We start from the raw sequence: 95,449 nt of genomic DNA on the forward strand, positions 1-95,449 counted from the left end.
CTGAAGGAATCGCACCCGCACGACATCCAGATGACCGTCGAGGCGCCGAACTACGGTTCCCGCTGACACCGGTCCACACCATATCCGGCAGGCCATGGAGTTCGCGCTCCATGGCCTGCCGGCGTCTGTGCCCGGTACTAGGCTGAATCCATGCCTGCACCAAGCCACCCGGCTGAACTGAGCCCTAAACGGGAACCCCAGCGCCGCCTGGCCCTCCGGCCCTACGCACGCGCTGTAGCCCAGGTCCTCCGGGTGAGCTTCCGGGCCTCCCCGGGCGCCGTGGTCATGAAGGTGCTCGGCTCGCTGATTTCGGCTGTGCTGCCGCTGGTCACCACCTACTTCGCTGCGCTGACCACCACCGCGCTGGCTGCCGCGTACTCCGGTGACGCCGCAGCCGGCCAGCTCGCGATTGTTTACGTCATCATCACCGCCGCCCTGGGTCTTTTTTGGGGTGCCTTCACCAGCGTGGACCGCTACATCCAGCAGCTGATGAGCTTCAAGGTGGGGGCCATCGTGGGCGACCAGATGTACGAGCGGTTCCTTGCCCTCGAATTCTGGCGCTACGACGACAAAGAAACCGTTGACCTCTACGACCGCGCCAAGCGCTTCTCGGACTCCTACGCCCGGGTGTTGGACAGGATCGCGGCGATCTTCACCCAGCTCGTCTCGGTCATCCTGGCCGTCGGAGCACTGCTCCTGGTCAGCTGGTGGATTGCGGTGATTGTCCTGGTGGCCATCGTGCCCAGCGTCTACCTGCAGTTCAAACTGTCCCGGGAGCAGATAGCGCACTGGAACACGCAGGTGGACTCGCGGCGGCAGCGGCGGATGATCGAACAAAACCTCCTGCGGCCGCAGCATATTGCCGAGATGCGCCTCTACGGCATCGTGGGCTTCCTGATGGACCTCCGCTCCCGCCTCCGCGACGCTGACGAGCGCCGCCGTCTTGATTTCCAGCGCCGGTACATCCCTAAGCAGCTCGCCGCTGATGCCCTGCAATACGGCGCGGAGGTGGTCTCGCTGATCTGGGTGGTGGGGCAGATCATCGCCCGCGCGCAGCCCGTCGGCCAGTTCCTCTATGTGCAGCAGATCGTCAGCCGGGCATTGTCCACGGCCAACAACCTGGTGTCCTCCCTCAGCTCCATCGACGAGGACCTGGCGAACCTCAAGGACTACGAACTGTTTATGGCCCTGCCGGTGCATTCCGAGCACGCGCCTCCACTGCTCGAATCCCCAAAAACCGTGGAACTGAAGGACATCCGCTTCACCTACACGGGCAGCGACATCGAGGTGATCCGCGGGATCAACCTGACCATCAGCGAAGGCCAGCACATCGCCATCGTGGGGGAGAACGGCGCCGGGAAGTCCACCCTGATCCGGATCCTGGCCGGACTCTACCGCCCGGATTCCGGCCAGGTAATGCTCGACGGCGTGGACCTCGCCGCCGTCGACGTCACCTCCTGGCACAGGCACCTCGCGGTGCTGAGCCAGGAGTTCCTCAAGTACGAGTTCGCCACTGCCGCCGAAAATATCTACTTCGGTGATGTTGACTCACCCCGGGACGACGCCCGCATCCGCAGGGCCGCAGCAGATGCGGAGGCGCTGGACTTCATCAACAAGCTGCCCAACGGCCTGGAAAACCACGTCAGCAACTGGATGGAGGATCCCCGGGGCCGCAAAGGCAGCGGACTCTCCGGCGGCCAATGGCAGCGGCTGGCAATGGCCCGCAACTTCTATCGGGACGCCTCGTTCATGGTGATGGACGAACCGACGTCGGCCATCGATGCCCTCGCCGAGCACCGCATCTTCACCCGTCTCTTTGCGGACCGAAGCAGCACCATCATCGCCATCAGCCACCGCCTCGCCACCATCGAAAAGGCGGACATCGTGTACATGCTGGAAGACGGGCAGATCGTGGAGCAGGGGACCCACAAGGAGCTTGTTGCGCTTCGCGGCCGCTACTTCCGGATGTTCGAGTCGCAGCTCAGCGTAGAGGAAGCCGAGGGAGTCTGAGGTCAGCCCCAAGCCTCTACCACCGTTGTGCGCACGCGGGCAACGCTGGGACGCGGCGGGACGCTGCTGAACCCAAACGTCACCGCCGGCCGGATGGGTGCAAGCGTCCCGGCGTCGGCCCCTTCCCAGGTCACGACGGCGGAGGTGACGTAGTGCAGGTCGCTCACTCCGTAGTACTCGAGCCTGCCGTTGCCGGCAGTACCGAACGTGCGGGCGCCGGGGGCGGCCAAAGCCGCCAGCGGGCTGACGCTGCTCAGCCACCGCGGATGCACAGCGAGGCGCCGCGGCACTGCCCGCAGCGCGGTCCCCAGCAAGGTTCTGCCTCCTACCTCGGCCCGGACCGCAAGGGGACCGGCGGACACGGTGAGCCGATGACCGTCCAGCTCCGCTGACATGTCCAGAACCTGGACTTCGTCGAAGCTATAGGTGGTGGAAATGAAGCCGGCCACTTCCTGGCTCGGCGCCAGCAGCAGCCGGTGCCCGGACGCCTGCTGGACCATGACGTCCGCGAAGGCTCCGAAAGGGGAGTGCTGCCACATCCCTACCACGGCCCGAAGGCCGGAGGACGTGCCGATCCCGGCAATGTGCCCGTCGAAAACCCAGCGCCTGCCCACACGGTCACCTCAGAGCGGGCCGTAGCCTGCGGTGCCGTAGGGATCGTGCCACACGGCCAGGTCCTGTTCCACTGCCCTGCGGAGTTCCGGGTTCACTTGGACCCGTTGCCGGAAGGATTGCCGGGCCCGGCCCAGTACCACGGAGGGGACCAGGATGCAGGCCACCAGGAGGGCCACGATCAGCAGGAAGGTGCCGGCCAGTACCAGGGCCGTGCCGTCTCCCCTGGAAGCGGCCGCCGGCAGGAACGTCGAGAGGATCCCGCCCAGGATGACCGCCAGTACTGACACCATGACGATGCCGCCACGGGCGGATCCAGGTCCGCGGGTGATAAGGGCCTTATCGGTATTGGGCAGCGTTGCGCGTACCCGTTTCCAGAAGGAGAGGCCGAGCGCCGTCAGGGCGGCACCCAGGGGGCCGAGGACCGCAAACGCGGCAGGATTTCCTGACGTAGCTGAATAGAACGCGCCAGCCAAAGCAAGGACAGGTCCGCCGGCGATTGCACTGCTCCAGCCCGCGGCCAGGGTGCCCTGGGCGTCCGCCAGTTGCCGCAATCGGGATGGGGCATTGGGTGGGCTCACCCGGGCCAGATCGGGGGAGAGCCAGTACTCGAGGGGATGGACGGGCCGGGCGTCGTAGGGGATTGGACTTGTCATGGCGGCCTAGAGACCCAGGGCTTTGCGTACCCGGTTCTCGAGTTGGTCGGAAGGCAGGGGCTCTGTCGCCAGGCCTTCCCCCTCACCTGATGCCATTTCCAGCGAGCCGTCCCGGCCGGCCTTGACGTGGACTGCATGGAAGGACTTATCCGCAAGGTGCCGGCGGAGCGTTGCCGCAGCGGGGCGTCCGTCCGGGGCCGAGCCCAGATAAAAGGTGACCATTTCGATGGCTGTTTTGAACATGCCGTCGGCGTCGGTCAGTGGCCGCAGCTCGTGGACGCCGTATTTGCTGAGGCTGAGGATCAGTGCACCTTCCCCGGAACCGAACAGAAAGTAGACATGTTCCGCTTTGGGTGTTACCAGGGCGGCCTCGAGCCAGGCATTGGAGGCTGCCAAGACAGCCGCGACGCCGGCGGCGGGACCTGCCGGGACGAGGCTCTCGCCTTCCACCTTCATGAGGCCCCGTTCCAGGAGCGTCGCGACTCCCGCCTGCTCCAGCGGTGCACCTGCGGCGTCGTCGAGCCTGAACAGACTCCGGCACCTGAGTGCCCCGCTGGTTCCCGCCAGGGCGATCAGGGCAATGAGTTCGTGTTCAGTGATGAGCAGGGGTGCGTCTTCTTGAATGGTCACAGCAGCCTTTGGGTAGACAGGGTCTCGGGTCATATTCTATGGAAGCTTCCAGGGAAGCCGGGGTGTCAGGTGAGCCAGCCCCAGACCTTCTTGGCGCCGTCGGCTACGGCATCGACGGTCTTTGCCGCCGCATCGCCCACCATTTCGGAGGCTGAACCGTAACCCAGGTTCGTGGCAAGGAGGCCCATGCCGCCCCAGGCGATGCCGGCGACAGCGAAGAAGGGGCCGGCGCCTGGGATGAAGCTTCCCGCTGCCAGGACGGTTGAGATGCTGCCGTCGATCGCCATCCCGGTGTTGCCCGTTGTGTAGCCCTGCCCGATCTGCAACACACCTGTGACCATGCCGAGTCCGCCGGAAAGGCGTCCCAGCATCGACGTGCCGTTGAGGAACTGCGTTCCCCGGACGTAGCCAACCCCGGGAGCTTGGGCGTACTGGGCGCTTAGCCAGGGCCAGTTGGTCAGTTTCGTGAGGAGGTCGCCTTTGGCCATGGTGGCCAGGAGGCTGTCCGTGTAGAGGCCTGCCCCGGTCACCGCAGCGTTGGCGGCCCACCATTCCGGGCTCCCGGCGACGGAGAGGATGCCTTCAACTCCGGTGGACGGAGTTGCCCCGGGATTTCCGGGCCCTGCCGGACTGGTTGCGGCTCCCGGTCCGGAACCGGCCGTGCCCCCGTTGGTGCTGGCATTTTCCTGTTCATCGGCCTGCGTCAAGAGAGTCCGTGATGCGTCGATCAGCGACTGGGACGCCTTGTTGAGCATGGGGCGCAGGCTGCTGCTCCACTCGCGGCGGAAGTTGCCCGCGTCGTTGCCCTTCCAGGCGGCGTTTGAGACCAGGCTGCTGACCAGGCGCTCCGTGTTCAGCAACTGCTGCCCTGACTGTCCCATGGACTTGGAGAGCGAGCGCAACTGTTCTATGTCGGCACCGTAAAGGCCAGGGGCCATGGTTGTTCTCCTCGGAATCGGGCACGGGAGCGTTTTCCCAGCCCCCGGCCCTAGGTTACGGACTTCTTCAGCCCGCTGCCATGGGCACCGCTGCCCATGCCAGACAAGGACAGCACTGCTGCTGGGATAACCTAGAGCAGTGACTTACGAGATCGAGATCGGCCGTGGCAAGCGTGGGCGTCGTGCCTACTCCCTGGATGACATTGCGATTGTCCCCAACCGTCGTACCCGCGACCCCAAGGACGTCTCCGTCTCCTGGCAGATCGATGCCTACCAGTTCAACATGCCCGTCATCGCAGCGCCGATGGACTCCGCCATGTCTCCGCAGACCGCCATCGCGCTGGGCCGGCTCGGTGGCCTGGGCGTGCTGGACCTCGAGGGCCTCTGGACCCGGTACGAGGACCCGCAGCCCATCCTTGACGAGATCGGTGCGCTGCAGGACGAGACCAACAGCCCCGCCGTGACGGGGCGGATGCAGGAGCTGTACAAGGCCCCCATCCAGCCCGAGCTGATCACCTCCCGCCTCGCGGAGATGCGCGCCGCCGGCGTGACGGTGGCCGGATCCCTCACGCCGCAGCGCACGCAGGAGCACTACAAGACCGTGGTGGCCGCCGGCGTCGACATCTTTGTCATCCGTGGAACCACGGTGTCCGCCGAGCACGTGTCCAAGGACCACGAGCCGCTGAACCTCAAGCAGTTCATCTACGAACTGGACGTCCCCGTGATCGTCGGCGGCGCGGCAGGCTACACGCCGGCGCTGCACCTGATGCGCACCGGTGCTGCCGGTGTGCTGGTGGGCTTCGGCGGCGGCGCTACCACCACCACCCGCCGTGCCCTGGGCATCCACTCGCCGATGGCATCGGCAATTTCGGACGTCGCCGCCGCCCGCCGCGACTACATGGACGAGTCCGGCGGCCGCTACGTCCACGTGATTGCCGACGGCGGCATGGGCACCTCCGGCGATATCGTCAAGGCGATTGCCATGGGCGCCGACGCCGTGATGCTGGGCAGCGCGCTCGCCCGGGCCGAAGAGGCGCCCGGCAAGGGCTGGCACTGGGGCCAGGAAGCCCACCACCTCGAACTGCCCCGCGGTGACCGCGCAAACGTCGGTACTGTCGGTCCGCTCGAAGAAGTCCTTTTCGGACCGGGCCACCACACCAACGGAACCTCGAACCTCATCGGCGCGCTCCGCCGCTCCATGGCGACCACCGGCTATTCGGACCTGAAGGAATTCCAGCGGGTCGACGTCGTGGTTTCCCCCTACTCAGGGAACTGACGCGCGGCTGCGCTAATCGCTCCCTGGCGCCCTGCCGCCCTGCCGCCCTGCCGCCCTGCCGCCCTGCCCAAGCGTGCCGCAACGAAGTAGTGTGGTCTCACGACCGGGACTAGTGGCACTGGAGGCGTTCGATGAAGAGTGTTCCTGCTAACGGCGGGGCCCTGGGCCCCGCAGCCAGGGAAGCAGCCATTCAGCGGCTGCGTGCAACCGCTGAGCCAGGACAGGAACTGGACATCCTGATTGTCGGCGGCGGCATCGTGGGCACCGGTGCAGCCCTTGACGCAGTTACCCGCGGATTGGACGTAGGGATTGTCGAGGCCAACGACTGGGCTGCCGGGACGTCCTCCAGGTCTTCAAAGCTCATCCACGGCGGCCTGCGCTACCTGGAAATGCTCGACTTTGGCCTGGTCAAGGAGGCGTTGCAGGAGCGCGGGCTGCTGCTCTCCGAACTCGCGCCGCACCTGGCCCGGCCGGTGCCGTTCCTGTATCCGCTGACCAGGCCGTTCCTCGAGCGCCCCTACGTGGGGGCCGGCATTGCGCTCTACGACGCCATGTCCGTCTCCAGCGGCCACAGCAGGGGAGTGCCGTTCCACAAACATCTCAGCAGGCGCGGTACGCTGCGGGCGGCGCCAAGCCTGAAGGACGATGCTTTTGTCGGCTCCATCCGGTACTACGACGGCCAGGTGGACGACGCGAAATACTGCGCCAACCTCATCCGGACCGCTGCCCACTACGGCGCCCATGCGGTGAACCAGATGGCTGTGGTGGACTTCCTGCGTGAAGGTGAACGCGTAGTGGGGGCCAAAGTGGTCAACCATGAGGACGGGACGCAGTTCAACATCAAGGCCAAACAGGTCATCAATGCCACCGGAGTCTGGACCGATGAAACCCAGGCCATGGTCACCGAGCGCGGCCAGCTGAAGGTCCGGGCCTCCAAGGGAATCCACCTGGTGGTTCCGCGGGACCGTTTCCAGTCCACCGTGGGCCTGATCCTGCGCACCGAAAAGTCGGTCCTGTTTGTCATTCCCTGGGGGCGGCACTGGATCATCGGCACCACGGACACTGACTGGCACCTGGACAAAGCCCACCCCGCCGCGTCCAGCAAGGACATCGACTACATCCTGGAACACGTCAACAAGGTCCTGAAGCGCCCGCTCACCCGCGAAGACGTGGAAGGTGTGTACGCCGGCCTGCGTCCGCTGCTGGCCGGCGAAAACGACTCCACCGCCAAGCTGTCGCGGGAGCACGTGGTGGCACACCCCGTGCCCGGCCTGGTGGTGGTGGCCGGCGGAAAGTGGACCACCTACCGGGTCATGGCCAAGGACGCAGTGGATGAGGCAACCCGGACCATGGACGAGCGGGTACCTCCCAGCTGCACGGAAACCATCCCGCTGCTGGGGGCGAGCGGCTACAAGGCCGCCTGGAACCGCCGGAACCGCACGGCGGAGGAATCAGGCGTCCACGTGGCCCGGATTGAGCACCTCCTCAACCGTTACGGGTCCCTGACGCCCGAGGTGCTGGCCATCATCGCAGAGAACCCTGCCCTTGCCGAACCCATTCCCGGCGCCGATGACTACCTGCAGGCAGAGGCGGTGTACGCGGCAAGCCACGAAGGCGCCCGCCATGTCAACGACGTCCTGACCCGGCGGACCAGGATTTCCATCGAGGCCTGGGACCGAGGTGTGTCCGCCGTGCCGGTAGTCGCTAAACTGATGGGTGACGTCCTTGGCTGGAGCGACGCCCAACGTGAAAATGAGGTCAGGCACTACATTGCACGGGTGGAGGCGGAACGCCTCAGCCAGCAACAGCCGGACGACGAATCCGCAGACGCCGCCCGCCTGGGTGTGGAAGACATCGTGCCCTTGCGCTGAGGGATTCACGGCACCAGCACTGCTGACTGAAGGGATACGCCTTGGCGGAACCACTTGACCGGTACGATGCCGAACTCACCACCCCGGAAATGGTGATCCTGGAATTGGAGGCATCGGACAAGGCGGACGCCGCCACCCAGCTCGCGGAACGCCTCTTCGCTGCTGGACGGGTATCGGATCTGCCCGGGTTCCTCAAGCATGTCAATGCCCGCGAACACCAGCTGGCCACCGGACTCCCCGGCGGTATCGGGTTGCCCCACGCCCGCAGCGAGTTTGTGTCCCGCACGTCGATCGCCGTCGGGATTGCCAAGTACGGCCACGCGCTGGACTTCGGCGCCACGGACGGGCCCGCCACGGTGATCCTGCTGATCGCCACTCCCGCGAGTTCCTTCTCCGACCACCTCGAAGTCCTGGCCACCCTGGCCCGCTCACTTTCCAAGGAGTCTTTCCGCGAATCGCTGCGCCGTGCTTACGACGCCGAAGTGATCGCGGAGCTCATCAATTCCAGCCTGGTGTTTTTCGACCACTGACGCCTGGGCCGTTGCGCCCATTCCCGCCGGCTCCTGCCGCTGGACAGGACCCCCCGGCACCGGGCGTTTAGTTGTTCTACAGCGGGACGAAGTACGGTTAAGACGTGTGGAAAACAGCCTTTAAACCTCGATGGATTGCAGGTTTCATCTTCGCGATCGCCATTTCCGGGGTCTTCGTGCTGCTGAGCCAATGGCAGTTCGGGCGCTCCACCCAGCCGGAAGTGCCGGCCAACCCCGCCACCGAGCAGGTGCAGCCGCTGATCCAAACGCTTCAGCCCGGCGACTTCTTCCACGGTTCCGACGCCGACCAGATGGTCAGCGCGCAGGGAACCTATGACCCGGCCAAGCAGGTCCTGGTCCCGGGCCGCCTGCACGGCGGCAAAACCGGCTACTGGGTAGTCTCCGCCTTCGCCGTCAAAGGCGCGCCCACCCTCAGCGGCGTTGCCGCCTCACCCCAAACCTGGATCCCCGTCGCGAGGGGATGGGTGGCGGACCCCGCGGACGCGCCGGCCCCGCCGTCGGGCATTGTTGAACTCACCGGCCGGCTGCTCCCGTCCGAGCCGCCCGTGGCAGGAACGGCAGCCGCCCCCGGCGAGGCCACAGCAGTCTCGGTGGCAGAGCTGATCAACTACTGGGAAATCAGCAGTTATCCGGGCTTCGTCGCCGCCACTGCCGAAATCGCGGATGGGGCGGACGTCAGCCCTGCAGCAGTACCGGGAGACCTCCTTCCCCTGCAGATCGGCCCGCAGCCGCCGGCCCAGCAGATCAACTGGCTCAACCTCTTCTACTCCCTTGAGTGGGTTGTCTTCGCCGGCTTTGCCCTCTTCATCTGGTGGCGGCTGGTCAAGGACGACTACCACCGGGATCTTGAGGAAGACCTTGATGACGACGAGGACGATGCCACCGTCCCTGAAGAAACCCACCCTGAACAGAACCAGCAAAAGGTAGAGCCATGATTGATCCAAAACCGGCCACCCCCGCCCCTGCCGCAGGCACCAACGCAGGCACCAACACAGGCAGCAAAACTGCCGGCAAGGGATCCGGCAAGAAGCGCCGTTTTGGCGGTACTGAAGCGCAGATCCGCTCCGCCCTGAAGTTCTACAAGGTCCTGGCCTACCTCACGGGCGCCATGCTGCTGCTGCTGTGTGCCGAACTGATCGCCCGGTACGGATTTGGAAAGTACCTCTTTGCCGGCGGCACCAACGCCGTCAGCGGCCAGGCGTTCGGCTTTGGTTTCGCGGATGCGGAACCGCAGGGCGTCCTGGGTGGCGTCAACCTCTCCGTCGCCGTACTCATTGTCCACGGCTGGATGTATGTGGTGTACCTCATTTCAAACTTCCGGCTCTGGGCACTCATGCGCTGGCCGTTCCTGAAGCTGATCCTGCTGGCACTGGGCGGAGTGGTTCCGTTCCTGTCCTTCATTGTGGAGAAGAAGTTCCACGCCGAGGTGGAAGCCGAGCTCGCGGCCAACCCCCAGGCACCGCAGAGGTACTAAGCAGCCGCTGGAAAGTGGGGAGTTCGCTCCGTCACAGCACAGCTTCTCAAGGTGCGCCGGTGCAACGGCGCCCAGTAGGCTAGTACGGTGACTACTCCCACTGCATCCCAGACTTCCCAGAAGCCGGTGCTGGTTGTTGACTACGGTGCCCAGTACGCGCAGCTGATTGCCCGCCGCGTCCGGGAAGCGAATGTGTATTCGGAAGTGGTTCCGCATACCTACACAACCGAGCAGCTCCTGGCCAAGAACCCCGCCGCCATCATTCTTTCCGGTGGCCCTTCCAGCGTTTACGCTGACGGTGCCCCCAGCGTCGGTGCCGACCTTTTTGAGGCCGGTGTTCCCGTTTTCGGCATTTGCTACGGCTTCCAGGCGATGGCCAACGCCCTGGGCGGCAAGGTGGACAAGACCGGGCTGCGGGAGTACGGCTCCACGGAAACCACCCTGCTCGGCGAGGGCCGCTCGGTCCTGGCGGGCATGCCCCAGCACCAAAACACGTGGATGAGCCACGGAGACTCCGTCCACGAGGCTCCGGACGGCTTTGAAGTCCTGGCGACGACGGCGGGTGCTGAAGTAGCTGCCTTCGCCAACGAGGAGAAGGGCCTGTTCGGTGTCCAGTGGCACCCCGAGGTCAAGCACTCCGCCTACGGCCAGCAGGTCCTGGAGAACTTCCTCTTCAAGGGCGCCAAGCTGGAACCCAACTGGACCACGGGCAACATCCTCGAGGAGCAGGTGGAGCGCATCCGCAAGCAGATCGGCGATGCCCGCGTCATCTGCGGCCTGTCCGGCGGCGTGGACTCCGCCGTCGCCGCTGCCCTCGTCCAGCGTGCCGTGGGCGACCAGCTCACCTGTGTCTTCGTGGACCACGGCCTGCTGCGCGAAGGCGAAGCGGAACAAGTGGAACGCGACTTCGTGGCCGCCACCGGCGTGAAGCTCTACGTGGCCAACGAGCAGGAACGCTTCCTCTCGGCCCTCGCCGGTGTCAGCGATCCGGAAACCAAGCGCAAGATCATCGGCCGCGAATTTATTCGCGCCTTCGAAGAGGCAGAACTTGCCATCATCGCCGAGGCAGCCGCCCACGGCGAGAAGATCAAGTTCCTGGTCCAGGGCACGCTGTACCCGGACGTCGTCGAATCGGGCGGCGGCGAAGGTGCCGCGAACATCAAGAGCCACCACAACGTGGGCGGCCTGCCCGAGGACCTGCAGTTCGAGCTCGTGGAGCCGCTGCGCGCCCTCTTCAAAGACGAGGTCCGTGCCGTCGGTGCCCAGCTTGGACTGCCGCAGGAGATCGTGGGCCGCCAGCCCTTCCCGGGACCGGGCCTCGGAATCCGCATCGTCGGTGAAGTCACCAAGGACCGCCTGGACCTGCTGCGCAAAGCCGACGCAATTGCCCGGGCCGAGCTCACCGCCGCCGGGCTGGACAACGAAGTCTGGCAGATGCCGGTGGTCCTGCTCGCCGACGTCCGCAGCGTGGGTGTCATGGGCGACGGCCGCACCTACGGCCACCCCATCGTGCTCCGTCCCGTCTCCTCGGAGGACGCCATGACGGCGGACTGGTCGCGCCTGCCGTATGAGCTCCTCGCCAGGATCTCCAACCGCATCACCAACGAGGTGGAGGGCGTCAACCGCGTGGTGCTCGATGTCACCAGCAAGCCGCCGGGAACCATCGAGTGGGAATAGCATCATGAGTGGCCGGCCTCCGGTGAAGGAGGCCGGCCACTGCTGTTTCCATTACCGAAAACTCCGCAATTTAGCCTGCTCCAGTGTTGCGGTCTCTCAGTCCGGGCATCGAAGCGGCTACGCTCGAATCTATGCCGGTATGGTCCAGGGCGTCACGCGCAAGCGCAGAAAAGAAGGCAGTAGTGTCAGTTGGTCAAGGCCACCCGGAAGGCTCCGAGGAGCTCCGTAAATGGTTGTCCGGGCTCAAGCCCGTCACCGGGGCGGATACGATGCTGCGCTTCACCAAGACCCCCGAGGGCTCCATCGACCTGACGCACGCGCACCCGTCCGGCCTCGCCCAGCTCATGGCCGGGCGCAAGACCCGGCTTTCCACGCTGATCCGGGACCGCCAGCAGTACGTCGTCGCGGCCAGGGCTTCGCGCAACATCCGGTCCAAGATTTTCGAGCTCGCCAACGACCGCGGCATCGATGCGGGCTATTTCTCGGCTGGCACGGTGGTGTGGACTTCTGCGGTGGGCGGCAAGCCCCAGCGCATCTCGGCTCCCGTCATGCTCACGGCGATTTCGCTCACCGTCCGTCCGGGGGAGGACGACTACGAACTGCAGTTGACCGAGCAGGCCCACATCAACCCGGCCCTGGTGCGGCACCTGAAGAACATTCACGGAATCGTCTTTGACGTCAATGCCGTCACCCGGCTCGCCTACAGCACGGCCCGCTTCGATCCCCAGCCGGTCCTGGACAAACTGGCTGCCCTCATCCGGCCCATCCACGGTGCCGAGGCACAGCACAACCTGCTGGTTTCCACCTTCGCGGACCTTTCCGGGAACCTGGACGATCCGTGGATCAATGACTCCAACCCGCTGGTGTCCGCACTGGCCACCGCAGCAGGCGGAGAAGTGGTGGATGTTGATGAGCCGGACCCGTCCCGTTTCCCGCCGCTGGACAGCAGGCACCCCAGCGAGGAGATGCTCCTGCTGGACGCGGACATCGACCAGCAGTACGTGATCGATGCCGCCCGCGCCGGTGATTCCCTTGTGGTCAGCAGCCCACCGGGCACCGGCCAGACCCAAACGGCCATCAACACCATCGGCGCCCTGGTGGACGCCGGAAAAACGGTCCTGGTAGTAGGCGACCGCCGCGCCAGCCTCAATGAAGTGTCCGCGCAACTGGAGAGCCTTGGCCTTGAGTCCATCCTGTTCCAGCTGTCCGGGAACGTTACTCCGCAGCAGCTGAAGGGCCAGCTGGTCCGGGCAATTGTCCGGAATGAAAAATCCCTGGAACCCCAGCTGGGGAACCTGCACAACACCCTGACTGAGCACCGCCACGCCTTGATGGACCATGTGGCGTCGCTGCATAACGTCCGCCAGCGCTGGGGCTGCTCGCCCTACCAGGCAATGCAGTCGCTCGCTGAGCTGACGTCGATCCACCCGGCACCCGCCACCACCGTGCGGCTGAAACGCAGTGTCCTGGACAGCATCCGGGACCGCGATGAGCTTGCCGGCAGGCTCCGGCGCGCCGCAGAGCTGGGAAGCTTCAGCAAGGCCTCCACCACCAGTCCCTGGCACGGTGCGCGCCTCCTCACACGCAAGGAGACCGAGGAAGCCCAGGACCTGGTCCGCTCCGTTGAGAAGAGCCTGCCGGCCCTGCGGGAACGCATGAACGCCGTGGCGGAGCACGCCGAGATCCGGCTGGGCGCTTCCTTCGCCGAATGGGGCGAACAACTCGAGCTCCTGGTGGCCGTACGGGGGAGCCTGGACAATTTCACCCCCGACATCTTCGACCGCCCGGTCACCGACCTCATTTCGGCCACGGCGCCGTCGGCCTGGCGCCGTGAGCGGGGCATCGAGATGACCTCCATGCAGCGGTCACGCCTGCGCAGGGTCGCCAAGGAATACGTCCGGCCCGGCGTCCACATCGCCGACCTCCACAGCTCCCTGGTCCTTGTCCAGGAACAGCGTGCACTGTGGGCGGGCTATGCCACCACACAGCGCCACCCGGCGGTGCCGTCCGGACTTGCCGAAATCAGCATGATGTACCGGGCACTGGAACGCGAACTGGCCCAGCTGGGCGAGGCGCTCCGGCACACGGAGGCCGGCGGCTCGCTGACCACGGTCCGCTATGAAGAGCTGATGGAACGGCTCGAGCGGCTTGTGGCGGACACCGACACCCTCAAAACGCTGCCCGAGCGCACCCTCCTGGTGGAGAACATGCGCGAGCACGGGCTGGGGGAGCTCCTGGCAGACCTCGCGGAGCGGGAGGTTCCGGCAGGCTCGGTCGCAGCGGAACTCGAACTCGCCTGGTGGCAGTCGGCGCTGGAAGCCATGATCAGCGGGGACGATTACCTCGCCATGTCCGACGGCGACGCCCTGCGGCAGCTGGAGGCCGAGTACCGGCTGGCTGACAATGCGCACATCGCCAGCGGCGCTGCCCGCCTTCGCTGGGACCTGGCGGAACGGTGGCGGGCCGGCATCGCTGCCCACCCCCGCCAGGCCGACCTCCTGCGCAGCCTCCTGAAGGACGGCAGGGTGTCCCTGCCAGCGCTGACTGCACAGGCTCCGGACCTGATCGGCACCCTCGTTCCGGTCTGGTCCGTCAGCCCGTACCTGATGACCGGCCTGCTGCCCGCGGAGCAACACTTCGACGCGGTGGTCATCCTGGACGCCGAAGCGACGTCGCTCCAGGCGGTGCTGCCATCTATCGCCCGTGCCCGCCAGGTCATCGCCTTCGGCGACGCCATGATTGCCAGCCCCCGAACCTTTACCGTGGGCGTAGAGCGGCTGGCCGCAGGCGAGACGGCACACCACCGGGTGGAGAGTGCTTTCAAAGCGCTGTCTGCCGTGCTCCCCGTGTGGCGGCTCAACTTCGTCTACCGGGCGGTGGACGAGGACCTGGTCCTCCAGCTCAGCAAGAACTTTTACGACGGCGCCCTGCGCCGCCTTCCGGAGGGCCAGTCGGCTACCGGCCTGGACCGGTCCCTGCTGGTGGAGTACCTGCCGGACGGCACCGGGCTGCCAAGCGCGGACCACGAAGGCGTGGAGTCCGTCGTGGCCGAGGTCAACCGGGTGGTGCAGCTGGTTTTCGAACACGCGCGTACCCGTCCCCGCACATCACTGGCAGTCGTCACGGCCAGCCTCCGCCATGCTGCCCGGATCGGGGAATCCATCCGGCTTCAGCTGCCCAACCACCCGGGCCTGGCCGGATTCTTTGGTGCCGGACCGGAGTCCTTCCGGGTAGTTGACCTGGAACGGGCACAGGGCCTGGTGCGCGACCACGTCATTTTCTCGCCCGGCTTCGGCCGCACCCCGCACGGACGCGCCCTGCACAACTTCGGTCCGCTCTCCGCTGAAGGGGGCCGGGAAAAATTCGCCTTGGCCATGACCCGCGCACGCCGGTCAATACACGTGCTGACCTGCTTCCGCCCGGAGGACCTGGACCACACCCGGCTGACGCACGGCGCAGTGGACCTTTACTCATTGCTGGACCGAGAAATTTCGGGGAATACTGATCTGGGAACTCCCGCTTCCCGGGCCGCCGCCAGCGAACAGGCACTTGGTGCCGATCCTCTGGTCGCTGACCTGGGGGACAGGCTCCGGGCACGCGGCGCGCGGGTTTGGCACCAGTACGACGGTGCCATCGACGTCGTAGCAGCCGCAGATCCGCTGAGCACCATGGGCCAGGACGAGACCGACCTGCCCTGGCCGGTGGCCATCGAGTCGGACGGTACCGAGCAGTACCGCACCATGAGCGTGCGTGAACGGAGCCGGCTGCGTCCGCAGTTGCTGGAGCGCCTGGGATGGCGGTACATGCCCTTGTGGACCATAGAGGTGTTCACTGACCCATCAGCCTGCGCAGACCGGATTGCCGCATACCTGGGCCTTGAACGGGCGGTGCTGCGGGACCGGACGTCAACCTCAACGGGGTTCCTTGACGACGACGTGGACCAGGCGCTCAATGGAATCGACGCCGGAGAGCACGCACGCCGCCGGCCGCAGGAGAAAAAATTGGACAGCAAGGAGGCGGTCTCCGTGGCCCCTGAACAAAACACCAACGGCCAGGTGGCCGGGCAGTCCGCCCCTGCCGGCCCGGCCCCCGAAGACGAACAGGGCCAAGGGGACCAGGGCCAAGGGGACGCCAAGGGCCAAGGCGTGACGGAAGGGATTCTGCCCACCAAAGCCGCCGAAGACGACCCGCGGCGCTGGGGCGATGCTGACGACGACCACGACGCCTGGCTGAAGGAACAAAAGCCGCCGCACTGGGGCTGAGCGGCCGGGCCTGGGTGACGGGGCTGGCAGGTTTGCCCCGGCTCAGGGTCCAACCAGCTCAGGGTCCAACAAGGACGAAGAACAGTTTGCCCTGGGTGGAGGCCCCGGCCAGCCGGGCAGCCTGCTCTGCGCTTGCCGCCACCACGATAAGCCCGTCCGTCTCGGCGGTGCCCAGCCACTGCCCGCTCTGGCCGCCCTTGCCGGACGTCCAGAGCACGGGCACGGATGCCGCCAGGACCTCGGACGGTGCCTGCTGGTCGAAGCCGTTCGCCGCCGTCAGCACCACGTTGACCAGCTGCCCGGGCGAGACGAGCTGGATGGATGACGGATCGGCCATCCGAAGGGGCACGGCGGCCGAGCCCGGAGGCGTGCCGGCAAGGAGCCCGGGACCGAGCAGTTGGGCGTCCGTCAGGAGCTGGCCCTTGCGCAGGGGAGCCGCGAGCTGCTTGCCAGCCAATTCGCTTTCTTCGTCCAAAAACCCCGCGGCCATCATGTCCGGCGGTACCTGTACGTGGGCAAGGTCTGAGGCCGCCAAGGCCGAGCCGGCAGGCAAATCCCTCGCGGCAGCCAGGGCTGTGACGGTGTGGACCGGCGCGGGAGTGAGCTGATGGACGGTGATTGCAGCCGCCGCGCAAAGCAGCAACGCCACAGCTAGCCGGCGGTTCCGGCTCAGCCACCCGCCAAAGCGGACCGCTGCGGGCCGGCGACCGGCGCGGCCGGAACGGCGGGGGGTGCGCGGATATCGGGAGGCAGCGCGGCCGGGGCGGAGAAGATTTGCAGGCATGCGCCTACGCTATGGCGGCGGGAATACCCGCAACAGGAGCGCGGTTCGCTATGTGGACAAAGCCGGGGCGCCGGCGTCGGATAGCCCTGCTTAGCTGGCTGCAGCAGCCGCCGGAGCGGACGCGGCAGGTGCCGCCGCGGGAGCGGACGTTGCAGCCGCCGGGGCCGGCGAAACGGTGCTTCCCTTGGAGTCCCGGGAATCGGTGCGGTAGAAGCCGGATCCCTTGAAGACGACACCGACGCTGTTGAACTTCTTGCGCAGCGTCCCCTGGCACTCGGGGCACGAGGTCAAAGTACTGTCCGAGAACGACTGGACGATGTCGAAGGCATGGCCGCAATCCTTGCAGGCGTACGCGTACGTTGGCACTGGTGCTCCTCCTCTTGGGCAAACGAGAGGTCCCGTGCTGCCTGGACGGATGTCCGGTTAGCAGTCGCAGGGCCTGAGTGCTAATTCTATCATCCCCGCAGCGTTGGGCTGTGGGACTCAGTGGTGGCCGTCGAGCGGCAGGAACCCGGACGGCGCCAGGATGGCGGGGACGGGGCGGTCGAACTCCTCCTCGGGGATCTCGCCGGCGGGGAGCAGTTCTTCGTCATAGATAACGGCAGCCAGTGGGATGTTCTTCCCTGCGGTGGCAAGATGGCCCAAAAACTTGTCGTAGTACCCTCCGCCTTGCCCAACGCGGTTGCCTGAAAGGTCGACGGCGGTGGCCGGGATAAAGAGAGCGGCTGCCGTTCCGGCCACGTCCGGCCCGTGCCTGTCGCCCTTGGGTTCCAGGATCGGGGCGTACCGGCTCTGCTCGAAGCCGGCGTCCGGGTTCCAGAACACCCATGCGAGCTCCCGCCCGGGCTCGCAGACGGGCAGCAGGACCTGATGGCCGCCGGCATGGAGTGCGCTGATCAGCGGAAGGGTGGGCGGTTCGACGCCCACGCCGAAGTAGACGCAGAATGTGGCAGGGGAACCGCCGGCGAGGGATGCAGCCCAGCCTGCGCCGTGGCGGGCGATGGCAGCCCCTGCCGCCTCCAGTTGCTGCGGGCTTAGGGCGGCACGCCGCCGTCGGTGGGCAGTGCGGATCCTGGTCTTGGTTGCCTTTGCGTCCTCAAGCACTGTGTCTTCCTCCATCGTTGCATTGCGGCGTAGTGCCCTGCAGTCACAGGGACCTGCAGCTGCCTAATGATTACTGAATGCTTGACGCTGACGTTAGATTAGTCGGGTGACTACCAGTAACCCCAGAGTTCGCAAAGCCGTTATACCCGCTGCCGGACTCGGCACCAGGTTCCTGCCCGCCACCAAGGCCATGCCCAAGGAAATGCTTCCGGTCGTGGACAAGCCTGCCATCCAGTATGTGGTTGAGGAAGCCGTAAACGTGGGCCTCAACGACCTGCTGATGATCACCGGGCGGAACAAGCGGGCCCTGGAAGACCATTTTGACCGCGTGCCGGCACTGGAATCCACCCTTGAAGACAAAGGGGATACGACGAAACTGGCGTCCATCCAGGCTGCCAGCAATCTCGGTGACATCCACTACGTCCGCCAGGGCGACGCCAACGGTCTGGGCCACGCCGTCCTCCGCGCAAAACAGCACGTGGGCAACGAGGCCTTCGCCGTCCTCCTGGGCGATGACCTCATCGATGCCCGAGACGAACTTCTCAGCACCATGATTGAGGTGCAGGCGAAAACGGGAGGGTCCGTGATTGCACTCATCGAGGTGGAGCCGTCAGAGATCAGCGCTTACGGTTGTGCCGACATTGCGGAGATTGACGGCGAGGACTACGTTCGGGTCAACCGTCTGGTGGAGAAGCCGGCCGCGGACGAAGCCCCTTCCAACCTCGCCGTTATTGGCCGCTATGTCCTGCATCCCGCCGTCTTTGACGTGCTGGAGCACACAGGTCCCGGGCGGGGCGGCGAAATCCAGCTCACCGATGCCCTGCAGGAGCTTGCGTCCGGAGAGGGCGAGGGGCACGGCGTGTACGGCGTCGTCTTCCGCGGCCGCCGCTACGACACCGGAGACAAGTTGAGCTACCTCAAGGCCTGCGTCCAGCTCGCCATCGACAGCGAAGACCTGGGCCCCGGCCTGCGGGAGTGGCTGCCGGGCTTCACCGCCAGCTTGTCCAAGTAGCACTGTGCGCCCCGGCCCCATCTGGCCCGTGACCCTCGAGTGCGGCGACCTGGTCCTGAGGCCCATCAGGTACCGGGATAAAAAAGAGTGGACGGAAGTGCGCGCCCGCAACAGCCAATGGCTGGCACCGTGGGAGGCTTCCAACCCGGACCCCGCCGGCGGCCTGCCTGACTACCGGCAAATGGTCCGCTCGCTGAACTCGCAGGCCGCCCAGGCCACGGCCCTTCCGTTTGTGATCACCGAGCGCGGTTCTGCCAGCAGGAACCCTGCGATTGTTGGCCAGTTGACTGTTTCATCGATTGTGTGGGGTTCGGCCATGATGGCAACCCTTGGGTACTGGGTGGACCAGGCGCGCGCCGGGCGGGGGATAGCACCCACCGCTGTGGCCCTCGTAACGGACCACTGCTTCCGGACTTTGGGGCTGCACAGGATGGAAATCAACATCCGGCCCGAGAACGGGCCCAGCCTGCGGGTGGTGGAGAAACTGGGTTTCAGGGACGAGGGATACCGTTCGCGGTACCTGCACATTAACGGCGAGTGGGCGGACCACCGCTCGTTTGCCTTGACCTCAGAGGAAGTTCCCGAGGGGCTGCTGCACCGCTGGCTTGCCTCCAGGCCGTCATAAATCCATTGATTTGCCAGCCGCGCCACGACACACCGGGGCTAATGCGGCTGGAGCCGACATGATGCTCATACGGTTTTGAGTGTGGACTTCCCCCTTAGCAGCTCAGTGATCCTTGTGGTTGCCGTTGTGCTCTGGATTGTATGGGTTGCCCCCTACGTCCTCCGGAACCGCCGGCACCAGTTCCAACCCGCCGGCGACTTCCTGGTAGACGCCCCCGCCGATGAAACACCGGACCCGCGAGCAGGGCTGGTTTTGAAGGTCGCCGCCCAGCAGGAGAAAGCCATGGACACCAGGAAGAGCACCGGATCCACTGCGGCCACAGCGGCCAGCGCTGCCCCCGCGGGCCAGTTCCGGATCCGATACGGCCGCACGGCACTCGCCCTCGTGGGACTGGTTTCCCTGCTGACCGCGATCGTTTCTGCGGTCCTGCTGGCGTTTGGGCTGGGATCTCCGGTTCTCCCCCTGGCCTGCGTAGCCCTGACAGGAGCGTCCGTGGTCCTTCTCCGCTGGCTGGCCGTCCGGGACCGCAGGTCCAAAGTCAACGCTGCTTTCCGCTCCGCGATGACCGCACCTGCCCCCCGGCCCGCAGCCGGGCACGTTCCGCCAAAGCCGGAATCCGCGCCGGTGCGTCCGGAAAGCCCGCTCTTTGACGCGGAGGCAGGCAAGCCCAAGGTCAAACCCCTGACAGCCGTGGAACTTCGCGAAGCCGCCCTTGCCGTTGCCGTGGCTGCCGGTGATACCAGCGCAGCACTGCCGGCGCCCGCAAGCACCTGGGAGCCCGTGGAGGTGCCCAAGCCTGTTTACGTTGAGGCGGCCAAGGCCGAGCGTCCGGCACCCGAGCCGCTGGAGCTGCCGGAGGCACCCAAGGCCACCGGCAAGCCTTCCCTCAAGCAGGGTGCCGCCGCCGTCCCCGCCGTGCCCGCTCCGGAAGCGCAGCAGCTCACCAAGGCCCAGAGCGCCCTCAGCAATCTCGACGACGTCCTGCAGCGCCGCCGCGCCTGACCATTTGGTCCCGGGGAAGGTTTCCCGGGGCGGCTTCCGGGCGCCGGTTGGCATTGGGCCGGGAAAGTTTGTAGCCTAGGTTCACCGGTGCCGCTTCTGTTGACCAAGCGGCTGGTTCCGGGGTTATAGCTCAGTTGGTAGAGCGCTTCGTTCGCATCGAAGAGGTCAGGGGTTCGAATCCCCTTAGCTCCACACATCTCTGCCTGTCGGAGTACTGGGGCCCTCGCCGCGTGACGGCCGCCCTACAGCCAGCCCTTCTTCTTGAAGATGACGTACATCAGTGCCGCCGTAGCCGCCATCAGCCCGATGGCCATGGGATAGCCCAACTGCCAGTGGAGCTCGGGCATGTGGTCAAAGTTCATGCCGTACACGCCGGCCACGAACGACGGCGCAAAGAAGATGGCGGCCCACGAGGAGATCTTTTTTACCTGTTCGTTCTGTTGCGCGCTTGCCTCGTTTTGCCGGTTCGCGGTGAGGGTGCCGTCCAGGGTCAGGGCGTTCTGCAACAGGTCGCGGAACGAATCCGCCCGTGAGATCACCCGCTTCACGTGGTCCTCCACGTCGCGCAGGCTGTGCCGGAGGTCGGTTTCCACATCGTACTTTTCAAACCCCCGCTTCAGCTGGTGCATCATGTCGGGCAGGGGGTGGATGGCCCGCTGGAACTGGATGACCTCGCGGGCGAGTTCATAGATGCGGCGTGACACGGTGGTGTCGCCGCTGAACAGCTGGTCTTCAATTTCGTCGATGTCGTTTTCCAGCCCGGCGACCACGGGCCCGTAGTCATCCACCACCCGGTCCAGCAGGGCGTAAAGGACTGCCTCGGGTCCGTGCCGCAACAGGTCCGGCCGGCTTTCCAGGCGCTGCCGCACCCGTGCCACTCCGGCAGTCTCGGCATGCCGGACAGTGACTACGAAGTTTTTGCCCGTAAATATGTGGAGCTCGCCGAACTCCACCGTTTCCGTGGCATCCAGGTACCTGGCAGGGCGCAGGACGGTGAAAAGGTTGTCCTCGTAGCGCTCCAGTTTGGGTCGCTGGTGCGCGGAGATCGCGTCTTCCACCGCCAGCGCGTGCAGTCCGAACTCGGCGGCCACCGCTGCCATCTCCTCGGCGGTGGGCCGGTAGAGGCCGATCCAGGCCATGCCGCCGTAGTGCGCAAGGGTCTCAAAAGTCTGTTCCAGGTTTTCGGGTTCCGCGTGCCGTACGCCGTCCACATAAACCGCATTGTCAATGATGGTCATGGCCGGCTGTCCTTCGCCGAGGGGGTCCGGGGCATCAGGACATCGCCCCGATGATGGCACCCGACATCGTCATGGCCAGCAGGTCGTGGCCGGAATCGATAAGGGTGACGGCGGCAGGCCGGCCCGCGAAGCCGTTGTGGATGACATGGCCCCCGGCACGGAAGACCAGCGCCAGAACCAAAGCGAACCAGCCGCCCGCCAGGGCAGTGTCCAGTCCGAGCTTGCTGATCAGGACTGCCAGCAGGATGGCCGTCAAGGCCGCCGCCACCATCATGGGCACCCAGATTCCGGCACCGCCATTTATGTTCTTGAGATCGTCCTCGGTTTTTCCGATCGCGGCCATCCACCGGTTGCCCAGGACGGCAGGCATGTACCAGACAAAGCCGATGGCCATGGTGGCTATGAAGGCAAGCAGCACGGCCAGCCAGTTGATCTGTGAAACGTACGAGAGCCAATCCATTCTGAAAATCCTAGCTGTCCGTCTCCACCCCGGCCGCCCGGGAGGGTTTCGCCGGGCCGTGTTGTCCGGCCCCGGCAGCTTTGGCCAGGCCACTGATCAGCGGCTCCGTCCGGTAAGGGATGTGAGTGTGCAGCGCCAGGACGGTTTCGGTCCGGATAACCCCTTTGATCCTTAGGACCTGCCGCAGGGCTGCCTGGAGGTTGTGGGTGTCGGTGGCCACCACCCGGCACCAGACGTCACCGCGTCCGGAGATCTCGTGGACCTCCAGGACCTGCGGAATCACCCTAAGTCCCCCTACCACCCCGTCCAGTTCACGGTGTGACACCTCAATGGTCACGAACGCCACAACGTCGTAGCCCACGGCCTCCAGGTCCACCTCGCGGCCCCCGGACCGCAAAACCCCGGCCCGGAGCAGGCGCCGGACCCGCGACTGTGCCGTATTGCGGGCAACCCCTAGCGAATCGCTGAGCTCACCGATCTGGATCCTGGGGTCCCGGATGAGCTCCAGGAGGATCTTCAGGTCGGCGGAGTCCAGTTTGTTCAAATGATCACTCTCCGTCACGTCAGCATCAGAATATTGATGATGATGCTCAATTGTGGCACCACTTTCCGCCCGAAAGAGCAGAAGTGCTGCATTCTGGAGCTATCACATGTCCATCCGCGCCGGGCTCCCACAAGGACCACCTGCCGCGGCAGCAGCAGAGGCGTAATAATGACGGTCTTCAGCGAACTCCGCATGCGTCCGGCTCCAGCCACAACGGCCGGGTGGGACGCGTCCACTACTGCCAGGCTGGTGCTGGCGGGCGCCGTCATTTTCACGCTGTTGGTCGGTGCCAACCTTGCCACGCCCCTGTACCCCCTCCTGCAGGCGGAACTCGGACTGTCTCCGCTGGATGTAACCGCCGCGTTCACGAGCTACGTGCTCGCGCTTGTGGCCACGCTGATGCTGGCCGGGCACTGGTCGGACCACATCGGGCGAAGGGCTGCCCTCATCCTCGCCGTTGTTGCCGGCCTGGCAGGCGGCTGGCTTTTTGCCGAGGCACACACGCTGGGTGCGCTGTGCTCAGGGCGGGCGCTCCAGGGAGTTGCGGTCGCCCTTGCGACGGGGGCCAGTGCCGCTGCCCTGCGTGAACTGCTGCCCTCACGCCCCGAGTGGGCCTCCCGCTTCACGCTGCTGGCTTCGGCGGGGGGAGTGGCCGCCGGCCCGGTGATCGGCGGGCTGCTGTCCCTGCTTCCCGAGGCTACGTCGGCACCGTACTACGTCCATGCTGCAGTCCTCGCCGCGCTGCTGGTCCCGCTGTACCTCCTGCGGGCACGCCCCGCCATCCAGCCGCCCGCAGGACCCAAGCCGCTGCACCTGCTCGCACCCCGCCGTCCTTCCGTGACGCGGGCGGCAAGGGGCGCATTCTGGCTCGCAGCCGCCGTCGGCTTCCTGAGCTTCGCAGTGTTCGGTTTCTGCCTCTCGTTGGCCCCCGGCTACTTCGCCCGGATCCTGGCCGTGGACAGCCGCCCCCTGATCGGCGTGCTGGCCGGCCTGACCCTCGCGGCATCGGCGCTGACCCAGTTGGTGACCCTTCGGGGCCGCTTCGTTGTCCCGGGCGGGCTGGCGGTCCTGGGCATCTCGGTACTCCTGCTGGGCGGGGCAGGAATGTGGAACAGCCCGGTGCTGCTGGTTGTGGCAAGCGTTGCCGCCGGTGTGGGGCAGGGCCTCGCCTTCCGCACCGTTTTTAATGATGTCGCTGCCCGGGTGGAGCCAATCCGCCAGGCCCAGACCATCAGCACGGTGTACGTCATCACCTACCTGGGCAGCGCTGTCCCGGTGCTGGGGCTCGGCTGGGCCGCCGGCGTGTTCGGCCTGGCGCCTTCGGTGGCCGGATTCGTGGTGCTGTGCGGCTCCGCAGCGCTCATTTTGGCTGCCGTCACACTCCGTCAGGCTGTTCGCACACGGGGCTAGCGGCCGCAGGTCCGGTTACTCCGGGAGTGGCCCGTGGTTGCCCTGGATGTGCTCGAACACCAACGTGGTTTCCGTGTGGCCCACTACTGGATCGGTGGCCAGGTTGTCCAGCACCCAGTCCCGCAGGTCCTCGGTGGTGGCCACGGCAATGTGCAGCAGGTAATCCACGGAGCCCGAGGTATGGAACGTGGACAGCACTGCCGGGAGACGGGGGACGCGTGCCGTAAAACGGTCGATCTGATCCCGGTCGTGCGCCCTTAGCCGCACAGCGACCAGGGCCTGCACCGACCTGCCGATGGATGACAGGTTGAGCTTCGCCTCGAAGCCCTGCACGATTCCCCGCTCTGTTAACGCACGGGTCCGCATCAGGGCTGTGGAGGGGGCGATGCCCACCAGTTCGGCAAGCTGCTTGTTCGAGATCCTTGCGTCCTCCACCAAAGCGGCAAGAAGCCGTTCGTCGATGGCATCAAGGGGCTCCAGATGCACTCCCGGCCTGACGTTCCTGGCATTCGTGCTCACGGCGGCTCCTCACAAAGTTCCTGCGTTTATCCTAGACGCCCGCGGGCACGCGTTCAGGCGGCGGCGGTGCCCGCTGCCTTCGGATGGACGACGGCGACAGTCACCGCAGTGAGGCAGGCGAGGATCATGACGGCGGCGGCCAGGGCGTTCCAGCCATAGGACTGGAAGAGCAGGCCGCCGGCCCAGCCGATGAGGCTTGAGCCCAGATAGTAGGCGAGGTTGTAGAGCGAGGCGGCCTGGGCACGTCCGGTGCTGGCAATCGCACCCGTCCAGCCTGCGCCGATACTGTGGGCGGCAAAGAATCCGCCCGTGAAAATGACCAGCCCCGCGAGGATCAGCACAAGTGACGGAGTCAGCGTGAGGGCGAGGCCCGCCGTCGAGAGGGCCAGCCCGGCGAGCAGCACGTTGCGGCGCCCGAAACGCATCGTCAGCCCTGCTGCCCAGCGGGAGGAGAAGGTCCCCGAAAGGTAGGCAAGGAAAATCAAGCTGATCACGGTGGTGGGCAGGCCGAAGGGCTCGCCGGAGAGCCGGAACCCGAGGTAGTTGAAGACGGCCACGAAGCCGCCCATCATCAGGAAAGCCTGGAGGTAGAGGGCGAGCAGCCGGACGTTGCGCAGGTGGCAGCCAAGGGTACGGGCAGCTCCGCGGAGCCCGGGAGCCTTGGCGGCGATAAATCCCCGGGCACGCGGCACCAGGAGCAGGAAGGCGACGGCGGCCAGTGTCGCCAGCACGGAGACGGCCAGGGCTGCGGCACGCCACCCCCACAACTCCCCGGCAGGTCCGGCTACCAGACGGCCGGCCAGGCCGCCAAGCGTGGTGCCCGCGACGTAACTTCCCGCTGCCACTGCGGCATGGGCCTTGGTAACCTCCTCGTTGAGGTAGGCGATGGCAATGGCCGGGATCCCCCCAAGCGCCATCCCTTCGAGGAGCCGCAGGCCCAGCAGCATGGCGAAGCTGGTGGACAGGGGCACCAGCAGGCCCAGCACTGTTGCCACGGAGATTCCCCACATCATGGCCTTGACCCTGCCTATCCTGTCCGCAAGGAAGGACCACGGGATCACCGTGACGGCCAGTCCTACCGTAGCCAGCGAGATGGTCAGCGCGGCCTCTGCGGCGGTGACCTGCAGGTCCGAGGCAAGGATCGGCAGGACGGCCTGGGTGGAATACAGCTGGGCAAAAGTCGCTACCCCGGCAAAGGCCAGGCCGGCAATGATCCGCCCGTACGCGGTGGAGCCTTTCGCGTGCCCTTCCCAGCCCGGCAGGGACGTTTGGTGCCCGGGGTGCTGCTGGCTGTGTGGCATGTGGCAAGCGTAAACCCGGCCCAATACCTGCTTCCAATGCATCTTTTGTGCCAGACTCATATCAAATCCGGAACATTGCCCCTCGCAGACTTGGAACCAGGAAGGACCTATGGAGCCCGACCACAAGCAGCTGGCGCAGCTTCTTCCGCTCCTGCCGCTGCTCGCTGAACTGGGCCGGACCGAACATGTCACCGAAACCGCCGAACTCCTCGGAGTACCCCAGTCCACGGTGAGCAGGGCACTGGCGCGGGCCAGCGCCGCCGTCGGTACCGAACTCCTGGTTAGGGACGGCAGGGGAGTGCGCCTCACCCCGGCTGCCCGGTCCCTGCTGCCCTACATCGAGCGGGCACTGACGGAGTTCCAGGCCGGGCTGGACCTGGTCCGCAACGAGTCCGATATTGTCCGCGGCAAAATCTCCGTCTCGTTCCAGCACACCTTTGGCGAGTCCACCCTCCCGCTCCTCATCAGTGCCTTCCGCAGCCGCCACCCGGGCGCCGTGTTTACGCTAAGCCAGGGAGCGCGCGACTCCTGCCTCGCCGAGCTCGCGGCAGGCGCGTCCGACCTGGCGCTGACCGCGCCGGTGGCAACTCCCGGCAGGAACCTTCTCTCCGCCCCGCTCTACCGGGAACCCCTGCGCCTGGTGGTCCACCACACCCATGCGCTCGCCGGCAGGGCCGTGGCGTCCGTGGCGGACATCCGCTCCGAACCGTTTGTGGCCCTCGGCCCCGGTTACGGCATGCGCTCGCTGACCGATGCCCTGTTCCGTGAGGCCGCATACCGTCCCCGCATCGCCTTCGAAAGCCAGGACTCCCATACCGTCCGGGGCCTCGTTTCGGCCGGACTCGGCGTCAGCATCCTGCCACCGGGCGGGGATGCCCCCGGCCGGAACGTCAGCGCGGAAACGGGCAACCTGGGCTGGGTGGAAGTGCCCCTGGACTCGGCTCTGGCCTTCCGCGAGGTCGGCCTGAGCTGGCGGCAGCGTAAAGCCGAGGTTGAACCGGCTGCCGTCCGGCTGTTCCGAGACATGGTCCTCACCGACGGGCCGGAGCTCCTGGCCGGGCTGGTGGAACGGCGGTCCCGGCTGGTCAACCCCGTGACCAGGAACCCGAAACTTCACTAGTCCTGTGACCAGTACCCTTGTGACGTGACGAACACCGAGAATCCATCTGCCCTGCCCGCCCAGACGCTTAACCCGCCGTCGAATCCACCCGGCGGCGTTATCATCGGCCTGGACATCGGCGGGACGAAAACGCACGGCATCCGGTTTGAAAACGGGATCCCGGTGGCCGATGAGTCTGCGGGGAGTTCGAACGTCCAAAACGTTACCCGTGACGAGGCTGCCCGCAATCTGGCCAGCCTCTTTGGCAGGATCGGCGGGGGAACGGTGTCCCACGTGTATGCCGGATCCGGCGGCATCGATACCGAAGAGGACGCCGCAGCCCTTGCCGGGCTGATCGAACCTCACGCTCCCGGCGCGCAGATCACGGTGGTGCATGATTCCCGGTTGCTTCTCGCTGCAGGCCATGCCGGGACAGGCGTGGCAGTAATCGCCGGCACTGGTTCGGCAGCCTGGGGCAGGAACGCCGACGGCGCCGAGGCCAGGGCGGGAGGCTGGGGTTATCTGCTGGGCGACGAAGGCAGCGGTTATTGGCTGGGACGGGAGGCTGTGCGGTACAGCCTGCGGCGGATGAACCAGGGCCTTCCAGTGGACCAACTGACTGCCGCCCTGCTGGCGTCCTGCGGAGTGGACCATCCGAACCGCCTCATTGCGCAGTTCCATTCTCCGGATACCGGGCGCCGTTTCTGGGCGCAGCAGGCCCGGCACGTAGTGGAGGCGGCAGCAGCCGGCCATCCGGCAAGCCAGGAATTGCTGGAGCAGGCGGGCCAGGACCTTGCCGGGCTGGCCCTGCAGGTGCTGAACCAGCTGGAGATCCCCGGGCCGGTCATCCTGGGCGGCGGGCTGGGCATGAACGTGGTGCCTCTCCAGGACTCCTTCCGCCGGCACCTTGCGGAAGCCGGTGTTACCGATGTCCGGGTCCTGGACCAGGAACCCGTCTTCGGTGTGCTGCAGCTGCTGGCAGAACAGGCCTGACGCGTAGCGTGAGCAGGGACACGCCCTCGCCGGGCCGGTTTCCTACACGGACCGCTTCCGCGGAGTAAGCCGTACGGCCGGCAGCGGGGGAGCAGGGATGCGCCCGGCCTCCGGACCGGCGTCAGGACCGTGCCCCGGGACCAGGCCGTAGCGGGCTGCTGCCATCCCGCCGTCGGGAAGGGCCGCCTGCGCTTCCCATGCATCCCGGGCCTGCTCGACTTCATCGTGCGTACGTCCCACGAAGTTCCACCACATCAGCAGCTCCTCCTGGAAGGGCTCGCCGCCGATCAGGAGGAAACGCGTGCCGGGCTTCGCCTGGACCTGAAGTTCCCGCCGGCCGATGCCAAGGTAGCCCAGCGGCCCGGGAGGAAGTTCCTGACCGTCCAGCGTCAGCCCGCCGTCGAGCACCAGGATGCCGTGTTCGAAGTGCTCGTTGAGGGGGAGTACGGCACTGCCTTCGCAGGAAACATCCGCTCCCACAATCGGGGAATACATCGTTGCCGGCGAGACCGCACCGTCGAGTTCGCCCACCATCACGGTGGCGGTAAAACCTTCGCCGGCCGCTGTGGGAAGGTCACGGTGCTGCTCGAACGCGGGCTGCCGGTCCCGTTCCCCATCCGGAAGGGCCACCCAGAGCTGAAGGCCGCGCTGCAGGGGCAGTTCGCCCCCCGGCGGAAGCACTGCGAATTCAGAATGGGAAACCCCGTGCCCCGCCGTCATGATGTTCAGCTCGCCGGGCCGCACCACCACGTCGCTGCCCACACTGTCCCGGTGCCGGATAGTCCCGGCCAGCGGCCAGGTCACCGTTTGCAGCCCGATATGCGGGTGCGGAAGCACTGACATCGCAGTCCGGTCCGGGCCGAAGCTGTCCAGGAAGCACCAGGCGCCGATGGTCGGGAGCCCGCGCTGGGGCAGCGTCCGCTGGACATTCATTGCACGCACCCCGCCCAGCGGTACTTCACGTTCGGGCCACAGCTGCAGGCAGGGGCCGGAGCTTCCTTCCGGCTGTGCCGGCGGGCAGACTTCCTGTTGCGGGGAAACTTCCAAGTTGGTCACCTCCCCACTTTAGGCCTCGGTTACCACGCCGCGGTATGTCCGTCGACCCTGGCCAAACGCGTACCCATCCGGCCGTGGACCGGCACCGAATGATTACAGTTAGGGATTCCTTTGCCGGAATTGGGGTGTGCTGCAGGTGTTGCCGCGTCCGGTTTGGGCTACCGTAACTATCAGCGTGCTGTGACAATTTCGCGTTGCTTTCCGAAGCCGTCCAACAGAACAGGTAAGTCCGCATGGACCAGGCCATGATCGAGTTTCAGAGCGTCACCAAGCAGTACCAGGGCGGGCAGCCGGCCGTGGACCAGCTCACCATGTCCATCAGCCCAGGTTCCATCACCGTATTTGTGGGGCCCTCCGGCTGCGGGAAGACCACGTCGCTCCGAATGATCAACCGCATGGTCGAGCCCACCTCAGGCGTCATCACGGTGGCGGGCAAGGACGTCACCACCGTCCCGGCGCCCGAACTCCGCCGTTCCATGGGGTATGTGATGCAGTCCTCCGGACTTTTGCCGCACCGCTCGGTGCTGGACAACATCGCCACCGTGCCCAGGCTCAACGGCGTCTCCAAGTCCGACGCCAGGAAACGCGCCCAGGAACTGCTCGACGTCGTCGGCCTGGCCCCTTCCCTGGCGAAGCGCTACCCGTCCCAGCTCTCCGGCGGCCAGCAACAGCGCGTGGGCGTAGCCCGGGCCCTCGCCGCAGACCCGCCTGTCCTCCTGATGGATGAACCATTCAGCGCCGTGGATCCCGTGGTCCGTGACGAGCTTCAGCAGGAACTCCTCAGGCTCCAGAAGGACCTGGCCAAAACCATCGTCTTTGTTACCCACGACATCGATGAGGCCACAACATTGGGCGACAAGGTGGCCGTCTTTGCCACCGGCGGCAAGCTCGCGCAGTATGCCACTCCGGAGGAGATCCTGAGGGCGCCCGCGAACGACTTTGTGGCCTCCTTCGTAGGGCGCGACCGTGGTTTCCGCCACCTTGGATTTACGGCGTCCGACGGCGTCACCGTGCACCAGGTGCCGACGGTGGTCCGCGGTGCGGACGGCAGCCTGGAGTCCAATCCCGCCGGCTGGCAGCTCGTGGTGGATGCCGACGGGCATCCGCTCGGCTGGACCGGCCCCGGAACCGGTGCCGGACTGATTCCCGGCGGATCACTCTTCCGCCCCGGCGAGAGCCTGCGCCGTGCCCTTGATGCTGCCTTGTCCTCGCCGTCGGGCCTCGGCGTTGCCGTGGATTCGGACGGCCGGGTACTCGGCGTCGTCAGGGGTGGCGAAGTCCTGGCCCTCATCGAAGAGGCCCGCCAGGTGCGGCAGGCTGCGCTCTGATGCAGTGGTTCCTGGCCAACAGCGGCATGGTCCTGGAACGGGCCGGCCAGCACATGGTGCTGGCCCTGGTCCCCATGGTGCTGGGACTGGTGGTGGCCATCCCGCTGGCCCAGCTGGCGCGGCAGCATCCCGTGCTTCGCTCGGTGGTGCTCACGGCGTCGTCGCTGCTCTACACCATTCCCTCGCTGGCACTGTTCATCATTCTGCCAACGATCCTGGGAACCAGGATCCTCGATCCACTCAATGTAGTGGTGGCCCTGACCATCTACGCGGTCGCCCTGCTGGTGCGGGCTGCCCTTGATGCCTTCGACTCAGTGGACGGGGACGTCAGCCAGGCCGCCGTCGCCATGGGGTACAAGCCGCTCGCCCGCTTCCTGCACGTGGACCTCCCGTTGTCCCTGCCCGTGCTCTTCGCCGGCCTGCGGGTTGTTTCCGTGAGCAACATTTCGCTTGTCAGCGTGGCCGCCCTGCTCGGAGTCGGCAACCTGGGCATGCTCTTCACCTCGGGGCTGCAACGGGGCTTTGTGACGGAAATAGTGGTGGGCATCGTTGCCATCCTCGTCCTCGCACTGCTGATGGACGCCATTTTGGTCATCCTTGAGCGGCTGCTGACACCGTGGGAGCGGGCCGGCCAGCGGGGCCACCATGGGCGGGCCGAGGCACCAGCGGAAGCTGCTGCCGCGCGTCGTCTTTCCGAGCCGACAACGGGAGGCGGAAACGCATGAGCGTCTTCTCCGATACCTTCGCCTGGCTGGCCGACCCACTGCACTGGACCGGGAGCGCCGGCATCCCCGCACGATTGGGCGAGCACCTGCAGTACACGGGGCTCGTGATGCTGATCGCCACCGCAATCGCCGTCCCCGTCGGCCTCTACGTCGGCCACACGGGACGGGGGAGAGTGGCCATCGTGGCCCTTGCCGGTGCCCTCCGCGCCCTTCCCACCCTCGGCCTGCTGACACTGTTTGTCCTGCTCGCCGGAATTGGTCTGATGCCTCCCGTCTGGGCGCTGGTGATCCTCACCGTGCCGCCCCTGCTGGCCGGTACCTATGCTGGCATTTCCAGCGTGGACCGCAACGTGGTGGACGCCGCCCGCGCCATGGGAATGACCGAACTTCAGGTCCTGTTCCGGGCGGAGCTGCCCAACGCCCTGACGGTGATGTTCGGCGGCTTCCGGACCGGTGTGCTCCAGGTGATCGCCACCGTCTCGGTGGTGGCCTACATCAACCTGGGCGGCCTGGGCCGGTACCTGTTCGACGGGCTCGTCCTCAGCGACTTCCCGCAAATGCTGGGAGGATCGCTGCTGATCGCCGCGCTGGCCATCGGCGTCGATCTTGTCCTCGCCCTCATCCAGAGGCTGTTCCTGTCATCAGGGGCCTCGAAGCAGTCCCACCGCGGCCAGCAGGCTGCGGTCGATCTCACAGTCCCCGTTGTTGCGGAGACTGTGGCACAAGGAGGTAAGTCATGAAAGAAAGCCGACCACAAGGTTTTGGCAGGCGGGCGTTCGGCGGCGTGGCCGCTGGAATTGGCCTGGCCATGGCGCTGTCCGCCTGCGGCGGATCGTCAGATCCGCTGAGCAACGCCCCGGCAACCAGCGGCACGGCGTCCGGAGGCGCCACTTCGCTGGTGATCGGTTCGGCGGACTTCCCGGAGAGCCAGATCATCGCTGAGCTGTATGCAGGGGCGCTCACGGCGGCCGGCGTCACCGCCACCACCAAACCGAACATTGGCTCCCGCGAGGTGTACTTCAAGGCTGTCCAGGACGGTTCGGTGGACGTTGTTCCGGACTACACCGGAAACCTGCTGCTGCATGTGGACAAGGAAGCCACAGAGGAATCGGCGGAAGACATCGCCAAGGCCCTGCCGGAAAAGCTGCCTGACGGCCTTGCGGTTGGGGAAGCTTCCAAGGCCGAAAATAAGGATGCCATGGTGGTCACCAAGGCAACCGCGGAGAAGTACCAGCTGAAGTCCATCGAGGACCTGGCCAAGGTCTGCAGCGAGATTGTGGTGGGTGCCCCGGCCACCTTTGCTGAGCGCGCCTATGGGCTGCCGGGCCTGAAGAGCAACTACAACTGCGAGCCCAAGAAGCTGGAGCCTTTTAGCGACGGCGGCGGTCCGGTAACGCTCAAGGCCCTGCTCGAAGACCAGGTGCAGGTGGCGGACATTTACACCACCACCCCGTCCATCGCGGACAACGACCTTGTGGTCCTGGAGGACCCGAAGAACAACTTCATTGCCCAGCAGGTCATCCCGCTGTACAACGAAGCAAAGATGACGGACAAGGCGAAGGAAGCGCTCAACTCTGTCTCCAGGATCCTCACCACCGAGGACCTGATCAACCTCAACCGTGCTGTCAGCGGCGACCAGAAGCAGGGTGCCAAGGAAGCGGCCGAGGCCTGGCTCAAGGACAAGGGCATCGTCAAGTAGGAGCCTGCTTACCTGCTGCACCAGTACGACGGCGGCTGCCGGACTTCTCCACGTCCGGCAGCCGCCGTCGTGGTGCCAAGGGCATTTCCTGCCGGCTGCGCCTGACACGGGTGTGGCTGATGTCTCAGCGGAAGCGCATCCCTCCTGTGGCATATTTAGTGGATGGCAGAATTCAAGCAGTCCACGAAGCTCAACAACGTCCTTTACGACATCCGTGGACCGATCCTCCAGGCCGCCCAGCAGATGGAGGCGGAGGGTCACCGGATCCTCAAGCTGAACATCGGAAACCCGGCACCGTTTGGATTCGAAGCGCCGGACGCCATCCTGGTGGACATGATCCGCCACCTGCCGCACGCCCAGGGCTACAGCGACTCGCGGGGCATATTCTCCGCACGTACCGCCGTCTCGCAGTATTACCAGACCCGCGGGATCCAGAACATCCACGTGGATGACATTTACCTGGGAAACGGGGTCAGCGAACTCATCACCATGTCCTTGATGGCCCTGCTCAACGACGGCGACGAGGTCCTGATCCCCACGCCTGACTACCCCTTGTGGACCGCATCCGTGGCACTCGCCAGCGGGAAGCCGGTCCACTACCTCTGCGACGAGGAATCCGGCTGGCAGCCTGACCTTGAGGACATGGAAGCCAAAATCACGCCGCGGACCAAGGGCATCGTGGTCATCAACCCGAACAACCCCACCGGCGCCGTCTACCCCGACGAGACGCTGAAGAAGATTGTGGCCCTTGCCGAGAAGCACGGACTGGTAATTTTCGCTGACGAAATTTACGAGAAGATCCTGTACGAGGACGCAGTCCATGTGAACCTCGCCAAGCTCACCGGCGACCACGTCCTGTGCCTTACCTTCAGCGGCTTGTCCAAGGCTTACCGTGTGTGCGGCTACCGTGCCGGCTGGATGGCCATCTCCGGTCCCAAGAAGGACGCAGCGGATTACCTCGAGGGCATCAGCCTCCTGGCCAACATGCGCCTCTGCGCCAACGTTCCCGCCCAGCACGCTATCCAGACGGCGCTCGGCGGTTACCAGAGCATCAACGACCTGATCCTGCCGGGCGGGCGACTGCTGGAGCAGCGCAACAAGGCCTACGACATGCTGAACGCCATCCCCGGCGTGAGCACCCAGCAGGCACGCGGCGCCCTGTACCTCTTTCCCCGGCTGGACCCCGAGGTCTACCACATCCGGGATGACGAGAAATTTGTCCTGGACCTCCTCCGGGAGCAGAAGATCCTGGTTTCCCATGGCCGCGCCTTCAACTGGGTACGCCCGGACCACTTCCGCATGGTCACCCTGCCCAACGTCAAGGACATCGAAGAGGCAGTCGGGCGGATGGGGGACTTCCTAAGCAGGTATCAGGGGAACTAGCCTGTGGACACGGGCGATTCGGTCCCGTGAACCTTCGCGGAAAGGATTCGCTATGGCCGGCGTCGTCCAGTTCGATCAGCACCCCTCCGAGACCCTTCGGGCGGGGGAGGGGTTCTCGCTTGCCAGCGTTGATCCCGATTCCACTCCCGGTTACAGCGGCAGCAAGGTAGACGGAAAGGCCCTCCTGGCGGACCTGGACGATGAGCTGGGCGAGCTGCAGGAGAAGCTGTTTGCCGAGTCGCGGTTTGGCGGCCGGAAGCGGATCCTGCTGATCCTGCAGGCGATGGACACCGCGGGCAAGGGCGGCATTGTTAACCACGTCATGGCAGCCATGGACCCGCAGGGGGTCCAGTTCAAGGCGTTCAAGGCTCCGACGGACGAAGAGAAGTCCTACGACTTCCTGTGGCGCATCGAGAAGGAAGTGCCGGCCGCTGGAATGGTGGGCGTTTTCGACCGGTCCCACTACGAGGATGTGCTGATCCACCGTGTCCACGGCTGGACCAGCCCCGATGAAATCAAGCGCCGTTATGGGGCGATCAACGAGTTCGAGGCGCGCCTGAGGGACTCTGGGACGAAAGTCGTCAAGGTGATGCTCCACATCAGCGGCGAGGAGCAGAAGGCGCGGCTGCTGGCCCGGCTGGACGACCCCGCCAAGCATTGGAAGTACAGCCGGGGCGACCTCGATGAGCGGGCGTTCTGGGAGGACTACATGGATGCGTACCAGGCGGCCATCGATGAAACGAGCACACCGGACGCGCCCTGGCACGTGGTTCCGGCCAACAAGAAGTGGTACGCCAGGATCGCCGTGCAGCAGCTGTTGCTGGGAGCTCTGGCCGGACTGAACCTCGAGTGGCCCAAGGCCGGGTTTGACGTCCCCACCGAGCGGGAGCTGATCCTCCGTTCCTGAGGCTTTACAGCGGCTGGTCGCGGGCAGCGGCCAGCCGTTTCCTGGCGCCTTCCAACCATTCCTCGCAGCGGGCGGCCAACGCTTCGCCGCGTTCCCACAGCGCCAGGGATTCCTCCAGGCTGGCTCCTCCGGCCTCCAGCCTGCCCACTACGGCGATGAGCTGCTCGCGGGCTTCCTCATAGCTCAGCGCTGCGACGTCGTTTCCTGGCTTTTGCTCAGTCATTGGGTTCTCCGGTTTCCGATGTGTGCTGGTCAAGCCTGCCCGTGGACGTGGCGCCGAAACGGCCTTCCGCCACCCGGACCGAGAGCGGCGTTCCCGCCGGCGCCTCCGCCGGGCGGCGCACCACGGCGTGCCCTGAGCTGGCGGAGCGTGCTGCCAGTGCGTCGGCGAGTTCGACGACGGCGTACCCCCGGTCGAGCGTCTTCTGCGGGGACAGCGCGCGTACCTGGGCCTTCAGGTGCTCCAGCTGGTCGGCAGCCCGCACCACGGTGGAGCTCACCGCCGCGGAGGACCTTCGGAGCAACCGCTCAATCTCCTCGGAGCGGTTGGTCACCATGCCTTCGGGTGCAGCCATCACGGGCCTTGAGTGAAGGGAAGCCAGGCGGTCCGATTCCCTGTCCACGAGGCGCTCCATGCACCGGCGCAGCTGCTCCCGGGCCTGGCGGACCCCTGCCAGTTCTTCGGAGACTTCCGGCACGATGCGCTTGGCGGCGTCTGTGGGAGTGGAGGCGCGCAGGTCGGCGACGTCATCCAGCAGGGGCCTGTCCGCCTCGTGGCCGATGGCACTCACCACGGGAGTGGAAGCGGCTGCCACGGCCCGGATCAATTCTTCGCTGTTGAAGGGCAAAAGGTCTTCCAGAGCGCCCCCGCCGCGCGCGATGACAATAACGTCCACCTCCGGGCGGGCGTCCAGGTCCCGCAACGCGCGCACCACCTGGTAGACAGCCGTATTTCCCTGGACGGCAACCTCACGGATTTCGAACTCCACTGCGGGCCAGCGGAGGGCGGCATTGCGGAGGATGTCCTTTTTGGCATCGGAGTCGCGGCCGGTGATGAGGCCTATGCGATGCGGCAACAGGGGCAGCGGCTTCTTGCGGGAGTCGGCAAAGAGGCCTTCGGCGGCGAGGGCCTGGCGGAGCCGCTCGATCCGGGCAAGGAGGTCGCCCAGGCCCACCGGCCTGATATCCCTGACCAGCATGTTCAGCCGGCCCGTTTTGATCCAGAACTCCGGCTTCAGCAGGGCCACCACCCGGGAACCGCGTTCCAGCGGTAGGTTCTGGCGTTCCAGCACCTTGGTCCACACCGAGGCCGGCAGCGAAACCTCCGCGTCAACATCCCGCAAGGTCAGGTACGCGTTGCTGCCGCGGCGGTTCAGTTCGATGACCTGGCCTTCGACCCAGGCCGACGGCGTGCGGTCGATGTGGGCTTTCAGCTTCTGCGAGAGGAGCTGCAGCGGCCATGGGTTGTCCGGGGTGGTTTCGGCGGCCGTCGCCGGGAGGGTGGTGGGTGCAGCCAGTTGCTGGCCGGGGACCGGGAGTGAGGCCTGTTCAGACATGCGAAGTCCCTTGCGGGGCTGGAGCTGAGGGCATGGGGTCCTTCGTCTGTTGTGCGGCGGTCATTCAACCTTATCCATAAGCTGTAGCATCCGGGACTGACAGTGGCCGGCCGGGATGCCCGCCTAGGATGGGTTGACCGCCATCGACCTGAAGGACCTGCTGTGCGCACTTTTGTTTCCGCTGCTGCTACCGTGCTGGCCGTACTGCTCGCTGCCGTGGCAGTTCCGGCCATCTGGCTGGACCGCAGCATTGTCCAGGAGCAGGGCTTCGTGGAACTGGCGGCACCGCTGGGCAGGAATCCAGAGTTCCAGCAAGGACTGGCAGCGGCTGCCATCGGCACGATCGACACCAGCGCGGTCCCGGGCTTCCTCTCGGACCTCGTCCGGCCGGTATTGGAGAACGCCGCGGCGTCCCTGACCGGTCTTCCCGGCTACCCCGCTGCCTGGGAAGAAACGCTCCGCAAAAGCCACCGCCTCAGTTTCGCGGGCACAGACGCCAACAATCCTGAAGCTGCATCCGCTTCATCCCTGACCCTCGACGTCGCGCCCCTGGTGGCACTGGGCTCCGAGGAAATCTCACGCGCCACCAGGCTTCCCCTGGACCCGCCGGAGCAGACGCTTATTAATGTCGGCCAGCCGGAGCACAAGGAATGGACGGAGCGCCTGCGCACCTTCGCTCCCGCCGGTTACCTGCTGGCCGGGGGATCTGCCGTGGCGCTGCTCCTGGCCCTCGTTGCCGCCCGCCGGCGCTGGACGGTGCTGGTGGCCGCAGGAGTTGGCGCGTTGTTGCTGGCAGCTCTCTGGACGTTGGGCGCGCAGGCAGGTTCCGCTGCAGTGCTGGCTACGGACAGCGGTAACGAGGTGGCGAACATGTTCAGGAATGAGTTCGTCGCGGCGGCCTCCGCCGACTTCCAAACATGGACCTTGGCCGCGGCAATCACCGGAGGGGTACTGGTGCTGGTGGGAATTGTGGCGGGCCTCATACCGCGAAAGCGGGCGCGGGTAACCCGGTAGAATCAAATAATGACCCCCTCAGCTGTTTCCCTTTCGATGCCCACAATCCCGCGTAGGCGCCGCTCTCCTGAGGAAGTAGCTGCTGCAGCCCCCGTCTCCGGAACCAAGAAGGTGCTGCTCGCTGCTCCCCGGGGATACTGCGCCGGTGTTGACCGTGCCGTCATCGCCGTTGAGAAGGCCCTGGAACACTATGGCCCTCCGGTGTATGTGCGGAAGCAGATTGTGCACAACGTCCATGTGGTCAGCTCCCTGGAGGAAAAGGGCGCCATCTTCGTTGACGAGACGGACGAAGTTCCGGAGGGCGCGCTGGTGATTTTCTCTGCCCACGGCGTATCGCCGGCGGTGGTCCAGTCCGCTGAGGACCGCGGCCTGCGCACCATTGACGCCACCTGCCCCCTCGTGACCAAGGTCCACAAGGAAGCCGTGCGCTTCGCGAAGGACGATTTCGACATCCTGCTGATCGGCCACGACGGCCACGAGGAAGTTGAAGGCACTGCAGGCGAAGCTCCGGAGCATATCCAGATCATCAACGGTCCGCACGAAGTGGACAAGGTGACGGTGCGGGACCCGGAGAAGGTCATCTGGCTGTCACAGACCACCCTCAGCGTTGACGAGACCATGGAAACCGTCCGCCTGTTGAAGGATCGGTTTCCCACGCTGCAGGACCCGCCCAGCGACGATATCTGCTATGCCACCACCAACCGCCAGGTGGCGATCAAGAAGATTTCCCCCCAGGCAGACCTGGTCATTGTGGTGGGCTCGGCCAATTCCTCAAACTCCGTGAGGCTGGTGGAGGTTGCCCTCGAATACGGTGCCAAGGCCTCCTACCGCGTGGATTTTGCCAATGAGGTTGATGAGGCCTGGTTTGAAGGCGTCGCAACGGTCGGCGTGACGTCCGGCGCCTCCGTACCCGAGGTGCTGGTGCAGGACGTGCTGCGCCTGCTGGCCGACTACGGCTACGGCACCGTTGAGGAAGTCGTCACGGCCGAAGAGGATCTCCTCTTCTCGCTGCCTAAGGAGCTTCGGGCAACCCTGAAGCAGGCCGGCGATGTCAGTCGTGCCCTGGGTGGACGCCGCCCGCGGAGCTAGGAACGCCGGCGTCGAAGCTGGGAGCACAGTGAAGTGAGGAGCCTGGCAGCTGCGGCTGCCAGGCCCTTTCCTTACGCCGGATTACTGACCCTGGGAGTTCTTACCCCGAAGCTCTTTCCCTGGAGGCGCCCTCAGGCGGCCTCGTCCTCGCTTTGAAGTTCAGGGGCGGCCAGCGTGCGCGGTGTGACCTCTACAACCGGAGGAGTCATCAAGCCCGATTCCTCCAGGCTGTTCAACTTCCTGGCAGTGGGAAGGACACGCGCTTCCAGGGTGCCCACCATGGAGTTGTACCGGTCCACGGACGTCTTCAGCGACGACCCCAGCTTGCTGACATTTTCGCCCAAGGTTCCCATCCGGTCGTACAGCTGCCTGGCGAGGTCGAACAGCTCACGGGCGCTGTCAGTCAGGACGTCCTGCCGCCAGGTGAAGGCCACAGATTTCAGCACAGCCAGCAGCGTGCTCGGCGATGCCAGCACCACGTTCCTCGAGAGCGCATGGTCAAGGAGTTCGGCATCAGCCATGAGCGCTGCGGCCAGAATCGATTCGGCCGGGATGAAGCAGATCACCAGCTCCGGTGAGTTGCCCGGGATGTCCCAGTATTTCTTGTTGCTCAATGAGTCCACATGGGCCCGCAGCGCCTTTGCGTGGGCAGCCAGGAGCCCCTGCTGCGAGCGGCGGTCTGTGCTCACGGACAGCCCGGGCTGGCCCGCCCGGGACTCCATGGATGCGCCGAGCTCCTGCGCCTCCAGATAGGCCGACAGGGGGACTTTTGCATCAACCACCAACTGCTTTTCGCCGGGCAGCTGGACCACGAGGTCCGGGCGGACGGAAGACTCACCGCCGGTGCTGTGGACCTGTTCGATGAAGTCGACGTGCCGCAGCATCCCGGAGGCCTCCACCACGCGCCGCAATTGGACCTCTCCCCACTGCCCGCGCGCACTGTTGGACCGCAGGGCGGACTCCAGGGCATGGGTGGACCGGATCAGCTGCTCATCCGAAAGCCGGGCTTCCTGCAGTTGCTGGGCCAGCTGGCCATACTGTTCCAGCCTGTCACGCTCCAGGAGCGCCACCTGCTGCTGCACTGCCGTCAGCTTCTCGGCCACCGGCGCCAGGGCACGGAGCACGCTGCCGTCCTGGGACCGTGATTCCCCCAACTCACGGTTCTGTGCAGCCAAAAGGCGGCGTTCCGCGTCGGCCGCGGCAAACTGTGCGCTCACCTCCGAAAGCCGCGACGACACGGCGTCGAAGTCCTCTTCCACGGCGCGGCTGTTCTTCCGCAGCGCAAAGTAGGTGGCTGCAGCGCCCGCAAGGGCGCCCAGTAACAGCATGAACAAAGCCAGTATCAGCGCAAAAGCATCCATGTGCTCACTGTCGCACGGGGCTGTGACATTTCCCGGAAGCGACATTTCCGCCCGCCGGCCGGGAACCCCTTGGCGCCTGCTGCGGGTAGAATCAATGCTCGTGGCTCTTACTATTGGCATCGTCGGACTGCCCAACGTCGGCAAATCAACCCTTTTCAACGCACTGACCCGCAACCAGGTGCTGGCGGCGAACTACCCGTTCGCCACCATCGAGCCCAACGTTGGCGTCGTGAACCTGCCCGACCCCCGCCTTCAGAAGCTGGCTGAGATCTTCGGTTCGCAGCGCCTCCTGCCGGCGCCGGTGTCGTTCGTCGACATCGCCGGAATCGTTAAGGGCGCATCCGAGGGCGAAGGCCTGGGCAACAAGTTCCTGGCCAACATCCGCGAGGCTGAAGCCATTGCCCAGGTAGTGCGCGTGTTCGATGACCCCGATGTTATCCACGTGGATGGCAAAGTGGACCCGCGCTCCGACATGGAAACCATCAACACCGAGCTCATCCTGGCCGACCTGCAAACCATCGAGAACGCCATTCCGCGGATCGAAAAGGAAGTCAAGATCAAGAAGCGGGAAGCTGCGGAGCTTGCCGCCATCAAGGCAGCCCAGGTGGTTCTGGAACGCGGCGATACCATCTTCTCTTCCATCAAGAGCGACAAGCTGGAAATGGAACACCTCAAGGAGCTCGGCCTCCTGACGGCAAAGCCGTTCATCTACGTCTTCAACGCCGACGAAGCCATTCTGGGCAGTCCCGAAAAGCAGGAGGAACTGCGGGCCCTGGTTGCCCCGGCGGACGCCGTTTTCCTTGACGCCAAGCTCGAAGCCGACCTCGTGGAACTTGACGAGGAAGAGGCCCGCGAAATGCTGGAAATGAATGGCCAGGACGAATCCGGACTGGACCAGCTGGCGCGGGTCGGCTTCCACACGCTGGGGCTGCAGACCTACCTCACGGCCGGCCCCAAGGAAACCCGTGCCTGGACTATTCGCCAGGGGGATACTGCACCGCAGGCAGCAGGGGTAATCCACTCTGACTTCCAGCGCGGCTTTATTAAGGCCGAGGTGGTGTCCTTCAACGACCTGGTGGAAGCCGGGTCCATGGCCGAGGCCAAATCCCGCGGCAAGGTCAGGATCGAAGGCAAGGAATATGTCATGGCCGACGGCGATGTGGTGGAGTTCCGCTTCAACGTCTAGCCCACAGAATTTTTAGATGGGCCCATCTCTGTCAGTGCGATGGGGGGCATCTTCCAACTCAAAAGGCTGTGTCACGGGCCAGCGGCGTGACCTAGGATCTACCCATGACGACTCTTCGGGGTGCGGTTGTTCTGGTAGTCGGCGCCACCGGCGGGCTTGGTTCGCGCATCGCTGTCCAGCTGGAGAGTAACGGCGCCATCGTCGCCCGTTCGTCAAAGTCTGCCGGGCATGATCTGCGCGCACCCTCCGTGATCCAAAAGGTCCTGGATGATACGAATGCGCAGTACGGACGCCTCGACGGGCTAGTGGTTGCGTCCGGGGTCGTCGCCTTCGGCGCCGCATCAGACCTTGAACCCGCCACCGTGGACGAACTCTTCGCTGTGAATACGACGAGTCCGATCCAGCTCATTACCCAGAGCCAGCCCTACCTCGCGGCCTCGGCACGTGAGGGCCGGGAGCCCTTCGTGGTCACACTAAGCGGCGTTGTCGCCGAGGCACCCGTCGCCGGTCTGGCGGCATACTCGGCGTCGAAGGCTGGGCTCGCGGCCTTCGTTGTCGCAGCGGCGCGCGAGTATCGCCGCGCGGGCATCCGAATCATGGACGCCCGCCCAGGCCACACTGGCACCGCCTTGTCCGACCATCCGATCGCCGGGTCAGCGCCGCAATTCGGCGCGGGGCTCGATCCAGACCTGGTTGCAGCGCGAATTATCACCGCGATCGTCGATGGCGAGAAGGATCTGCCCAGCACCGCCTTCTAAGCTCGGCCGAGTCCTCTAACTGAGCGCCAAAGAAGCTAATGGACCGGCGAAGCGATGGACCCGGACAAGCGGCGGGAGCATCGCCGTCGTGCTGAAACGCTGCTCGGCGACGGGCAGGAGGCAACACGGCTGCTGCGGACGGCACCGCGAAACAAGGGGCCGCACGCCTTATCCTGAGTACAGGGCGTGATCCTGGCAGTTCCAGGAGCCCCTCCCGCAGAAGGAAAACAAGGAGGCGGCATGCCCGTCAGGCGTCTGATGCAGGTCATCACCACGGCACTAGCGGCTGCCCTGGTGCTTTCGGGCTGCTCGGGCGGGGGAGGTCCCGCCCCCGTGGTGGTGGGTGAGGCGAAACGGGGTGGCAGCGCCACCGTTGCCGAGGTCAACGCCTTCTCGTCCTTCAATCCGTACAGCACTGATGGCAACACGGACATCAACTCCAAGGTCGGGCACATCACGCACTCAGGGTTCTACTACCTGGATGACTCGTCCACGGTGGTGCGCAACGAGAAGTTCGGCCGCTTCGAAAAGGTGTCCGACCAACCGCTCAAGGTGAGGTACACCGTCAACGAGGGCGTCACGTGGTCTGACGGTGAAGCGATCGACGCCGGCGACCTCCTGTTGAGCTGGGCTGCCGGCTCCGGATACTTTGACGACGCCGATCCACTGGCCGGAACCGGAACCAGGTATTTCTCCACCGCCGCCGATACCAGCGGGCTGGCGGGAACCGTTCTTCCCGAGATCGGCGAGGACGGGCGTTCCATCACCCTGGAGTACGAGGTGCCGTACGCCGATTGGGAAGTAGCGTTCGACGTCGGCCTGCCGGCGCACGTCGTGGCCGCGAAGAGCGGCCTGAACGATGAGGAAGACCTCATCGACCTGGTCAAGGACTCACCTCGCGGGGATGTCGAAGAACCGGCGGTCAATACGGCCCTGAAGCAGGTCAGTGACTTCTGGAACTCCGGTTTCGACACCAAGGGCCTTCCCGATGACCCCTCGCTCTACCTCTCCAGCGGACCGTACATCGTCCGGGACATCGTCCCCGAGGTTTCCATGAAGCTGGTCCGCAACCGCGACTACGTCTGGGGCCAGGAACCGTGGCTTGATGAGATCAACATCCGGTTCACCGGAGCAATGCCGGCGGCTTTGGATGCCCTCCGGAACGGGCAGGCGGACATCATTTCGCCCCAACCCTCTGGCGGCACCGACAATCTCTTCACGGGCCTGGCTGAACAGGGCATCAGCGTTGAGCGTTATAACCAGTCCGGGTATGACCACCTGGACCTCAGCTTTTCCGGTCCCTTCGCCCGGGACGGCGTACGGGAGGCGTTCCTCAAAACGGTCCCGCGGCAAGCCATTGTCGATGCCGTCGTCGGGGACCTGCTGCCGGATGCAAAGCCCCTCGACTCGCATGTGTTCCTGCCCGGGCAGCCAAAGTACGAAGATACCGCGAAGAATAACGGATCCGCGGATTACGCCGAGGTGGACATCGAGCGTGCCAAGGCGCTCCTTGATGGTGAAACTCCCACCGTCCGGATCCTCTACAACCGCGATAACCCCAACCGCGCCCGGGCTTTTGAGCTGATCCGGGACTCGGCAGCCCTGGCCGGCTTCCAGGTTGTCGACGCCGGACAAGGCAACGCTGACTGGGCCAGGGCCCTCGGAGGCGGCGGGTACGACGCAGCGCTGCTCGGCTGGATCGGCACCGGGGTGGGCGTCAGCCGGGTTCCGCAGATCTTCCGCACCGGCGCCGGCAGCAATTTCAACGGATTCTCGGACGGCGACGCCGACAAGGCGATGGAAGAACTCGCCGGGACCACTGACCTGGCAAAACAGGACGAGCTCCTGGCGGAAATCGATAAGCAGGTATGGGAGAACGCTTACGGGCTCCCGCTGTACCAGACAGTGGGCACAACAGCCTTCAGCGCCCGGATTGCCGGTGTTAAGCCAAGCCCGGGCCCCTTGGGCGTCTGGTGGAATGTCTGGGACTGGCGGCTGGCCTAGGGCCTGATTGACTACCTGCCGCAGGGTGCGTGGGGCGGTTCACATTTCCGATTCGCAGTTACGCCTACCGGCGAGTAGCATGTGACTTGCACAACTTCCGTTGACCGACTAGGCGTTCAGTTCGAGCCGGTCACGGTTTGGCAACGGAGTACCAGCATCTGGACTTTGTGCGGTTAGGCTACTCGTATATGTAGGTTGCGTCACAGTTGAAAGCTGCGTCTCGCCTGCGGGGAAGCACAAGATTCCCCTCGTTTTCTCCCACAACTCATAGGAGGCGGAATGCGTTTTGCGCGCACTTCCAAAGCACTGGGCATCGTGGCAATCGCCGCACTCGCCCTGACCGGCTGCGGCGCTGGAGGCGGCAGCAATGACGGTGCCAGCCAGTCGGCCGGCGACCCCAGTAAGGTCATCACCGCCTACAGCAACGAACCACAGAACCCGCTGCTGCCGGCAAACACCAACGAAGTTTATGGCGGCCGCGTCGTCGAACTTCTCTTCGAAGGCTTGACCAGCTACGACCCCAGCGGGCAGTCAGTCAACGCCCTGGCCGAGTCCATCGAATCCCCGGACGGCCAGAACTACACCATCAAGGTGAAGAGCGGCACCAAGTTCACTAACGGTGAGGAAGTTACTGCCAAGAGCTTCGTCGACGCCTGGAACTTCGCTGCACTGAGCACCAATGCCCAGGCCAACAGCAGCTTCTTTGAGTCGATTGAGGGCTACGACGCCGTCAGCGCCACCAAGAAGGAAGGCGAGACCGAGGTCCCCGCCCCCACCTCCCAGACCCTCTCGGGCCTGGTCCTCAAGGACGACACGACCATTGAGGTCAAGCTGACCCAGCCTGAGGCCGACTGGCCGCTGCGCCTTGGCTACACCGCCTTTATGCCGCTTCCGTCCCAGGCGATCGCCGATCCGAAGGCCTACGGCGAAAACCCGGTAGGCAACGGCCCGTACAAGATGGCCAAGGAAGGCGCCTGGCAGCACGACAGCCAGATTGAACTCGTCAAGAACGAGGACTACGCCGGCCCCCGTGAAGCGAAGAACGGCGGCGTAACCTTCAAGTTCTACACCGATCCGGCTCCCGCCTACACCGACATCCAGGCCAACAACCTGGACGTTACCGACGTCCTTCCGACGAACGCCTTGAAGACCTACACCACGGACTTCCCGGAGAACCACCTGAACAAGCCGTACGCCGGCAACTCCACCCTGAACATCCCGGGCTACCTGCCCGAGTTCCAGGGCGAGGCAGGCAAGCTGCGCCGTCAGGCAATCTCCATGGCGATCAACCGTGACGAGATCACCAAGGTGATCTTCAGCGGCACCCGCATCCCGGCCAAGGACTTCACCTCCCCGGCAGTGGATGGCTACAACGACAACGTCGCGGGTTCCGAGGTCCTGAAGTTTGACGCCGCAAAGGCAAAGGAAGCCTGGGACAAGGCCAATGCCATCAGCCCCTGGCCCGCAGACAAGACCCTCCAGCTCGCCTACAACACCGATGGCGGCAACAAGGAATGGATCGACGCTGTTGCCAACAACCTGAAGAACAACCTGGGTATCCAGGCCGAAGGACAGCCGTTCGCCAAGTTCGCTGAGATCCTTGACCTCCGCAAGGCGCAGACCCTTCCCGGCTTCACCCGGGCAGGGTGGCAGGCCGACTACCCGTCGCTCTACAACTTCCTCGGCCCGCTCCTGAAGACCGGTGCCAGCGCCAACTACGAGGGCTACTCGAACCCCGAATTCGACAAGCTCCTCGATGAAGGACTGGGTGCCAAGTCCACGGACGACGCCAACGCCAAGTTCACCGAGGCCCAGGAGATCCTGTTCCAGGACCTGCCCAACCTCCCGCTGTGGTACTCCGCCCGCCAGGTCGTGTGGAGCCAGAACGTGACGAACGTGGACAGCGGCTGGAACGGTGTCATTCAGTACTACAACATCACCGCGAAGTAGTTCTGAGACCGTCCAACTCAACTAGCTAGTGGGGGCCCGGCAACAGCCGGGCCCCCATAGCCTTGATACCGGCAGGAAGCTGTCCCACATGAATTTCCCCACATCTCCAAAGTCTTCGGAGGGTCTGCTGTGATCCAGTTCATTCTCCGGCGACTGCTCCAAGTCATCCCCGTTTTCCTGGGCACAACCCTGCTGGTGTACTTCATGGTGTTTGCCCTTCCAGGGGATCCCATCAGGGCACTCTTCGGAGACCGCCCGCCGAGCGAGGCTGTCATCGCAGCCCTCCGCCAGCAGTACAACCTCGACCAGCCGTTCTGGGTCCAGTACGGCTTGTTCCTCAAGAACCTCTTCACGTTCAACCTGGGCGTCGACTTCACCGGCCAGCCCATCGCGGCGACCCTTGGCCGGGTCTTCCCCGTCACCGTGATGCTCGCCATCGAAGCGCTGGTTATCCAGGCCGTGTTCGGCATCGGCTTCGGCCTCATCGCCGGCCTGCGCAAGGGCAAGATCTTCGATTCGTCAGTGCTGCTCGCCTCGCTTGTTGTCATCGCCATTCCCATCTTTGTCCTCGGCTTCGTGCTGCAGCTGGTCTTCGGCGTATACCTTGGCTGGGCCAAACCCACGGTGGGCACGGACGTCAGCTGGGGTACTTTGCTGCTTCCGGCCTTCGCGCTGGCGCTGGTGTCCTTCGCCTACGTGCTCCGCCTCACCCGGGCATCGGTGATTGAAAACTCAACGGCTGATTACGTCCGCACCGCGACTGCAAAGGGGCTGTCCCGGCCGCGGGTAGTGATGGCGCACATCCTCCGCAACTCGATGATTCCCGTTGTTACCTACCTGGGCGCCAGCCTCGGCGGTTTGATGGGCGGCGCCATTGTTACCGAAGGCATCTTCAACGTTCCCGGCGTGGGGCAGAAGCTCTACCAGGCAATTCTCCGCAGCGAAGGCCCAACAGTCGTCGCCATCGTGAGTGTGCTGGTGCTGGTCTTCGTTATCGCCAACCTGCTGGTTGATTTGCTGTACGCCTGGCTTGATCCGAGGATTCGCTATGAAAAGTAACCAAGACACCACGCATTTCGTTGCCCCCATCGAGGAAACCCCTCTGCTGGCGACGGATGCTGTTAAGACGGACCAAGCCCCGCTGAGCCTGTGGGCAGACGCCTGGCGCAAGCTCCGCCGTCGTCCGCTGTTCATCGTCTCGGCAGTGATGATCCTGGTCATCCTGGTTGTGGCGTTCTTCCCGGGCCTGTTCACCCAGACGGCGCCCAACGACAACTGCCAGTTGGCCAACTCGGACGGCGCACCTTCCGCCGGCCACCCGTTCGGGTTCACCTTCCAGGGCTGCGACGTATACGCGCGCGTCATTTACGGCACGCAGGCTTCCGTCATGGTTGGTGTCTTCGCCGTCATCGGCGTGCTCATCATCGGCGTGACCCTCGGCGCGCTTGCGGGTTTCTACGGCGGGTGGGTCGATTCCGTCATCGCCCGCCTCGGCGACATCTTCTTCGCGCTTCCGCTGGTGCTCGGCGCCCTGGTTGTGACCCAGTTGCCGTTCTTCCGCGAAAACAAGAGCGTATGGACGGTCATCATGATCATCGTGCTGCTCGCGTGGCCGCAGATGGCAAGGTTGACCCGCGGGGCGGTGATCGAAGTCCGGAATGCGGACTTCATCACGGCCGCCCGTTCGCTGGGCGTGTCCAGGATCCAGAGCCTTATCAAGCATGTCCTGCCCAACGCCCTGGCCCCCATCATCGTGCTGGCCACCATGGAGCTCGGGGTGTTCATCGTGCTGGAGGCGACGTTGTCGTTCCTCGGCATTGGGCTCCCCGGCAGCATCATGTCCTGGGGCAATGACATCTCTGCGGCGCAGTCGTCCATCCGTACCAACCCCGCAGTACTGCTGTACCCGGCTGCCGCACTGTCCATCACCGTCCTGAGCTTCATCATGCTGGGCGACGCCCTGCGCGATGCTCTTGACCCGAAGAGCCGCCAGCGATGAAGGAGGCACACGTGACTACATCCGATGTCACTATTACTGAAGCCGGAACACCCGCAGACCGGCCGCTGCTGGAAATCCGCGACCTCGCCATCACGTTCAACACCAGCAACGGCGAAGTCAAGGCTGTCCGCAACGCGCACCTGACCATCATGCCGGGTGAAACCGTGGCCATCGTGGGCGAGTCAGGGTCCGGAAAGTCGACCACCGCCCTGGCTGCGATTGGCTTGCTGCCCGGCAACGGGCGGGTCTCCGGCGGACAGATCCTGCTGGACGGGGAAGACATCTCGCACGCGCCCGAAAAGCGGATGATCGAACTGCGCGGCAACACCATCGGCATGGTGCCCCAGGACCCCATGTCCAACCTCAACCCGGTGTGGAAAATCGGCTACCAGGTCAGGGAAACGCTGCAGGCCAACGGGCGTCCCAGTGGCCCGGAGGACATTGCCAAGGTCTTGTCCGAAGCCGGGCTGCCGGACTCCCACCGGCGCGCCAAGCAGTACCCCCACGAGTTCTCCGGCGGTATGCGCCAACGGGCCCTGATCGCGATCGGCCTGTCCTGCCAGCCGAGGCTGCTGATCGCCGACGAACCCACGTCAGCACTGGACGTCACGGTGCAGCGGCAAATCCTGGACCACCTCGAAGGCATGACCTCCGAGCTGGGCACAGCTGTCCTGCTGATCACCCACGACTTGGGCCTCGCGGCTGAACGCGCGGACAAGGTTGTGGTGATGTACCGCGGGCAGGTGGTGGAGTCGGGGCCGTCGCTGGAGCTGCTGCAGAATCCGCAGCACCCCTACACCAAGCGGCTCGTCGAGTCTGCGCCCTCCCTGGCCAGCCGAAGGATCCAGGTTGCAAAGGAACAGGGCGTGGAAGCGGCCGATCTGCTCGCTCCGGCCGCCGAGGCACTTGCCGCCGACAACGTCCTGCAGATCCAGGACCTGCGGAAGGTGTACAAGCTTCGGCAGGGCCTGGGGAAATCGTCGGACTTCGCGGCCGTGGACGGCGTAAGCTTCGACGTCCTCCGGGGAACCACGACGGCGATCGTGGGGGAGTCGGGCTCCGGCAAGTCCACCGTGGCCAAGATGGTGCTCCAGCTCGAGAAGCCCACCGACGGCAAGATCCTTTTCGACGGCGTGGACACCTCGCTGCTGAAGCCTTCGGAGTTGTTCAAGTTCCGGCGCCGGGTCCAGCCCATCTTCCAGGATCCGTACGGCTCCCTGGACCCGATGTACAACATCTTCCGGACCATCGAGGAGCCGTTGCGGGTCCACAAGATCGGGAACAAGGCCAGCCGGGAGAAGAAGGTCCGTGAACTGCTGGACCAGGTGGCGCTGCCGCAATCCACCATGCAGCGGTACCCGAACGAGCTCTCCGGCGGGCAGCGGCAGCGCGTCGCCATTGCGCGGGCACTCGCCCTGGACCCTGAAGTCATCATCTGTGATGAAGCAGTTTCCGCCCTCGACGTGCTGGTCCAGGCCCAGGTACTGAATCTGCTGGCAGATCTTCAGTCCAACCTTGGGCTGACCTACCTCTTCATCACCCACGACCTCGCGGTGGTGCGGCAGATCGCGGACCACGTCTGCGTGATGGAGAAGGGGCGTCTGGTGGAGACCGGATCAACGGACGACGTCTTCGATGCGCCGCAGCAGGAGTACACACAGGCACTGCTTAACGCCATTCCCGGCGCAAAGCTGATGCTGCCGCCGGAAGTGGCTTAGCAGCCCTTCTTATTCACCGGTTGGAGCCGGAGCCTGCCGGCTCCGGCTCCAACTGCTTTCACCCTGCCCGAGTTCCGGCTTACGCTCCAGGCCCAGGTCCCGCAGCCTGCGTTCCAGGAGCGCACCGAGGGCCTGCCGGCCGCTGGGATTCATGTGCACGGCATCGGCGAGGTCCTTGGCCAGGCCGTACCTGGTGAGCCAGTCGCCCACGGAGACGAAGGGCAGGCCATGCGCGGCGGCCACCGATCCCAGCAGGGCGTCAACTTCCGTGCGGCGGCCGCCCCCGTTGTTTTCGCCCCGGGCCAGGGTTCCTATCATCGCCATCGGGGTTCCCGGATAGCGTGCCTGCAACTCCGCAATTAACCGGCCGGCATTGCCGGTGATCTGGCTGTCGGATACCCCGCTGGAGGCGTCATTGCCGCCGCCCTGGATAACGATCAGCGCGGGAGTACCGGAGGGAATCAGCCAGTCACCCCGCAGGAGGGCGTCGATATAGTTGCCTGTCTTCCCGTTGGCTGACACGAATCCGGTGCCGGCCTTCCCGCCGAAGTACACCTCGTACCCGGCAGCAGCGAGGCCTTGGCGGGGCCAGCCGTCTGCCGGTTCCGACTGCGAATCCCCGATCAGGAGGACGGTTTTGCTGATATCGGGGACGACGGCTTCGAACCGCCCGTTAGCGGGGTTCAGGACGGGGAAGCCGCCACGCAACTGACCGCCGGGTGCTCCTTCGGGACCGGCGGCCGCAGCGGCCGGGGGAGGATTTCCTAGGGCTTGCCCGGACAGGCCGCACCCGGCGAGGGCCAGGACACCGGATAAGGCAATAACCGCGATGCCGCCCGACGCGGCAGAACGGGTCTGGGCCAACGCAGGCGGGGCTTTGCGCATCTGGTGTCTTCCGGGCTTGCAGGTCTGTCAGAGCAATCATGTTCCATGCCAACCTGTATGGCCAGTGATATTGCCCACAATTTCTGCTGCGGCGCAACGCCGGGGTGCGCCGGGACCCGCACGCCGCCGGAAAAATTTAGGCCAATAAATGGCACAGAGGCTAGACTTGGGGAAGGTGCCCTGTGCTAAGGGCCTGATCCGTCGTGCGTTCCAGTTGGAAATGTCGCGATACAACAGCTGACTTTCACCACTGAATCGAGCCATTACGCATGTCTGAAACCACCACCAACACCGCGGTAGCCACTGCATCACGCAGTGACCTCCGCAACGTCGCGATTGTGGCCCACGTTGACCACGGCAAGACCACGCTGGTCGACGCCATGCTCAAGCAGACCAACTCCTTTGCCGAGCACAACCACCTCGAAGACCGCGTGATGGACTCCGGTGACCTCGAGCGCGAAAAGGGCATCACCATCCTGGCCAAGAACACCACGGTGGCCTACAACGGTCCGTCCTCCAACGGCCAGACCATCACCATCAACGTCATTGACACCCCCGGCCACGCCGACTTCGGCGGTGAGGTGGAGCGCGGTTTGTCCATGGTTGACGGCGTCGTCCTCCTCGTTGACGCTTCCGAAGGTCCGCTGCCGCAGACCCGCTTTGTGCTCCGCAAGGCCCTGGCCGCCCACCTGCCCGTCATCCTGCTGGTGAACAAGACCGACCGTCCCGATGCCCGCATCGAGGAAGTGGTCCACGAGTCCATGGACCTCCTCCTGGGCCTGGCCTCTGACCTGGCCGACGAAGTTCCGGATCTGGACCTGGACAAGATCCTCGAGGTTCCCGTCGTCTACGCTGCCGCCAAGGTTGGCCGTGCGTCCCTGGAGCAGCCCGCCGACGGCACCGCGCCGGAAAACGAGGACCTGGAGCCGCTCTTCAAGACCATCATTGAGCACATTCCGGCTCCCACCTACAACCCGGAAGGTGTGCTGCAGGCGCACGTCACCAACCTGGACGCCTCGCCGTTCCTCGGTCGCCTGGCACTGCTGCGCATCTACAACGGCACCCTGCGCAAGGGCCAGACCGTTGCCTGGGCCCGTGCCAACGGGGAGCTCAAGAACGTCAAGATCACCGAACTGCTGGCCACCAAGGCCCTGGACCGTGTCCCGGCCGAATCCGCCGGTCCCGGTGAGATCGTCGCCGTCGCCGGTATTGAGGACATCACCATCGGTGAGACCCTGACCGACGCCGAGAACCCGCAGCCGCTGCCGCTGATCACCGTGGACGATCCCGCGATCTCCATGACCATCGGTATCAACACCTCGCCGCTGGCCGGCAAGGTCAAGGGCGCCAAGGTCACGGCCCGCCAGGTGAAGGACCGCCTGGACAAGGAACTGATCGGTAACGTCTCCATCAAGGTTCTCCCCACCGAGCGTCCCGACGCCTGGGAAGTACAGGGCCGTGGCGAGCTGGCCCTGGCCATCCTCGTTGAGCAGATGCGCCGCGAGGGCTTTGAGCTGACCGTGGGCAAGCCGCAGGTTGTCACCAAGACCATCGACGGCAAGATCCACGAGCCCATGGAGCACATGACCATTGACGTGCCCGAAGAGTACCTCGGCGCCGTCACCCAGCTCATGGCCGCACGCAAGGGCCGCATGACCAACATGGCCAACCACGGCACCGGCTGGTGCCGGATGGAATTCATCGTTCCCGCCCGTGGCCTGATCGGCTTCCGCACCAAGTTCCTCACGGACACCCGCGGCGCCGGTATCGCAGCCTCCATCTCCGAGGGCTACGAGCCGTGGGCCGGCCCCATCGAGTACCGCACCAACGGTTCCATGGTCGCCGACCGTGCCGGCGTTGTAACGCCGTTCGCCATGATCAACCTCCAGGAGCGCGGTTCCTTCTTCGTGAAGCCCACCTCGGAGGTTTACGAGGGCATGATTGTCGGCGAGAACTCCCGCGCCGACGACATGGACGTCAACATCACCAAGGAAAAGAAGCTCACCAACATGCGTGCAGCCTCCTCCGACACGTTCGAGAACCTGACGCCCCCGCGCGACCTCACCCTCGAAGAGTGCCTCGAATTCGCCCGCGAGGACGAATGCGTCGAGGTGACCCCGGAGTCCATCCGCATCCGCAAGGTGATCCTGGACACCAACGAGCGCGCCAAGGCCAACCGCGCCCGCGCAAAGGTCTAGCAACAACGGCCCTGAAGGCCAATGAAACTGCCGGGACGGCAGGCGGATTTCCCGCCGTCGTCCCGGCTTTTTCTTTGCCTCCTGAGAGGTGGGGCGCAGCCGGCCCCGCTTATGCCTGCGCACTCATTCCCGCCGTCGATGCGCTGGGACGCTCCATGCGCACCGAACTCCGCCTGCACTGCATTCGGCGGTTGTCCACATAGGCGTTCCCCGCGGCTGTGCCGTCTTCCCTGAGCGGGCAGCATGCCCTTATGCGAACTATCACTGATGCGCTGGCCGAAATGGGGGGAGTTGCAAGCACCAGCTCTTTGACGCAGGCCGGTCTCTCCCGCCGGAACATTGAAGCGGGTTTGCTTGACGCGTCCGTCCAAAGGGTGGCGCGCGGCGTGTATGCACTGCCCGACGCCGACCCTTGGCTAATCCATGCGGGCCGCCATCATGCGGTGCCAGGCTGCGTCACGGCCGCCTTTGCAACAGGGCTGTGGGTTGTTCGCAGGCCTGACAAGCCGCACCTTGCTGCGCGGCACGGGAAGCCGATTGAGGGTTGCGTGGTGCATCGAAGCGGCGTTCCACTGACGCACCTGGATCTTGTGTGCCAATCGCTGCGTTGCCTGCCGCCGCTGGAGGGGCTGACCATCGCGGAGTCTGCAGTCAAGAAGGGGTTGGTTCACCTTTCAGATCTGCGCGGCCGGTTTCCGGCTGCACGGGAAATGGCCTTTCTGGGGCTGGTGGCAAGAATCCGGCCCCAGTCCGGGTCGATCATCGAGACCATGGCCCGATATCTGCTGGAAGAGGCCGGGCTGACGGTGGAGCTGCAGGTCAACATCCCCGGGATGGGCCATGTGGACCTCCTGGTTGACGGCCTGCTGGGCATTGAGACGGACGGTTACGCCTACCACAGCAGCCGGGCAGCCTACCGGGAGGACAGGCGGCGGTGGAACCTGACTGTTGTCCGGGGTGTTCCCACCCTGCGTGTGACCTTTGAGATGCTGCTCAGCGAGCCCCGGGAGTTCGTGCGGATGGTGCATCAGGCCCTTGCCACGTACCGGCCTGCGCACTGAAGCCCGGGTTCCACCCGCAGAGGCAGCCCCTGCGCAGTGAAATGCCCTTATGGCGCGGTCCGGCGACGCGGCTCCGGTGCCGGCGGGACTTCCTTGGCTGCCACAACCTCGCGCAGGGGGATAACGACGTCGGCCTGCCGCGTGCGGACGGTGCAGGCACCGGCGTCGCACATCACCAGGTGCCCCAGCGCGTCCGTGAAGCCGCCGTCGATGCGGTAGCGCACCACCACGCGGGTGCCGGGTGCGGCGGCGGCAAGGAATCCGGCGGGTGTGGGGGCGGGCAGGTTCACCACTTCATACTAAAGGGCTTCACACAAGGCCACCGGCTAGGTTCGCGGGAACCGGCCGGGAGATAATAGGCTCAGATGTCAGGGTCCGGCCATAGTTGCCGGATGCAAGAACCGGCGGGTCGCCGGAACCAACGTGGAGAGGCCAGGGACGTGACGTACGTAATCGCGCAGCCGTGTGTAGATGTCAAGGACAAGGCATGTATCGAAGAATGCCCCGTCGACTGCATCTACGAAGGTGAGCGTTCGCTGTACATCCATCCGGACGAATGCGTCGACTGCGGGGCATGCGAGCCTGTCTGCCCCGTTGAGGCCATCTACTACGAGGATGACACCCCGGATGAGTGGGCCGACTACTACAAGGCCAACGTGGAGTTCTTTGACGACCTCGGTTCTCCGGGCGGTGCCGCCAAGGTCGGGAACACGGGCAAGGACCACCCCATGATCGCCGCGCTGCCGCCGCAGAACCAAGACCACTAACGCAGGCAGGACTGGTGACCGCAGCAGTGAATACGTTCGGCCTTGACCTGCCCGACTACCCGTGGGAGGCCATGGCGCCGTATCTCGCCACGGCTTCCGGGCACCCCGGCGGGGCGGTCAACCTGTCCATCGGCACGCCGGTGGACCCCACTCCCGCCTTGATCCAGGACGCCTTGAAGGCCGCCGCGGATGCCCCCGGGTACCCCACCGTCCACGGCACCCCCGCGCTCCGGGAAGCCATCGCAGGATGGTTTGAACGCCGCCGTGGCGTGGCCGGTCTTGATCCCCGCAACATCATGCCGACGGTGGGCTCCAAGGAACTCGTGGCGTGGCTGCCGCTGCTGCTGGGGCTGAAGCCAGGCGACGTCGTCGTGCGGCCCAAGGTTGCCTACCCCACGTACGACATTGGCGCCACCCTCGCCGGCGTTACGTCCGTTGCAACCGACAACCTGGACGAGCTCGACGACGCCACCCGCTCCCGGGTCCGCCTGATGTGGGTCAATTCACCGGGCAACCCGACCGGCAGCGTACGGGGAATCGACTCTTTGAAGGCGCTGGTGGCGCAGGCCCGGAACATCGGGGCAGTGGTGGCCTCGGACGAATGCTATGCCGAACTTGGCTGGGGCGACTGGGACGTCCAGCGCGGCGGCCAGGCAGTTCCGAGCATCCTGGACCCCAGGGTTGCGGGCGGATCCCACCAGGGCCTGCTGGCTGTGTACTCGCTGAGCAAGCAGTCCAACGTGGCAGGCTACCGGGCAGCGTTTGTGGCCGGCGATCCGGACCTGATGCCCAACCTGGTGAACAGCCGCAAGCACGCTGGCATGATCGTGCCCTACCCCGTGCAGGAGGCCATGCGGGTGGCACTGGGCGACGACACACACGTTGAAGCCCAGAAGGACCTGTACCGCGGACGCCGCGAACGGCTGGTTCCGGCGCTGCTGGACTTTGGGCTGGAAATCAAGGAATCCGACGCCGGACTGTACCTCTGGTCCACGGCGGGGGAGGGCACCTGGGACACTGTGGGGCGTTTGGCGGAGCGCGGCATCGTGGTGGGCCCGGGCGTCTTCTACGGCGAGGCCGGCAACGGCTATGTCCGGGTAGCCCTCACCGGAACCGACGAACGGGTCGACGCCGCCGTCGCCCGGCTGGCCACCACATCGTAACAATGCTGTGACTCGCGCCACATCGGGTGGGTTTTAGGCCGGTTTTGAACGTCGCGGATTAGTGGCACCCGCCAAGGAGCGGTAGCTTTTTAAGTGACTATCAATGGTGGCTTTCTACAAGAAGGCAGCCCGGGTGTTGGAACCTGTGTTCTCAGGCTTCGTGCGCGGCTCACCTGATGTTGGATCAAGCTTTCGACAGAGGCCCAGACGCCTCATGAAGGGGACTCCATGACTGAGACCAACAATGCTGCGACCCTGCACCACGCAGGAGGCGAGCTCAAGCTGCCGCGCATCCAGGTTGTTGAAGGAAACGAGGGCTACGACGTTTCCAAACTGCTGAAGCAGACGGGCGCAGTCACCTTTGACCCCGGCTTCATGAACACAGCAGCCACCACCTCGGCTATTACCTACATCGACGGCGATGCGGGCATCCTGCGTTACCGCGGATACCCCATCGAGCAGCTGGCACAGCACTCCAGCTTCCTCGAGGTGTCCTACCTGCTGATCTACGGCAACCTGCCCACGCCCACCGAACTGGACGAATTCGACCAGAAGATCCGCCGGCACACGCTGCTGCACGAAGAGCTCAAGGGCTTCTTCGGCGGATTCCCCCGCGACGCGCACCCTATGCCCGTCCTGTCTTCGGCCGTTTCCGCGCTGTCCACGTTCTACCAGGACTCGCTGGATCCCTTCAACGCCGAGCAGGTGGAAGTTTCCACCATCCGCCTGATGGCCAAGCTCCCGGTTATCGCGGCCTACGCCCACAAGAAGTCCATCGGCCAGCCCATGCTGTACCCGGACAACTCGCACAACCTCGTGGAGAACTTCCTCCGGCTCAGCTTCGGCCTTCCGGCCGAGCAGTACGAGGTTGACCCCGTCGTCGCGAAAGCGCTGGACCTCTTGCTGATCCTGCACGCGGACCATGAGCAGAACTGCTCCACCTCCACGGTGCGCCTGGTGGGCTCTTCCAACGCCAACCTGTTCGCGTCCGTCTCGGCCGGCATCAACGCGCTGTTCGGGCCTGCCCACGGCGGCGCCAACGAGGCTGTGCTGAAGATGCTCCGCCAGATCCAGGCCGAGGGCACCAAGCCCGAGGACTACATGGAAAAGGTCAAGAACAAGGAAGACGGCGTCCGGCTCATGGGCTTCGGACACCGCGTCTACAAGAACTACGATCCGCGCGCCAAGATCGTCAAGGCTACCGCCCACGAGATCCTCACCAAGCTCGGCGGCAACGACGAACTGCTGGACATCGCGCTGCGCCTGGAAGAGAAGGCGCTGAACGATGACTACTTCATCCAGCGCAAGCTCTACCCGAACGTGGACTTCTACACCGGCCTCATTTACAAGGCCATGGGCTTCCCCGAGAAGATGTTCACCGTGCTCTTCGCCATCGGCCGCCTCCCCGGCTGGATCGCGCAGTGGCGCGAGATGATCAGCGACCCGAACACCAAGATCGGCCGCCCGCGGCAGCTCTACATCGGCGAGCCGGAGCGCGACTACCCGGCCCGCTGATCCCCACCGGCTCCCAAGCCTCGCAGGGCCACTCCGGCTCCCGACCCTCGCAAGCTCGGGTCGGGTCCCTCGCCGAAGCGGATCCACGGTTGGGGGCCCGCGCCGGCGTGGCCCCCACGACAGCGAACGGCCGCCCACCTCCAGGAGGTGGGCGGCCGTTTCGTTGTCCTGGGAATCAGGAGTTGTAGCCCTGTGGATTGTTTTTCTGCCAGCGCCAGTGGTCCTCGCACATTTCATCCACTGTCTTGGTGGTGGACCAGCTAAGGTCTGCCAAGGCGGAGGTGGCGTCGGCCCAAAACGCTGGCAGGTCGCCGGCGCGGCGGCCCGTGATTTCGTACGGGATTGGTTTGCCCACTGCCTTCTCGAAGGAGCGCAGGACCTCCAGCACCGAGGAGCCCTTGCCGGAACCGAGGTTCCAGCGGAAGACGCCGGCGCGGTCCGCCACATGGTTCAGTGCGGCCACGTGGCCTTCGGCAAGGTCGACGACGTGGATGTAGTCGCGCAGGCACGTACCGTCCGGGGTGTCGTAGTCGCCGCCGAAGACCATGAGCTTTTCGCGCCTGCCTACCGCTACCTGGGCGATGAAGGGCACCAGGTTGTTCGGGATGCCCTGGGGATCTTCGCCGATCCGGCCGGAGGGGTGCGCGCCCACAGGGTTGAAGTAGCGCAGCAGGGCTATATGCCAGCGGCTGTCGGCTGAACCCAGGTCCGAGAGGATGTCCTCGATCTGTTCCTTGGTGCGGCCGTAGGGGTTGTTGGCCCCGATCTCCATCTTTTCCACGTAGGGGATGGGGTTGTGCTCGCCGTAAACTGTGGCGGAGGAGCTGAAGACGATGGAGCGGACGTTGTACCGGTCCATGACCCGGATGAGGTTCAGGGTACCCACCAGGTTGTTGTAGTAGTAGTTAAGCGGCTCGCGCACTGACTCGCCCACGGCCTTCAGCCCGGCGAAGTGGATTACGGCGTCGATGGTGTCGCCGGCAAACACTTTTTCCACGGCGGCTTCGTCCACGAGGTCGACGTTGTGGAACTCTGCTGTCTTGCCGGTGAGTTCCGCAACCCGGCGGAGCGACTCTTCGCTGGAGTTGACGAGGTTGTCGATGACCACCACGTCATGGCCGGCTTCCTGCAGGGACAGAACAGTGTGGGAACCGATGTAGCCGGTTCCCCCTGTGACCAGTATTTTCATGCCTCCAACGCTATCCCAACTCGGCGGGCTGCCGCCGTTGTGTCCCGGATAACGGGCAGCATGACGGGCGTTTACGGTACTGGCGGCGGGCCGGACGCTTTATGGAGCACGGATGTGTTAAAAATTGGAGTGCCTAAAATTGTCAATGCCGAAGCCCGGCGCCAGGACGTGGTCGAAGCGGTCTGGCGGATCATCGCAGTGGACGGGCTGGAAAAAGCGTCGCTCCGGGAAGTGGCAGATGAGGCGGGGCTCGCCGTCGGGTCCGTAAGGCACTACTTCGCGGGAAGCGAGGAGTTGCTCACCCACTCCTTTGCGACCGTCGTTGACCGTATCGTTACCAGGCTGGATGAAGCCCTGCCCGCCTTGGAGAAGAACCCGCCCGCAAGTCCTGAACACCGGGAGGCGGTTTTAACACTCTTGGGCGAACTGCTGCCGCTCGATGAACGGCGGGCTGTGGAGGCCTGTGTCTGGATGGCTTTTCGGAACGCCGCCAGGATCAGGCCATTCCTTTCAGCGGAGGCCGATCGCAGCCACCGGGAAGTCGCGGCCTTGATGGGACGCGCCATCATCACCCTGATGCCGGCCGGTGCGCCTGAGGAAGCGCTGGTGGTGGAGGCCGAGAGGCTCCTGGCGACCCTCGACGGACTGTGTATGCATGCCCTGCTCCAGCCGGCCTGGATGACGGCCGGCATATGCAGGGATGTACTGGAGCGGCACCTTGACGGGCTTGCGGCGTGACTGCCGTTAACGTCGCCGACCATGGGGAATAGACTGATAACCGGGGGCGTGACACCGGATCAACAGGCCCGGTCACAACGCGCCAGGGAAGGATTTCGGATGCACCAAACAGGCGGTTCCGGCTGGCAGATCACCACCGACACGTCCGGACCGATGATGATCGCCCTGTACGTCCGCGATGCAGCCGGGCTGGACGGCGCCGGCCACCCGGCCCTGTCGCACGCCGCGCCCAAAATCCGCCCTGCAGACCATTCCCACCTCACTGCCGATGTTGGTGGCCTGAGCGGGCTTAAGACGGAGTGGGAGGCCTGGTGGGCGCAGCTGCTGAAGGCCCATCCCCAGACGTCGCCGGAACTGTCGCCGCCTGATTTTGAGGCCTTTGGCAATTCGCCCGCGCTGCAGCGCGTACTGCAGGCGCACTTCGGCTCTGCCCTCACCTGGGCGCGGGAGCGCAGGAGCGAATACGCCGAGCTGGAAGCGGAGCGGGCTGCCATCGGTACAGACCAGCTGCTGGAGGACATGGTTGATGACAGGCTGCTGGAAGTAGGGCGGGACGCCCGCGACTTCAAGCTGACCATCATCGAGTTGCCTCTGAACGAGCAGCGGGCCTGGTACCTCGAACCGGACAAAATCATCATGAGCCACCAGCTGATGGGCCAGCCCGAGCTGTTCCGCAGCTATGTCCAGCCGGTGGTGGAAATACTGGCTTAGGACAGCCAGCGGGCTCAGCCCTCGACGCCAACCGGTGACACAGTGATCCGGACCTCGCCGTCAGAGCCCGGTGAGTCCTGCCAGCCGTTGCGCTGTCCACGGTCCCAGGTCCGTCCAGCCACCTGTACCTGCGTCACTTCATACCCCTTGGCGTTTGCCACGGCCCACTGGGCAACGGACCAGGCCTGGCTGCCGGTGGCCTCCACCACCAGCGTTTGGCCTTCCACAGCCGTGACCAAGGGTCCGTAGGCCTGGGCCAGTCCGGCCGAAACAGCGCCAGGGTCTCCGACCGCCACCGCGGAGCGGAGTGTGCACTGAACGGCCTCGGGCGTCTGGCCGGACAGCCCGGAAGCAAAGAAGCGCCCCATCCGCTCATGCTGGGCATAGGCGGTGGGGAAAGCGGACCGCTGGACCCGCTGCGCCGCTTCGGTGATCTCCATCGACTCATAGCCGGGGATCTGGACCAAAGCGTCATAGAAGGCGTTTGCTGCATAGTACGGGTCCATGACCTGCGCCTCGCTGCCCCAGCCCTGCGACGGACGCTGCTGGAACAGCCCCCGCGAATCAGGGCCTGCCTGGTCTCCGTGGTCGATGTTCCGCAGCTTGGACTCCTGCATTGCGGTGGCCAGCGCTATGGTCGCGGCCCTCGGCGGGAGCCCCCGCTGGACAGCGACGGCGGTGATCAGGGAAGCGTAGACCGCCTGGTCGGGGGCCAGCTCTGCCGTTCCTCCGCCCACGACGGCGATGCAGCGTTCCGAAACAAGGGTTTCGGAACGCTGCACAAAAAACACCGCCGCATAGACGCCGCCGATCACCAGTGCGAGGGTGAGCAGCAGCACCAGGAGCCTGCGCAGGCCTCGGCTTCGTGCCATAGGGATCAGTTGGCGTGCAGGGCGTCGTTCAGTTCCACGCTCTGGCCCGCACGGGGGAGGACCTCCACAGCACCGTTGGTGGAGTTGCGGCGGAACAGCAGGTTGGGGACGCCGGAGAGTTCCGCGGCCTTAACGATCTTTGTGGTGTCTTCGCCCACCTCGTCCTTGGGACCAGGTACGCGCACCCGGGTTCCTGCCGTGACATAGAGGCCGGCTTCCACCACCGAGTCGTCGCCGATGCTGATGCCGACGCCGGAGTTCGCGCCGAGAAGCACGCGCTCACCGATAGTGATCTTCTCTTTGCCGCCGCCGGACAGCGTGCCCATGATGGACGCTCCGCCGCCGACGTCGCTGCCGTCACCCGTCACTACACCCGCGGAAATCCGGCCCTCCACCATGGAGGTGCCCAGCGTGCCCGCGTTGAAGTTGACGAAGCCTTCGTGCATGACCGTAGTGCCTTCGGCGAGGTGCGCACCCAGGCGCACGCGGTCGGCGTCGGCGATCCTGACACCCGTGGGAACCACGTAGTCCACCATGCGGGGGAACTTGTCGATGCCGTACACGGTGACTGCCCCGCGCCGGCGCAGCCGGGCGCGGGTCAGTTCAAAGCCCTCCACCGCGGCGGGCCCGAAGTTCGTCCACACAACATTCGGCAGTTTGCCGAAGATGCCGTCCAGGTTGATGGTGTTCGGCCGGACCAGGCGGTGGGAGAGCAGGTGCAGGCGAAGGTAGGCGTCAGCGGTGTCGGCCGGGGCCTCATCGAGGTTGATCTGGACAAAGACCACCTTCTGCTCGGTGCCGCGGTCCTCATCCGTTCCGGCCTCTGCGATCCGGGTGAGTGCCTCGTCCGCATTTTCCACTGCGCGCAGGTGTTCGGCAGCGACGCCCAGCGAAGGTGCCGGGAACCAGACGTCCAGGACGGTGGCATCACCATTGGCAACGGCAATGGTGGCCACGCCAAAGCCGTAGGCGGAGCGTTCTTCAGTGGGGGCAGTCTGGGTTTCGGGCACAGCGGAGGAAGCAGTTTCAGTCATTGCCCCAGTCTATCGACGGGCGGGGACCTGCTCCGAACTAGACTGGCTTCGTGACTGCCGAAACCGCCCACGGACCATCCACCCGTCGCCTTGACCTCCGCCAGGACGTTGCGCTCCTGACCGCCGCGATTATGGACATCAACAGTGTCTCCGGCAGTGAAACGGAATTGGCCGACGCCGTCGAAGCGGCCCTGCTGGCCCTTCCGGAACTGCACGTTGTCCGCGACGGCGACTCGATCATTGCCCGCACGGAGCTGGGCAACGCGGAACGCGTCATCCTGGCGGGCCACCTGGACACCGTTCCGCTGCCCCTGACTGAAGGGTCCAGGGGTACGGTTCCTTCCAGCTGGGAGTCCGGCATCCCCGGGGAAGGCGTGCTGTACGGCCGCGGTGCCACCGACATGAAGGGCGGCGTCGCGGTGCAACTGGCGCTTGCCGCCACAATGTTCGACGGCGGGACGGCTCCCAAGCGGGACGTCACCTTTGTTTTCTACGACCACGAGGAAGTCGAGGCCGTGAAGAGCGGCCTGGGCCGGCTGGTGCGCAACCACGGCCACCTGCTCGACGGCGACTTCGCCATCCTGCTGGAACCAACCGACGGCACGGTGGAGGGCGGCTGCAACGGCACCAGCCGGTTCGAGGCAACGACTGTGGGCGAGGCAGCCCACTCCGCCCGTGCCTGGATGGGCAGCAACGCCATCCACGCAGCGGCACCCATCCTGGCCAGGCTGGCGGCCTACGAACCAGCCACCGTCAACGTGGACGGGCTGGAATACCGCGAGAGTCTCAACGCGGTAAAAATCAACGGCGGCACTGCCGGCAATGTCATTCCGGACCGGTGCGTGGTGGAGATCAACTACCGCTTTGCGCCGGACAAGACCCCGGACCAGGCCGAAGCCGTGGTGCGGGAACTCCTGGAAGGTTTTGACGTCGTCCGCACTGATGCTGCCGCCGGTGCACGCCCGGGGCTCCAGCACCCCGCAGCCGCTTCCTTCGTTGCCGCCGTCGGAGCCGAGCCAAAGCCCAAATACGGCTGGACCGATGTCGCGCGGTTCAGTGAACTGGGGATCCCGGCGGTCAATTTCGGGCCGGGTGATGCCTTGCTGGCCCATAAGGACAACGAGCACGTCCACGCCGACGCCATCCGCAAATGCCTGCAGGCGCTGCAGGACTGGTTGGCAGCCTGACGCAGGGGACAAGCCTGAAGTTAACGGGCGATGGCCCGGACCGAAAGGTCCGGGCCATCGCTTATTAACAAAAGGGGCTGTGCGAACGGTCAGGGGATCGGGGCGTTGGCCTTTTCGGGTTCTGCCTTGGCCACGCCGCCTGCCGCCTTCTTGGATCCGCGGCGTTCGATCCACACTGCGATGCGTGAAACGCAGATGTTGATGGCAATGTAGATCGCCGCTGCCACGAAGAAGATGGGGAACAGGAACTGTGTGCCCAGGAAGTCAGCCATCACCTGCACGGCACGCAGCAGCTCGCCGTACGCCACGATGTAGCCGAGGGACGTGTCCTTCAGGAGCACCACCATCTGGGCTACGAGCGAGGGCATCATGCGCCGGATGGCCTGCGGCAGCTCGATCAGCATGCGGGACTTGAAGCTGGTCAGGCCAATGGCCAGACCGGCTTCCCGCTGCCCCCTGGGAAGCGACTGGATGCCCGCACGGATGATTTCAGCGAACACTGCCGAGTTGTAGAGCACCAGGCCGGTGACAACGGCAATGAACGGCGAGGTTCCGAAGCCGAGCAGGATGAACAGCATCATCAGGACCACCGGCATGCCGCGGAGGAACTCCAGCAGCACCCGGACAGGGATGCGGATGAAGGCTGCATCCGAGATGCGCAGCAGGCACAGCAGGAGGCCGAGCGGGAAGGCGATCACTGCTGCCAAAGCCGCGGCGCTGAGGGTTGCGCTCAATCCGTTGCCCAGGAGTGTCCACACATCTGCACGGGTGAAGATGGCCCACCGGCGCCCTTCAAAGATGCCTTGCTGGGCGAAGGTCATGATGATCCAGGCGAGCAGGCCCAGGATCAGCAGGGAACCGACGATCGAACCAATCAGGGATATCCGCCGGGCCTTCGGGCCGGGAACGTCGTAAAGTACCGAGGTCATCGGGCAATCGCCACCTTTCGTTCCACCGTGCTGGCAAGGATGCCCAGCGGAACGGTGAGGAGCAGATAGAAGAACGCAACGCCCAGCAGCACGGGGATCACGGCGTCACCGTTGGCGTTGGCCAGCTGGCGGCCGTAGCCGAACAGTTCGAGGACGAAGAACGCGCCGGCCACCGAGGAGTTCTTTACCAGTGCGATCAGGATGTTGATCAACGGCGGGATCACAGTCCGCAGGGCCTGCGGGAGGATGATGAGGTTCAGGACCTGCCCGAAGTTCATGCCGATGCTGCGTGCGGCTTCGGCCTGCCCAACGGGAACACTGTTGACACCTGAGCGGACAGCTTCGGCGATGAACGCTGCGGTGTAGGTACTGAGGGCAATGATGGCTGCAACCTCGAACTGCTCGAAGGTAACGCCGAGCCGGGGGAGGACGATCGCTGCGAAGAAGAAGGCGATGGTCAGCGGGGTGTTCCGGAGCACCTCGACGTAGACCATGCTGAAGCCGCGGAGTGCTGCTACTGGGGAAACCCTGGCTGCCGCCAGCAGCGTGCCAAGAACCAGGGCGATGACTCCGGAAACGGCGGAAAGGAAAAGCGTGCGGAGAAAACCGTTCCAGTACAGGGGCAGGTTTTCAAGAATGACGTCCATAAAATCCTTCGGATGTGGGCGTGGACGGGAGCGGAGACGGTGGTTGCCGGGGCCGCGGAACAGCCCCGGCAACCACCGGGGTTACCTAGTAACGGTCGAGCTTGGGCAGCTCAGGGGCAGTCTTGATGACTGAACCTGCGGTAGCTTCCCATGCCTTCTTGTAGGACCCGTCCTCCTGGAATGCTTCCAGCTGGTCGTTGATCCAGTTGCGGAACTCGGTGTCATCCTTCTTCAGGCCGATGCCGTAGGGCTCCTTCGTGAAGGTCTCATCCGAGGCGAGCTTGAAGGCGTCCGGCTCCTTGTCCACAAAACCGGCCAGGATGACGTTGTCGGTGGTGACTGCTTCAACCTGCTTGTTGCGCAGGGGCTCGAGGCAGGCGGAGTAGGTGGCTGCAGGGACGAGCTCTGCCCCGTACTTGTCCACGATCGTCGCGGCGGGGGTCGAGCCGGTGACCGAGCAGACCTTCTTGCCCTTGACGTCCTCGGGGGTCTTGATGGTGTCGTTGTCCTTGTTCACCATCAGGGCCTGGCCTGCTTCGTAATACGGACCGGCGAAGCTGACAACCTGCTTGCGCTTGTCGTTGATGGTGTACGTGGCGATCACCAGGTCAACCTTGCCCTGCTCGATGAACGGCTCCCGGTTGGCCGAGACGGTTTCGGACCATTCAATCTTGTCAGCGGCGATACCCAGCTTGGCGGCGATCAGCTTGCCGATTTCGACGTCGAAGCCGACAGGCTTGCCGTCCAGGCCCACCTGGCCGAAGAGGGGCTGGTCATACTTGGTGCCGATCTTGATGGTTCCGGCCGAAGCCAGCTTTTCCATGGTGGTGCCGGCGGCGAACGTGGGTGCTGCTTCAACGGAGGGGTCGCTGGTGGTGCCGGCCCCGCCTCCGCCACAGGCGCTCAGGGACAGGGCGAGGGCAGCGGTAGCCGCCACGAAGAATGACTTCCGCCGGGTCATAAATGCCTTCATGACATTCCTTTCATTGGTGGCCGTGGGTCACGGCCTGGGTGCGAACTCGGAGTGTTTGTTCGTAGGTGAATCAGTGGGTCAGGAGCTTGGAGAGGAAATCCTTGGCGCGGTCGCTCTTGGGATTGGTGAAGAACTCCTCAGGGGTGGCGTCCTCGACGATCTGGCCGTCCGCCATAAAGACCACCCGGTCCGCGGCTTTGCGGGCGAAGCCCATCTCGTGGGTGACCACGATCATGGTCATGCCCTCCTTGGCCAGCTGGATCATCACGTCCAGGACCTCGTTGATCATCTCGGGGTCAAGCGCGGAGGTGGGCTCATCGAAGAGCATGACCTTGGGCTTCATGGCGAGGGCGCGGGCGATGGCAACACGCTGCTGCTGGCCGCCGGACAGCTGCGCGGGAAGCTTCGGAGCCTGGTGCCCGACGCCCACCCGTTCAAGCAGCGCCATGGCGTCCTTGTCCGCGTTGGCCTTTGCAACGCCCTTGACCTTGATGGGGCCCAGGGTGACGTTTTCGAGGATGGTTTTGTGGGCGAAGAGATTGAATGACTGGAAAACCATTCCGACGTCGGCCCGGAGCTGCGCCAGTTCCTTGCCTTCCGCGGGAAGGACTTTCCCATCGATGCTGATGGTGCCGCCTTCGATGGTTTCGAGGCGGTTGATGGCGCGGCAGAGAGTGGACTTACCGGAGCCTGACGGCCCGATGACCACAACAACCTCGCCTTTGCGGACCTGCAGGTTGATGTCCTTCAAAACGTGCAGCTGGCCGTAATGCTTATTTACGGCGTTCAGGGAGACGAGGGCATCGCCGGGCACATGAGTAGTCATAAGGAAGAATCTAGCGAACAACGGTGCGTTATGACGCGAATCACCGCAAGTTCCTGCGGATCGTGATTCAAGAGATACCTCCCGCTGGCAGGTTAGCCTTGGGGAATGAGCATCAGTGCAGATCCGGCCAAAAACTCCCAGCCGCGCCGCAAAGGACCCCTTGAACTTCGCCGCAAGCAGGCGTCAGTTGAGATGTCCGACCAGCATTTGCTTGATACCAAAGGCCTTGGCCAATTCGTGCACACCGATCCATGGCGCGTGCTCAGGATCCAAAGCGAGTTCGTCGAGGGGTTCGGGGCGCTGGCTGACCTCGGGCCGGCTGTCAGCGTCTTCGGTTCAGCCCGGACCAAGCCGGGCAGCCCCTACTACGAGATGGGCGTCGAAGTGGGGCGGAAGCTGGCCGAGGCAGGCGTCGCGGTGATCACCGGAGGCGGACCGGGGTCCATGGAAGCAGCCAACCGCGGTGCCGTTGAAGGCAACGGCGTATCAGTGGGCCTCGGCATCGAGCTCCCGTTCGAGCAGGGCCTGAACCAATGGGTGGACCTGGGAATCAACTTCCGCTACTTCTTTGCCCGCAAAACCATGTTCGTGAAGTACGCGCAGGGATTCATCGTCCTTCCTGGCGGCCTTGGCACGCTGGATGAACTCTTCGAAGCTATGGTCCTGGTGCAGACCAGGAAGGTGACGTCCTTCCCGATCGTGCTGCTCGGCGTCGACTTCTGGGGCCCGATGATCGATTGGATCAGGGGCACGCTCGTGGCTGAGGGGATGGTCTCGGAAAAGGACCTGGACCTGATCCAGGTGGTGGATGACCCGGCGGAAGCGGTGGACCGCGTGCTCCACGTGGCCGTCACCCCCTCCCTGAACGGCGAACAGCGCCCGGAATAACAAAGACGGCCACGTCTGGCACGATGGGATAGTGACTTTTTTTCTGGTCTTCCTTGCCGTGGCCCTGATCGGCGCTGTCCTCTGGGCCGGTGCAGGGGGACGTTCCGGCAGGTCCGGCGGCCGTGCACTGCCCGCCCTGCTGGACGCCGGCCTTGACCAGCCTCCCGCTAACCTTCCGCCGGTCCTCCTGCCAGCCAACGCGGCGCCGCAGGACGTGGACCGCGTGCGGTTTTCCCTGGGCCTGCGGGGCTACCGGATGGACCAGGTGGATCAGGTACTCGATGAGTTGAGGGACCAGCTTGCGGCAAGCCGGGACGAAGTCGAGGTCCTGAAGGCCAGGCTGGAAGCCATGGAAGACGCAGGGTCCACCGCTGTCCCGGCGGCGGAGCCCGCCGTCGGGACAGGTGCGCAGGCTGAACCGCCGGCGGCGGAAACCCTTGGGCATGCCGGGGCAGGGGCCGGGGCCGGGGAGGACCGGGAGTGAGCACTGCCACCCGGCGGGGAACAGGCGTTACAGCGTCGGTCCAGGCGGTCGCCGTCCGGTTCCGCGCAAGCGTCCGCGGCTGGCCTTGGTGGCTCCAGGTCTCGGCCATCTACGTCGCAGCAAGGTCCGTCAGCGCCGCGATTTTTATGGCTGCCGCCCTGCACCAAGGGCCCAACCCTTGGTTCCCGGCCAAGCCCGACTACTGGAACTTCATCAACATCTGGGACGCGCGCTGGTACGGCAGGGTTATCGCCAACGGTTACCCCGCCACCCTTCCGGTCGATGACGCGGGCAATGTCCAGGAAAATACGTGGGCCTTTTATCCCCTGTACCCGTCCCTGGCAGGAGGGCTCAGCAGGCTGACGGGGTTGGCCCCTGCTGCTTCGCTGACCATTATCGCCATGCTGTCCGGACTGGCTGCCGCGCTGGTGGTTTATGCGCTTTTCCGGCATAAGGCAGCACACGGGCCGGCACTGTGGGCGGTGGCGTTCTTCGCCACCTTCCCTGTGTCCGCGGTGCTCCAGGTGCCATATGCCGAACCGTTGTCACTGTTGCTGCTCGCGGCCGCACTGCTGCTGGTAGTCCGGCGGCAGTACCTGTGGGCGATCCCGGTGGTAGTGATGCTGTGCCTCTCGCGTCCGGTGGGCGTTCCATTCGCGGCCATGCTGGGGCTCCTGCTGGTCCACCGGCTGGTGCAGCGCTGGGGCGGGCGTGAACCGGATCCGCACTCCGTCCGGGACCTGGCGGCCCTCACCGCCCTAACGGCAGTGGCAGGCCTCGCGGCGCTGGCATGGCCGGCCGCCGCCTGGGCGGCAACGGGGGACATCCAGGCCTATACCAAGACTGAAACAGTGTGGCGGGGCCAGGATCTGGTGCCGTTCAAGCCCTGGTTCGACACGGGCGTCGACCTCTTCGGCCCGGTGCTCGGAGTGATGGCGCCTTTCGTATTTGTGGCGCTCTTCGGCGCGATGCTGTACCTGCCTCCGGTGGTCCGGCTCGGCGCCGAACTCCGGCTGTGGTGCGCCTGCTACATGGGTTACCTGGTGATGTTCCTCCACCCGCAGACCAGCACTTTCCGTATGCTGCTGCCGCTGTTCCCACTGGCGCTGGGCGCCGCGCTCCTGTCCCGGTCCCGGGCTTACCGCGGAACTGTTGTGGTGATGTTCGTGTTGTTGCAGATCGTGTGGATTGTCTGGCTGTGGGCGTGGGCGCAGCTGCCTGGCGGCGGGGATTATCCACCCTAGAAATCCCGGCTTCTGTGCAGGTCAGAGTGCAAATTGGACCCGCCCACAAATGTCCATCGATTAGCTACGGGCGGGTAATTCCGCGATAATGGTAGGTAAGCAAGGACAATAAGCATTCAGAATACGCGCGGCCCCGGCGGTGTCCATCCACTCCGCCATGGCAGCTTGATCTACATGCGGACACAGCCCACCCGGGCTGATCAGTCCTGGGACTAAATGGAGGGGAATTCCTCATGGCGGCTATGAAACCACGCACCGGCGACGGCCCAATGGAAGTCACCAAGGAGGGCCGCAGCCTGATCATGCGCGTCCCGCTCGAAGGCGGCGGGCGCCTGGTGGTCGAACTGAATGCAGCCGAAGCGGCAAACCTCAAGGAATGTCTGGTCGGCGTTACCGAATAATTGTGCCGGACAGGGTCCGCAAGCCTTCGGGCTGCGGATCCTGTCTTATTTTTTGACCGCTACGAGCATGCCGTCGCCGGTGGGAAGCATGGCGGAGGCCAGCCTCTCGTCGTCGCGAATGCTCTTCCCCACCTGGCGAAGGACCACCGTGGTGGCCTCGCGGCCCGCAGGGTTGGCTACCTTGTCCTTGTCCAGTGCATCGTTGATGATCAGCAGCCCGGCGGGCTTCAGGAGCCGGATGGCCTGCTCCACATAACCGGGAAGTCCCGGCTTGTCAGCGTCGATGAACACCAGGTCGTACGCGCGGTCCGTGAGGCGCGGCAGGACGTCGCCCGCGCGGCCGGAGATGGTGCGGGTGCGGTTGGCCGGGCTGCCGGCCTCCGAGAAGGCTTCCCGTGCGGCTTTGAGATGTTCAACGTCCACGTCGATGGTGGTGAGGACCGCGTGCGGACCGAGGCCGCGGAGCAGGCAGACACCGGAGACGCCTGCCCCGGTTCCGATTTCGACGGCGGTCTGGGCCTTCGACGCGGCAGCGAGGACGGTGAGGACGGCGCCCACGCCGGGCCCGATGGGGGTCACGCCCAATTCAAAGGAGCGTTCCCGGGCCCGCAGCATGACCTCATCCTCAGTGGGCAGATCTTCTGCATAGGACCAGCTGGTGGACTTGTCGGCGCTCATGGGTTTTCGCTTTCTGGGCGGCAGGGGGAGTGTCCTGTACAGCCTACTGTGTCGTTCGGCAACAGCCGGGAAGGCAGGCTGTTGCGCCCACGGCTGAAGTTACCTGGCAGTCAGGAAATTCCCAGCCAAATTTGAAATGATTATTATCTGGTCATCCGTAGGGTGGCCGGCGCCGAATCAGAGATGTCAACAGTGTCCGGGCGTAAGCATTCCACGAGGGGAGTGGACGATGTCATCATCAGTTGTGGCACCTGTCCCTGCAGCAAACAAGCCGGAGTCCGAGTGGGTGCGCCCCACTTGGGAAGAAGTGGTGACCAACCACTCCGCGAAGGTTTACCGGCTGGCTTACCGCCTGACCGGAAACAAGTACGACGCCGAAGACCTCACCCAGGAGGTGTTTGTCCGCGTCTTCCGTTCGCTGGAAAATTTCAAGCCCGGAACGCTGGACGGCTGGCTGCACCGCATCACCACGAACCTCTTCCTGGACCAGGCACGGCGGAAAACACGCATCCGCTTCGACGCCCTTGCCGAGGACGCCGAGTCGAGGATTCCCGGGCGGGAACCGGGCCCGGAGCAGAGCTTCGAGCTGAACAACCTGGACCTTGATGTCCAGGCCGCCCTCGAGGAACTCCCGCCGGACTTCCGTGCGGCTGTGGTTCTTTGTGATCTCGAAGGCCTGTCCTACGACGAGGTGGCCGAGGCCCTGGGCGTCAAGCTCGGTACGGTGCGCTCCCGCATCCACCGGGGCCGCACCATGCTCCGCGAAAAGCTGGCCCACCGTGACCCGCGTCCGCAGCAGTCCAGGCCCAAACTGTCATTGCCGCGCATCGCCGGCATCCTCTGAACGGCACATGAGGCCCCAGTTTCCGCTCAGCCGCAGGCATCAGCGCACCGCGAGCCATATCCAGTCCTGCCATCAATGTGCTTCAGCCCTGCGCCGGGAGCGGCAGTACCTGGAGCGGCTGCGGGATGCGCCGATCCCGCCGGCCAGCGATGACCTGACCGCCCGGCTGCTGGCCAGGACCCAGGAGTTGGCAGCCCGGCCGCCGGTTCCTGCCCCGCATCACCAGGCATCCAGGGCAGCGGTCCGCGTGCTCGCCATGACGGCAGGTGGCACCGTTGCCGCAGCAGGTGTGCTCGCTGCCGGCGCTTTTGCTGTTGCCGGGGAACCCCTCCAGGCAGATGGTGCTGCAGCCACCCTCTCGCAGGTCTCCGTCCAGACTCCGGCTGACGGCAGGGCCCTGAGCGTGGACAGGTTGTCGGGCCTGCGCTCGGAGGGCTGGGTATGCCCCGAGCTCGGGGCCATGGGTTTCCGCCTCGAGTCGGCGAAAGCCGTGATGCTTGAGGGCCGCCCCGCCGTCGAACTGAAGCTCTCCGACGGAACCCACTACGCCACCATCACGGAACGGCAGAACCCCGGGGGCACAGAAGAGGAATCTGGTTCCGGGCAGACCGGCCCGCCGTTGCAGATCCTGGCGACCTCGCCCTGGTCCGCAACCTATCGGACGCAGGGCCGCACCTTCACCTATGTCTCCGACCTCCCCGCCGAACAGGCCGACGACGCCGTGCCCATCCTGCAGCGCCTCAGCGAACAGGCGGGCGAAGGTGTCGCAGCCGAAGCGCTGAAGGAATCTCTTGCGCAGCATCCTGAACCGGTGGCACAACGCCTGCAGCGCGGCGTAAACAAGATCGTGGCCCTTTTTACGCAGTAAAGCGGACAGTTCCCACCGCCCGTGGGCGGGAATCGTCACTGGCAGCCCGGAGAGGGTAATCTTCCTAAAGTGTTTGGAATCAACGGCCCGGAGTTCTTTCTTCTGCTGATCATTGGCGTCCTCGTGATCGGCCCCCAGCGGCTGCCCGAATACACGCAGAAACTGGCCAACCTGGTCAAGGAAGTCCGCCGCATGGCCTCCGGCGCCCGCGAGCAGATCAAGGAAGAAGTGGGAATCGACATCGATGATGTCGACTGGAAGAAGTACGACCCCCGCCAGTACGATCCCCGGCGCATCATCAAAGAGGCGCTCCTGGACGATGACGCCAAGCCCGTCAGCGCCGGTGCGCCTGCGGCCGTCGCAGCCGTCTCCGGCGCCGCCGCCGTCGCGGTGGCTGATGCCGCTCCGAAGCGACCTGAGAGGGTGCTTGAGTCGCTTCCGCCAGGCGAGGCTGCCCCCTTCGATACGGAAGCCACCTAGCCACCCCGGCATGGGGGAGGCCTTGGCAGGAAACTCAGCGGGGCTGCAGCCCCAGCTTCATACCCGCCAGACCCCGAGGTTTTGCTGCCAGCCTTCCGGCGATGTCCGAGAGCGCTTGTGCCGCCGGCGTTCCGGCCTGGCCGAGGACGATCGGTACTCCCCTGTCGCCGCCCTCGCGCAGTTGGATGTCCAGCGGGATCTGCCCCAGCAGCGGCACGTCGGCGCCCACAGTGGCTGTCAGCCGTTCCGCAAGGACCGCCCCGCCGCCGCTTCCAAACAGCTCCATCCTGCCGCCGTCGGGCATTTCCAGGTAGGACATGTTCTCGATAACCCCTGCCACGGACTGCCCCGTTTGCGTGGCGATGGCGCCGGCCCTCTCGGCGACGTCGGCCGCGGCGGCCTGCGGCGTGGTAACCACCAGGATCTCCGCCTTGGGGAGCAGTTGCGCGACGGAGATGGCGATGTCTCCGGTGCCGGGCGGCAGGTCCAGGAACAGGGCGTCCAGGTCGCCGAAGTAAACATCCGTCAGGAACTGCTCAAGGGCCCGGTGCAGCATGGGTCCGCGCCACGCTACAGGCTGGTTGCCGCTCACGAACATCCCGATGGAGATCACCTTCACGCCGTACGCAACCGGGGGAAGGATCATATCGTCCACCCGCGTGGGCGCCTGGCTGATGCCCATCAGGCCGGGAACCGAGAAGCCATAGACGTCGGCATCCACAATTCCCACGCGCAGCCCTTGTGCGGCGAGGGCGCAGGCAAGGTTGACAGTCACGGAGGACTTTCCCACCCCGCCCTTGCCGCTGGCCACCGCGTAGACCCTGGTAAGGGAGCCGGGCTCGTTAAAGGGGATGCCGCGCTGGCCGCCGGCCCCGCGGAGCAGCTCCTTGAGGGCATCACGCTGCTCCTGCGTCATCACCTTCAGTTCGACGTCGACGGCGGCCACTCCCGGAACTGCCAGCAGCGCCTTCGTCGCATCGGCTGTGATGGTGTCCCGGAGCGGGCAGCCGGCGATGGTGAGCAGGACAACCAGGCTGGCCCTGCCGTCGTCGGAAACGTTGACGGACTCCACCATGCCCAACTCAGTGATGGGACGGCGGAGCTCGGGGTCGATGACCGTGGCCAGGGCGGCATTGACTGCCCCGGCCAGCGAGGTGTTATTGATGGGTGCGCTCCTTAGCGGTCCTGGGTGGAATGCCCGGGCTTTACCCGGGGAATCTGTTGGGTGCGGGGGTTCCGCTGCCGGTCACGCTGTTCCTTGAGTTTCTCCCGCACCTTGTCGCGCGGGGACTCATGTTGCCCCTGCCCCGACGGATCATGCGTCCGGAGCTCTTCCTGGGCTTCCAGCATGTCCTCCAACAGTGAGCGCAGCTCGGCGCGGACGTAGTCGCGCGTTGCCACCTCGCGCAGCGCGATCCGCAACGATGCCAGTTCCCGGGTCAGGTATTCGGTATCGGACAGGTTGCGTTCAGCACGCTGGCGGTCCTGCTGGAGGGAGACGCGGTCGCGGTCGTCCTGGCGGTTCTGGGCCAGCAGCAGCAGCGGTGCCGCATAGGACGCCTGCAGGGACAGCATCAAGGTCAGCAGGGTGAAACCGAGGTCCCGGGAGTCGAACTGCCAGGCCAGCGGTGCCCATGTGTTCCAAGCCAGCCAGACGACAACGAAGACCGTCATGTAGACGAGGAACTGCGGCGTACCCATGAAACGGGCGAAGCCTTCGGTGGCGTGGCCGAAGGCATCCGGATCAGGGGAGAACTTTGGCAGGATCCGTTGGCGGCCGCTCAGCGGCGTGTCCAGGCTGCCCTTCGCCGCCGCCTTGGCGGGGGTCCGCAGGTTGGGGTTCTTGGGAGCACCAATGTCAGCCAATGCGGCCACCGAGCCTTCTTATCGGGGCTTCGCCGTCATGGGCTCGCCAGTCGTCCGGCAACAGATGATCCAGAACGTCATCAACAGTCACCGCCCCCACAAGCCGGCCGGCGTCGTTGACCACCGGAAGGGAGTTCAGGTTATAGGTAGCCAGGGTCCGTGCCACTTCGCTGATGTGGGCCTGGTCGGACAGCGGTTCAAGGTTCTTGTCCACCAGGTTTCCCAGCGGCTCGAACGGCGGGTATCGAAGCAACTGCTGGATGTGGACCACGCCCAGGAAGCGCCCGGTAGGAGTCTCCAGCGGAGGCCTGGTAATAAAAATGGACGAGGCAAGCGCCGGGGAGAGCTCCTCCCGCCGCACATGCGCCAGTGCCTCGGCCACCGTGGCCTCAGGCGGCAGGATGACCGGGACCGGCGTCATAAGGCCGCCGGCAGTGTCCTCGTCGTATTCCAGGAGGCGCCGCACATCCTCTGCGCCCTCGGGCTCCATCAGCTGGAGCAGTTCCTCCGCCTCGGCCGAGGGGAGCTCGCCGAGGAGGTCGGCGGCGTCGTCGGGGTCCATTTCCTCCAGGACATCGGCGGCGCGCTGGACGTCGAGGGCGGACAGGATCTCCACCTGGTCATCCTCCGGCATCTCCTGGAGGACGTCGGCCAGGCGTTCGTCCTGCAGCTCACTGGCCACTTCGAAGCGGCGCTTGTCGCTCATCTCCTGGAGGGCTTCGGCGAAGTCCGCGGGCTTGAGGTCTTCGTGGTTCGCCACGAACTGGGTGGCTGCCTGGGGCTCGGTGCGGGGCCCCTGCAGGGCGTCAGCCCAGTCGATGATGAGGGTCTCGTTCCGGCGGAGCCGGCTCAGCGGCGAAAGGGAATGGCCCCGCCGGACAAAAAGCTTGCTGACGAACCAGTCGCGGGAGCGGTGCTGGTCCATGGCGATGTCTTCGATGGTGGCGTCGCCGCTGCCGTCCCGGAGCGTGACGCGGCGGTCGAACATCTCCGCCACCACAAGGGTTTCGGCGCCGCGCTGCTCGAAGCGGCGCAGGTTGACCAGGCCGGTGCAGATGATCTGGGTCTGGTCGATGGAGGTAATCCGCGTCATGGGCACGAAGACCCGTTTCTTTCCGGGAACCTCCACCACGATGCCCACCACATGCGGGGCACCCTGGGTGCCGCGGGAGAGCACAACAACATCGCGCAGCCGGCCCAGCCGGTCGCCCAGCGGGTCGAAGACGTCCAGGCCCAGTAGGCGCGCCACGAAGACGCGGGTAGGAGTTGTGCTCACTCCTACAGGCTACCGAGTCTGCTCTCTTTTAGCTGAATTTACAGGCAGCACACATAGTCATGGGCAAGAATGGGACTATGGCAAACATTTTTGGCGCTCCCAAGGCCGGCGGGCCCAGCGGCGTGGACGAAGCCCGCGCGGTTCCCACTGGCGACACCGTCGGCTCCTACACGTCCTACCTGGACGCCCAGAAGGCTGTGGACTACCTCGCGGACCAGCAGTTCCCGGTCCACATGGTATCCATCGTGGGCAACGAACTGAAGATGGTGGAGCGGGTCACGGGGCGCCTGAGCTACCCGCGCGTGGCCCTGTCCGGGGCGCTGAGCGGCATGTGGTTCGGCCTTTTCGTGGGCGTGATGCTCTCCTTCTTCGCGCCCTCACCGGGGTACTTCTCCATCCTCGCCTCCGTACTGATGGGCGCGGCCTTCTTTATGCTCTTCGGCATTGTCACCTACGCCATGCAGCGGGGGAAGCGGGACTTTACGTCCACCAGCCAGGTGGTGGCCACCAGCTATGACGTCGTCGTTTCGCCGGAAGCTGCGCACGAGGCGCGCCGGCTGCTGCAGCAGCTGCCGATGACCCGCTCGGACGCCGCCGCGGGCAATGGCCCGTATACGCAGCGGGACTACCAGAACCAGCCCTACCAGCAGCCCGGCCAGGGCCCTGCCCGCCCCTCCGGCTGGAACGATCCTTATGGCCAGTCTGCCGGCAACCAGGTGCAGGAAAACCCGGCTTACGGCGCGCCCGCCGGGCAACAGGCCGACGCCGGCGCGCAGCAGCAGCCCGCGCCGTCACCGGCGCGCGCGGTGCGGTACCCCGACCTCCCTGATGGCCGGCCCCAGTACGGCGTCCGGGTTCCCCAGGATTCTGAAGCCGGGGCCGGCGACGCGGCGGGCGAGCAGCAAAGGCCGGCGCAGCAACCTGCAGGGCACCCCGACGACGGGCAGCCGGCGGGCCAGCAACCCGTGGATCGGCGCCCTGGTGACGATCAGCGCCCGGACGACTCCCGGCAGTAGCCGGGGCAGAAGAGCCGAAAGAAAAATTCGGGGCCACCGGAATTCCGGTGGCCCCGATTTTTTGTGTGCTTAGTTGGCGCCCTCGGCTTCGCGGTAGATGCCTGCCATCCAGTTCTCCACGTCATCCGCCTTGCGCGGCAGCGCGGCACTGAGGTTCACGGGGCCCTCCACGGTCATCAGGATGTCATCCTCGATCCGCACGCCGATTCCGCGGTATTCCGCCGGGATGGCAAGGTCCTCTTCCTTGAAGTACAGGCCCGGTTCGATGGTGAACACCATGCCCTCGGTGAGGATCCCGTCCAGGTACAGCTCGCGTTTGGCCTGTGCGCAGTCGTGCACATCGAGTCCCAGGTGGTGGCTGGTTCCGTGCGGCATCCAGCGGCGGTGCTGCTGGCCCTCCGGGCTGATGGCCTCTTCGACGCTGACGGGCAGGAGGCCCCATTCGGCCAGGCGCTCCGCGAGGACGGTGGTGGCGGCGGTGTGGATGTCACGGAAGCGGGTGCCCGGCTGTGCCGCGGCGAACCCGGCGTCTGCGGCGTCCAGCACAGCCTCGTACACCTTGCGCTGGATTTCCGAGAACACTCCGGTGGCCGGCAGGGTGCGGGTGATGTCAGCGGTGTAGAGCGAGTCTGCTTCCACGCCGGCGTCCAGCAGCAGGAGTTCGCCGGCGTTGACCTTTCCGGTGTTGCGGGTCCAGTGCAGGACGGTGGCATTGTTGCCCGAGGCCGCGATCGTGTCGTAGCCCAGTTCGTTGCCCACCTCGCGGGCACGGGCGAAGAATGCACCCTCCACAACACGCTCACCGCGGGCATGCGTCAATGCCCGGGGGAGGGCCTTCACAACCTCTTCGAAACCTTCCACGGTGGCGGCGACTGCGAGCTTCATCTGCTCGATTTCCCACTCATCCTTGAGCAGGCGAAGCTCGGAGAGGGCTTCGCTGAGCTTTTCGTCGAGCGCGTCGAGGACGGCAAGGTCCAGGTTGTCGGGGTCTTTCGCCGTGTTGTAGCGGGCCGTGTCCACAAGGGCGTCGATGTTGTCGTCCACCTTGCGCACCAGGCGGATGGAGATGCCGCCGATTTCAGGGGCGCCCACATCCTTGGTGATGGCGGTCTCGAGTTGATCGATGTGTGCCGTGGCCAGGCCCAGGCGGGCCTCGAACTCGGCCAGCGTAGGACGGGCACCAATCCAGAACTCGCCGGAGCGTGAATCGGCGTAGAACTGTTCGGTATCGCGCCCGGCGAGCGGCCGGAAGTAGAGGGTGGCGCGGTGGTTGCCGCCGTCGTCGCCCTTTCCTTCGTCGACGGGCTCCAGGATCAGGACGGCGTCCGGCTCATGGTCAAGGCCAAGCCCGGTGAGGTGCGCAAAGCCCGAGTGCGGGCGGAAGCGGTAGTCGCAGTCGTTGGAGCGGACCTTCAGCGGGCCGGCCGGAATGACCAGGCGTTCGCCTTTGAACTGGTCTGAAATGGCCTTGCGCCGGGTTGCGGCGTGGCTTGCAACGGCGTCGCGTGCCGGGAGGTCCTGGCTGGACGGCGCCCAGTTGCTGGCCATAAAGGCCTTGAAGGCGTCGGAACTGGGCCGCTGGGAGCGGTTGTTGACGCGCTCTTCCAAGGGCTGGGAAGCAGAATCTGGGGTGTTATCGGCATCGTTCACGGCACCATCGTCTCACCAGCACGAAGCCTTGTGCGAATAGCGCATGAACGGGGGATGCGCGGTCTACTAGGCTGGGAAGGTGAGGATAGACCTGCATGCCCACTCCAACGTCTCCGACGGCACGGAAAAGCCCGCCGACGTGATGGCGTCCGCCGCCCGCGCCGGGCTGGACGTGGTGGCGCTGACCGACCACGATTCCACCGCAGGCTGGGGGGAAGCCTCCGCTGCGGCAGTGGACCACGGCGTTGCACTCGTGCCCGGCATGGAGGTCTCATGCCGGACAGAACAGGGCATCAGTGTCCACCTCCTGAGCTACCTGCACGACCCCGACCATGCCGGGCTCCTGGAGGAGATCACCAAAGCCAAGGATGCCCGGCACACCCGCGCCGAGCGGATGGTCACCCTCCTCGCCGAGGACTACCCGCTCACGTGGGACGACGTCATCCACCACGTGGCCCCGGGCGCCACCCTGGGGCGTCCGCATATCGCCGACGCGCTGGTGGCCGCCGGGGTGGTGGAGGACCGGTCGGAGGCGTTTGCGTCCATCCTTACCTCCCGGTCCCGCTACTTCATCCAGCATTACGCGCCGGACCCCGCCACCGCCGTCGAACTGGTCCGCGCGGCAGGAGGCGTGCCCGTGTTTGCCCATCCGGTAGCCTCCTCGCGGGGCCGCATCGTGGGGGAGCGCGTCTACCAGGAAATGATCGACGCCGGCCTGGCCGGCCTGGAGATCGACCACCGCGACAATCCGGAGGAGGGCCGGAACTTCCTGCGCCGGCTCGCCGCGAAGCATGACCTGCTGATCACCGGCTCGTCCGACTACCACGGCACCGGCAAACCCAACCTGCTGGGGGAAAACCTGACGGGGCCGGACGTCCTGGCCCGGATTGAGGACATGGCCACCGGGACCGCCGTCGTCCGTCCTTAGCCGCAGCCGCCCTCCCAACGGGGTAGCGCTATGTGTCGTTTTCGAGCGTCATAACGACATTTAGCGCTGCTTACTTGGGAGGGAAAGACGTGAACTCGGCGTGGGCACCCAGGCGCTTGGCCATGATGTCGATGGCCGGCTGGTTCTGGTCCACGCACACGAACTTCCGGCCGAGCTTCGCCGAGACGGCGCCGAGGGTGCCGGAACCCGCGAAGAAGTCCAGGCACCAATCCCCGGGCCGGCTTGAAGCAGCCACGACGCGCCGGACAAGTCCTTCGGGCTTCTGGGTGGGATAGCCGGTCTTTTCCTTGCCCGTGGGAGAGACGATGGTGTGCCACCAGACGTCGGTGGGCAGCTTGCCCAGCTCGCGCTTGGCGGGCGTCACCAGCCCGGGCGCCATGTAGGGTTCCCGGTCCACCTCGGCGCTGTTGAAGTGGTACTTGGCCGGGTTCTTCACGTAGACCAGGATGTTGTCGTGCTTGGTGGGCCAGCGGTTCTTGGCCCGCGCACCGTAGTCATAGGCCCAGATGATCTCGTTCAGGAAGCACTCGCGGCCGAAGATGGCGTCCAGCATGACCTTGGCATAGTGCACTTCGCGGTAGTCCAGGTGCAGGTACAGCGTGCCGTCCTCGGCCAGCAGGCGCCAGGCCTCGACCAGCCGTGGTTCCAGGAAGGACCAGTAGTCGCTGAACGCGTCGTCGTAGCGGTGCAGCGCTCCCTTGATGGTGTCGTAGGAGCGCCCTTTGAAACCTACGCGGTCGCCCGTGCCGTCGGCGTTAACCACCATGGTGGTCTGCTGGCGCAGCTGGGCCCTGCCGGTGTTGAACGGCGGATCCACGTATATCAGTGTGAAGGCGCCGTCCGGCAGCGAGGGGAGGAACTCCGCGTTGTCAGCGTGTACCACCAGGCTGCTGCCGTCCGGCGCCCAGACAGGTTCAGTCATGGAGGGGGTTAGGCCTCGGTGCTGCCAGGCTGTGCCGCTGTGTCGCCGCCGGCCACTACCTCGCCGTTGCGCCGGCGGGTGCGCGTACGGGAGCGGCGGACACGGGAGGGCTGCTCGCCCTCTGATGCGGGGGCCGCGGCAGGGGATTCGGCGGCGGCTGTGGGGGCTGCAGCGGAATCGGACGTACGACGGCGGCGCTCGCCAGTGCGGGCTGCAGAGTCACCGCTGCTGCGGCTGTCGTCGCGGTTTCCGCCCCTGCCGTCGCGGCCCCGGCTGCTGCGCTCCCGGCCGTCGCGTTCGCGTGATGGGCCACTGTCACGGCCGCCGCGGCTGTTCTTCTTGCCGGTTTCGCCCAGGTCTTCAAGCATCTCGGCGTCCACTCCGGCAAGGACGCGCTTGTCGCGCGGGAGGCGGCCCTTGGTGCCTTCCGGGATGTCCAGGTCCTCGTAGAGGTGCGGTGAGGAGGAATAGGTCTCGATGGGCTCCGGCACGCTCAGGCCCAGGGCCTTGTTGATGAGGCTCCAGCGCGGCATGTCATCCCAGTCCACGAAGGTCACCGCGGTGCCCTTGTTGCCGGCCCGGCCGGTGCGGCCAACGCGGTGCAGGTAGATCTTCTCGTCTTCCACGCACTGGTAGTTGATGACGTGGGTGACGTCATCAACGTCGATGCCGCGCGCGGCGACGTCGGTAGCCACCAGGACGTCCACCTTGTTATTGCGGAAGGCGCGCAGTGCCTGTTCACGGGCGCCTTGGCCCAGGTCGCCGTGGATGGCGGCAGCTGCGAAGCCGCGGTCCACAAGCTCCTCGGCCACCTTTGCGGCGGTGCGCTTTGTCTTGGTGAAGATAATGGTGCGGCCGCGGCCACGCGCCTGGAGGATGCGGGCCACAACTTCGGTCTTGTCCATGCTGTGGGCACGGTAGATCAGCTGCCGGATATCGCGCTTGGTGAGGCCCTCGTCGTCGGGATCTGCGGCGCGGATGTGCGTGGGCTGCGTCATGTAGCGGCGGGCCATCGCAATGACGGGCCCGGGCATGGTGGCGGAGAACAGCAGGGTCTGGCGTACTGGCGGCGTACCGGCAATGAGGGTTTCGACGTCCGGCAGGAAGCCGAGGTCCAGCATCTCGTCAGCTTCGTCCAGGATGACGATTTTGACGTTCTTCAGGCTCAGGTGCTTCTGCTTGTAAAGGTCGATGAGGCGGCCGGGTGTTCCCACCACGATCTCCACGCCCTTCTTCAGCGCCTCCACCTGCGGCTCGTAGGCACGGCCGCCGTAGATGGTGGTGATGCGGGCGTTGCGCTTGCGGGACGCCGTCTGCAGGTCATTGGCCACCTGCACGGCGAGTTCGCGCGTAGGGACGATGACCAGGGCCTGCGGGGCGCCGGGAACCGGGAGCTTGTCGTAGCCGGGGTCGTCCTGGCCCACCACCCGCTGGAGGGCAGGGATGCCGAAACCGAGCGTCTTGCCCGTACCGGTCTTGGCCTGGCCGATGATGTCGTGGCCGGACAGGGCCACCGGCAGGGTCATGGCCTGGATGGGGAACGGGTGGGTGATCCCGGCGTCGGCCAGGGATTCCACGATATCAGCCCGGACGTTGTAGTCCGCGAAGGACTTCTCCGCGATTTCGTGGGGCTTCTCGTCCGAGATAATGGTTTCTTCCGGCTCGATGGTCTCGGTGCCGGTCTCGTCGGTCAGAAGCTGGTGGGTATGCAATTCACTCACAGTGGAGTTTCCTTATTCATTTGGGCAATGGCGCTGCCTGCTCAACGGGCCGGCCAAAGGCTGTTCCGGAGCACGCTCGGGCGCACAAGCAATTCCAGTGGAAGCCGATCGCGGGCTATCTAAATGCTGGCACTGGTGACCAACGGGTGTATCTCAAGATCGCGTAGGGGCGGGCTTGTTGGTTTCAAATCAAGGAAATCAACGACCGGGCATCCATATCTACCTCTTCAGTCTAGCCGCAGGCGGCCCGAATCCCGGCTTTCACGGCCGGGTGGCCCCTTGCGGCGTTACTCAACGAGTTCGAAATGGACTTCCCGCGTGACGATATCCGAGGAGACCAGGCGGACCCGGACCTTCGTTCCGGACACCAGTTCCCCGGCGCAGCGGGCGGTCGCAGCGGGGTCTGCAATCTGGATGATTCCCGAACTGCCGTTGCCGTTGCCGTTCTTTCCGTTGCCGTTGCCGTTTTTGCCGTTTTCCTTTTGTGGCTTGGACCCGGAGATCACGATTGCGTCGAATTCCTGCCCGATGTGGTTAACCAGCAAGGCAGCCTCCACAGTGTCCAGGGCCATGCGCTCCATCCGTGATGCCAGCTGGTCGGACCCGGCCATGATCTCAGGCAGGGACTGAAGCGCCTCCCGTGCCCAGGCCGGTACATTGCCGCCATTACTCAAGGCCTCGCAGATCACCAGGACAAAACGGTCCACGAGGCGGCGCAGAGGAGCGGTGGTATGGGCATAGGCGGCGCCAATGGCGGACTGGACTGCGTCCTCCGGGACGGAACCGTCAAAAGCCGTATAGGCAGCGCCGCGGAACAGCATGCCGGCCGAGTGCAGGATGGCAAGCTGGCGGGGATCGGTGGAGTCGAGGCTGCGCAGGTATTCGCCGTAGCTGACCTCGCCGTCCCAGGGCTTGCCAAGGGCCTCCGTCTGAAGCCGGAAATGGTTCAGGGAGCGCTCGTCCGGGGACGGCATGGTCCGCAGGATGCCCACCTTCCCCGCCAGCATCAGGCCCGCCGCGGCCATTCCGGTCATGAGGGAAATCTGCGCGTTCCAGTCCTCCACCGGAAGCTGGGGAGCGGCGGCAATCCGGTAGCCGCCGTCGGGAAGCTGGACGATCTCCTGTTCCGGCATGTTCAGGCTGGCGCCGCCGCGGGCCCGTTCCAACTCCACGCGCTTGAGCCCCACTTCCTTAAGGAGCTGCAGCACAGGGGAGGCGGTACCGGCGTCGAGCTCCGCCTGCACGCCTTTATAGCTGAGCTTCGCGCGGCTGCGCATCCGGGCCCGCTTTACGGCCACGGACGTCACCTCGGCGGCGCTGTCCAGGCGGAAGTCCCAGACGAACGCCGAGCAGTCCTGCCCGGGAAGGAGGCTCCCGGCCTGTTCGCTGATGACTTCCGGATGCAGCGGGATCCGGCCGTCGGGGGCATAGAACGTCTGGCCCCGGCGGCGCGTTTCAGCGTCCAGGGGCCCGCCGGGGGCCACAAACGCGGGCACATCGGCGATAGCGTACAGCACGTGGTAGCCGTCGCCGTCGGCTTCAATAAACAGCGCCTGGTCCAGGTCGGTGGACGACGCCGGATCGATGGTGATGAATTCGACGCCGGTGAGGTCGTAAGTAGGGAGCTGCAGGGATTCGACTGCCGCTTTCGCGTCAGCCACCGCCTCCTCGGGGTAGGTGCCCGGCAGCTCCAGCTCGGTCCTCAGGGCACTCAGCGCTTCCTCAAGCGCGTTGTTGTGCTCGTGGACGTTGGGGGCCAGCCGATGGTGTGACACGAAAATCAGCCTAGCCGGAATTGGGGCCATAGTGCAGGCATCGGGCCCGGAGCGGCGTTGTCAGGAGTTTGGGGCATCCAGGGCGGCGAGCAGTGCAGCAGCGGCGGCTGCTGGATCGCCCGCTTCCGTAATGGCCCGGACCACCACTATCCTGCGTGCGCCTGCGTCCACCACCTGCTCCACGTTGCCATGGTCAATGCCGCCGATCGCGAACCAGGGAACACCGCCGTCGGACTGCCCTTCCTGCTCCGCCGGCCGGGCAGCTTCGGCGGCATACTTCACCAGCTCCAGTCCCACTGCTGCCCGCCCCGGTTTGGTGGGGGTTGCCCACACTGGTCCCACGCAGAAGTAGTCCAGCCCGGCGGGGCGGGCGGCCGCACCGAGCGCCGCGTCCACCTGGGCCGGGGTGTGGCTGGACAGGCCGATGGCGGCGTTGCCGTTCAGCAGGGTGCGTGCAGCGTCCAGGGGCAGGTCCTTTTGGCCGATGTGGAAGACAGGTGCCCCGGACAGCACCGCGATGTCGGCACGGTCGTTGACAGCCCAGAGCCGGCCGTGCCGCTCTGCCGCTTCCTTGAGCACCGCCAGGAGTTCCAGCTCCTCTGCTGCCTCGATGGTCTTGTCGCGCAGCTGGATGATGTCCACCCCGCCGGCGAACGCTGCGTCCACAAACTGGTCGAAGTCGCCGCGGTCCCTGCGGGCGTCGGTGCAGAGGTAGAGGCGGGCGGCGTTGACGCCGTTGCTGATCTTGGCGCTGCTGAGGACGTCGGTGCCGGCGGCAGGGGTGTGGGACACATTCATGGGGGAAAGCCTAGTTCCTCTACACTGGCCTCGTACTGCGGGAGCCCGCGGCAGCTGTCACAAAGCGCCGGGCTGAGAGGGCGTCAGAGCCGACCGCTTGACCTGATCCGGCTAATACCGGCGTAGGGAAGGAGACAGATGGGCGCAGCATCAGAGCCCCCGACCGTGGACGCGGCCGACACCATCCATGCTGATGTGGCGGTGATCGGCGGCGGCGTGATCGGCCACGGTATCGCGTGGGAGGCGAAGCGTTCCGGCCGTTCCGTGGTGGTGATCGATGACGCACCGGGTTCGGGGGCCAGCTGGGCGGCCGCCGGGATGCTTGCCCCGGTGAGCGAGCTGCACTACCAGGAGGAGGATCTCCTGGAATTCATGCTGGATGCCTCGGCCCGCTGGCCGGCTTTTGCCGCCGGCCTCACCGAAGCGTCGGGAACAGATCCGGGATACATTACGACGCCGACCCTCGCCGTGGGTGCCGACGCCGCCGACCGCCGCGCCCTGATGGACCTCCGCGCCGTTCAGCAGGCCAGCGGCCTGTCCGTAGAGCCGCTGACCGTCCGGGACGCGCGACAGCGGGAACCCCTGCTCAGCCCGGGGATCGCCTGCGCCCTGGACACTCCGGCCGACCACCAGGTGGACCCGCGGCTGTTGGTGGCGTGCCTGCAGGCCGCCTTGGCTCATGGCACGGATGGCGGACGCGGGGACAGAGACAAAGGTGCGGGACGCGGCACTGCGGCAGCCGGCTTCGTCGGCGGTATTGCGGTAGCGGCCAAGGCAACCGGGCTGCTGTGGCGCGGGGGAGCTGTTGCCGGCGTGCGCCTGGCGGACGGGGGAACCGTGCTGGCCGCCGAAACAGTGGTGGCGAACGGGCTGCACGCGGCAGCTCTTGAAGAGCTGCCGCCAGGGCTGAACCTGCCACTGCGGCCCGTCCATGGGGACATCCTGCGCCTGGCAGTGCCCCGGCACCTGCAGCCCCTGGTGACGTCCACGGTCCGCGGGCTGGTGCACGGCGTTCCGGTCTACATCGTTCCCCGCAGGGACGGCACGGTGGTGATCGGGGCAACGCAGCGTGAGGATGCGCTGTCCGGCACGGACGCCGTTTCCGCCGGTGGCGTGTACCAGCTCCTCCGCGACGCGCAGGTACTGGTTCCCGCCGTCGCCGAACTCGAACTGCTGGAATGCACAGCGCGCGCCCGTCCCGCAACGCCCGACAACGCGCCGCTGCTGGGGCGGGTTCCCGCCCCGGAGGCAGCGGCCGACGGGGAGCGCGGGTACGTTTCCGGGCTCATCATCGCCACCGGGTTCTTCCGGCACGGAGTCCTGCTGACGCCGGCCGCAGCCGCCGTCTGCCGGGACCTGCTGGACGGCCGCGAGGACCCCCGATGGGCGGCCTTCAGCCCGGGCCGCTTTACGACGAGGGCAGGCGCCCGCTTAACCACCGGCTCACCCACCAACCACTTCCGCCACACATCGCCCACGAAGGAATCAGCATGAACATCACCTTGAACGGAACCCGGCACCCCGTCCCTGACGGCGCCTCCATCACCGTGCTCGTCAGCCAGGTCACCGGCCGCCCCCTGGCCGCCAACGGGCAGGCAACCGACGGCCAAAAGCTTGGTGTGGCCGTAGCCCACAATTCCGAGGTTGTACCGCGCAGCCAGTGGTTTACCACCGCGCTCGCGGACGGCGACGAGGTCGAACTCGTCACGGCTGTGCAGGGAGGCTGACACCATGACCGAAACCATCACCACTCCAAGCGTGGCGGGCCTCGATGATCCGCTGGTCATTGACGGCGTCACCCTGGCATCCCGGCTCATCATGGGCACCGGCGGCGCGCCCAGCCTGGACGGCCTCGGGGCTGCCCTCCTGGCCTCCGGCACCGGGCTGACCACGGTGGCAATGCGGCGGTATTCCACAGCCGAGACAGGTTCGCTCTTCCAGCTGCTCGTGGATCACGGCATCCGCGTGCTGCCCAACACGGCAGGCTGCTTCACTGCCAGGGATGCCGTGCTGACGGCGGAACTGGCCCGTGAGGCACTGGAAACCGACTGGGTGAAGCTGGAAGTCATAGCTGACGAACAGACCCTGCTGCCGGACGCCGTCGAACTGGTGGACGCCACGGAACAACTGGTCAACAGGGGCTTCAAGGTTTTCGCCTACACCAACGACGATCCCGTCCTGGCGCTCCGGCTTGAGAACCTTGGGGCCACCGCAGTGATGCCGCTCGGGGCGCCTATCGGCACCGGGCTGGGCATCCTTAACCCGCACAACATCGAGCTGATCGTCTCCCGCGCCTCGGTTCCGGTGGTCCTGGACGCCGGCATCGGTACCGCCTCGGACGCGGCCCTGGCCATGGAGCTGGGGTGCGACGCCGTGCTGCTGGCTACCGCCGTAACCCGGGCGCAGAATCCTGCCTTGATGGGAGAGGCCTTCAAACATGCGGTCATCGCCGGTAGGCTGGCGAAAGCGGCGGGCAGGATCCCGCGCCGCGAACACGCACTGGCGTCGTCGGCCATGGAGGGCCGGGCAGAGTTCCTGTAGCCCGCTCCCGGTGCCGCTCCGCCAGCCATAAGGTGAGGAGCAGCCATGGCCGGCAAGGACATTCTTTCTCCCGAGCGGCTCGAGGACGCACTGGCCGTCCTGACCGACTGGCGGTACAGCCAAGGTGCGCTGGTGACGGTGTACAAGGTGCCGACGGCGGCTGCCGCACTTGAGCTGATTGCCGCCGTCGGACGCCTTGCCGAGGAACAGAACCACCACCCGGACCTGGACTGGCGGTACAACCGGGTTTTCCTCCTTTACACCTCGCACGACGCCGGGGGCGAAGTCACGGCACGCGACGTGGGCGCGGCCGAGGCCGTGAGTGAAGCCGCCGCCGCGGTCCACGCGGTTGCGGATCCGGCGCGGCACCCCGCAGCCGCTTAATCGGCTGTGGCCACCACCCCGAGAGGCAGTGGCCACAGCCGTGCTTGAATGTCCGGGCGCTGGTTCCGGCTAGAGCTTCAGCGCCGCCGTAAGCCGTTCCAGATCATGCTTGGCCCTGGTACGGCCAACGTAAAGGACCGCTGCAACCGCCGCTGCTGCGCCCACAACCATGGGCAGGACCCAGGGCAGCCAGGTCATGCCCGGCCGGTAGCCGAAGCCTGCAGCCATCAGGATGATCCAGGTGACAGCTCCCACTCCTACGGCAACGCCGGCCGGCAGGACCACACCGTATTTGGTGTGCCGCTTGTCGTTGGCCCAGACGATGAAACCTGCGGCGGCTGTCACCAGCACCACAATGGTCAGCGAAAGCATGGCTCTCCTTGGAGTACTCGCACCCTAGGTGCGGGGGCTAGAACTGGCCGAACCCTACGCGGCGCTGTTCCTCGGCACCGATTTCTACATAGGCCAGGGCCTTGCCGGGAACAATGATCAGGCGTCCCTTGTCATCCTTCAGGCGCAGTTCGCTGCCGGTGGTGATGGCTGCTTCTACAACCTTGGCTACGGAGTCCGGGTCCTCGACTGATTCCAGCACAATTTCGCGGCCAACATTCTGAACGCCGATCTTAATTTCCACAGGGGGCCTCCCAGCCGGTTCACGTTTCTCGGGTTATGTCTTATTTGTAGTCTAGGACTCTTTGGGGAAGCGAGAGATTCCGCGCCAAGCTAAACGGTAGATGAGGTCGCTGGCCACATCGAGGTCCAGGTTCCCGTCAGTTTCCAGCCAGTACCGGGCACTGACCTGCGCCATCCCGGCGAGCCCGCGGCCCAGGAGCTCTGCCTCCAGGTGGGGAAGTTTGGTGTCCTCAGCGATAACGCGTGCAATGGCGTCCGCAAACGTCCGGTTGAAGGTCTCCAGCCGTGAGCTGACATCCGGATCATTAATGAGGTCTGATTCGAAAACGAGCCGGTGGGCCTGGTCATCGTTGGCGATGAACCGGAAATAGGCCCGCATCACGGCCTGCACGCGTTCGTCATTGTCGGTGGTGGAGTTCAGCGCCCCCAGCATCAAGTTCGTCAAGGAGGCCAGGTGGCTTTCGAGCAGGGCCAGGTACAGTTCCCGCTTTGAGGGGAAGTGCTGGTACAGGACCGGTTTGCTGACGTGGGCTGTCTCTGCGATTTCATCCATTGCGGCGCCGTGATAGCCGTTGGCAACGAAGACTTCCTGTGCTGCGGAAAGGAGTTGTGCGCGTCTCTCGTCCCGGGGAAGCCGGGCGGACCGTTGCCCGGCGGGGCGCGAGGCGGTTTGCGGCTCGGCTGCAGACGGGCGGTCAGCCCGTGCTTCATGGACCACAGTTGTCCTTCTTTCCCTTGCAGTTACCCCCACTCTACGTCGGGGTAATATGACCGGGCGGTATCCCGGGGCATACATTGAAGTATGGCTTCGACATTCTCCGCAAATGTTTCGACTATTTCACTGCCTCCGCTGGTTGAACCGGCTGGTGAGCTCACTCCTGACGAGGTGGAGCGCTACTCGCGGCACCTCATCATTCCCGAGATCGGCGCACTGGGGCAGCGGAGGCTGAAGAATGCAAAAGTACTGGTGATCGGCGCCGGCGGGCTCGGGTCCCCGGCTCTGCTGTACCTTGCGGCCGCGGGGGTGGGGACGCTGGGCATCATCGACGACGACGCCGTTGACCTCAGCAACCTGCAGCGCCAGGTCATCCACGGCGTGGCTGACGTTGGCCGGCCGAAGATCGAGTCGGCGCGGGACGCTATTGCCGCCCTCAACCCGCTGGTGGACGTCCGGCTGCATAACGTCCGGCTGGACGCCTCCAATGCCCTGGAGCTGTTCGCGGGCTACGACCTGATCCTGGACGGCGCCGACAACTTCGCCACCCGCTACCTGGTCAACGACGCCGCCGCCATCCTGGGCAAACCCTACGTCTGGGGCTCCATCTTCCGTTTCGACGGGCAGGTGAGCGTCTTCTGGGAAAAGCACGGACCCACCTACCGTGACCTCTATCCCGAGGCGCCACCGGCAGGGTCTGTCCCTTCGTGCGGTGAGGGCGGGGTGTTCGGCATGCTCTGCGCTGCGGTGGGGTCGCTGATGGTGACGGAGGCAGTGAAGCTGATCACCGGCGTCGGGCGCTCTCTGCTGGGCAGGGTGGCCTTGTTCGACGCCCTGGGCGGCAGCTGGCGCGAGATCCGTGTCTCCAAGGACCCCGCTGCGGAACCGATCACGGAGCTGACGGACTATGAGGCGTTCTGCGGCATTGTGCCGGCGGCGCAGGCGGACACGGAACATACCGTCACAGCTACCCAGCTGGCCACCATGCTCGCGTCCCGGACGGCCGGCCTGAAGGACTTTGAGCTGGTGGACGTCCGGGAGCCCGGCGAATTCGACATCGTCAGGATCGACGGCGCCGTGCTCATCCCGCAGGGAAGGATCCTTGCCGGGGAAGCGTGGCAGGAGCTGCCGCAGGACAAGGACATTGTGTTCCTGTGCAAGGCTGGGACCCGCTCGGCGAACGTCCTGGCGGCGGCACGGAAGGCCGGCTATCAGCGGGTCAGCCATCTCGACGGCGGCATCCTCGCGTGGGTGCGAGAGGTGGAACCCAACAAACCCGTCTACTAAGCCCGGAGCACCCCCTCCGACGAGCCCCTCCCGCCCGCCATCACCTTTCGCACCCTTTTGACTGACGCTCTCTCACTTAACGCCGTTTTTTGACTGACGCTCTCTCACTTGACGCGCCTTTTTGACTGACGCTCTTTCACTTGACGCGCCTTTTGTGAGGATGCTCTCTCACTTGACGCGCCTTCTTGATGGACGCCCTCTCACTTGACGCGCCTTTTGGGAGGATTGCTCTCTCACTTTCTTCAGAAGAGTGAGAGAGCGTCGGGGAAATTGACGCATTAAGTGAGAGAGCGTCGGATTTAAGAGGGCAGGACGTGGTGGGGCGTTGGCTGGTCAGGCGCTTTCGAGGCCCTGGTGGTCCACCGGGCACTCGGCCTGGGGAACGGCGCGGGCTGCCGGCTGCTCCACGGTGATGCCGTAGAGGGCCTCCAGCGCGGCGACGTACTCATCCTGCTGGCCGTTGGCGGCGAGCTCCCGGGCGCGCACGGTGGGAACGTGAAGCAGCTGCTTGACCATGCGCCGAAGTGCGAACTCCACCTCTTCAGCCGCCGCCGTGCAGCCGTGCCGGGCACGGACCTTTTCCATTTCCGCGTCCAGGACGTTCATGGTGTGCCGCCGCAGTGCAACGATCGCGGAATCCACGGAGCGAGCCTCGCGTTCCTGCTCGAAGGCCTTGGCAGCGCCGCTGACAATGCCGCTTGCCTGGGCCAGTGATTCAGCCTGCTCCTGAGGTGCGGCGAGGCGCACGGATTCCAGGGTCAACAGCTCAACGCCTTCCAGCTCGCCCACACCGGGGTCGAAATCATGGGTAAGGGCCAGATCGATGGCAATCAGTGGCTGTGGCGAATCTGCGCGCACAAGGGCGAGTTCATCGGCTTCCACCCGGGTGTCCGAGCCGCTGCAGCCGATCATCACGTCCGCCGCAGCGACGGCAGGACGCAGCGTTTCCTCGTCAAGGGCCGTGCCGCCGCGGGTGGCCACGAAGCCTTCGGCGCGGCCGGAGGAAGAGAAGACGGAGATGTCCGTGCAGCCCCGCTCACGCAGCAGCGCCATCGTGGCGCCGGCGTAGGCTCCGGTGCCAAAGACCACCACCTTCTTGGTGGACCAGTCAGGGTTCTCGGAAAGGTCAGTTGCCAAATCCAGGGCTACGGAAACGATGGAGAGTCCCCGTGATCCCAGTGCGGTCTGCGCACCGACGTCCTTGGCCGTCTTGGACGCGGCCTGGAACAGGCGGACGAGTCCGGAGCTGGCGGTTCCCTCGTGCTGGGCGGTGATAAGTGCCCGGCGTACCTGGCCCGCGATTTCACGTTCACCGACGACGGCGGAATCCAGTCCGGCGCTGACGGCAAAGAGGTGCTGGCTTACTTCCGGGCCGGTACGGGTGCTGAAGGAGCGGGAAACCAGCGGTTCGCTGAGTCCGCTGACGTCGCTGATCTGGGCGACAAGCGCTGCGCGGGCCGCTTCAACGTCGTCCGGGTGGGGAGCCTCGCCATAGATTTCGTAGCGGTTGCAGGTGGCAAGGACAACCGCACCCGTCACCGCCGGCGATCCGGAGAGAGCGGATGTGGCGATCCCGGAGGCACCGTTGCTCAACTGAGCAACGGTCTCAAGATCGATGTCGGCGTGTGTAGCCACCAATGAAAAAAGAACCACAGCAGGTCAATCATAGCTTTTTCGTTCCTCGGTAGAACAACTGCCCGGCCCGGATGCGGCAGGCCGGCCCTGTGATTCCTGCCACGGCGCGGGAAAGGGGCCCTGGCGTGACAGCCTGTCGTTATCTTTTGCTGCTGTTTTTGGGCACAATCAAAGGCATGACTTTCAGCCCTGCCATGTCCGCTGCCGGCGCCCTCGCTGCAGACCATCCACTGGTGGATGGACGCACCGCAGACTCGCCGCTGATCACGGCCTACCGGGGCGGAAAGCCATCGCGCCGCCCCGTCTGGTTCATGCGGCAGGCCGGGCGTTCCCTCCCGGAGTACCTCAAGGTCCGCGAAGGCATCGCCATGCTGGATTCCTGCCTGCGCCCGGAGCTCGCTTCGGAGATCACGCTCCAGCCAGTCCGCCGCCACGACGTGGACGCCGGAATCTTCTTCTCCGATATTGTCATTCCGCTCAAACTGGCCGGCGTGGGCGTGGACATCGTGCCCGGAGTGGGCCCGGTCCTGGACAAGCCCGTCCGGACTGCCGCGGACGTCACCGCCCTCCCGCAGCTGACCTGGGAGGCGCTCGAACCTATCCGCCAGGCGGTCCGGCTTACGGTGGCCGAACTCGGTAAGACCCCGCTGATCGGCTTTGCCGGGGCGCCCTTCACCCTGGCGGCCTACATGGTGGAGGGCAAGCCGTCCCGCGACCACCTCGGACCCCGCACCATGATGCACGCGGACCCGGAGACCTGGCGCGCCCTCGCCAACTGGGCCGCCGATGCATCCGGCATGTTCCTGCAGGCCCAGCTGGAGGCCGGTGCCTCCGCCGGGCAGTTGTTCGACTCGTGGGCGGGCTCCCTGGGCTTGGCCGACTACACACAGTTTGTGGCCCCTGCCTCCAGGCGTGCCCTGGACCATGTAAGGCACCTGGGTGCCCCGCTCATCCACTTCGGCACCGGTACCTCCGAGCTTCTCGTGGCCATGCGGGACGTCGGCGTCGATGTGGTGGGCGTTGACTACCGCCTGCCGCTGGACGAGGCCAACCGAAGGCTGGGCGGATCGGTCCCGCTGCAGGGAAACATCGACCCCGCGCTGCTCTCCGCCCCCTGGGAAATCCTCGAAGCGCACGTCTGCGCTGTTATTGCCGCCGGTGCTGCTGCGCCCGGCCACGTCCTCAACCTGGGCCACGGCGTTCCTCCCGAGACCGACCCGGCCGTCCTCACCCGGGTTGTAGAGCTCATCCACTCCATTTCGCCGGAGTAACCCGTGGCGATTCACCCGGCTGGTGCCCCATCCGCGCTGGTGCTGGGCGGTGGGATCGCGGGTCTCCTTTCCGCCCGGGAGCTGGCCGTTGCCGGCCATCCGGTGACAGTCCTGGAGGCCGGCGGGGAGTGGGGCGGCTGCGTGGGCAGCCATATAGTAGCGGGCCTCACCCTGGACAGCGGGGCAGAGTCCTTCGCTACGCGGTCCGACGCCGTTGCCGGCCTTGCCGGGGAACTGGGCCTTTCGGACAGGATTGTTGCCCCCCGGCCCGGCGGCGCCTGGGTCCAGCTCCCGGATGGCCCCCGGGAACTTCCCAAGACCGGCGTTTTGGGAATTCCCGCCAACCCCTGGGATCCCGAGGTCCGCAGGTCCCTGGGCCTGCTCGGCTCGCTCCGCGCCTCCCTCGACAGGATCCTGCCCGCGTCCATCGGCACGGCAGCGGACGTTGTCAGCGTGTCCGCCCTCGTCCGGGCGCGCATGGGACGCCGGGTCCTGGAGCGGCTGGTAGCGCCCGTTGTGGGCGGCGTCCACTCCGCCGACCCGGGACTCCTGGACGTCGACATGGTGGCTCCGGGACTTCGTGCAGGACTGCGCCAGCACGGCTCCCTGGCCGCCGCCGTGGCATCCCAGCGGCGCAACAGCACCGGACCCGCCAAGGCCGGCTCCGCCGTCGCAGGCCTCAAAGGCGGAATGCACACCCTGGTCACCGCGCTGGTCAGCGATCTGCAGGACCGGGGCGTGACGCTCCTGTCCGGAAGGCGCGCAACAGCCGTGGCCCGGACATCCGAAGGGTGGCGCGTTGACACCGCGGGGGAAATGTTCGACGCCGGCCTGCTGGTGGTCGCAGTGGACGGCCCGGCCGCCGTCGGACTGCTGGAAAAGGCGGTGCCGGCAATTGCTGGACAGCAGCCCGGTTCCGGGCCTGACGTGCAGCTCGTCACCCTGGTCCTGGACAAGCCTGAACTGGACCGCCGTCCCCGCGGCACCGGCATCCTCGTGGCGCCCCAGACTCCCGGCGTCCAGGCAAAGGCCCTGACGCATGCCACCGGCAAATGGGACTGGCTGGCCGCGGCCGCCGGCTCCGGCAGGCATGTCATCCGGCTCTCCTATGGACGTGTTGACAGCACCGGCAACCAGCCCGGCGGACCGGCTACCGATGACGGGCTCCTGGCGGCGTCGCTGGACGACGCATCGGCCTTGCTCGGGGTTGGCATCGGCCGGCAGGACGTTGTCGAGTGGGACGTTGTGCGGTGGCGCGGTGCCCTGCCTTTTGCGGCCGTCGGACACCGTGCCCGGGTCACCGCAATCCGGGAAGCCTGCAACGCGGTGGGCGGCCTGGCCGTGGTAGGCGGCTGGGTGGCCGGGAACGGACTCGCCGCAGTGGTGTCCGACACGAAGAACCAAATCCGGAACCTGGCCGGCTGAACATCCTCGCTGGTCAGGCCCGTGGAGGCCCGGAAACAGGGCTCTCCCGGACCGCCGACGGGTGCTTTGCTGGTTTTCACTTCGCCGCCCGACATGGTTAGGGTCGATGACTATGCTTCACAACAGGTCCGATCTTTCCATGCCCCGGACCGGTATCCATGGGGGACTCCGACGCGGCGCAGCAGCTGCGGCAGTCGGGGCGGTACTGGTTCTCACGACAGGCGTCCCGGCGTCCCAAGCAAAAGAGGGAGCGCCCGGCCCTGGTGACCCCGGAGCCCCGGCGGTCGACACCATATCCCTCCCCGTAGTGGCCCCGCTGAAGGGCCAGTCCGCTGCTGCGCGGGAGAATGCGCCGGGCCAGGACCGCGAAGGGAAGAGCAGCACTGGCAAGGACCAGGCGGACAAGGGGAAGGGCGAGGATTCCAGACAGGCCGCCAGCCCCAGCCCGGCTCCTGCTCCTTCCGCCTCCGCAATCCCGTCTGCCCTCCGTCCCGCCGTGACGGCCACCCAAAAGCCAACCGCACCTTCAGCCACCGCTACGGCGTCCCCGGTTCCGACAAGCAGCGCGCCCGCAGCCAGCACTCCGACAGCCACCCGTTCCGCGACGTCTGCTCCTGCCGGCTCCGCCCCTGCAGCCAGCACTCCGACAGCCACCCGGACGGCACCGGGTGCTGCGCCTTCGGTTCCCGTTGCCGTGCCGGAAGCCCCGGGCACCGGTACCCCTGCTGCTCCCGTACCGCCCGCAGCGGCAGACGGGACCATACCGGTCCAACCGGCCCCACCCGCGTCCTCCGTGGCAGTGGATCCTGCCCCGACGGCGTCAGGCGAGCCCACCGCCGATGCCGCCGCAGGCGAAGCTGCTACCGCAACTACGGGTGGAGTGGGCGGTCAGGGCGGATATGTACCGCTTTACGCCGTGCCACGTACCCAGCCAGGGTGGACGCCGTACGCTTCAGTCCCGAACGGCAACAGCGTCCGGACCAGCGCGGTGCTGGCTGCGCAGCCGGAGCCGAAGAGTGCCCTGGTCTGGCTTGGCTCAGGGCTGGTAGGGGTGGCTGGTGCCGCCGGACTGGTCTTCTTCCGCCTGCGAAACCCCTAGGACGTGTTGCTAAAGCCCTGATTTGATCCAGATCAGGGTCGACGCCAGGGTCACGCCTGCGAGGTAGCTGCGTGCTGTTTTGTCGCTTCTGGTTGCGATGCCACGCCATTGTTTGAGGCGGTT

Annotated in this window: 93 protein-coding genes, 1 tRNA gene, 1 pseudogene and 1 riboswitch (1 of these 96 cut by a window edge); of the genes and pseudogenes, 56 read left to right on the top strand and 39 right to left on the bottom strand. The window is 65.5% G+C overall.

What is annotated here, in order from left to right:
• Window positions 1-66, top strand: the 3' portion of a protein-coding gene (gene guaB / locus M8J71_RS13455) for an IMP dehydrogenase (protein WP_163162037.1). It extends 1,446 nt beyond the left edge of the window; only the last 66 of its 1,512 coding nucleotides appear in the window; the start codon falls outside the window, past its left edge; it ends in the stop codon at window positions 64-66.
• A gap of 84 nt (window positions 67-150) precedes the next feature.
• Window positions 151-2,010, top strand: a complete 1,860-nt coding sequence (locus M8J71_RS13460; RefSeq protein ID WP_256248367.1) for an ABC transporter ATP-binding protein — start codon at window positions 151-153, stop codon at window positions 2,008-2,010.
• Between the two features lie 2 nt (window positions 2,011-2,012).
• Here the strand turns inward: M8J71_RS13460 and M8J71_RS13465 are convergent, their stop codons facing one another.
• The 4 genes from M8J71_RS13465 to M8J71_RS13480 form a co-directional block, all read right to left on the bottom strand.
• Window positions 2,013-2,624, bottom strand: coding sequence for a hypothetical protein (locus tag M8J71_RS13465; RefSeq protein WP_256248368.1), 612 nt, complete (start codon window positions 2,622-2,624; stop codon window positions 2,013-2,015).
• Between the two features lie 9 nt (window positions 2,625-2,633).
• Window positions 2,634-3,278 (bottom strand): hypothetical protein, encoded by a 645-nt coding sequence (locus tag M8J71_RS13470; RefSeq protein ID WP_256248369.1) that lies wholly within the window; start codon window positions 3,276-3,278, stop codon window positions 2,634-2,636.
• Between the two features lie 6 nt (window positions 3,279-3,284).
• Window positions 3,285-3,908: a hypothetical protein gene (locus M8J71_RS13475; RefSeq protein WP_256248371.1), complete on the bottom strand. Its 624-nt coding sequence runs from the start codon at window positions 3,906-3,908 to the stop codon at window positions 3,285-3,287.
• Window positions 3,909-3,973: 65 nt separating this feature from the next.
• A complete protein-coding gene (locus tag M8J71_RS13480) occupies window positions 3,974-4,846 on the bottom strand; it encodes a hypothetical protein (RefSeq protein ID WP_256248372.1) in 873 nt (290 codons plus the stop codon).
• 139 nt (window positions 4,847-4,985) lie between these two features.
• Here M8J71_RS13480 and M8J71_RS13485 point away from each other — a divergent pair, with 139 nt between their 5' ends.
• The 7 genes from M8J71_RS13485 (at window position 4,986) to M8J71_RS13515 (ending at window position 15,957) form a co-directional block, all read left to right on the top strand.
• A complete protein-coding gene (locus M8J71_RS13485) occupies window positions 4,986-6,122 on the top strand; it encodes a GuaB3 family IMP dehydrogenase-related protein (protein WP_256248373.1) in 1,137 nt (378 codons plus the stop codon).
• 131 nt (window positions 6,123-6,253) lie between these two features.
• Complete coding sequence (locus M8J71_RS13490) at window positions 6,254-7,993, top strand: glycerol-3-phosphate dehydrogenase/oxidase (RefSeq protein ID WP_256248374.1); 1,740 nt, start codon at window positions 6,254-6,256, stop codon at window positions 7,991-7,993.
• Between the two features lie 41 nt (window positions 7,994-8,034).
• Window positions 8,035-8,523 carry a PTS sugar transporter subunit IIA gene (locus tag M8J71_RS13495; RefSeq protein ID WP_163162053.1) on the top strand — a complete coding sequence of 163 codons (489 nt, stop codon included), beginning with the start codon at window positions 8,035-8,037 and terminating at the stop codon, window positions 8,521-8,523.
• 104 nt (window positions 8,524-8,627) lie between these two features.
• Window positions 8,628-9,479: an SURF1 family protein gene (locus M8J71_RS13500; RefSeq protein ID WP_256248375.1), complete on the top strand. Its 852-nt coding sequence runs from the start codon at window positions 8,628-8,630 to the stop codon at window positions 9,477-9,479.
• The gene (locus M8J71_RS13505; RefSeq protein ID WP_256248376.1) at window positions 9,476-10,018 is read left to right on the top strand and encodes a DUF3817 domain-containing protein; all 543 of its coding nucleotides are present in this window, start codon (window positions 9,476-9,478) and stop codon (window positions 10,016-10,018) included. The genes M8J71_RS13500 and M8J71_RS13505 overlap by 4 nt, the downstream gene beginning before the upstream one ends.
• Window positions 10,019-10,105: 87 nt before the next feature.
• Window positions 10,106-11,695, top strand: coding sequence for a glutamine-hydrolyzing GMP synthase (gene guaA, locus M8J71_RS13510; RefSeq protein WP_256248377.1), 1,590 nt, complete (start codon window positions 10,106-10,108; stop codon window positions 11,693-11,695).
• A gap of 131 nt (window positions 11,696-11,826) precedes the next feature.
• Window positions 11,827-15,957: an AAA family ATPase gene (locus tag M8J71_RS13515; protein WP_256248378.1), complete on the top strand. Its 4,131-nt coding sequence runs from the start codon at window positions 11,827-11,829 to the stop codon at window positions 15,955-15,957.
• A 58-nt stretch (window positions 15,958-16,015) separates the two neighbouring features.
• On the opposite strand, the gene cpaB is transcribed toward M8J71_RS13515, so the two are convergent.
• The 3 genes from cpaB to M8J71_RS13530 all read right to left on the bottom strand — a co-directional run bounded on the left by cpaB (window position 16,016) and on the right by M8J71_RS13530 (window position 17,860).
• Complete coding sequence (gene cpaB / locus M8J71_RS13520; RefSeq protein WP_256248379.1) at window positions 16,016-16,741, bottom strand: Flp pilus assembly protein CpaB; 726 nt, start codon at window positions 16,739-16,741, stop codon at window positions 16,016-16,018.
• 90 nt (window positions 16,742-16,831) lie between these two features.
• Entirely contained in the window at window positions 16,832-17,107 is a 276-nt protein-coding gene (locus tag M8J71_RS13525; protein ID WP_256248380.1) for an FmdB family zinc ribbon protein, read from the bottom strand.
• 117 nt (window positions 17,108-17,224) lie between these two features.
• Window positions 17,225-17,860, bottom strand: coding sequence for a 5-formyltetrahydrofolate cyclo-ligase (locus tag M8J71_RS13530; RefSeq protein ID WP_256248382.1), 636 nt, complete (start codon window positions 17,858-17,860; stop codon window positions 17,225-17,227).
• A gap of 91 nt (window positions 17,861-17,951) precedes the next feature.
• Here M8J71_RS13530 and galU point away from each other — a divergent pair, with 91 nt between their 5' ends.
• From galU to M8J71_RS13550, 4 genes are all read left to right on the top strand, one after another.
• Window positions 17,952-18,857: a UTP--glucose-1-phosphate uridylyltransferase GalU gene (gene galU / locus M8J71_RS13535; RefSeq protein WP_256248383.1), complete on the top strand. Its 906-nt coding sequence runs from the start codon at window positions 17,952-17,954 to the stop codon at window positions 18,855-18,857.
• 4 nt (window positions 18,858-18,861) lie between these two features.
• On the top strand, window positions 18,862-19,482 hold the full coding sequence (locus M8J71_RS13540; RefSeq protein WP_256248384.1) for a GNAT family N-acetyltransferase: 621 nt from the start codon (window positions 18,862-18,864) through the stop codon (window positions 19,480-19,482).
• An 81-nt stretch (window positions 19,483-19,563) separates the two neighbouring features.
• Complete coding sequence (locus M8J71_RS13545) at window positions 19,564-20,484, top strand: hypothetical protein (RefSeq protein ID WP_256248385.1); 921 nt, start codon at window positions 19,564-19,566, stop codon at window positions 20,482-20,484.
• A 119-nt stretch (window positions 20,485-20,603) separates the two neighbouring features.
• Window positions 20,604-20,676, top strand: a tRNA-Ala gene (locus tag M8J71_RS13550).
• Between the two features lie 50 nt (window positions 20,677-20,726).
• On the opposite strand, the gene corA is transcribed toward M8J71_RS13550, so the two are convergent.
• From corA to M8J71_RS13565, 3 genes are read right to left on the bottom strand one after another with little or no spacing between them, the layout of a single operon-like run.
• Window positions 20,727-21,722, bottom strand: a complete 996-nt coding sequence (corA, locus tag M8J71_RS13555; RefSeq protein ID WP_256248386.1) for a magnesium/cobalt transporter CorA — start codon at window positions 21,720-21,722, stop codon at window positions 20,727-20,729.
• 34 nt (window positions 21,723-21,756) lie between these two features.
• The gene (locus M8J71_RS13560; protein ID WP_256248387.1) at window positions 21,757-22,182 is read right to left on the bottom strand and encodes a DUF1761 domain-containing protein; all 426 of its coding nucleotides are present in this window, start codon (window positions 22,180-22,182) and stop codon (window positions 21,757-21,759) included.
• 10 nt (window positions 22,183-22,192) lie between these two features.
• Window positions 22,193-22,726: an Lrp/AsnC family transcriptional regulator gene (locus M8J71_RS13565; protein ID WP_256248388.1), complete on the bottom strand. Its 534-nt coding sequence runs from the start codon at window positions 22,724-22,726 to the stop codon at window positions 22,193-22,195.
• Window positions 22,727-22,894: 168 nt separating this feature from the next.
• Between M8J71_RS13565 and M8J71_RS13570 the strand changes: the two genes are divergently transcribed.
• Window positions 22,895-24,136 carry an MFS transporter gene (locus tag M8J71_RS13570; RefSeq protein WP_256248389.1) on the top strand — a complete coding sequence of 414 codons (1,242 nt, stop codon included), beginning with the start codon at window positions 22,895-22,897 and terminating at the stop codon, window positions 24,134-24,136.
• 15 nt (window positions 24,137-24,151) lie between these two features.
• Here the strand turns inward: M8J71_RS13570 and M8J71_RS13575 are convergent, their stop codons facing one another.
• Both M8J71_RS13575 and M8J71_RS13580 read right to left on the bottom strand, forming a co-directional pair.
• A complete protein-coding gene (locus M8J71_RS13575) occupies window positions 24,152-24,655 on the bottom strand; it encodes an Lrp/AsnC family transcriptional regulator (protein ID WP_163162079.1) in 504 nt (167 codons plus the stop codon).
• 53 nt (window positions 24,656-24,708) lie between these two features.
• Window positions 24,709-25,956 (bottom strand): MFS transporter, encoded by a 1,248-nt coding sequence (locus M8J71_RS13580; protein ID WP_256248391.1) that lies wholly within the window; start codon window positions 25,954-25,956, stop codon window positions 24,709-24,711.
• Between the two features lie 109 nt (window positions 25,957-26,065).
• Here M8J71_RS13580 and M8J71_RS13585 point away from each other — a divergent pair, with 109 nt between their 5' ends.
• Both M8J71_RS13585 and M8J71_RS13590 read left to right on the top strand, forming a co-directional pair.
• The gene (locus tag M8J71_RS13585) at window positions 26,066-27,076 is read left to right on the top strand and encodes a LysR substrate-binding domain-containing protein (RefSeq protein WP_256248392.1); all 1,011 of its coding nucleotides are present in this window, start codon (window positions 26,066-26,068) and stop codon (window positions 27,074-27,076) included.
• Window positions 27,077-27,100: 24 nt separating this feature from the next.
• The gene (locus M8J71_RS13590) at window positions 27,101-28,048 is read left to right on the top strand and encodes an N-acetylglucosamine kinase (protein ID WP_256248393.1); all 948 of its coding nucleotides are present in this window, start codon (window positions 27,101-27,103) and stop codon (window positions 28,046-28,048) included.
• Window positions 28,049-28,090: 42 nt separating this feature from the next.
• Here M8J71_RS13590 and M8J71_RS13595 read toward each other — a convergent pair whose 3' ends face one another.
• Window positions 28,091-29,104 (bottom strand): pirin family protein, encoded by a 1,014-nt coding sequence (locus tag M8J71_RS13595; protein WP_256248394.1) that lies wholly within the window; start codon window positions 29,102-29,104, stop codon window positions 28,091-28,093.
• A gap of 233 nt (window positions 29,105-29,337) precedes the next feature.
• Between M8J71_RS13595 and M8J71_RS13600 the strand changes: the two genes are divergently transcribed.
• The 6 genes from M8J71_RS13600 (at window position 29,338) to M8J71_RS13625 (ending at window position 35,146) form a co-directional block, all read left to right on the top strand.
• Window positions 29,338-30,432, top strand: coding sequence for an ABC transporter ATP-binding protein (locus M8J71_RS13600; protein WP_305479261.1), 1,095 nt, complete (start codon window positions 29,338-29,340; stop codon window positions 30,430-30,432).
• Window positions 30,432-31,157, top strand: a complete 726-nt coding sequence (locus tag M8J71_RS13605) for an ABC transporter permease (RefSeq protein WP_256248396.1) — start codon at window positions 30,432-30,434, stop codon at window positions 31,155-31,157. The genes M8J71_RS13600 and M8J71_RS13605 overlap by 1 nt, the downstream gene beginning before the upstream one ends.
• On the top strand, window positions 31,154-31,897 hold the full coding sequence (locus M8J71_RS13610) for an ABC transporter permease (protein ID WP_256248397.1): 744 nt from the start codon (window positions 31,154-31,156) through the stop codon (window positions 31,895-31,897). Before M8J71_RS13605 ends, M8J71_RS13610 begins: the two co-directional genes overlap by 4 nt.
• Window positions 31,894-32,856 carry an ABC transporter substrate-binding protein gene (locus tag M8J71_RS13615; RefSeq protein WP_256248398.1) on the top strand — a complete coding sequence of 321 codons (963 nt, stop codon included), beginning with the start codon at window positions 31,894-31,896 and terminating at the stop codon, window positions 32,854-32,856. Before M8J71_RS13610 ends, M8J71_RS13615 begins: the two co-directional genes overlap by 4 nt.
• 162 nt (window positions 32,857-33,018) lie before the next feature.
• Window positions 33,019-34,239 carry a pyridoxal phosphate-dependent aminotransferase gene (locus M8J71_RS13620; RefSeq protein WP_163162096.1) on the top strand — a complete coding sequence of 407 codons (1,221 nt, stop codon included), beginning with the start codon at window positions 33,019-33,021 and terminating at the stop codon, window positions 34,237-34,239.
• 52 nt (window positions 34,240-34,291) lie between these two features.
• A complete protein-coding gene (locus M8J71_RS13625) occupies window positions 34,292-35,146 on the top strand; it encodes a PPK2 family polyphosphate kinase (protein WP_256248399.1) in 855 nt (284 codons plus the stop codon).
• Between the two features lie 4 nt (window positions 35,147-35,150).
• Here M8J71_RS13625 and M8J71_RS13630 read toward each other — a convergent pair whose 3' ends face one another.
• Both M8J71_RS13630 and xseA read right to left on the bottom strand, forming a co-directional pair.
• A complete protein-coding gene (locus M8J71_RS13630) occupies window positions 35,151-35,369 on the bottom strand; it encodes an exodeoxyribonuclease VII small subunit (protein WP_163162100.1) in 219 nt (72 codons plus the stop codon).
• The gene (gene xseA, locus M8J71_RS13635) at window positions 35,362-36,702 is read right to left on the bottom strand and encodes an exodeoxyribonuclease VII large subunit (RefSeq protein WP_256248400.1); all 1,341 of its coding nucleotides are present in this window, start codon (window positions 36,700-36,702) and stop codon (window positions 35,362-35,364) included. Before xseA ends, M8J71_RS13630 begins: the two co-directional genes overlap by 8 nt.
• Before the next feature lie 162 nt (window positions 36,703-36,864).
• Between xseA and M8J71_RS13640 the strand changes: the two genes are divergently transcribed.
• Entirely contained in the window at window positions 36,865-37,716 is an 852-nt protein-coding gene (locus tag M8J71_RS13640) for a hypothetical protein (protein ID WP_256248401.1), read from the top strand.
• Between the two features lie 9 nt (window positions 37,717-37,725).
• A complete protein-coding gene (locus M8J71_RS13645; protein WP_163162106.1) occupies window positions 37,726-38,805 on the top strand; it encodes a 4-hydroxy-3-methylbut-2-enyl diphosphate reductase in 1,080 nt (359 codons plus the stop codon).
• 131 nt (window positions 38,806-38,936) lie between these two features.
• Here the strand turns inward: M8J71_RS13645 and M8J71_RS13650 are convergent, their stop codons facing one another.
• Window positions 38,937-40,166: a DNA recombination protein RmuC gene (locus M8J71_RS13650; RefSeq protein WP_256248402.1), complete on the bottom strand. Its 1,230-nt coding sequence runs from the start codon at window positions 40,164-40,166 to the stop codon at window positions 38,937-38,939.
• Between the two features lie 100 nt (window positions 40,167-40,266).
• Here M8J71_RS13650 and ychF point away from each other — a divergent pair, with 100 nt between their 5' ends.
• The 7 genes from ychF to M8J71_RS13685 all read left to right on the top strand — a co-directional run bounded on the left by ychF (window position 40,267) and on the right by M8J71_RS13685 (window position 49,781).
• The gene (gene ychF, locus M8J71_RS13655; RefSeq protein WP_256248403.1) at window positions 40,267-41,352 is read left to right on the top strand and encodes a redox-regulated ATPase YchF; all 1,086 of its coding nucleotides are present in this window, start codon (window positions 40,267-40,269) and stop codon (window positions 41,350-41,352) included.
• Window positions 41,353-41,456: 104 nt separating this feature from the next.
• The gene (locus M8J71_RS13660) at window positions 41,457-42,110 is read left to right on the top strand and encodes an SDR family NAD(P)-dependent oxidoreductase (RefSeq protein ID WP_256248404.1); all 654 of its coding nucleotides are present in this window, start codon (window positions 41,457-41,459) and stop codon (window positions 42,108-42,110) included.
• A 240-nt stretch (window positions 42,111-42,350) separates the two neighbouring features.
• Entirely contained in the window at window positions 42,351-44,114 is a 1,764-nt protein-coding gene (locus M8J71_RS13665) for an ABC transporter family substrate-binding protein (RefSeq protein WP_256248405.1), read from the top strand.
• Window positions 44,115-44,393: 279 nt separating this feature from the next.
• Window positions 44,394-46,064 (top strand): peptide ABC transporter substrate-binding protein, encoded by a 1,671-nt coding sequence (locus M8J71_RS13670; protein ID WP_256248406.1) that lies wholly within the window; start codon window positions 44,394-44,396, stop codon window positions 46,062-46,064.
• Between the two features lie 129 nt (window positions 46,065-46,193).
• Window positions 46,194-47,123 carry an ABC transporter permease gene (locus M8J71_RS13675; protein WP_256248407.1) on the top strand — a complete coding sequence of 310 codons (930 nt, stop codon included), beginning with the start codon at window positions 46,194-46,196 and terminating at the stop codon, window positions 47,121-47,123.
• On the top strand, window positions 47,113-48,063 hold the full coding sequence (locus M8J71_RS13680) for an ABC transporter permease (protein ID WP_163162120.1): 951 nt from the start codon (window positions 47,113-47,115) through the stop codon (window positions 48,061-48,063). Before M8J71_RS13675 ends, M8J71_RS13680 begins: the two co-directional genes overlap by 11 nt.
• Entirely contained in the window at window positions 48,060-49,781 is a 1,722-nt protein-coding gene (locus M8J71_RS13685; protein WP_305479270.1) for a dipeptide ABC transporter ATP-binding protein, read from the top strand. The genes M8J71_RS13680 and M8J71_RS13685 overlap by 4 nt, the downstream gene beginning before the upstream one ends.
• 9 nt (window positions 49,782-49,790) lie before the next feature.
• Here the strand turns inward: M8J71_RS13685 and M8J71_RS13690 are convergent, their stop codons facing one another.
• Window positions 49,791-50,666 carry an SGNH/GDSL hydrolase family protein gene (locus M8J71_RS13690; protein WP_256248409.1) on the bottom strand — a complete coding sequence of 292 codons (876 nt, stop codon included), beginning with the start codon at window positions 50,664-50,666 and terminating at the stop codon, window positions 49,791-49,793.
• Window positions 50,667-50,935: 269 nt separating this feature from the next.
• On the opposite strand from M8J71_RS13690, the gene typA reads away from it, so the two are divergent.
• Both typA and M8J71_RS13700 read left to right on the top strand, forming a co-directional pair.
• Window positions 50,936-52,864 (top strand): translational GTPase TypA, encoded by a 1,929-nt coding sequence (typA, locus tag M8J71_RS13695; protein WP_256248410.1) that lies wholly within the window; start codon window positions 50,936-50,938, stop codon window positions 52,862-52,864.
• A 251-nt stretch (window positions 52,865-53,115) separates the two neighbouring features.
• A complete protein-coding gene (locus M8J71_RS13700; protein ID WP_256248411.1) occupies window positions 53,116-53,925 on the top strand; it encodes a hypothetical protein in 810 nt (269 codons plus the stop codon).
• A 47-nt stretch (window positions 53,926-53,972) separates the two neighbouring features.
• On the opposite strand, the gene M8J71_RS13705 is transcribed toward M8J71_RS13700, so the two are convergent.
• Window positions 53,973-54,218: a putative acetyltransferase gene (locus M8J71_RS13705; RefSeq protein WP_374114845.1), complete on the bottom strand. Its 246-nt coding sequence runs from the start codon at window positions 54,216-54,218 to the stop codon at window positions 53,973-53,975.
• 147 nt (window positions 54,219-54,365) lie between these two features.
• Here M8J71_RS13705 and fdxA point away from each other — a divergent pair, with 147 nt between their 5' ends.
• From fdxA to M8J71_RS13720, 3 genes are all read left to right on the top strand, one after another.
• Window positions 54,366-54,692, top strand: a complete 327-nt coding sequence (fdxA, locus tag M8J71_RS13710; protein WP_050685972.1) for a ferredoxin — start codon at window positions 54,366-54,368, stop codon at window positions 54,690-54,692.
• 14 nt (window positions 54,693-54,706) lie between these two features.
• Window positions 54,707-55,855 carry a succinyldiaminopimelate transaminase gene (dapC, locus tag M8J71_RS13715; protein ID WP_256248413.1) on the top strand — a complete coding sequence of 383 codons (1,149 nt, stop codon included), beginning with the start codon at window positions 54,707-54,709 and terminating at the stop codon, window positions 55,853-55,855.
• A gap of 228 nt (window positions 55,856-56,083) precedes the next feature.
• Window positions 56,084-57,370 carry a citrate synthase gene (locus tag M8J71_RS13720; protein ID WP_256248415.1) on the top strand — a complete coding sequence of 429 codons (1,287 nt, stop codon included), beginning with the start codon at window positions 56,084-56,086 and terminating at the stop codon, window positions 57,368-57,370.
• Window positions 57,371-57,545: 175 nt separating this feature from the next.
• Here M8J71_RS13720 and galE read toward each other — a convergent pair whose 3' ends face one another.
• Window positions 57,546-58,559, bottom strand: coding sequence for a UDP-glucose 4-epimerase GalE (gene galE / locus M8J71_RS13725; protein ID WP_256248416.1), 1,014 nt, complete (start codon window positions 58,557-58,559; stop codon window positions 57,546-57,548).
• Between the two features lie 129 nt (window positions 58,560-58,688).
• Here galE and M8J71_RS13730 point away from each other — a divergent pair, with 129 nt between their 5' ends.
• Window positions 58,689-59,297, top strand: coding sequence for a TetR/AcrR family transcriptional regulator (locus M8J71_RS13730; protein WP_256248417.1), 609 nt, complete (start codon window positions 58,689-58,691; stop codon window positions 59,295-59,297).
• Window positions 59,298-59,396: 99 nt separating this feature from the next.
• Window positions 59,397-60,008, top strand: a complete 612-nt coding sequence (locus M8J71_RS13735) for a hypothetical protein (protein ID WP_163162140.1) — start codon at window positions 59,397-59,399, stop codon at window positions 60,006-60,008.
• Between the two features lie 14 nt (window positions 60,009-60,022).
• On the opposite strand, the gene M8J71_RS13740 is transcribed toward M8J71_RS13735, so the two are convergent.
• The gene (locus tag M8J71_RS13740; RefSeq protein WP_256248419.1) at window positions 60,023-60,880 is read right to left on the bottom strand and encodes a hypothetical protein; all 858 of its coding nucleotides are present in this window, start codon (window positions 60,878-60,880) and stop codon (window positions 60,023-60,025) included.
• Between the two features lie 5 nt (window positions 60,881-60,885).
• Window positions 60,886-61,914, bottom strand: a complete 1,029-nt coding sequence (dapD, locus tag M8J71_RS13745; RefSeq protein WP_256248420.1) for a 2,3,4,5-tetrahydropyridine-2,6-dicarboxylate N-succinyltransferase — start codon at window positions 61,912-61,914, stop codon at window positions 60,886-60,888.
• A gap of 50 nt (window positions 61,915-61,964) precedes the next feature.
• On the opposite strand from dapD, the gene dapE reads away from it, so the two are divergent.
• A complete protein-coding gene (gene dapE, locus M8J71_RS13750; protein ID WP_256248421.1) occupies window positions 61,965-63,101 on the top strand; it encodes a succinyl-diaminopimelate desuccinylase in 1,137 nt (378 codons plus the stop codon).
• An 89-nt stretch (window positions 63,102-63,190) separates the two neighbouring features.
• On the opposite strand, the gene M8J71_RS13755 is transcribed toward dapE, so the two are convergent.
• From M8J71_RS13755 to M8J71_RS13770, 4 genes are all read right to left on the bottom strand, one after another.
• On the bottom strand, window positions 63,191-64,030 hold the full coding sequence (locus tag M8J71_RS13755) for an amino acid ABC transporter permease (RefSeq protein WP_256248422.1): 840 nt from the start codon (window positions 64,028-64,030) through the stop codon (window positions 63,191-63,193).
• On the bottom strand, window positions 64,027-64,677 hold the full coding sequence (locus M8J71_RS13760) for an amino acid ABC transporter permease (RefSeq protein ID WP_256248423.1): 651 nt from the start codon (window positions 64,675-64,677) through the stop codon (window positions 64,027-64,029). Before M8J71_RS13760 ends, M8J71_RS13755 begins: the two co-directional genes overlap by 4 nt.
• A gap of 85 nt (window positions 64,678-64,762) precedes the next feature.
• Window positions 64,763-65,650, bottom strand: coding sequence for a glutamate ABC transporter substrate-binding protein (locus M8J71_RS13765; RefSeq protein WP_256248424.1), 888 nt, complete (start codon window positions 65,648-65,650; stop codon window positions 64,763-64,765).
• A 70-nt stretch (window positions 65,651-65,720) separates the two neighbouring features.
• Window positions 65,721-66,476, bottom strand: coding sequence for an amino acid ABC transporter ATP-binding protein (locus M8J71_RS13770; RefSeq protein WP_256248425.1), 756 nt, complete (start codon window positions 66,474-66,476; stop codon window positions 65,721-65,723).
• A 105-nt stretch (window positions 66,477-66,581) separates the two neighbouring features.
• Between M8J71_RS13770 and M8J71_RS13775 the strand changes: the two genes are divergently transcribed.
• The 4 genes from M8J71_RS13775 to M8J71_RS13790 all read left to right on the top strand — a co-directional run bounded on the left by M8J71_RS13775 (window position 66,582) and on the right by M8J71_RS13790 (window position 69,493).
• Entirely contained in the window at window positions 66,582-67,364 is a 783-nt protein-coding gene (locus tag M8J71_RS13775; RefSeq protein ID WP_163162156.1) for a TIGR00730 family Rossman fold protein, read from the top strand.
• Between the two features lie 31 nt (window positions 67,365-67,395).
• Window positions 67,396-67,848, top strand: coding sequence for a DivIVA domain-containing protein (locus M8J71_RS13780; RefSeq protein ID WP_256248426.1), 453 nt, complete (start codon window positions 67,396-67,398; stop codon window positions 67,846-67,848).
• Window positions 67,845-69,092: a hypothetical protein gene (locus M8J71_RS13785; RefSeq protein WP_256248427.1), complete on the top strand. Its 1,248-nt coding sequence runs from the start codon at window positions 67,845-67,847 to the stop codon at window positions 69,090-69,092. Before M8J71_RS13780 ends, M8J71_RS13785 begins: the two co-directional genes overlap by 4 nt.
• Before the next feature lie 233 nt (window positions 69,093-69,325).
• Window positions 69,326-69,493, top strand: a complete 168-nt coding sequence (locus tag M8J71_RS13790) for a DUF3117 domain-containing protein (protein ID WP_009357720.1) — start codon at window positions 69,326-69,328, stop codon at window positions 69,491-69,493.
• Window positions 69,494-69,538: 45 nt separating this feature from the next.
• On the opposite strand, the gene M8J71_RS13795 is transcribed toward M8J71_RS13790, so the two are convergent.
• A complete protein-coding gene (locus M8J71_RS13795; protein WP_256248428.1) occupies window positions 69,539-70,171 on the bottom strand; it encodes an O-methyltransferase in 633 nt (210 codons plus the stop codon).
• Between the two features lie 229 nt (window positions 70,172-70,400).
• On the opposite strand from M8J71_RS13795, the gene sigE reads away from it, so the two are divergent.
• From sigE to M8J71_RS13810, 3 genes are all read left to right on the top strand, one after another.
• Window positions 70,401-71,015, top strand: a complete 615-nt coding sequence (gene sigE / locus M8J71_RS13800) for an RNA polymerase sigma factor SigE (protein WP_163162164.1) — start codon at window positions 70,401-70,403, stop codon at window positions 71,013-71,015.
• Window positions 71,016-71,022: 7 nt separating this feature from the next.
• Window positions 71,023-71,883 (top strand): anti-sigma factor, encoded by an 861-nt coding sequence (locus M8J71_RS13805; protein ID WP_256248429.1) that lies wholly within the window; start codon window positions 71,023-71,025, stop codon window positions 71,881-71,883.
• A 69-nt stretch (window positions 71,884-71,952) separates the two neighbouring features.
• On the top strand, window positions 71,953-72,363 hold the full coding sequence (locus tag M8J71_RS13810) for a Sec-independent protein translocase TatB (RefSeq protein ID WP_256248430.1): 411 nt from the start codon (window positions 71,953-71,955) through the stop codon (window positions 72,361-72,363).
• Window positions 72,364-72,397: 34 nt separating this feature from the next.
• On the opposite strand, the gene M8J71_RS13815 is transcribed toward M8J71_RS13810, so the two are convergent.
• The 3 genes from M8J71_RS13815 to M8J71_RS13825 are packed head-to-tail and all read right to left on the bottom strand — an operon-like array spanning window position 72,398 to window position 75,505.
• Complete coding sequence (locus M8J71_RS13815) at window positions 72,398-73,528, bottom strand: Mrp/NBP35 family ATP-binding protein (protein WP_256248995.1); 1,131 nt, start codon at window positions 73,526-73,528, stop codon at window positions 72,398-72,400.
• Window positions 73,529-73,539: 11 nt separating this feature from the next.
• Window positions 73,540-74,238, bottom strand: a complete 699-nt coding sequence (locus M8J71_RS13820) for a DUF1003 domain-containing protein (RefSeq protein ID WP_163162168.1) — start codon at window positions 74,236-74,238, stop codon at window positions 73,540-73,542.
• Window positions 74,222-75,505, bottom strand: coding sequence for a magnesium transporter MgtE N-terminal domain-containing protein (locus tag M8J71_RS13825; protein WP_256248431.1), 1,284 nt, complete (start codon window positions 75,503-75,505; stop codon window positions 74,222-74,224). The genes M8J71_RS13820 and M8J71_RS13825 overlap by 17 nt, the downstream gene beginning before the upstream one ends.
• Window positions 75,506-75,582: 77 nt before the next feature.
• Between M8J71_RS13825 and M8J71_RS13830 the strand changes: the two genes are divergently transcribed.
• A complete protein-coding gene (locus M8J71_RS13830; RefSeq protein WP_256248432.1) occupies window positions 75,583-76,521 on the top strand; it encodes a general stress protein in 939 nt (312 codons plus the stop codon).
• A gap of 69 nt (window positions 76,522-76,590) precedes the next feature.
• On the opposite strand, the gene M8J71_RS13835 is transcribed toward M8J71_RS13830, so the two are convergent.
• Window positions 76,591-78,171, bottom strand: a complete 1,581-nt coding sequence (locus M8J71_RS13835) for an aminopeptidase P N-terminal domain-containing protein (protein ID WP_256248433.1) — start codon at window positions 78,169-78,171, stop codon at window positions 76,591-76,593.
• Between the two features lie 79 nt (window positions 78,172-78,250).
• Here M8J71_RS13835 and M8J71_RS13840 point away from each other — a divergent pair, with 79 nt between their 5' ends.
• Entirely contained in the window at window positions 78,251-79,099 is an 849-nt protein-coding gene (locus M8J71_RS13840) for a PHP domain-containing protein (RefSeq protein ID WP_256248434.1), read from the top strand.
• A 70-nt stretch (window positions 79,100-79,169) separates the two neighbouring features.
• Here M8J71_RS13840 and M8J71_RS13845 read toward each other — a convergent pair whose 3' ends face one another.
• The 4 genes from M8J71_RS13845 to thiE form a co-directional block, all read right to left on the bottom strand.
• The gene (locus tag M8J71_RS13845) at window positions 79,170-80,042 is read right to left on the bottom strand and encodes a DNA-methyltransferase (protein WP_256248435.1); all 873 of its coding nucleotides are present in this window, start codon (window positions 80,040-80,042) and stop codon (window positions 79,170-79,172) included.
• An 8-nt stretch (window positions 80,043-80,050) separates the two neighbouring features.
• Window positions 80,051-81,763 (bottom strand): DEAD/DEAH box helicase, encoded by a 1,713-nt coding sequence (locus M8J71_RS13850; protein ID WP_256248436.1) that lies wholly within the window; start codon window positions 81,761-81,763, stop codon window positions 80,051-80,053.
• Window positions 81,764-82,050: 287 nt separating this feature from the next.
• Complete coding sequence (locus M8J71_RS13855) at window positions 82,051-83,538, bottom strand: RNB domain-containing ribonuclease (protein ID WP_256248437.1); 1,488 nt, start codon at window positions 83,536-83,538, stop codon at window positions 82,051-82,053.
• Window positions 83,539-83,598: 60 nt separating this feature from the next.
• Window positions 83,599-84,336 carry a thiamine phosphate synthase gene (gene thiE, locus M8J71_RS13860; RefSeq protein WP_256248438.1) on the bottom strand — a complete coding sequence of 246 codons (738 nt, stop codon included), beginning with the start codon at window positions 84,334-84,336 and terminating at the stop codon, window positions 83,599-83,601.
• 27 nt (window positions 84,337-84,363) lie between these two features.
• Window positions 84,364-84,482: riboswitch (TPP riboswitch) on the top strand.
• On the opposite strand from thiE, the gene M8J71_RS13865 reads away from it, so the two are divergent.
• The 4 genes from M8J71_RS13865 (at window position 84,475) to M8J71_RS13880 (ending at window position 87,261) form a co-directional block, all read left to right on the top strand.
• Window positions 84,475-85,830 (top strand): FAD-dependent oxidoreductase, encoded by a 1,356-nt coding sequence (locus tag M8J71_RS13865; protein ID WP_256248439.1) that lies wholly within the window; start codon window positions 84,475-84,477, stop codon window positions 85,828-85,830. Its footprint overlaps the riboswitch before it by 8 nt.
• Window positions 85,827-86,063: a sulfur carrier protein ThiS gene (gene thiS / locus M8J71_RS13870; protein ID WP_256248440.1), complete on the top strand. Its 237-nt coding sequence runs from the start codon at window positions 85,827-85,829 to the stop codon at window positions 86,061-86,063. The genes M8J71_RS13865 and thiS overlap by 4 nt, the downstream gene beginning before the upstream one ends.
• A gap of 4 nt (window positions 86,064-86,067) precedes the next feature.
• Window positions 86,068-86,877, top strand: coding sequence for a thiazole synthase (locus M8J71_RS13875; RefSeq protein ID WP_256248441.1), 810 nt, complete (start codon window positions 86,068-86,070; stop codon window positions 86,875-86,877).
• A 45-nt stretch (window positions 86,878-86,922) separates the two neighbouring features.
• Window positions 86,923-87,261 (top strand): 4a-hydroxytetrahydrobiopterin dehydratase, encoded by a 339-nt coding sequence (locus tag M8J71_RS13880; RefSeq protein ID WP_256248442.1) that lies wholly within the window; start codon window positions 86,923-86,925, stop codon window positions 87,259-87,261.
• Between the two features lie 69 nt (window positions 87,262-87,330).
• Here M8J71_RS13880 and M8J71_RS13885 read toward each other — a convergent pair whose 3' ends face one another.
• Genes M8J71_RS13885 through M8J71_RS13895 form a run of 3 tightly spaced genes read right to left on the bottom strand, consistent with a single transcriptional unit; the run spans window position 87,331 to window position 88,612 of the window.
• Window positions 87,331-87,633 carry a hypothetical protein gene (locus M8J71_RS13885; RefSeq protein ID WP_256248443.1) on the bottom strand — a complete coding sequence of 101 codons (303 nt, stop codon included), beginning with the start codon at window positions 87,631-87,633 and terminating at the stop codon, window positions 87,331-87,333.
• 37 nt (window positions 87,634-87,670) lie between these two features.
• Entirely contained in the window at window positions 87,671-87,895 is a 225-nt protein-coding gene (locus M8J71_RS13890) for a DUF3107 domain-containing protein (protein WP_163162195.1), read from the bottom strand.
• A gap of 51 nt (window positions 87,896-87,946) precedes the next feature.
• Window positions 87,947-88,612, bottom strand: coding sequence for a TetR/AcrR family transcriptional regulator (locus tag M8J71_RS13895; RefSeq protein ID WP_256248444.1), 666 nt, complete (start codon window positions 88,610-88,612; stop codon window positions 87,947-87,949).
• A gap of 84 nt (window positions 88,613-88,696) precedes the next feature.
• Between M8J71_RS13895 and moeB the strand changes: the two genes are divergently transcribed.
• Entirely contained in the window at window positions 88,697-89,896 is a 1,200-nt protein-coding gene (gene moeB / locus M8J71_RS13900; RefSeq protein ID WP_256248445.1) for a molybdopterin-synthase adenylyltransferase MoeB, read from the top strand.
• 333 nt (window positions 89,897-90,229) lie between these two features.
• Here moeB and M8J71_RS13905 read toward each other — a convergent pair whose 3' ends face one another.
• Entirely contained in the window at window positions 90,230-91,549 is a 1,320-nt protein-coding gene (locus tag M8J71_RS13905) for a glutamyl-tRNA reductase (RefSeq protein ID WP_163162202.1), read from the bottom strand.
• A gap of 158 nt (window positions 91,550-91,707) precedes the next feature.
• Here M8J71_RS13905 and hemE point away from each other — a divergent pair, with 158 nt between their 5' ends.
• From hemE to M8J71_RS13920, 3 genes are all read left to right on the top strand, one after another.
• Window positions 91,708-92,802, top strand: a complete 1,095-nt coding sequence (hemE, locus tag M8J71_RS13910; protein ID WP_256248446.1) for a uroporphyrinogen decarboxylase — start codon at window positions 91,708-91,710, stop codon at window positions 92,800-92,802.
• Window positions 92,803-92,805: 3 nt separating this feature from the next.
• Window positions 92,806-94,227, top strand: a complete 1,422-nt coding sequence (gene hemG, locus M8J71_RS13915) for a protoporphyrinogen oxidase (protein ID WP_256248447.1) — start codon at window positions 92,806-92,808, stop codon at window positions 94,225-94,227.
• 106 nt (window positions 94,228-94,333) lie between these two features.
• Complete coding sequence (locus tag M8J71_RS13920; protein WP_256248448.1) at window positions 94,334-95,326, top strand: hypothetical protein; 993 nt, start codon at window positions 94,334-94,336, stop codon at window positions 95,324-95,326.
• A gap of 9 nt (window positions 95,327-95,335) precedes the next feature.
• Here the strand turns inward: M8J71_RS13920 and M8J71_RS13925 are convergent.
• Window positions 95,336-95,449 (bottom strand): annotated as a pseudogene (locus tag M8J71_RS13925) (IS5-like element ISMt1 family transposase); the annotation flags it as partial.

The sequence above is a fragment of the Pseudarthrobacter sp. R1 genome (assembly GCF_024494415.1).
Classification (GTDB): domain Bacteria; phylum Actinomycetota; class Actinomycetes; order Actinomycetales; family Micrococcaceae; genus Arthrobacter.

Excerpts from the sequence above, each read along its gene's own strand:
- M8J71_RS13460 (WP_256248367.1), top strand. The coding sequence starts at position 151 with ATGCCTGCACCAAGCCACCCGGCTGAACTGAGCCCTAAACGGGAACCC.
- M8J71_RS13470 (WP_256248369.1), bottom strand. The coding sequence starts at position 3,278 with ATGACAAGTCCAATCCCCTACGACGCCCGGCCCGTCCATCCCCTCGAG.
- M8J71_RS13480 (WP_256248372.1), bottom strand. The coding sequence starts at position 4,846 with ATGGCCCCTGGCCTTTACGGTGCCGACATAGAACAGTTGCGCTCGCTC.
- M8J71_RS13490 (WP_256248374.1), top strand. The coding sequence starts at position 6,254 with ATGAAGAGTGTTCCTGCTAACGGCGGGGCCCTGGGCCCCGCAGCCAGG.
- M8J71_RS13505 (WP_256248376.1), top strand. The coding sequence starts at position 9,476 with ATGATTGATCCAAAACCGGCCACCCCCGCCCCTGCCGCAGGCACCAAC.
- M8J71_RS13515 (WP_256248378.1), top strand. The coding sequence starts at position 11,827 with ATGCCGGTATGGTCCAGGGCGTCACGCGCAAGCGCAGAAAAGAAGGCA.
- cpaB (WP_256248379.1), bottom strand. The coding sequence starts at position 16,741 with ATGCCTGCAAATCTTCTCCGCCCCGGCCGCGCTGCCTCCCGATATCCG.
- M8J71_RS13530 (WP_256248382.1), bottom strand. The coding sequence starts at position 17,860 with ATGGAGGAAGACACAGTGCTTGAGGACGCAAAGGCAACCAAGACCAGG.
- corA (WP_256248386.1), bottom strand. The coding sequence starts at position 21,722 with ATGACCATCATTGACAATGCGGTTTATGTGGACGGCGTACGGCACGCG.
- M8J71_RS13560 (WP_256248387.1), bottom strand. The coding sequence starts at position 22,182 with ATGGATTGGCTCTCGTACGTTTCACAGATCAACTGGCTGGCCGTGCTG.
- M8J71_RS13570 (WP_256248389.1), top strand. The coding sequence starts at position 22,895 with ATGACGGTCTTCAGCGAACTCCGCATGCGTCCGGCTCCAGCCACAACG.
- M8J71_RS13580 (WP_256248391.1), bottom strand. The coding sequence starts at position 25,956 with ATGCCACACAGCCAGCAGCACCCCGGGCACCAAACGTCCCTGCCGGGC.
- M8J71_RS13585 (WP_256248392.1), top strand. The coding sequence starts at position 26,066 with ATGGAGCCCGACCACAAGCAGCTGGCGCAGCTTCTTCCGCTCCTGCCG.
- M8J71_RS13600 (WP_305479261.1), top strand. The coding sequence starts at position 29,338 with ATGGACCAGGCCATGATCGAGTTTCAGAGCGTCACCAAGCAGTACCAG.
- M8J71_RS13605 (WP_256248396.1), top strand. The coding sequence starts at position 30,432 with ATGCAGTGGTTCCTGGCCAACAGCGGCATGGTCCTGGAACGGGCCGGC.
- M8J71_RS13610 (WP_256248397.1), top strand. The coding sequence starts at position 31,154 with ATGAGCGTCTTCTCCGATACCTTCGCCTGGCTGGCCGACCCACTGCAC.
- M8J71_RS13615 (WP_256248398.1), top strand. The coding sequence starts at position 31,894 with ATGAAAGAAAGCCGACCACAAGGTTTTGGCAGGCGGGCGTTCGGCGGC.
- M8J71_RS13620 (WP_163162096.1), top strand. The coding sequence starts at position 33,019 with ATGGCAGAATTCAAGCAGTCCACGAAGCTCAACAACGTCCTTTACGAC.
- M8J71_RS13625 (WP_256248399.1), top strand. The coding sequence starts at position 34,292 with ATGGCCGGCGTCGTCCAGTTCGATCAGCACCCCTCCGAGACCCTTCGG.
- M8J71_RS13630 (WP_163162100.1), bottom strand. The coding sequence starts at position 35,369 with ATGACTGAGCAAAAGCCAGGAAACGACGTCGCAGCGCTGAGCTATGAG.
- xseA (WP_256248400.1), bottom strand. The coding sequence starts at position 36,702 with ATGTCTGAACAGGCCTCACTCCCGGTCCCCGGCCAGCAACTGGCTGCA.
- M8J71_RS13645 (WP_163162106.1), top strand. The coding sequence starts at position 37,726 with ATGACCCCCTCAGCTGTTTCCCTTTCGATGCCCACAATCCCGCGTAGG.
- M8J71_RS13650 (WP_256248402.1), bottom strand. The coding sequence starts at position 40,166 with ATGGATGCTTTTGCGCTGATACTGGCTTTGTTCATGCTGTTACTGGGC.
- M8J71_RS13660 (WP_256248404.1), top strand. The coding sequence starts at position 41,457 with ATGACGACTCTTCGGGGTGCGGTTGTTCTGGTAGTCGGCGCCACCGGC.
- M8J71_RS13665 (WP_256248405.1), top strand. The coding sequence starts at position 42,351 with ATGCCCGTCAGGCGTCTGATGCAGGTCATCACCACGGCACTAGCGGCT.
- M8J71_RS13670 (WP_256248406.1), top strand. The coding sequence starts at position 44,394 with ATGCGTTTTGCGCGCACTTCCAAAGCACTGGGCATCGTGGCAATCGCC.
- M8J71_RS13680 (WP_163162120.1), top strand. The coding sequence starts at position 47,113 with ATGAAAAGTAACCAAGACACCACGCATTTCGTTGCCCCCATCGAGGAA.
- M8J71_RS13685 (WP_305479270.1), top strand. The coding sequence starts at position 48,060 with ATGAAGGAGGCACACGTGACTACATCCGATGTCACTATTACTGAAGCC.
- M8J71_RS13690 (WP_256248409.1), bottom strand. The coding sequence starts at position 50,666 with ATGCGCAAAGCCCCGCCTGCGTTGGCCCAGACCCGTTCTGCCGCGTCG.
- typA (WP_256248410.1), top strand. The coding sequence starts at position 50,936 with ATGTCTGAAACCACCACCAACACCGCGGTAGCCACTGCATCACGCAGT.
- M8J71_RS13700 (WP_256248411.1), top strand. The coding sequence starts at position 53,116 with ATGCGAACTATCACTGATGCGCTGGCCGAAATGGGGGGAGTTGCAAGC.
- M8J71_RS13720 (WP_256248415.1), top strand. The coding sequence starts at position 56,084 with ATGACTGAGACCAACAATGCTGCGACCCTGCACCACGCAGGAGGCGAG.
- galE (WP_256248416.1), bottom strand. The coding sequence starts at position 58,559 with ATGAAAATACTGGTCACAGGGGGAACCGGCTACATCGGTTCCCACACT.
- M8J71_RS13735 (WP_163162140.1), top strand. The coding sequence starts at position 59,397 with ATGCACCAAACAGGCGGTTCCGGCTGGCAGATCACCACCGACACGTCC.
- M8J71_RS13740 (WP_256248419.1), bottom strand. The coding sequence starts at position 60,880 with ATGGCACGAAGCCGAGGCCTGCGCAGGCTCCTGGTGCTGCTGCTCACC.
- dapD (WP_256248420.1), bottom strand. The coding sequence starts at position 61,914 with ATGACTGAAACTGCTTCCTCCGCTGTGCCCGAAACCCAGACTGCCCCC.
- M8J71_RS13755 (WP_256248422.1), bottom strand. The coding sequence starts at position 64,030 with ATGACCTCGGTACTTTACGACGTTCCCGGCCCGAAGGCCCGGCGGATA.
- M8J71_RS13760 (WP_256248423.1), bottom strand. The coding sequence starts at position 64,677 with ATGGACGTCATTCTTGAAAACCTGCCCCTGTACTGGAACGGTTTTCTC.
- M8J71_RS13765 (WP_256248424.1), bottom strand. The coding sequence starts at position 65,650 with ATGAAGGCATTTATGACCCGGCGGAAGTCATTCTTCGTGGCGGCTACC.
- M8J71_RS13770 (WP_256248425.1), bottom strand. The coding sequence starts at position 66,476 with ATGACTACTCATGTGCCCGGCGATGCCCTCGTCTCCCTGAACGCCGTA.
- M8J71_RS13775 (WP_163162156.1), top strand. The coding sequence starts at position 66,582 with ATGAGCATCAGTGCAGATCCGGCCAAAAACTCCCAGCCGCGCCGCAAA.
- M8J71_RS13790 (WP_009357720.1), top strand. The coding sequence starts at position 69,326 with ATGGCGGCTATGAAACCACGCACCGGCGACGGCCCAATGGAAGTCACC.
- M8J71_RS13795 (WP_256248428.1), bottom strand. The coding sequence starts at position 70,171 with ATGAGCGCCGACAAGTCCACCAGCTGGTCCTATGCAGAAGATCTGCCC.
- sigE (WP_163162164.1), top strand. The coding sequence starts at position 70,401 with ATGTCATCATCAGTTGTGGCACCTGTCCCTGCAGCAAACAAGCCGGAG.
- M8J71_RS13805 (WP_256248429.1), top strand. The coding sequence starts at position 71,023 with ATGAGGCCCCAGTTTCCGCTCAGCCGCAGGCATCAGCGCACCGCGAGC.
- M8J71_RS13830 (WP_256248432.1), top strand. The coding sequence starts at position 75,583 with ATGGCAAACATTTTTGGCGCTCCCAAGGCCGGCGGGCCCAGCGGCGTG.
- M8J71_RS13845 (WP_256248435.1), bottom strand. The coding sequence starts at position 80,042 with ATGACTGAACCTGTCTGGGCGCCGGACGGCAGCAGCCTGGTGGTACAC.
- thiE (WP_256248438.1), bottom strand. The coding sequence starts at position 84,336 with ATGAATGTGTCCCACACCCCTGCCGCCGGCACCGACGTCCTCAGCAGC.
- M8J71_RS13865 (WP_256248439.1), top strand. The coding sequence starts at position 84,475 with ATGGGCGCAGCATCAGAGCCCCCGACCGTGGACGCGGCCGACACCATC.
- thiS (WP_256248440.1), top strand. The coding sequence starts at position 85,827 with ATGAACATCACCTTGAACGGAACCCGGCACCCCGTCCCTGACGGCGCC.
- M8J71_RS13875 (WP_256248441.1), top strand. The coding sequence starts at position 86,068 with ATGACCGAAACCATCACCACTCCAAGCGTGGCGGGCCTCGATGATCCG.
- M8J71_RS13880 (WP_256248442.1), top strand. The coding sequence starts at position 86,923 with ATGGCCGGCAAGGACATTCTTTCTCCCGAGCGGCTCGAGGACGCACTG.
- M8J71_RS13885 (WP_256248443.1), bottom strand. The coding sequence starts at position 87,633 with ATGCTTTCGCTGACCATTGTGGTGCTGGTGACAGCCGCCGCAGGTTTC.
- moeB (WP_256248445.1), top strand. The coding sequence starts at position 88,697 with ATGGCTTCGACATTCTCCGCAAATGTTTCGACTATTTCACTGCCTCCG.
- hemE (WP_256248446.1), top strand. The coding sequence starts at position 91,708 with ATGACTTTCAGCCCTGCCATGTCCGCTGCCGGCGCCCTCGCTGCAGAC.
- M8J71_RS13920 (WP_256248448.1), top strand. The coding sequence starts at position 94,334 with ATGACTATGCTTCACAACAGGTCCGATCTTTCCATGCCCCGGACCGGT.